Here is a 114772-nt window from a genome sequence, read left to right on the forward strand (position 1 = left end):
CTCGTTGGCCTGATCGCGCAGGCGCCGCTCGGCTGCCTTCCGGTGGCCGATATCGATCACCACGGCCTGGACCAATTGCTCTTCACCGCTGCGCAATGGCGACAGGCCGACTTCTACCGGCAGCAGGTGCCCGTCCCGGTGGCGGCCGAACAATTCGCGGTTTTCACCCAGACGGCGCGCTTCGGGCTCGTGCCCGAAGCGGTAGCGTACCTCGTGGTAGACCTTGCGCATCGACTCGGGAATCAGCAGTTCGACCGGCTGGTCGAGCAATTCCTGCCGGCTATAGCCGAACAGCAGCTCGGTCTGGCGATTGACCATGACGATGCGCCCGTCGTGATCGAACAGAAGAAACGCGTTCGGCGAGGCTTCGACCACGTTGCGAAAGCGCTCCTCGTCACGCTTGCGCTGCTGCAGGTCGACCAGGTTGAGCAAATGGTGAACGGCCTCATCGCGCCTGAAGCTGGTCAGGCTCAATGACACCGGTATCGGGGTGCCGTCCTCTCGCAGCGCCTGGCTTTCCTGGTGGCTGGCTTCCAGACGCGCCCCGCCCGAAGGGTCGAGCAGCGCACCGGGAACGTAGCGGTTGAGGCGCTCGCCCGCGAGCAGACCGGCGCTGCTTCCCAGCAACGCCGCGGCGCTCTGATTGGCCAGCTCTATCCGACCCTGGTCATTGCAGAGCAAGGTCGCCACGGGCAACTGTTCGATCAGTTGCCTGAACCACGCCTCGCGCTCCTGAAGCTGCGCACCCAACGCCTGGCTGCTGCGCAGCGCGCGTTCGCGCAGGTACAGGTAGCCGCCGATCAGCAGCGAGAACAGCATCGCGGCGGTCATCGCCGCCGCCAGGTTGAACGCCCCGCTGGCCCTGTTGAGAATGGCTTCGTATTCCGGTGTACTGGCGATTTCCAGCTGCCAGCTGCGGCCGTAGAGATAAATGTTGCGCGTGCGATGGAAACGCGCATCGGTGCTCACCGGGTCGCGCCCTACCAACAACGGTTCGTGCGGCACGGCAGCATCGAACAATTGCAGCTGGAAGAGTTTGCTGCGCGAGCCCAGCACGCCCTCCAACAGATCGGTCAGCCGAAAGGCGCCGTGCAGCGTACCGGCAAAGGCCGCCTGACGTTCTTCCAGGGTCGTGGTCGGCGCGCCGACTCGGTAGAGCGGGAGGTAAAGCAGAATGCCCACCTGCGCGTTCTGCGCGGTCTCCTGCTTGAGCCGCAGCGGACCGCTGAGCATGGGCGTGCCGATGTTGCGCGCAGCCGTGATCGCCTCCTTGCGGGCATCCTCGCTGAGCATATCGAAGCCCAGCACGCGACGATTGCGCCAATCGAGCGGGTGTATGAAGTCGGTGATCAGGTACTCGTCGCGCTCGCCAGGCGGGTACATGCGAAAATCGCCGCGGCCGTCCTCGCGCATTTGCGCCAGTATCGATTCGAGATTCTCCGCACGCGCGTAACGGGCCAGCGCAATCGCCTGGATACCCGGGTAGAAGTCCTGCAACTGAAGCTGGTCGGACGCTCGATTCCAGTCATCCAGGCTGACCGCATCGCTGCCAACGAAAAGACCGGCCAGGCCGCGCATGACCATCTCGTACGCACGCATGCGCTCACGCAGATTGCTCTCGACGTCATTGACCGCCAGGTTGAATCGCTGCGCCTGCTCGGCTCGGATTCGTGCTTCCTGAACTTGCCATTGCCAGACGACCCATCCTCCGAGCCCGGCCATCAAGGCCAACGTCACTACCAATGGCAGCCAAGGCTTACGAGAATGGAGAGCAGAACGATCATCCATTCGACCTCCTCAGTGCCACCACATGGCTCGCTGTCACCAGCTTCTAGAGTCATGGATTACCGAGAGGTTCAATACCGGGTGATAAAAAGATATAAAACTGACGTCACTTAAATGGCATGGCGAGTCCATTGCGGACTCGCCGGCCGCAACGGCTTACAACGGCCGCAGGTTGATCTCTACGCGACGGTTCGAGGCACGCCCCGAAGCGGTGTCATTGCTGGCGATCGGCTGGCTCGGGCCGGCCCCGTAGGAAGTTATTCGCGACGCAGCCACACCATTGCCTTCCAGGTAGGCGGCGACGCTGCGCGCACGACGGTTGGACAGGTCCTGGTTGAGCTGCTGCGAGCCCGTGCTGTCGGTATGGCCGACGATGTCGATGCCGTTCTTGTTGAACTCCTTGAATACCTGCACCAGCGAATTCAAGGTGGGGTAGAAGCTGCTGGAAATGTCGGCCGAGTTGCTCGGGAAGGTGATATTGCCCGGCATGATCAGCGTCAGGTTGTCACCCTCGCGATGGACTTGCACGCCGGTGCCCTGCAGCGTCTGACGCAGCTTGGCTTCCTGAGTATCGACATAGTAACCATAGCCGCCAGCCGCGGCGCCGCCGACCGCCGCGCCGATCAGAGCGCCTTTGGCGCGGTCCTTCTTGCTGGAGGTTGCAGCACCGATCACTGCGCCACTGACCGCGCCGATACCGCCGTAGATGCCGGCCTTGCCTGCTTCCCGTTCGCCGGTATAGGGGTTGTTGGTACAGCCGGCCAGCAGAGCGATGGTGGCGGCGAATGCGGTCAGGTTACTGAGCTTTTTCATGATTACTTCCTTCATCTGCGGGACGTCAGCCTGTCGGAGATATCCGTTCACAAGGCTGAAATGCACCGCTAGGTTAACACTCCACTGGCGATAGAACCGGAACGTGCCGACGAAGCTGCCATTTCAGGCACGGATGAACGGGTTCTGCCGCATCTCATCACCCAGGCGTGTCTGCGCGCCGTGCCCGGTGATGACCGTCGCGTCCTCGTCCAGACAGTACAGCCGCTGCCTGATCGACCGTTCGAGGGTGGCATAATCGCCGCCCCCAGAGGTCGGTCCGGCCTATTCCACGGCGAAACAGCGTGTCCCCGGCGATGAGCAGCTTCGCCTCGGGGAACCAGAAGCTCATCGAGCCCGGCGTGCGGCCCGGTGTATGCAAAGCGACACCGCAGCCACAGGCCAGCGCCTCATCGTCGGCCAACCAGAGGTCCGGGGCCGGTACCGGCGTATAGGGCACGCCGAACAGGCGACATTGCTGCTCCAGGCTGTCCCATAGAAACTGATCATCCTTGTGGAGATGCAGGGTCGCGCCGGTGCGCTCCTTGATCTGGCCGGACGCGAGACAATGATCCAGATGCGCATGGGTATGAACGATGCTGACGACATCCAGGCCCAGCGCGTCGATTTGCGCCAGTATCCGTTCAGGGTCGCCGCCCGGATCCACGACAATGGCTCGCCCGGTCAGCGAATCGGCAATGAGGGTGCAATTGCATTGCAGCGGACCGACGGGAAAGGTTTCACTACGCAACGTATGGCCTGTCTCGGACATCTTGACGCCTCAGGTAGCGCGATTTTCAAGAACAGCCCCTGCTAACCTATACGGCATGGGCAGGCGTGTCATCAGACGGAGAACCAAGCCATCGACATAGCGGATCTGCAGCGCATCTTCGATACCCTGCCGGGCATCTTCCTGGTAGTTGCCAACGATGCCGACTATACGATGGTCGCCGCCAGCGAAGCGCGCTTGCAGGCGACCATGACGCGTCGTGAAGACGTCATTGGACGCCCCTTGTCCGAGGTTTACGGCGGTGCCTCGGCATCGTCGGGCTTTGGTACGTTGTGCGCATCGCTGGCCGAGGCCGCACGCACGGGACGCACGCAACACCTGAAGACAGTCGGCTATCCGTTGCGGCGCGAAGATGCCGAAGGCGGCAGCTATGAAAACCGCTACTGGGATGTAGTCAACGTGCCGGTGCTCGACGCGCAAGGCCAGGTCAGCTACATCATTCACCAGGCCGAAGACGTAACCGAAAGCCTGCTCGAACAGGAGTCCGCGGCGCTGCGTCTGCGCGAGAGCGACGAGCGCCTGAACGCCGCGCTGCTGGCATCCGGGACGGGTACGTTCTACTGGGACCTGCGCAACAACCGTCTGGACATGGACCTGCCCATGCAACGACTGTTCGGCCTGGAAGGATTGACCTCCGGCTGGCTCGACGACCTGCTCGGCACCATTCATCCGGACGACCGGGAGAGCATTGCCCAGCAGTGCGAGCGGTGCGTCCGCTACGGTGACGACATCGAGATGCAGTTCAGGGTCCGCCTGCCGGAAGGCAACGAACGCTGGATATTCGACAAAGGCCAGACCTTCACCGATGCCAGCGGCAGGCCGTCCTATATGGTCGGCGCCTGCCTGGACATTACCCAGCACAAGCGCACCGAACGGGCGCTGCACCGTCTCAACGAAACCCTCGAACAGCGCGTCAATGCCGAAGTCGCCGCGCGCGCCAAGACCGAGGCGGCACTGCGCCAGTCGCAGAAGATGGAAGCGGTCGGTCAGCTGACCGGGGGCCTGGCGCATGATTTCAACAACCTGCTGGCCGGGGTCATCGGCTCGCTGGAGCTGCTCTCGGTTCGGCTGGATCAGGGGCGCACCGACGACCTGCAGCGCTACATCCGCAGCGCGCTGACGTCGGCCAGTCGGGCGACCGCTCTCACCCACCGCCTGCTGGCCTTTTCGCGCCGGCAGACACTCGATCCCAGCCCCACCGACCTGAATACCCTGATCGAAGGCATGATGGAACTGCTGCAGCGCACCATAGGCCCGATGGTGAGCTATTCGACGCGGCTGTCCCAAGGGCTCTGGCTCACGCTCTGCGACACCAACCAACTGGAAAATGCCCTGCTGAACCTGACCATCAATGCCCGCGATGCGATGCCGGATGGCGGCCAGCTCACGCTGATCAGCGAAAACCTGACACTGGACGAGCCATTCGCACAGGAAATCGGGTTGCAACCCGGCGAGTATGTCGCCCTCGGCGTGCGTGATACCGGGGTCGGCATCCCCCCGGAAAAACTCGGCTATGTGTTCGATCCATTCTTTACCACCAAACCCCTGGGCGAAGGCACGGGGCTCGGTTTATCCATGGTCTACGGCTTCGCCAAGCAGTCGGGCGGCGGCGTGCGCATCGAGAGCACGGTGGGCGAAGGAACCAGCGCCTGGATCTACTTGCCGCGCCACCACGGCCAGTCCCCGAGTTCGCACGCGCCCACCCCGACGGATCTGCCTCCGGCCTCGGTCGAAGGCCGCACCGTTCTGGTCGTCGATGACGAGCCCAACGTCCGTATGCTGGTGACCGAGGTGTTGCAGGAAATGGGCCTGCACACCCTGGAGGCGGCCGAAGGCCCCGGCGGGCTTCGCATTCTCGACAGCGATGCGCACCTGGACCTGTTGATATCCGACATCGGGCTACCCGGCGGCATGAACGGACGCCAGCTTGCCGACGCCGCGCGCGAGAAGCGGCCTTCGCTGCGCGTCCTGTTCATTACCGGATACGCCGAGGGCTCGGTGTTGCAACGCAGCAACGCCTCGTACGATTACGAGGTCCTGACCAAGCCGTTCACCATCACGGCCCTTGAAGAAAAGGTCCGCCGCATGCTGGAGCCCGGCCAGGCCTCGGACGAACACTAGCGCCGTCCGCCACTCGGCCCGTCATACCGATGAGATGGTGCTGCTACCCTCTTCCAGCCAACGCGTGATGTCGCCCCGGATGCGCTTCTTGTCCAGCTTGCCGACGCTGGTCTTGGGAATGTCGCTGACCACCGCGATCTGCTGGGGAACCGCCCATTTGTTGATGGAACCCTGCTCCACGGCGGGCTCGAGGAAAGCCTGCAATCCGCGCGCATCGAGCTGTTTGCCCTCGGCCAGCACCAGCAAGGCGAACGGACGCTCGCCCCAGCGCTCGTCCGGCACGCCTACCACCGCCACGTCGCGAACCGCCTCGTGGCGGCTGATCAACCCCTCCAGCGCCAGGGAAGAAATCCATTCGCCGCCGGTCTTGATCACATCCTTGATGCGATCCCGAATGTCGATGTTGCCCATCTCGTCGAGGGTCGCGACGTCGCCCGTATGCAGCCAGCCACCGGCCCACAGCTCCTCGCTTTTTTCCGGGTTGCCGACATAGCCCTGGGTCAGCCACGGCGCCCGCAGCACCAACTCGCCCTGGGAGACACCATCGGCCGGGAGAAAGCGGCCGTCCGGCGCCTGGATGGCGGCATCGACCAGAACCACTGGAATACCGGCCTTGAGACGGTAGGTGATCTGTTCGTCCTCGCTGGCCTGGCGCAACTCATCGTTGATATGCGCGCCGGAAATCAGCGGGCAGGTTTCCGACATGCCGTAGGCGGCTACCAGCTGGATGCCGCAGGCTCGAGCCGCTTCGTAAAGCCCACGGGTCAACGCGCTGCCACCGATGGTGATCTTCCACCCCGAAAAATCCACCCCTTGTGCCGCCTTGGCGTTGAGCAGCATCTGCACGATGGTCGGAACGCAATGGGAAAAGGTTACCTTTTCCCGACGCCACAGCTCGATCAGCAGCTCCGGATCGTAGCGCCCCGGATAGACCTGCTTGAGCCCCAGCATCGTCGCCACGTACGGCAAGCCCCAGGCGTGCACGTGGAACATCGGCGTAATCGGCATGTAAACGTCGCCGGCCGCCATCAATTGGGGGTTCTCGCGGCACCCCACCGTCACTGCGCCGGCCAGCGTGTGCAGCACCAGTTGGCGATGGGTGAAATAAACTCCCTTGGGCTCGCCGGTGGTGCCGGTGGTGTAGAAGGTCGTGGCCACCGAATTCTCGTCGAAGTCGGGAAAGTCGTAATGCGATTGCGCCTCGGCAAGCAGGCTTTCATATTCACCGACGCAATTGGGCAGGTCGCAATGCGTCTCCGCCGAATCGGTGATCAGCAAGGTTTTGTCCACGGTGGTGAGCTGTCCTGCGACGGCCTGATACAGCGGCACGAAGTCACGATTGACGAGAACGAAGCGGTCCTCGGCATGGTTCATGGTGTAGAGAATCTGCTCGGGTGACAGCCGTACGTTGATGGTATGGACCACGGCGCCGATCATCGGGATCGCGAACATGCATTCCAGGTAGCGGTGACTGTCCCAGTCCATGACCGCCACGGTGTCCCCCGCCTTGACCCCGGCCGCCGTCAGCACGTTGGCCAGCCGGGCGATGCGTTGGGCAAGGGTGCGATAGTCGAACCGCAGTTGGTCGCGGTAGACGATCTCGCGGGTGCGCTCATAGCGCTGTCCCGACAAAAGCAGGCTTTTGATCAACAAGGGATACTGGTATGCGTTCGCGGCGGGTTTGATCACTCGGGTCTGCAACATGGGGCGTCCTGTTATTGATGTTATGAGATGCACACTGCACGTGCGCCGGGCGTTCACGGCGCGGATCGCCGATCAGGCGATCTCGGTGGCCGCCAGACGGATGCCAAGGCCGATCAATACCGCGCCGGTAATGCGGTCGAACCAGTGCCCCAGGCGGGCGAACCCGGCCCGCACACGCTCGCGACTGAACAGCCAAGCCACCAGGCAGAACCAGAGACCGGTGGCGAATGCCAGATATACCCCATAGCCCGCCTGGACGGCGAGCGGGGTATGGGGGTCGATAACCACTGTGAATAACGACAGAAAAAATAGCGTAGCCTTGGGATTCAGGCCGTTGGTGATGAAGCCCACCGTAAAAGCGCGCCGGCGAGATTGCGCCGCTGCGCTGTCGGCACGGGTCAGATCACCCACCGCAACGGGCCGAGCCCGAAGCGCCTGGACGCCGAGGTAGAGCAGATAACCGGCCGCCAACCACTTGAATAGGTTGAACAGCACGATCGACTGCGAGACGATCAGGCCAATTCCAAGCAACGAATAACCGACGTGCAGCAAAATGCCGCTCCCCACACCGATGGCCGTCCAGCAACCACTGTGCCGTCCGCGGGTCACGCTTTCACGCACGACCACCGCAAAGTCCGGTCCGGGGCTGGCGACCGCGAGCAGGTGCACCAGCGCCACAGTGAAGAATTCCATCCAGTACATCCAGCGACTCCGCTATTTCCGGGGCGCAACATCCGCCCGCTGATTTCTACGAGTAAAGCCCATGAGCAATCGCCGCGCCGTATTCCTTGACCTCTCTCCACTCGACCAGGGCGACCTGGACCTGGCTGCGCTGCAGTCCACCTTCGCTGAGCTGGTCTGCCATGCGCAGACCAGTGAATCGCAGATCATCGAGCGCCTGCAGGGTGCCGAGGTCGCCATCGTCAACAAGATCGCCCTGAATGATGCCGTATTCGCTGCCTGTCCGGACCTACGGCTGATTCTGGTGGCCGCCACCGGCGTCAACAACATTGACCTGGAGGCCGCCAGACAGCGCGGCATCGTGGTCTGCAACTGCCAGGCGTATGGCACCGCAACCGTCGCCCAGCACACCTTGATGTTACTGCTCGCGCTGGCCACGCGACTACCCGATTACCAAAGCGCGGTCGCCCGGGGCCGGTGGCAGGAGAGCGGACAGTTCTGCCTGCTGGACTTTCCTATCGTCGAGTTGGCGGGCAAGACGCTCGGTGTGCTCGGTCATGGCGAGTTGGGAAGCGCCGTCGCTCGGCTGGCCGAGGCGCTGGGCATGCGCGTGCTGACCGGCAACCTGCCCGGTCGCCCGCCGCGCGCCGATCGGCTGCCACTCGACGAGCTGCTGCCCCAGGTCGATGCGCTAACCCTGCACTGTCCGCTGACCGAGCAGACGCGCAACCTCATCGGCGCCCGCGAACTGCAGTTGATGAAGCCATCGGCCTTCGTGATCAACAGCGCCCGTGGCGGCCTGATCGATGAGCAGGCGCTGGCCGATACGCTGCGCAGCGGGCACCTGGGCGGTGCCGCCACCGACGTGCTCACCAGTGAGCCGCCGAGCAACGACAATCCCCTGCTGGCCGCCGATGTCCCGCGCCTGATCGTGACGCCTCACAGCGCCTGGGGTAGCCGCGAAGCCCGGCAGCGCATCGTTGACCAGATGCGCGAGAACGCCGAGGCGTTTTTCGCCGGCCAACCGAAGCGCCAGGTCAGCTGACGCTTCTGTAGCCAGGGACAAGACTGCTAAGCTCGCCAGCTTTTGCCCGGAGCCATCATGGACCCCCGAAGCGAAGTACTGCTGCGTCAGGCCGAACTTTTTCGCGGCGCCCTGCTGCTTGCCGGCTTGCCGGCCGATGACCTGCTCGGCCAACTGCCCGAGGCCACGGGTTGGAGCTGGCACGCCGGGGAGCATCATGGCCTGCAGGCGCGCTTCGCCGGGCGCTGCACCTTCGGCGTGCAGCCGCCCTCGGCGGCTTTCGACGCGGCGGTGCTGTTTCTGCCCAAATCTCGCGAGCTGACCGATTACCTGTTGAACGCGCTTGCCACTCGCCTACCGGGGCGTCTGCTGTATCTGGTCGGCGAAAAGCGCGCCGGTGTCGAGCGCGCCGCCAGGCAGCTGGCGCCGTTCGGCGAGGCACGCAAACTGGACAGCGCCCGCCACTGCCAGTTGTGGCAGGTCAGGGTGACGAACGCGCCACCATCGCCCGAACTGCACGATCTGGCCCACCGCTTCGAGCTCGACCTGCCGGACGGCCCGCTGCGGGTAGTCAGCTTGCCCGGCGTGTTCAGCCACGGTCGGCTCGACCGCGGCACGGCACTCCTGCTGGGCCAGCTCGACGGCCTGCCTGACGGCCGGCTGCTGGATTTCGGCTGTGGCGCTGGGATCATCGGCGCCACCCTTAAACGCCGCTATCGGCAAAGCGAGGTGGTGCTGCTGGATGTCGATGCGTTCGCGGTCGAAAGCAGTCGTTTGACGCTGGCCGCCAATCGGTTGGAGGCCCAGGTCATCGCGGGCGACGGCATCGATGCCGCACCGGACAATTGCGCGGCGATCATCAGCAATCCGCCGTTTCATCAGGGCGTACACACTCATTACGCCGCCAGTGAAACACTGCTGCAACGCGCCGCCAGCCACCTGCAACCCGGCGGCGAACTGCGACTGGTCGCCAATGCCTTTCTCAAGTACCCGCCGCTGATCGAGGCCCATCTGGGCCGCTGCGAGACGCGGGCCAGTGCCGACGGCTTTCGCATCTACCGCGCACAGCGCACCTGAGCGACTTGCACAACGCGTCGCGCTTGGGCAAACTCGCGCCCGTCCTGGGGGAGTAGTCTCCGGCGAGCGCCCTGCTCGCCTGGCATGCGTCAACATACTTGGTCCGCAGACCATGGTGCATGCGACCCGCGTGGCCTGTTTCGACGGCTCGCGCTCGGTTTGACAAGACCCATGACACGTACACCTGACCCGGGGCGGGGAGGCGGTGCGTGTCATGGTGATTTTCGTCGACCCGCCCCTGCAAGGAAGTTCGTTTGGAATCGTTCTACATCCCCACCCTGATCGTTGCGCTCGCCGAGATTGGCGACAAGACACAGCTGCTCGCTCTGCTGCTGGCGGCCCGCTATCGGCGTCCGCTACCGATCATCTGGGGCATCGTCGTCGCCACGCTCGCCAACCATGCCGCAGCCGGAGCCGTTGGCAACTGGGTCTCATCACTGGTCTCACCGGCCATTCTCAGCTGGATTCTCGCGGCGTCCTTTGCTGCCGTGGCCCTCTGGACGCTGGTGCCGGACAAGCTCGAGGAAGACGAAGCCTCTCGCGGGCGACGCTTCGGCCCCTTCGTGGCAACCCTGATCGCGTTCTTCCTTGCGGAGATGGGCGACAAGACACAGGTCGCGACCGTCATGCTCGCCGCCCAATACCCCGATTTCATCCTGGTGATCGTCGGAACCACGCTGGGCATGCTGATCGCCAACGTGCCGGTGGTGCTGGCGGGCAATTTCGCAGCCGATCGCATGCCGCTCACGCTGATCCGCCGCATCGCCGCGATCGGCTTCGCCGCTCTGGCGCTGTATGCCGTCTATCAGGCCCTGACCTTGAGCGGCACGCTTCCAGTCTGATACGCAGCGCAAATTGCCGCAGCGCGGGTGCTGTTAGAGTGCGTCTTCACCGCGTTCTGGCGGCACTTGAGGGGAGCAGGCGGCATGTCACCGGAGGAACGAAAACGGCGGGTTCAGCAGCACATCGACCTAAGCTGGAGCAAGGGTCGACTGGCGCTGGCCGAACAGTTGCAGAGCCGTTACTTCAGCTATAGGAGTTCGTTCATCGCGCAGCCCGTCGGCAGTGCCGGTTTCGGCCTGATCGTGCGGGAAATCCGCCTGGCGATCCCGGACCTCGAGGTCGTGGTGGATGAATGCCTCAGCGAAGGCAACCGCGTCATCACCTCCAGCACCCTGTTCGGCACCCTGGAGAAACCGGTGTTCGGCCTCGCGCCGAGTGGCAAGATCCTCACCGTGGCCGCCATGTCGATGTGGACGCTCAACCCCGGCGGCGATATCGAGGAAATCAATACCCTGTTCGACCTGGAAAGCGCCCGCAAACAGCTGGGCATGGACACGCCCATCCCGATACCGCTGCCACCGGCATGACCGGGCCGATGGCAGCGACACGCCTCAGCGTCGCTGCTGGTACAGCGGCATGACCTTCGGAATGTTCTGTTGCAGCGCCTGGGTGCGGCTACTCGAGGACGGGTGCGTGCTGAGAAACTCAGGCGGTGCCGAGCCGCCAGCCGATGCCATCTTCTGCCACAGGCTGACCGCCGCGTTAGGGTTGTAGCCGGCACGCGCCGCCAGCTCCAGCCCGATCAGGTCGGCCTCGTTTTCATTGCTTCGGCTGTTGGGCAGCGTCATCAGGTACTCGACACCCATGTTGGCCAGTTGCAGACCGCCCGCCCCGACGCCGAAGGCCGAGCCAATCTGCGTCGCCATCTGTACGCCATAGGCCTTGGACATCGCCTCGCGGCCGTGCTCGCGCAGCGCATGGGCGATTTCGTGGCCCATCACCGCGGCGATCTCATCGTCGGTCAGCTTCAGTTTCTCGATCAGCCCGGTATAAAAGATGATCTTGCCGCCCGGTCCGCAGTTGGCATTCAGTTCAGGGCTGTCGATGACATTGACTTCCCAGTCCCACTGCGCCGCATCGGGGCGAAAGGCCGGCACTTCCGCGATCAGCCGCTGCGCGATGGCGTTCACGCGCTGGGTGATCGGGCTGCCTTTCTCGAGCATGCCCTTTTGCGATGCCTCGCTCAGTGTCTGCTGATAGGACTGGGCATACATCTGGTTGACCTGATCGGTCGACAACATACTGAACATGTACTGCTTGCGATCGACGCCGACCGCACCACCGCTCGTGGTATTGACGGCCTGGCACCCGGTGAGCACGGTAGCGGCCAGAAGGTAAGCCAATGGATGCGGCTTGAGCATGTCGCGTCTCCCATGAAATCTGCGCCGTATGCTAGAGCGAGCTTGCTTGCCGGGCAACCGCCTGCGACATCAGCGTGCCCCTTGTCAGCGGCTGGTATCCAGGCTGAGCGAGGGCCGCGACGCGATGACTAGTTGGCCGGCGTCAGGCACTGCGGCGCATCCAGTCCGGGATCGTTGACGAACGTCGCCAGGGGCCGCTCACGCAGCGCAGGTTGCGGTGCGGTCAACAAGCGGTGCAGGGTTTCGGTCGAGGTCTGCGGGTCGAGCCAGGCGGTCATCGCGGCCTGATCGAGCATCATCGGCCGCCTTTGGTTTGCCGCCGGCAGTGTCACCACGGCCGCGCTCAAGTATGTATGGCCCTGCACCGGATAAGCTTCCCAGATGGCCGCGAAATACATCAGCGAATCCTCCGCGGTCATCCAATACGGCCGCTTGCGCGCCGTGCCGCGCCATTCGTAGAACCCATTGGCTGGCAGCACGCCGCGACGCAGGCCGAAGGCGTCACGGAACATCGGTTGCTCGGCCAGTGTTTCCGCCCGAGCCTGGGCGGGCGTGCGCGTAAAATCGGTCAGCCAGGCCGGGGTCAATCCCCAACGCACGCGGCTCAGCTGGAGTTGCTCGTCGATCTGCCGCAGCAACAGCACCGAGGCGCCCGGCGCCAGGCTCCAGTGTGGTTGCTGATCGGCAGGGAAACCGGGTAAAGCGGCGAAGGCTGGACTCCAGCGAAACAGGGCATAGCGGCCACACATCTGAACAGGACTCGTTGGCGGAAAATCGAGGACGTCGGCCGATCGGCACGGGCTGCGGCGACCGGCCGTATTAGCAGATGAGCTCGCCCGGGTAGCTCTCCGGCTCGTCACCGGGCAACGGCTCGGCGCCATTGTACGCAGCGATCAGCTGTCGTGCGCGCTCGGCCTGTTCGTCGACGGCCATCAAGCCGAGCAGGCCTGCGGCCGGCAACTCTCCGACCGCGCCTATCAGATGCCGCCCGCTCAGGTACACCTCGATCCCCTCAGCGGCCAACATGCCGCGCAGCATCTCCGCTTCGAGCAGGTCGCGGGGTTCGTATATCCGCTGCATCTAGTCATCCTCGCGCAGCACATCGAGCTGCCAGGCGGTACCGTCGGTCCGCAGATCGAAAACGATCGGACGGCAGCAGACCGAGCAGTCTTCGATGTAGCGCTGATCGCCACCGCTCAGATCGAGCAGCGCCTGCACGTTCTCGCCGCAATAAGGGCATTGATAATCCTGTGATTCCAGCATCAGCGTCTCCCGCATGACTTGCCGCTATAATCGCCGTCCAGTCTGTTGAAATTCGCCCCGGCGTGTTGGCTTCCCGCAGTGCGGACCTGTCTGGTGCAAGGCGGCGAGACGCAATGCGCGTTGCGAACGACCACACCAGACGACCCTGTCCTGCCCTGCGCCTCGCCGCACCGGAACCGCGTCGAAACGCCAACAGACCCTAACTTCGACCCCAATGACCGGGGTCATTCAGTTGTTTCCCTTACAGAGAGCATGATGGACGAATTCGAAGCCATCCGACCCTACGCCGACGCTGAAGTCCCTGCCGTGATGGCGCGACTGTTCGCCGACCGGGAGTTCCTCGACATTCTGGCGCACTTTCGCTTTCCGCGGCTGGCCGGCCCGATGGGCTGGATGCTGAAACCTCTTATAGCGCAACGTCTGCGTCGTGAGTTCGCAAGCATTCATTCGATCGACGCACTGCAGGCGAAGATCGAGATGTATCTGGACCGCACCATCGAGCGAGCCACAGACGGCATCACCTACTCCGGCCTCGAGAAGCTGCAAGCAGGCTGCGCCTATCTGTTCCTGGCCAACCATCGCGACATCGTCATGGATCCGGCTTTCGTCAACTACGCCGTGTTCCAGGCCGGGATGCGCACACCGCGTATCGCCATCGGCGACAATCTGCTGCAGCGCCCCTTCGTCAGCGACCTGATGCGACTGAACAAGAGCTTCATCGTACGCCGCTCGGTGACTGGTCGCCGCGAAAAGCTGGCGGCCTACCAGGTGCTGTCCGCCTACATCAACCATTCGATTCGCAACGACGGGGAGTCGATCTGGATCGCCCAGGCCGAAGGTCGCGCCAAGGACGGCGACGATCGCACCGACTCGGCCATCCTGAAAATGTTGCATATGAGCCGCAAGGACGAACCCTTCGCCGAGGCGATGGCGGCGCTAAGGCCCACACCGGTATCGATCAGCTACGAATACGACCCGTGCGATCAGGCCAAGGCCCGCGAACTCTATATCCGCGCCACAACGGGCACCTATACCAAGGCGCCCGGCGAGGACGATGCCAGCATCGCGCTTGGCATCACCGGCTACAAAGGCCGTGTGCATGTAAGTTTCGGCGCACCGATCACGGACGTCCCGGACGATCCCAAGCAGCTCGCGATCGCCATCGATCAGCAAATCCTGTGCGACTACCGGCTGTTCCCGGTGAACTATCTGGCATACCGCATCTGGGACGGATGCGATCCAGCGCTATCGATACCCGCGCTCACCGAGCTGTTCAGCCCCGAGGAAATTGCGCGCGCCGAGGCCGAATGGAGCAAGCGACTGGCCGCATGCCCCAGCGTGCAACAGCCTTACCTGATCCAGCAGTACGCCACGCCGGTGCGCAATCAGCACAGGGTAAAGGCCGGCCTGGGCCTGTGATACCTGCGCAATACCCGGCTGGCCGTTAAAGCAGCCGGGTCAGCGAGGACAGCAGCGCGGCCAGCGCCAGGCTGCCGAAACCGAAAGCATAGAAGAAGCGATCAAGGCGTTGCGTGCCGGCCGCGCCAAGCTGATCGACAGCTGCTGTGCGGGCGCCTGCGACCGGCGCCGCGCCCGCCGCCAGTTGCCGACGCCAGCGCGTCGCCAGCAACAGCCACGCGCCGCTGAGCGCGATCAACAGCGCCATCGAATTGAGCACAGTGGCGAGGCTCGACAACTCCGAAAAGTCGATGCTCAGTACCAACCGAAACCTCCACGCAGCAGTCGCTAACGCAGCCGACAGGGGCTGCGAATGGGGCTGCGGAGTCTACCGAAGCGCCGCCGTTGTTTCAGCCTCTTCCCGACCAAACGGAACGCACTGAAAGATGGCAATTTGCCGGGTATTTGCGCCATTTATGCAGATAGGCCCCGTCTCGATTGTTGACTTATAGTCCCGCCCGGCTTCACCCTCATCTTTGCTTCGAACAACCGAAATAGAGCGTGCGCCTGGCATTAGCACCAGGCGGGACTGCCGCGGAGTCGAGCAAACGGCACTTGTAATCGCGGCGTCTTCGATGCCGTTTACCGGGCCTGTACCGGCCCGCTACTTCTTTCGTGGAAGTCGCCACCTGCGAGCGCCGCGCTTACGGCATCACTCGTGGGGAACCAGTTTCCGAGAATCAACAGGACCGAATAATGAACAAGAACACGTTAAAGACGGGGGCCCTCACACTCTCTTTGCTGGCAAGCGCCCTGCTGGCAAGCGGAGCCATGGCGGCGGTATCCGAATCGGAGGCAGCCAAACTAGGCGACACCCTGACCCCTATCGGAGCCGAGAAAGCGGGCAACGCTGCCGGCACCATTCCGGCCTGGACGGGCGGTCTGGCCCAGGATGCCGCAGGCATCAGCCCGGACGGATTCGTCAACGATCCGTATCCGGACGACAAGCCGAAGTTCACCATCACCGCGCAGAACTTCGAGCAATACAAGGACAACCTGAGCCCTGGCCAGATCGCCATGCTCAAGCGCTATCCGGACACCTATCGCCTGCCGGTCTTCGAGACTCGTCGCAGTGCCGCCGTGCCGCAGCGCATCTATGAGGCCGCGAAGAAGAATGCGACCCAGACCAAACTGGTTCGTGGCGGCAACGGCCTGGAAAACTTCGATACCGCCGTCGCCTTCCCGATTCCCCAGGACGGCCTGGAAGTGGCCTGGAACCATATCACCCGCTACCGTGGCGGCTCGGCCCGGCGCGTCGTCGCCCAGGCCACGCCACAGGTGAACGGCAGCTACAACCTGGTCAAGTTCGTCGACGAGGTGGTTTACACCGACACCCTGCGCGATTACAACCCTGAGAAGCACGGCAACGTGCTGTTCTATTTCAAGCAGCAGGTCACCGAACCGTCGCGCCTGGCCGGTAACGTCCTGCTGGTACACGAGACCCTGGACCAGGTGAAAGAGCCACGCATGGCGTGGATCTACAACGCCGGTCAACGCCGCGTCCGGCGCGCACCGCAGGTGGCTTACGATGGTCCGGGTACGGCAGCCGATGGCCTGCGCACGTCAGATAACCTGGATATGTTCAACGGTGCGCCGGATCGTTACGACTGGAAGCTGGTGGGCAAGAAGGAGATGTACATTCCCTACAACTCCTACCGCCTGGATTCGCCGAAGCTCAAATATGACGACATCATCAAGGCTGGCCATATCAACCAGGACCTGACTCGCTACGAGCTGCACCGCGTGTGGGAAGTCGAAGCGACATTGAAGACCGGCGAACGCCACATCTACGCCAAGCGCCACTTCTTCATCGACGAAGATACCTGGCAGGCCGCGGTCATCGACCACTACGACGGCCGTGACACCCTGTGGCGCGTTGCCGAGGCGCACTCGCAGTACTTCTTCAACGTGCAGGTGCCGCTGTACTCCATGGAAACCCTGTATGACCTGGTGTCCGGTCGTTACCTGGTCATGGGCATGAAGAACGAAGAGAAGAACCCGTACGTCTACAATTACGAAGCCAACTCCAACCAGTACACCCCGGCCGCGCTGCGCAACTCCGGCGTGCGCTGACCGTACGGCGGGTTCACACCCTGCAAACGCCCCGCTCCGTCGGGGCGTTTTTCGTTGTCGCTCGCACTACCCGGCGATTCCAGCATCGGATACAGACGTGGCCGGCAACTGTCTCGCCGTCACCTGCACACCGAACGAAACGCACCGGAATAAAAAAACCCGCATCGAGATGCGGGTCTATCGCAGCCAAGGACAGCCTCAGCCATCCAATGATTACTGGGCCAGCACCTGGCCGATATTCTGGTCGCGGAATGCGCGGCTCAGCGCGTCGCTTAGGACTTCGCTGACCAGCTTGGTGTTGGTCTGCTCGTTGGGCGCCATGCCGAAGCGCTGGTTGAGCGAGGCACCGTAACGCCCTGTGTAGCGGCGGCCGCCGTTCTGCACTTCGACCCGGAACGTCGCGCCGATCGTCGCCTCGGTGACGTAGAGTCCTTCCTTGGGTGACTGGTACTTGAGTTCAGCCAATGTCAGGGTCAATTGCGGGGCGTTGTATGCGTTGGCAGAGGGCGTAAAGCCCAGCAGGCGAACCGCTGCTTCGGCCTGCGCCTGCAGCTTGGGTATGACCTTCTCCTTCGGCACGATCACCGCACTGGTTTCCGGGTACAGCCCACCACGTGTGCCGAGCGTGGGAGACGGACGGCCATCCACCACGCGGACCGAGACCGGCTGCCCCTGGCCGACCGGGTTGATGGTGCCCGTGATTTTCGGGGTAGGGTCGAGCTGCTGCGGGCTATGCGCACAACCGACAAGCGTCAGCGCCGATACGGCGGCAAGACTGAACAACAGGCGTTTAAGCATGCTGCCTTTCTCCAGATGAAGGGATCGATGGCGCGCAGTATAACCAGCCCCGCAACCGCCTGACAGCCGATGGGCGAAAGACCCTTCGGGCCGGATCGCGCGCGGACCGCCGCACGGGCTCGAGCCCGTGGCGCGTCGTTGGCCAAAAAAAAAACCGCGCCGAGAGAAGGACGGCGCGGTTTCGGGTGACGCCGGACGCTGTGCTCAGTCGGCCAGGCCCAGACGCTTGTCGACCACGGCGGTCACTTCGCGGTACGCCACGGCGTCGGCTTCCAGCACCTTCTCGCGGGCCGGGAAGATTTCGTCGAGTTTACGTTTCCAGGCTTCGCTCTGGGCCTGCTCGCCAAAGCAGCGCTCGATCAGGTCGAGCATGATCGATACGGTCACCGAGGCGCCCGGCGACGCACCGAGCAATGCGGCGATGGATCCGTCGCGTGCCGACACGAGTTCGGTGCCGAATTGCAGAATGCCGCCCTTCTTCGGATCCTTCTTGATGATTTGCACCCGCTGGCCAGCCACCTCCAGACGCCAGTCTTCGGCCTTGGCTTGCGGATAGAAGCCACGCAGGGTGTCCAGCCGATCGTCCATGGACTGCCGGACTTCCTTGATCAGGTAGCGGGTCAGGTCCATGTTGTCGCGCGCCACAGCCAGCATCGGCTTTAGATTGCTCGGGCGAATCGACATCGGCAGGTCAAGAGGCGAGCCGTACTTCAGGAACTTGGTGGTAAACCCGGCGTAGGGCCCGAACAACAGCGATTTCTTGCCATCGACGACGCGGGTGTCCAGATGCGGGACGGACATCGGCGGCGCGCCCACGGCGGCAAGACTGTACACCTTGGCCTGGTGTTGCTTGACGATTTCCGGATTGTCGCAGCGCAGCCATTGGCCGCTGACCGGGAAGCCGCCGTACCCCTTGCCTTCTTCGATGTCGGACATCTGCAACAGCGGCAGGGCCGCGCCGCCGGCGCCGAGGAAGACGAAGCCTGCGTCGAGTTCGCGGCTGCTGCTGTCGCGCGTGTTCTTGATCTCCACGCGCCAGCCCTTGCCATTACGCTTGAGGCCGGTGACCTTCTGGAAATACGACATCTTCACGCCCGGCTTGCTCGCCAGGTACACCAGCATCTGCCGCGTCAACTCGCCGAAGTTGACGTCTGTACCGTTCAGCGCACGGGTGGCGGCGATCGGCTCGTCCAGCGGGCGGCCCGGCATCATCAGCGGCATCCATTGTTCCATCGTCGCACGGTCTTCGGTGTAGACCATGTTTTCGAAGGCGTGATGGGTGATCAGGGCGTCGAAGCGGCGCTTGAGGAAGTCGATGTTGTTGGCGCCGCGGACAAAGCTCAGGTGCGGCACGACGTTAAGGAAGTCGCGGGGGCTACCGAAACCTTCACGTCCCGTCAGGTAGGCCCAGAACTGCTTGGAGACCTCGAACTGGGTATTGATCGTGACGGCTTTCTTGATATCGATCGGGCCGTCTTTGCGGTCCGGGGTGTAGTTCAGCTCACACAGCCCAGCGTGGCCGGTGCCGGCATTGTTCCAAGGATTCGAGCTTTCAACGGCCCCGGATTCCTGCAGTTCGACGATTTCCAGCTTGATGTTGGGATCGAGTTCCTTGAGCAGTACTGCCAGAGTCGCACTCATGATACCGGCTCCCACCAGCACCAAATCCACGGCTTCGCTATCGTGTTGCGTCATTAACGCGTTCTCCAGAATCACAGCATTAAACTGTCACGACCGCAGTACGCGATCGTGTAGAACCACCAGCCAGGCGGCTAGAAACGGAGGAGGTTTCTAGACCGCTGCTCGGGCTTGTGCCCGAAGACCGGCACCTCAAGGTGCCTGCCCGCTGTCGGGAGAACGGCTTTTGGCCTCCTCCCTCTCGCTCCGAGGCCTCCCGGAGCAGGGCGACAAGCCTGGGCTCTACGGGACGCATGCAGCGAGAAAAACGATTGTGGCTGCCGGTCGCTCAGCCAGTCCAACGGGTATCGCGCCCCTCGCCACAGCGCAGGCGAAGGTAAACGGAATCAGCCGCGGGCGGCCTTGATCAGCTCGATGTAGGGCTCCGCCTGACGCTGATCGGCGATCAACGCAATGAAATCGCGCCCTTTGGCATCCTTGGCGTCCAGGTCGTATCCGGCTTCGACAAAGAATCCGAGAAAACGCTCGAAATCATCGATCCGCAAACCGCGATAGGCCTTGATCAGCTTATGCAGCGAGGGCGGTGTTTCGTCGGCCGGCTCCGGCTCGAGAAACAACTTGATCGATTCGTCGCTGATCGCTTCGCCGATCACCTGTTTCTTGTCTTTGCGCATGGTTTCTCCGGTCCGACGAGCCTTACGGGGGCGGCAGTTTACTCCGCGCGACGGGCGCACTCAACGCGCCAGCGCCCCTTGCGACCAAGGTCGTACACGAAAATCCTCGATTTGCCGCCATTGCCATGCCTGGGGAGACCGCTCTACCGGGCCCTGTGCTTATACTCGAGCTTTGCGCACAAGGAGTGGCCTCGCATGAACCTTCCGCCTCTATTCGCTGCCTGGCGTCAGACCCTGCGTTCGGGCTACGACGGCCGTGGATTGCGCGGTGACGTCATGGCCGGGTTGACGGTGGGCGTGATCGCCATCCCGCTGGCGATGGCGCTGGCGATTGCGGTGGGCGTAGCGCCACAGCACGGCCTGTATACCGTGCTGGTCGCTGCGCCGCTGATCGCGCTGACCGGCGGCTCGCGCTTCAACGTGTCCGGGCCGACGGCCGCCTTCGTGGTCATCCTGTTACCGATCACCCAAGAGTTCGGCATCGGCGGCTTGCTGCTGTGCACCCTGCTTGCCGGGGTGATCCTGATCGCGCTCGGGCTGTTGCGCGCGGGCAAGCTGATCACGTTCGTGCCCTATCCGGTGACCCTGGGCTTCACCGCGGGCATCGGTATCGTCATCGCGACGCTTCAGCTCAAGGATGTGCTCGGGCTGACCCTTGCCGAGCAACCCCAGCACTATGTCGAGCAGCTCGGCGAGCTGGTGCGCGCCCTGCCCAGCGCACAACCGGGCGATGCCCTGGTGGCCGCGCTCTGCCTCGCGATATTGATCGGCTGGCCGCGCCTGGTGCCGAAGGTGCCCGGCCATCTGGTGGCGCTGGTGGCCGGCGCGCTGGCCGCCATGGCCCTGGAATCGTCCGGCCTGGAGGTAGCCACGCTGGGCGAACGTTTCAGTTATGCGGTCAACGGCGTGACGCACCCTGGCATTCCACCTTTTCTTCCGGATTTCGCCTGGCCCTGGCAACTCCCTGGCCCGGACGGAGAGCCGTTGATACTGAGCTTCGAACTGCTTCATCGTCTGCTGGCGCCCGCCTTCGCCATCGCCATGCTCGGCGCCATCGAATCGCTGCTTTGCGCCGTGGTTGCAGACGGCATGACCGGCAGCAGCCACGACCCCAACGCGGAACTGATCGGCCAGGGCATCGGAAACCTGGTCGCCCCGCTGTTCGGCGGTATCACCGCCACCGCGGCGATCGCCCGCACCGCCACCAACGTACGCGCCGGGGCCTGCTCGCCACTGGCGGCGATCATTCACGCCGGCGTGGTACTGGTGGCGATACTCTGGTTGGCGCCGCTGTTCAGTTATCTGCCCATGGCGGCCCTGGCCGCGCTGCTGCTGATGGTGGCCTGGAACATGAGCGAAGCACCCCACGTGCTCAAGACATTGCGTATCGCGCCTCGCAGCGATGTACTGGTTCTGCTGACCTGCCTGATCCTGACGGTTCTGTTCGACATGGTTCTGGCGGTAGGCGTCGGCCTGTTGCTGGCCGCCGGGCTCTTCATCAAGCGCATGAGCGAACTGACCGACACCACCCGTCTGCATCGCAGTCAGAGCCAGCTGTTGCAGGATCTGCCGGAGCATGTCGCCGCCTACGCGATTCGCGGCCCGCTGTTCTTCGGTGCTGCGGAGAAGGCATTGAGCGTACTGCGACGCTTCAATCCGGAAGTGAAGATCGTCATCGTCGACATCAGTGCCGTACCGACGCTGGACATGACCGCCCTGGCAGCGCTGGAAAACGTTCTGCTGGACTACCGCAAACAGGGCATCGCACTGATCCTCTGCGGCAGCAGTGCCCCGGTCAGGCTTGAACTGCGCCGAGCCGGCATTCATCTACTCGAAGGACAGCTGTATTACGTGCGCGACCTTGCGCAGGCCCGGGCCAAAGCCTTGCGCCTGTTGCCTGCAAGCGAGGCGATCGCGACCGCCGACTGATGTGCCAGAACCGACGCTGCCGAGGGCGAAACACCCTCGGGAGCGAGTCGTCCCACGCCGCTTAACCGGCGTACTTCTGCAGGTTCGCCATCATTTCTTTCAACGCTTCGAGGTTGTCGGCCGGATGTGCGGCGTTCTCGAAGTCGCAGATCTGCTGCCAGTTGGCTGCGACATCCTCGGCATCGAAGCCTGCCTTAGGATCGAAACCGACACCCAGGCTGCGCTCCCAACGCACTTTACCCATCCAGCCGCCGCCCACCTCGAACAACCCGGATGTTTCCTGGCATTGCGCACTGGCGAGGTACACCACCAGCGGGCTGACCAGTTCAGGCTTGAGCTGCTCGAAAACCTGTGCAGGGATAAGCCCCTCGGTCATACGCGTGCCGCCAGTGGGCGCGATGGCATTGACCAGGATGTTGTTCTTGCGGCCTTCGAGCGCCAGCGTGCGGGTCAGGCCATAAAGGCCGAGCTTGGCCATGCCGTAGTTGGACTGGCCGAAGTTGCCGTAGATACCGGAGGTCGACGCCGTGAATATCACCCGACCGTAACCCTGCTCACGCAGGTGCGGCCAGGCGGCGCGAGTCACCTTGTAGGCACCTTCGACATGGACCCTGTACACCAGGTCCCAATCGGCATCTTCCATCTTGTGGAAGGTCTTGTCGCGCAGGATTCCGGCATTGTTGACCACGACATCCACGCGACCGAATGCGTCGAGCGCATGCTGGACGATCTTTTCGCCATCGGTCACCGAATCATGGTTGGCGACCGCGGTGCCGCCAGCCTCGCGAATTTCTTCTACCACGCGATCGGCCGCCGAACTGTTGGCGCCTTCTCCCTGAGCGCTGCCACCGAGGTCATTGACAATCACCTTGGCACCATGGCGAGCGAACAGCAGCGCGTGGGCGCGACCGAGGCCACCACCGGCTCCCGTCACGATTACCACTTTGTCTTCGAAGCGGATGGCTTCACTCATCGGCTATTCCTCCAGCGGACTCTGTTATGGATGACGTTGCAAAGGTGAGCGAGTGTCGGCGAGGCCAACCCGCGTCACAATCAAAGGGCCGTGAATGAATGCCCGGGCATAACGTTGCGGGATGATGGCCGAGCGCACACCGATTCGGCTCATCGTTACCGTTGCGCGTTGCCTTGCCTGGCCGCTGGCTACATTTTGCGCAACGGCCTGGACGCACAGGCGCGACGGCTCCAAGCGCGAAGTCTCCCCATGTTATCCACAGCACGTTCCACAGGATTACTGGATAACTGCGCGGTCACTCCCGGCCGACAGCCAGCCGTTGCATGACCGTATCAAGCTCTTTTTTTTCAACCACTTATAGGGCTCAGCAGGCGAGCGATCAAATAATAGGCAGCCCGCTCAACGCCACGGCCGGCGCCGCCTTCAGCGAACCGCCAAGAGGTTATCCACACATTGCTGCACAGCGATCGGGGATAACTACGAAACGCCTATAGCCGCCATCGGCAGAATCAAACAGCGTTTGATGCGCCTCGGCGCTAGCCTGTGGCCTGCATTAACCACTCAAGGAGCACCGCCATGCCCAGCATCGATTTCATTCGCACGTTACTGGTCGATTATGCCCGGGCGGCTGGCGGCATCGCGGCGGAGGATTTCGAATCTGACCGACCGGTTGGTCGGCATCGCTCCTCGGGTTAATCTGCCGCCTTGATCCGACGGAGCGAACGATGTCCCTTCAATCGATTTGTGTGTTCTGCGGCGCCAGCACCGGCGCCAACCCCATTTACCGCGAGGCTGCCATTGCCATGGGCCAGGCGCTCGCCAGCAACGGCATCCGACTGATCTACGGCGGCGGCGCGGTGGGGCTGATGGGCGTGGTAGCCGATGCCGCGATGGCGGCCGGTGGAGAAGTGATCGGCATCATTCCGCAAAGCCTGAAAGACTCCGAAATAGGCCATACCGGCCTGACCCGCCTGGAAGTGGTCGACGGGATGCACGCGCGCAAGGCACGCATGGCCGAATTGTCCGATGCGTTCATCGCCTTGCCGGGCGGGCTCGGCACGCTGGAGGAACTGTTCGAGGTCTGGACGTGGGGGCAACTGGGCTATCACGCCAAGCCACTCGGCCTGCTGGACATCAACCAGTTCTACAGCAAACTCAGCCATTTCCTGGATCACATCGTCGAGGAAGGCTTCGTCAAATCCCAGTACCGCGACATGCTGCAACGCAGCGATTCTCCTCAAGCGCTGTTGCGCCTGCTCGATGAGTGGCAGCCCAACGCAGACAGCCGCTGGCGTGAGCCTTCGGTGGGTTGACCAAAGCTACCCGAGGCGGCTGTATGAATTCTGACCGGAACTCTACAGCCCAACGGGCATGCGCCCCCGATGAGGTTCACCCAGCGTTATCCACAACCCTCTCCACAGCAACAGGGGATAACTCTGCGAAAAGATTAAACAGCGGGAAAATTCCGGGTTTTCAATAAGCTAGCGCTTGCCTACCGAACAGACATGTGCCCTGTGGCGTAGCGTTCACCCGGCGATCAATCCGTGACCAGCCGCGCCCGCGTCGAATGCTGCGCGGCCCGCAGCGGTTCACCAAGAGCTTATCCACAGATCGATGCACAGTTATCTGGGATAAGTACAGACGCTGCTCGAACGAACTCCGGTAGCGCTGGCGGTTCAAACCTGAAGGTTCTACCCCAGGGAGCAATGCCGTGCAAACCCGACGCCTTACCGTTTCGCTCGTTTCATTGTCCTCGCTCCATGCGGGGGCCCCATGACCGCTTTTCTCGGGCTGGTGCTGGTGGCTTTCGTCTGCTTCGTGCTGGTGTTTTTCATCAAGCAGCGCCAATACAACCATCCTGCGTTGCGCATGCCCTATCAGCTGAAGCGTCCGTTCTTTCAGCCGAGCGAAAGCGAGCTGCTGGCATTGCTGCAGCGGGCCGCAAGCGAGGACTACGTGGTTCTGAGCAAGGTTCGGCTCGCGGATGTCGTCGAAGTCACGGCGATTCCCCGCCGCGCGCCCTGGTATCAGGCCATCAACCGGATTTCGGCGGCGCGTTTCGATTTTCTTCTGTGCGACCGGGTGACGCTGGAACCTCGCTGTGCCATCGAGATGGAACAGGCCAACGATGCCAATGCGTTCCTCGATGAGCTTTGCCAGACGATTGGCCTGCCGCTGGTTCGCCTGGCTCCGGAAACGGCACGCTCGTATGCCGACGTACGCGCGGCGATAGAAGGCGCCACTGCAGCCGCGCCGCAACCGTCCTGATCACGGCGGCTGCCAAGCCGCGCAGGTCACCGGCCGCCCGGCGCGCGCGGTCCTTAACTCGACAGAAACAATACGACGACCGATCATTCCACCACACTACCCGCATCCGGGCGTGCGCGGCTCCGATGGCCGTCCCGCCCGAGCCACGGCGTACCGGTAGAAGGACCATCGGCACCGTCGCGGGGCGGTTGTCTTGGCGCTTCCACGGCACGCACGAGCCGAATCTCGCGCCGATACGCCCTCGACGCACCTGGCCGTGCAGGCAAAGCGGAGACACTTTCCAGATGGAATCGACATGCAGCTGAAATCTCGCCTCGCCACCTGTTTCGACCTGGTCTCGCGGCTGATCCGCCGCTACCCCGGCACCGTGGCGCTGTTTGGCTTCTGCTCGGGTATCGCCAGCTTTGTGCTGGTGGAGCGCCACGCCGGACTGGCGAAAGTGATCGCGACCATCATGCTGGCAAGCTGGCTCTGGCTGATGCTGGAGAACAGCCTGCGCCGCGGTCTGGAACGCAGGTTCGGCTGGAAGGTGCCCCCTCCGCTGCTGCGCTACGTCACGCAGATGGTTCATCAGGAAAGCCTGTTTTTCATCATTCCGTTTTTCTTCATCACCACCACCTGGAACAGTGGCCAGTCCGTGTTCACTGTCATTCTGGGCATCGCCGCCCTGGTTTCGCTGGTCGACCCGCTGTACTACCGGTGGCTGGCCCCGCGTCGCTGGATTTATCTGGCGTTCCACGCGCTGACCCTGTTCGCGGTTCTGCTGACGGCTCTGCCCATCATCTTTCACCTGTCAACGGCCCAGAGTTACCTGTGCTCGTTGGTCATCGCCGTTCTGCTGGCCTTGCCCAGCCTGAGGGGCCTGTTCCCCGAGTGGAACTGGAAGAGCGTGGTGGCGGTACCGCTGCTGGCGCTCGCCGTCGGCCTGGGCGGCTGGATGGGCCGCACCTGGGTTCCGCCGGCAACGCTGTGGCTCACGGACGTTGCGGTCACCATGAGCATGGACGATGCCTCGCGCGAACCGGGCAATCGCCTGCGTGAACTGTCGAGCCGTGAGCTGCACGGCAATGGCCTCTATGCGTTCACCGCGATCAATGCACCGCGCGGACTGAAGGAGCGCATCTATCACGAATGGGAGCATGACGGTCGGCGGGTCGACCGCATTCCGCTGGACATCAGCGGCGGGCGCGAAGCGGGATACCGCGCCTGGACGCACAAGCGCAACTTTCCTGACAAGGCGCAAGGCCGTTGGCGGGTACGGGTCCTGACCGAAGCCGGGCAGATGATTGGCATGTTGCGCTTCCGGGTCACCGAATGAACCGCTACGAGCCTCACGACTCGAATCTCAGACAACCGCGATCCTGGCGCTAGCCGAGGGCACTCATGGAATGGTGGGACATACTGAGTCGTACCGTCGTATCGGAGTTTTCCGACATTCCCGATCTCGAGCACGGCATTCGCGTGTCGCTGAGGCTTCTGCTGGCCGCAGCCCTCGGCGGCGTGCTGGGGTACGAACGGGAGTACAAGGGCAAGGCGGCTGGGCTGCGTACGCACATGCTGGTCGCGCTGGGCGCGGCGCTGTTCGTACTGGTACCGCTCGAAGGCGGCATGCCGGTCGAGGACTTGTCGCGCGTCATGCAAGGAATCATCACCGGGATCGGCTTTCTGGGCGCAGGCACCATCCTCAAAGGTAGCTCGCAGCGAGATGTAAAGGGCCTGACCACCGCAGCCGGCATCTGGCTGACCGCAGCCATCGGCGTCGCCGCCGGCCTCGGCCACGAAGCCACGGCGGTGCTGACCACAGGCTTCGCCCTGGTGATCTTCCTGCTGATGCCACCGCTGGAACAACACGCCTCCAAGGCGGCCCAGCACGACGACAAGCAGGGCCGTGACCGCGACCGGCACCCCTGATCCGGACGCGGCGCATCATTTCCCAGGTCAGGAGTCGCCATGCAACGTCGCTACGCTTATTCGTTCTGCGCCATCCTGATGCTCGGGCAGGCCGGCTGCGCCGATACCGCAACGATTCCGGTGGAGCTGGGTTATGGCCCTGACCCCGTGCTCCCGGCGCCCGACAGGTCGCTGATTCCGACCGTCAACATTGCCAAGGCGATCGGCTGGACCGACGCAGCGAAGCCGCGCGCGGCGCCCGGCCTGCAGGTCGAGGCCTACGCACGAGGCCTCGATCATCCACGGTGGCTTTATGTGCTGCCCAATGGTGATGTGCTGGTGGCCGAAAGCGACGCTCCGCCCAAGCCGGATGGCGGGAGGGGTCTTCGCCACTGGATCGCGAAAACCCTCATGGCCCGTGCCGGCTCGGGCGGTAACAGTGCCAATCGCATCACCCTGCTGCGCGACCGGGATGGCGACGGCAGACCGGAACAGCGTACGGTCTTTCTCGACGGCCTGAACTCGCCGTTCGGCATGGCGCTGGTGGGCGATCAGTTCTTCGTCGCGAACACCGACGCCCTCCTGCGCTTCAGTTACCAACAGGGCGCCACCCGCCTCGTGGGAGCCGGTGAAAAGATCGTCGACCTGCCCGCCGGGCCGATCAATCACCACTGGACCAAGAATGTGATCGCGCGCCGGGACGGCACCCGCCTGTACGTGACCAGCGGCTCGAACAGCAACATTGCGGAAAACGGCATGGAGGCCGAGGAAAATCGCGCGGCAATCCTCGAAGTCGACCCAGGCAACAAGACCTTGCGGGTGTTCGCCTCGGGGCTGCGCAATCCCAACGGCCTGGCGTGGCAACCTGACAGCGGCGAGCTGTGGACCACGGTCAACGAGCGCGACGAAATCGGCAGCGACCTGGTTCCCGATTACATGACGTCGGTGCAGGACGGCGGATTCTACGGTTGGCCTTACAGCTATTACGGCCCGCATCCGGACGCGCGCGTAAAACCGCAGCGGCCTGATCTGGTGGCGAAAGCCCTGGTGCCGGACTACGCACTTGGTGCGCACACGGCGTCGCTGGGCCTTGCATTCTATGAAGGCGCCTTGCTGCCGGAACGCTATCGCAACGGCGCCTTCATCGGCCAACACGGGTCATGGAACCGCAAGCCTCACAGCGGCTACAAAGTCGTCTTCGTGCCGTTCAGCAACGGCCAGCCCAGCGGCGAGGCCGAAGACATCCTGACCGGCTTTCTCAATGACCGGCAACAGGCCATGGGTCGCCCGGTGGGCGTCGCGGTGGACCACACCGGGGCGTTGCTGGTGGCTGACGATGTCGGCGGTGTCATCTGGCGTGTGACGCCAGCTAGCCACCCGGGCGTCCGGTAGCGCCGCTCGGCCCGGCCCGGCCCAGCACAGCTGGCGCCTCATCCGACGCGTCTACAGCATCACGGCTAACGGTCGCGCCAGACGGATTTCCTCCGGTGACAAATCGACGCCGTAGGCCAGCACCTCGACCCCGGCGTCCAGCGCATCGCGCAATGCACCGGCGTACAGCGGATCGATCTCACTGGCGGGGCGCACGGCGTCGATGCCGGAGAGGTTGACGCAATACAGCTGCACGGCCCGGACGCCATCGCGGGCCAGCGCCGCCAGCTCGCGCAGATGGCGAGCGCCCCGTGTCGTCACAGCGTCCGGAAAGGCCGCCACGGCAGTGTCGCCGAAGCCGAGCGTCACGCTTTTCACCTCGACGAACGCCGGGTCGTCGGCGAAATCCAGGCGGAAATCCACCCGGCTGTTCTCGACGCCATAGGCCACCTCGCGCTTGAGCGCAGTGAAGCCGGCCAGTTCGCTGATTACACCGGCCAGCAGCGCTTCCTCGACCAGTCGGTTGGCACGTGCGGTATTGACACAAGCCAGTCGGCCCTGCGGCGTTTCCACCAGCTCCCAGGTGCCCGGCAGCTTGCGCTTCGGATCGTTGTTGCGCTGAAACCAGACCCGCGCGCCCTCGCCCATGCAATTGAGCATCGAGCCGGTATTGGGGCAATGGATGCACAGGTGGTCGCCCGCATCGGTGATCACATCGGCCAGAAAGCGCTTGTAACGTCGCACCAGCCGGCCCTGTTCAAGAGGCATCTCGAAGCGCATCAGCCTGTCCAGCTCCGCAAGCCACGGGCGATACGCTCGACCGCCTGCTCCAGCCGCGGCACCTCCTGGGTATAGGCGAAACGCACGTGATGTCCGGCCTGATGCCGCCCGAAATCGAGACCCGGCGTGATCGCCACGAACTCGGTTTCCAGCATGTGCTGACAGAAGGCGAAGGCATCGCCGCCGAACGCACGGATATCGGCGTAGAGATAAAAGGCCCCCTCGGGCTCCACGGCGATGCCGAATCCCAGCTCGCGCAGGGCGGGCAATAGAAAGTCGCGACGGCGGCCGAACTCGGCCCGACGCGACTCGAGTATGTCCAGCGTGGCCGGCTCGAAGCAGGCCAGCGCCGCATGCTGGGCCATGGTCGGCGCGCTGATGTACAGGTTCTGCGCCAGTTTCTCGAGCTCCGGCACTGCCTGCGGCGGAGCCACCAGCCAACCGAGGCGCCAGCCGGTCATGCCGAAATATTTGGAGAAGCTGTTGAGCACGAAGGCCTCGTCATCCACTTCGAGCACACTGGCCGCATCGGTACCGTAGGTGAGGCCATGATAGATCTCATCCACCACCAGATGCCCGCCGCGCCCCTTCAGCGCCGCGGCCAGACCGGCCAGCTCGTCACGGTCGAGCAGCGTCCCGGTGGGGTTGGCGGGCGAGGCAACCAGGGCGCCTACGCTGTCCTTGTCCCAGTAGCGCTCGATCAGGTCAGGCGTCAGCTGGTAGCGCACGTCGGCGCCCACCGGCACCAGCTGGGCAGCGCCTTCGATCAATCGCAGGAAATGTCGGTTGCAGGGATAGCCGGGGTCGGCCAGCAGCCAGTGCTTGCCGGGATCGACCAACAGACTGCTGGCAAGCAACAACGCACCCGATCCGCCGGGAGTAATCAGCACCCGTTCGGGGTCAATAGACAGCTGATAGCGTCGAGCGTAGAAACCGGCAATCGCCTCACGCAACTGCGGCAGCCCCCGGGCAGCCGTGTAGCGCGTGTGCCCAGCGGCGAGTGCAGCCTGACCGGCCGCGACGATGGGGGCGGCAGTGGTGAAATCCGGCTCGCCGATTTCCAGATGAATGACATCACGCCCCAGCGCCTGCAGCTCATTGGCTCGCGCCAGCAGGGCCATGACATGAAAGGGTTCGATTGCACGACTTCGCGCGCTATATGACGAGGTCATCTGACCTTCCTGATGAGTACAAAACGTGAATTCTACCGAAGGTCCCACTGACACCGCAGCCACCGTGATATTCGGGAGTAGCGCACCCCGATACGATCTGGTAAGTTCGCCCGCTTGCAGCCGCAGGGCCGGCACGGGCCGGCAGAGGGATTTCACTATCCTGCGCAATGGACATAGCGAGAGGCGTTCATCCATGCCCATTACCAAAACGACATCCAGCAACCAATTGATTCGCGCCTTCGTGCCCTATAAGGAAGCCAAGGGTGAGGAATACATGAGCGACAAGATGCGCGCTCATTTCACCGGCATCCTCAACAAGTGGAAGCAGGAGCTGATGGAAGAAGTCGATCGCACTGTGCACCACATGCAGGACGAAGCGGCCAACTTCCCGGATCCGGCCGACCGCGCCAGCCAGGAAGAAGAATTCAGCCTGGAACTGCGTGCCCGTGATCGCGAGCGCAAGCTGATCAAGAAGATCGACGAAACGCTGCAACTGATCGAAGACAACGAATACGGCTGGTGCGATTCCTGCGGTGTCGAGATCGGCATCCGCCGTCTGGAAGCCCGCCCGACCGCCACGCTGTGCATCGATTGCAAGACCCTGGCGGAGATCAAGGAAAAGCAGATCGGTTCCTGATCCTGAGCGGACGCGCCACGCGGCCATGTGAGCACATCGCGAGCGAAGGCCAGGCAAGGCAAAAACAGGCGGAAACGCGCAGTTTACGCAGAGTGAATGAGCATTTTCAGCCTGTTTTTAGCGCAACATGGCCGAGCGAAACAGCTTCATACCGCCTGTAAGGCGCCCCGCTTCCTCCCCAGGTCTGTTGCGCATTCTCGCCGCATCCCGCCTCGCTGAGCCATCACCCGAGCCGGTCCCGCCATGCCTCCAGCCGCCACCTCCTCATCCGCCTATGTGGGCCGTTTCGCGCCGACGCCAAGCGGTTATCTGCACTTCGGTTCTCTGATCGCAGCCCTGGCCTCCTACCTCGACGCACGTGCGGCGAAAGGCCGCTGGCTGTTACGCATGGAAGACCTCGACCCGCCCCGGGAAATGCCCGGCGCGCAATTCGCCATCCTGCAAGCGCTGGAAGCCTATGGCTTCGAATGGGATGGGCAGATGGTGCGCCAGAGCGAGCGCCTGGATATCTACAACGCAGCGATCGATCAGTTGTGGCGAGACGGTCACGCCTACGCCTGCAACTGCTCACGCAAACAACTGCAACCCTTCGCCGGACTTTATCCGGGATTCTGCCGCGATGCCGGCCGGGACGTGGAAGACGCCGCCATCCGTCTGCGCGTACCTGATCGCGAATACAGCTTCATCGACCGTGTGCAGGGCGAATTCCGCCAGCATCTTGGTCGCGAGGTCGGTGACTTCGTGATTCGTCGCCGGGATGGCTTGATCGCTTACCAGTTGGCCGTTGTCCTTGACGATGCATGGCAGGGCGTCACCGACGTCGTTCGCGGCGCCGACCTGCTCGACTCCACGCCGCGCCAGCTTTACCTGCAACAACTGCTCGGCCTTGCGCAGCCGCGATACCTGCATGTGCCGCTGATCATTCAGCCGGACGGCCACAAATTGGGCAAGCGCTACCGCTCCCCGCCCCTGCAACCCAACGAAGCGACTCCGCTGTTACTTCGAGCGCTACGTGCGCTCGGCCAACCCACCCCGGACGAGCTGAACGACGCGCAACCCGCCGAAGTCCTGGCCTGGGCGATTCGGCGCTGGGATGCGCAGCGCATCCCGCGCTGCCGCACGCTGGCCGAGTCGCAGTTGCGCTGAGGCTAGAAGTGCAAGCCAGCGCAAGCGGGTGGCGCGCCAATGCGCTGGACATTGAACGTCTCATCGAGCGACACCCGCTGCGCCGACTCCCCAGCCGGGCCGTCGGGCCCAGACGGCAGCGCTATTCGAGCTACACGCTTCTGGCCGCTTCCTTTACCATCGGCCTACTTTCGACACGAGTTCCAGCATGTACATCTACCGACTGGTGCTGCTCCTGGTGGTGGGGATCTATCTGTTTTCCCCCGCGATCATGGACTGGTGGATCGACCCCAACGGCGCCTGGTACCGGCCCTATCTGTTGTGGCTGATCCTCATCGTGGTGACGTTCATCCTCCAGAGCCAGCGCGATGCAGACGAGCTTTAGCCTCAGCCACCTGATCCTGATCAGCGTTGCCTACCTGTTGGTGCTGTTCGGCGTGGCCTGGGTCAGCGAGCGCGGCTTGATACCGCGCTGGGTGATCCGCCACCCGCTGACCTATACCCTGTCGCTGGGCGTCTACGCCAGCGCCTGGGCGTTCTATGGCACGGTCGGCCTGGCCTATCAGTATGGCTACGGATTTCTCGCGACTTACCTGGGCGTTTGCGGCGCTTTCCTGCTGGCTCCGGTGCTGCTCTACCCGATCCTGCGCATTACCCGTACCTACCAACTGGCCTCGCTGGCAGATCTGTTCGCCTTCCGCTTCCGCAGTACCTGGAGTGGTGCGCTGACCACGCTGGTGATGCTGATCGGCATGCTGCCCCTGCTCGCCCTGCAGATCCAGGCCGTGGCCGACGCCATCGGGATCCTCACCCACGAGCCGCTGCAAGAACGCGTGGCCCTGGGCTATTGCGTGATGATCATGCTGTTCACCATCCTCTTCGGCGCCCGCCACATCGCCACGCGGGAGAAGCACGAGGGGCTGGTGTTCGCTATCGCCTTCGAGTCGGTGGTCAAGCTGCTGACCTTTGGCGCGATCGGCCTCTATGCGTTGTTCGTGGTCTTCGGCGGCCCGCACCAGCTGGAAATCTGGCTGCTGCAGAACCAGTCGGCGCTACAGGCATTGCATACCCCGCTGCAGGAAGGCCCCTGGCGTACCCTGTTGCTGGTGTTTTTCGCCTCGGCCATCGTGATGCCACACATGTATCACATGACCTTCACCGAGAACCTGAATCCGCGCGCCCTGGTCAGTGCCAGCTGGGGCCTGCCGCTGTATCTGTTGCTGATGAGTCTGGCCGTGCCGCTGATACTCTGGGCCGGCCTCAAGCTCGGCGTCAGCACCAACCCCGAGTATTTCACCCTGGGCCTGGGGCTGACCGCACAGAGCGAGGCGCTCACGCTGCTGGCCTTCGTCGGCGGATTATCCGCCTCCAGCGGATTGATCATCGTCAGCACGCTGGCCTTGTCGGGCATGGCACTCAACCATCTGGTACTGCCGCTGTACCAGCCGCCCACCGAAGGCAACATCTATCGCTGGCTCAAATGGACCCGCCGCAGCCTGATCCTGGCCATCATCATGGCCGGCTACGGTTTCTACCTGCTGCTTGGCGCAGAGCAGGACCTGTCCAACCTGGGCATCGTCGCCTTCGTCGCCACGCTGCAGTTCCTCCCGGGCGTCCTCTCGGTGCTGTATTGGCCGACCGCCAACCGCCGTGGCTATATCGTCGGGCTGCTCGCCGGCATCGCCGTCTGGATCGTCACCATGTTGCTGCCGCTGGTGGGCAACCTTGACGGCTTCTACATCCCCCTGTTCAACGTTGTCTATGTGCTCGATGACACCAGCTGGCATCTCGCGGCGATTGCATCGTTGGCAGTGAACGTGTTGGCTTTCTCGCTGTTCTCGTTGTTCACCGAGACCAGCGCCGAGGAACAGGCCGCCGCCGAAGCCTGCGCGGTGGAAAACGTGCGCAGACCACAACGGCGCGAACTGGCCGCCGCCTCGCCGCAGGAGTTCGCCACGCAACTGGCCAAACCACTGGGTGCCAAGACCGCCCAGCGCGAAGTGGAACAGGCGTTACGCGATCTTCAGCTGCCCTTCGATGAACATCGCCCTTATGCGCTGCGCCGATTGCGGGATCGCATCGAGGCCAACCTGTCCGGCTTGATGGGCCCGAGCGTCGCCCAGGACATCGTCGAAAACTTCCTGTCGTACAAGAACGGCGCTGACGGCTACGTGACCGAAGACATTCACTTCATCGAGAGTCGCCTGGAGGACTATCACTCGCGGCTGACCGGCCTGGCCGCGGAGCTCGATGCACTGCGCCGCTATCACCGCCAGACGCTGCAGGAATTGCCCATGGGCGTGTGCTCGCTGGCCAAGGACCAGGAAATCCTGATGTGGAACCGGGCGCTGGAGGAGCTGACCGAGATTCCGGCGTTGCAGGTGGTGGGCTCACGCCTGTCTACCATCGCCGAGCCCTGGAAAAGCCTGCTGGCGGACTTCATCGAGCAGCGTGAAGAACACCTGCATAAACAGCGGTTGCAGCTCGATGGCCACAGCCGCTGCCTGAACCTGCACAAAGCCGCCATTGCCGAGCCGCTAGCCCCCGGCAACAGCGGCCTGGTATTGCTGATCGAGGATCTCACCGAGACCCAGCAACTGGAAGATCGCCTGGTGCACTCCGAACGGCTTGCCAGCATTGGACGGCTGGCGGCCGGCGTCGCCCACGAGATCGGCAACCCGATCACCGGCATCGCCTGCCTGGCGCAGAACCTGCGCGAGGAGCGTGAAGCTGACGATGAGATCAGCGAGATCAGCAATCAGATCGTCGAACAGACCAAGCGCGTCTCACGTATCGTCCAGTCGCTGATGAGCTTCGCCCATGCCGGCGGCAGGCAGCAGGATCTCTACCCGGTGAGCCTGGCTGAGGTTGCACAGGATGCGATCGCCCTGCTCTCGCTTAACCGCCGCGGCACCGAGGTACGCTTTTTCAACCTCTGCGACCCCCGTCATCTGGCGGAAGGTGATCCGCAACGCCTCGCCCAGGTACTGATCAACCTGCTCTCCAACGCCCGCGATGCATCGCAGCCCGGCGGCGCGATTCGGGTGCGCAGCGAGCAAGCCGAGCAGACCGTCTACCTCATCGTCGAAGACGAAGGCAGCGGTATTCCCCAGTCGATTCAGGATCGGCTGTTCGAGCCGTTCTTCACGACCAAGGACCCCGGCGAGGGGACCGGCCTGGGCCTCGCGCTGGTCTATTCCATCGTGGAAGAGCATTATGGGCAGATCAATATCGACAGCCCGGCGGACCCGGAAACACAACGCGGTACTCGTTTCCGCATTACCCTGCCGCGGCATGTCGAGGCGACAGACCATTGATTGACGAAGCGATGGGCGTTGTTCGTCCGGTATCGACCACGAGCGACCCAGACTGCAACGGGCTGTTCCGGCGCTTGCGCACCATGACGCTGCAAGCCTGCACTGGTAGACCGACGCCGTATCGCCACAGCTTGCGCAGGCCATGGAACGCGCGCCTCGGCGCGCTTGCCAGCAGCCTGTAGCCGCCTTCAGACCGTCGAGAGAGTACTGATGTCACATATTCTGATCGTCGAAGACGAAACCATCATCCGCTCCGCCTTGCGCCGGCTCCTCGAACGCAACCAGTACGAGGTCAGCGAAGCCGGTTCGGTGCAGGAAGCGCAGGAGCGCTACAGCATTCCGGGTTTCGATCTCATCGTCAGCGACCTGCGCCTGCCCGGCACGCCCGGCACGGAGCTGATCAAACTCGCCGAAGGCACCCCGGTGCTCATCATGACCAGCTACGCCAGCCTGCGCTCGGCCGTGGACTCGATGAAAATGGGCGCAGTGGACTACATCGCCAAGCCCTTCGACCACGATGAAATGCTGCAGACCGTGGCCCGCATCCTCCATGATCGCCAGCAGGCAGCCGCCGCGCGCCCCGCCGTTTCACGCAGCGGCACGAACGCAACCGAGCCGGCCGCCGAGGGCAGCACGGGCAACAGTGGCATTGGCATCATTGGCCGTTGCGGCCCGATGCAGGACCTGTTCAGCAAGATCCGCAAAGTCGCGCCGACCGATTCCAATGTGCTGATCCAGGGCGAATCCGGCACCGGCAAGGAGCTTGTCGCGCGTGCCCTGCACAACCTTTCCCGTCGCGCCAAGGCGCCGATGATCTCGGTCAACTGTGCCGCCATCCCGGAAACGCTGATCGAGTCCGAGCTTTTCGGTCACGAGAAAGGCGCTTTCACCGGTGCCAGCGCGGGCCGTGCCGGGCTGGTAGAAGCAGCCGATGGCGGCACCCTGTTCCTCGACGAGATCGGCGAGCTGCCGCTGGAAGCACAGGCGCGGCTCTTGCGCGTGCTTCAGGAGGGTGAAATCCGGCGTGTCGGCTCCACTCAATCGCAGAAGGTCGACGTCCGTCTGATCGCCGCGACCCACCGCGACCTGAAAACCCTGGCCAAGAACGGGCAGTTCCGCGAGGACCTCTATTACCGCCTGCACGTGATTGCCCTGAAACTTCCGCCACTACGCGAGCGCGGCGCCGACGTGCTTGAAATTGCCCGGGCGTTCCTGGCACGGCAGAGCGAACGCATGGGCAGCGAGACGTTGCACTTCTCTCGCGAGGCCGAACAAGCCGTGCGGCACTACACGTGGCCCGGCAACGTGCGCGAACTGGAAAATGCCATCGAGCGCGCGGCGATCCTGAGCGAGAGCGAGGAGATCAGCGCGGAATTGCTCGGCATCGACATCGAGCTCGACAACCTCGACGACGATTTCGATGAGCCTTGCGCGCCGCTAGGCGCCTCCGTCTCGACCAGCAATGAGCCGACCGAGGATCTTTCGCTGGAAGACTATTTCCAGCATTTCGTGCTCGAGCACCAGGACCACATGACCGAGACCGAACTGGCCCGCAAGCTTGGTATCAGCCGCAAATGCCTGTGGGAGCGCCGACAGCGGCTGGGTATTCCTCGCCGCAAGTCGAGCGCCACGGGGTAGCGGGTTGTTACCCACCCCACCGATACGTAACAGAAACCGGGTTCATCGGTAACGAGGACCCGGTTTTTCGTAAGCGCGATTTACCCCGGAAAATCACAACACACTGATAATAAAGGGTTTTTAAAAACTGGCACGGCAAATGCTTTCTATCTGGCACAACAACAATAACAAGCAGACCCACAATAAGAACAAGACGTACCGGCTCTAGCAAAACAAATACAAGAAGGCGGAGGCGTAGCTAACTGATTCTTTTGGAGAGGAAATGCCAAATGGGGTTTGACCCCACAACCAGGCCGAGAACAACAAAAACTGCCTAAGCAGTGCCTGAACTGGTTGGATCGAGGATCGATGGCAAATCAGCGACCAAAGAAATCCGTTTGCTCTTTGCTCCCATCGTAGGAGCAATTCCCGGACGCGATAGCCGAAGGGAACGGGTGATCAAACAAAAACAACACGCCCGAAATACTAATAACAACAAAGCACGCGACATCATTTAAAGGGGGAGCTTCGGCTCCCCCTAGTGCTTTCTGGCGCCAGCCGTGTTTTGACACCTCCCCACGCTTCGTTCACCATCCCTGCTCCTGGTGCTAGAATCCACGCTCGTTTCGTGGCTATTCGCTTCGCCACCCTGTCATTTCGCCACACAGTGCCTCTCATGCTGAAAAAGCTGTTCCAGTCTTTTCGTTCTCCCCTGCGCCGCTTCCCGCATCCCCGTCGCACACCCGAAATACTGTCCAGCCGGCAGCATTCGCTGCATCGCAACGATCTCAGCCGCCACGCCGTCAGCGTCGTCGAAAGGCTTCAGCATGCCGGCTACGAGGCTTACGTCGTTGGCGGCTGCGTCCGCGACCTGCTGCTTGAACTGGACCCGAAGGACTACGACGTCGCCACCAGCGCCACGCCCGAGCAGGTGCGCGCCGAGTTTCGCAACGCCCGGGTGATCGGCCGTCGCTTCAAGCTCGTCCACGTGCATTTCGGTCGCGAAATCATCGAAGTCGCCACCTTCCGCGCCAACCATCCCGAGGTGGATGACGAAGAAGCCAATCCCCTGGCCTCACGCAACGAAAGCGGACGCATCCTTCGCGACAACGTCTACGGCACGCTGGAGGACGACGCCCAACGCCGAGACTTCACCATCAATGCGTTGTACTACGACCCCTCGAGCGAACGAATCCTCGATCACACCCATGGCGTTCGCGACATTCGCAACCGGTTGATCCGCCTGATAGGCGATCCCGAGCAGCGTTACCTGGAAGACCCGGTGCGCATGCTTCGTGCGGTTCGCTTCGCCGCCAAGCTGGACTTCGAGATCGAGCAGCACAGCGCCGAGCCCATCGCCGACCTGGCCGACCTGTTGAACGAGGTGCCCTCGGCGCGTTTGTTCGACGAGATCATCAAGCTCTTTCTCGGCGGCAAGGCCGAGCGCACCTTCGAGCTATTGCTGGAGTACGACCTTTTCGCGCCGCTGTTCCCGGCCAGTGCTCAAGCGCTGGAAGACAACCCCGAGTATGCCGGTACGTTGATTCGCAATGCCCTGGCCAACACCGACCTGCGCATTGCCCAGGGCAAGCCGGTCACTCCGGCATTCCTGTTCGCCGCCTTGCTGTGGCCGGCCCTGCCGGCGCGCGTCGCCGAAGCCCAGGACCGGGGCTTGCCGGCCATACCGGCGATGCAGGAAGCGGCGCACGAGCTGATCTGGGGACAATGCCAACGCACGGCCATTCCGAAGCGTTTCACCATGCCGATGCGGGAAATCTGGGACATGCAGGAACGCCTGCCGCGCCGCCAGGGACGCCGCGCCGACCAGCTGCTGGACAACCCGCGCTTCCGAGCAGGCTACGACTTTCTGCTGCTGCGTGAGAGCGCCGGCGAACAGACCGGCGATCTGGGCCAATGGTGGACCGATTACCAGGAAGCCAGCGAGAGCGAACGCCGTAACATGATTCGCGCGCTCAGCAATAAGGACGAAGGCGGCGCGCCTCGCAAACGGCGCCGCAGCGGCCGACGCAAACGCGGCCCGAACGAAAACGCACCGGCGTCCGCCGATTAAATGGAACGGGTCTACATTGGCCTGGGCAGCAACCTGGCCGAGCCACGCGAGCAATTGCGCGGCGCACTGAAAGCCCTGGCGGCCTTGCCCGCGTCACAGCTCGTCGACGTTTCGTCGCTGTATGCCAGCGACCCGCTCGGCCCGCCGGACCAGCCGCGCTACAACAATGCCGTCGCGGCACTCGAGACGGCGCTGACGCCGCTCGAGCTGCTCGATGCGCTGCAGGCCATCGAGCGCGCCCAGGGGCGCGAACGCAAGGCCGAACGCTGGGGCCCGCGAACGCTGGACCTGGATATCCTGCTGTTCGGCGATCAATCGATCGACGTACCGCGCCTGAAGGTCCCGCACTATCACCTGCACGCACGAGCCTTCGTCCTGTATCCACTCGCCGAAGTGGCGCCTGACGCGCTGCGACTGGCCGATGGCCGATTTCTCGCCGACCTGCTCGCAGCCTGCCCCTTCGAAGGGCTGGAACGTCTGAGCGAAGCCTTGTAACCAACCGGTAACAGTTGTAACGGCGCAGGTAACACTCCCGATTGACTTAGCACGCCGCCATCGGGACTATAAGCGCCCGCTACCGGCACGCATCGAATTGGGGCACCTGTGCTCTATCGCTGACGCTCCGAGTGCAACCGTGACCCCTCAGAGGCTCTAGGAGGACGGCATTCATGCCAGACGTAACCCTGACCACCCTGCAAGGCCTCAAGCAGAAAGGCGAGAAGATCGTCATGCTGACCTGCTATGACGCCACCTTCGCCAAGACCGCCTGCGAAGCGGGGGTCGAAATGCTGCTGATCGGCGATTCACTCGGCATGGTTCTGCAAGGACACGACAGCACGCTGCCCGTGACTGTCGAAGAAATGGCCTACCACACCGCCTGCGTCAAACGCGGCAACCGTGGCGCGATGATCGTCGCCGATCTGCCCTTCATGGCCAACGCGACGGTCGAACAGACGCTGGATAACTCGGCGAAACTGATGAAGGCCGGTGCCCACATGATCAAGGTCGAGGGCGCGGCATGGCTGGCCGAGTCCATCGGACTGCTTGCCGAACGCGGCATCCCGGTCTGCGCCCACATGGGGCTGACCCCCCAGGCGGTGAATATTTTCGGCGGCTACAAGGTCCAGGGCCGCCAGGACGCTCAGGCGCAGCAGATGGTCGCCGATGCCAAGGCCCTTGAAGCCGCCGGAGCGGCCATGTTGTTGCTCGAATGCGTGCCAAGCGAACTGGCTGCCCGTATCACCCAGGCAGTAAGGGTTCCTGTGATCGGCATCGGCGCCGGCAGCGACACCGATGGCCAGGTCCTGGTATTGCACGACATGCTCGGGCTGTCGCTCACTGGGCGCGCGCCCAAGTTCGTCCGCAACTTCATGACCGAACACGGCAGCATCCCCGCCGCCATCGCCGCCTATGTCCAGGCAGTGAAGGCCATAGAATTCCCCGCAGCCGAACATGGATTTTCCGCATGAACGTGGTCAAGACCATTGCCGACCTGCGCGCCGCGGTGACGCGCGCCCGTGGCGAGGGCAAGCGTATCGGCTTCGTGCCGACCATGGGCAACCTGCACGCCGGCCACATCGCGCTGGTAAAGAAAGCGGGTCAGCGCGCCGAATTCGTGGTGGCGAGTATTTTCGTCAACCCGCTGCAGTTCGGTCCCAACGAGGATCTGGCAAGCTATCCGCGAACCCTCACGGCCGATCAGGAAAAGCTTTTCGAGGCGGGCTGCCATCTGCTGTTCGCCCCGGGCGTCGAGGAGATGTATCCGCACGGCCAGGCCATGCAGACGATCGTCCGTGTACCGGGCGTATCGGAAGGGCTCTGCGGCGGCAGTCGCCCCGGCCATTTCGATGGTGTTTCGACCGTGGTCAGCAAGCTGTTCAACATGGTGCTGCCGGATCTGGCCGTGTTCGGCCAGAAAGATTTTCAGCAGCTGGCCGTGATCCGCACCATGGTCCGCGACCTGAACATGCCGATACAGATCATTGGCGAGCCGATCGTGCGCGCCGAAGACGGATTGGCGTTGTCCTCGCGCAATGGTTACCTCAACCCGGACGAACGGGCCACAGCCCCGGCGCTGTTCCGCACGCTCACGCAGCTGGCGCAGACCATACGCGGCGGGGATCGCGACTATCCCACGCTCGTGGCCCAGGGGCGGCAAATGCTGCAAGACGCCGGCCTGCGACCCGATTACCTTGAGGTTCGCGACGCGACGAACCTGCAGCCAGCCGCCGCCGATACGCGCGAGGTGGTGATTCTCGCTGCCGCCTACCTGGGCAAGACCCGCCTGATCGACAACCTGCTGGTCGACGCCGCCGCGCCCGCCTAGGCGTAATCTCCCGACTATCGGACCGCACCCGACGCCCCTCGGTATTGATCACATCCGAGGGTTCGGGCACACTCTGCGCCGCTTGCGCACCCGGAGGAACCCGCCATGCACGCCATCATGCTCAAGGCAAAACTGCACCGCGCCCAGGTGACCCACTCGGTGCTGGATTACGAAGGCTCCTGCGCCATCGACGGCGACTGGCTGGACTTGGCCGGTATCCGCGAATACGAGCAGATCCAGATTTACAACGTCGATAACGGCGAGCGTTTCACGACCTATGCCATTCGTGGCGAGGAAGGCTCGAAGATCATCTCCGTCAACGGCGCAGCCGCCCACAAGGCCGGCGTCGGTCATCGACTGATCATCTGTGCCTATGCGCACTACAGTGAAGCCGAATTGGCCAGCTTCAAGCCGCACGTGCTCTACATGGGCGCCGACGGTGACCTCAGCCATACCAGCAACGCCATTCCGGTTCAGGTCGCCTGAATTCGAATGAGTGGCTCGAAAGCCCGCAACGCCCAGGCGCTGCGGGCTTTTTTGTGGCCGGACATTGATCCCGCCGGGCGAAAATCTGCAAGAGGCGCCAGCAGTCGAGCTACCATCGAAGCCTACGCAGCATCCGCGCTCGGAACGCCGGGCGTTTTTCCAAGTCAGACTGTCTCGGCGGCGCAGGAAGCGCTACCGCCGCTTCGTTGAGTCGGAGCGGTACGCACCCGGTGCATTCAGGATGAATGCCAACGCGTCAGCATGATCGAATGACTGTCCAAGCGCTGTGGCCGCTCCGGCCTCCCGGAGTCGTTCACACCCACGGACAGTCCGCCAAGCAAAGGAAGCAGCACTACGATGAGCTATTACCAGCACCCTCTCGATGCCACCGGCCTGTCGTCCTGGAAGGCCTTGGAAGAACACCGCCTGGCCATGCAGAACTTCAGCATGCGCGAGGCATTCAAAGCCGATCCGACTCGCTTCGAGAACCTGTCGGTTTCCTGCTGCGGCCTGTTTCTCGATTACTCGAAGAACCTGATCACCCCCGAAACCCGCACGCTACTGGTCAACCTGGCCCGTGAAGCCGGCGTCGAGCAGGCTGCTCATGCCATGTTCGAAGGTCAGCGAATCAACGCATCGGAGAACCGTCCGGTGCTGCATACGGCGCTGCGACGCCCGATGGGCGACTCGGTCATGGTCGACGGGCACAACGTCATGCGCGATGTTCACGCCGCGCTGGCGCAGATGACCGATATCGTTACCCGTATCCACAACAATCTCTGGCGCGGTTTCAGCGACAAGACCATCACGGACGTGGTGAACATTGGTATCGGGGGATCGTTCCTCGGCCCGCAGCTGGTGTCCGAAGCGCTGCTGCCGTTCACCCAGCACGGCGTGCGCACCCACTATCTGGCGAACATCGACGGCAGCGAATTCCGTGAAGTGACGGCCAAGCTGAACGTCGAGACCACGCTGTTCATCATTTCCAGCAAGACCTTCGGTACGCTGGAAACCTTGAAAAACGCCCAGGCTGCGCGCACCTGGTATTTGGGCAAGGGTGGCACCGAAGAGAAGCTCTATCGCCATTTCATCGCCGTGACCAGCAACAAGCAGGCCGCGATCGATTTCGGTATCCGGGAAAAAAACATCTTCCCGATGTGGGACTGGGTCGGTGGGCGTTATTCCCTGTGGTCGGCAATCGGCCTGCCCATCGCCCTGGCCATCGGCATGTCCAACTTCAAGGACCTGCTGTCCGGCGCCTACAGCATGGATCAGCACTTCCTCAGCGAACCGTTCGAAAGCAACATGCCGGTCCTGCTGGCCATGCTGGGTGTCTGGTACCACAACTTCTGGGGCGCGCAGAGCTATGCCTTCCTGCCCTACGACCATTACCTGCGCAACTTCGTCAAACACCTGCAACAGATGGACATGGAGTCCAACGGCAAGAGCGTGCGTCAGGACGGTACGCCCGTTTCCTGTACCACCGGCCCGGTCATCTGGGGCGGCGTCGGCGCCAACGGCCAGCACGCCTATCATCAACTGCTGCACCAGGGCACGCCGCTGATTCCCGCTGACTTCATCGTGCCGGTGGTCAGCCACAACCCGGTGGCCGATCACCACGAGTGGCTGTACGCCAACTGCCTGTCTCAGAGCCAGGCGCTGATGCTCGGCAAAACCCGCGAGGAAGCCGAGGCCGAACTGCGCGCCAAGGGCCTGAGCGAAGCCGAAGTGCAGCGCCTTGCGCCGCACAAGGTGATCCCGGGTAACCGGCCGAGCAATACCGTGGTCATGGAGACCATCAGCCCCGGCCGGCTCGGTGCGCTCATCGCCCTCTATGAGCACAAGGTGTTCGTGCAGGGCGTAATCTGGGGCATCAATTCGTTCGATCAATGGGGTGTGGAACTCGGCAAGGATCTTGGCAAGGCCGTCTACGGTCAGATGACCAGCTTCGATGCACCGCTGGCCGAAGACGCCTCGACGCAGGGCCTGATCGACTTCTTCCGCAGCCGTCATCGCGGCTGATCGCCACAGCAGGCCGGACGGCCCATATGCCGTCCGGCTCTGCGCAGCTCGACGATACCTTTCGCCCGGGGTTCGCGCCCGGCACACGGGGGCAGGCCGGCGGACCTGCGTGTGCGGTACTATCTGGTTTCCACAACCACGCAGACGCCCTCGATGGAGTTCGTTCGCCGTCATATCGAATCACAGGTCCTCAGCCTCACCGGCCTGGCCATCGGCGGTGTGGACTATGAGCACCCGCCAGGCGATCCCGGCCTGTTCGGCCCGGACTCGGTCTGTTGGCGCGTGCACGGCGACTTCACCTCGATGCTGACCGGCGGCATCTGCGCCCTGCTGCTGCAAGCGCTGCACCCGCTCGCGCTGTCCGGCGTATGGGACCACTCCAACTTCCGCGACGATCTGCTCGGTCGGCTGCGTCGTACCGGGCAGTTCATCTCGGCGACCACCTTTGGCAGCCAGGCCGATGCGCATCGACTGATCGAGCGCGTCCGGGCCATCCACCTGAACGTCACCGGCCATGCGCCCGACGGCCGCCCTTATGCGGCCTACGATCCCGACTTGCTGACATGGGTGCATGTGGCCGAAGTCAGCAGCTTTCTCAAGGCGCACCTGCGCTACCTCAACCCGCGGCTTACGGGACCCGATCAGGACCGCTACTACGCCGAAGTCGCACGCATCGCCGAGGCGCTCGGCGCACGAGACGTACCGCGCACTCGTCAGGAAGTGGACGACTACTGGCGGGCGATCCGCCCCGAGTTGCGCTGCGACGAACGCTCGCGTGAAATCGTCCGCATCCTGTTCGACGCGCCAGCCCCCAGCCGTCTGGCCAAGCCATTCGGCGCACTGATGATGCGCGCCGGGGTGGACCTGCTGCCGGACTGGGCGAGCGAAATGCTCGGCCTCTCACAATCGATCCACGAGCGGCAGCTGATTCGGATGGCGGTCAGACGCGCCGCCCCAGTGCTGCGCTGGGCCGTACGAAGCGGCTCGGTGCATCGAGCCCGACGGCGCATGGGGCTGCCCATTCGCTAGCATGACCGACGGGTTTCGCAGGTGGAGCCCCCGGAGCGGCTATGCCAACATGGACGCCCCGCGGGCGCCCGCACCTTCTCGAGGTTCGCAGCATGCAAGAAGTCGTTATCGTCGCCGCCACCCGTACTGCTGTAGGCAGCTTCCAGGGCGCGCTGGCCAATATTCCTGCCGCTGACCTGGGCGCCGCGGTGATCCGCCACCTGCTCCAGCAGTCGGCGATCGACGCCGCCGAGGTCGATGAAGTGATCCTCGGCCAGGTCCTGACCGCCGGCGCAGGCCAGAACCCCGCTCGCCAAGCCGCGATCAATGCCGGCCTCCCCGATGCGGTGCCGGCGCTGACGCTGAACAAGGTCTGCGGTTCAGGCCTGAAGGCGCTCCACCTTGCCGCCCAGGCGATCCGCTGTGGCGACGCCGAGGTGGTGATTGCCGGGGGCATGGAGAACATGAGCCTGGCGCCCTACGTCATGCCGGCCGCCCGTACGGGCCTGCGCATGGGCCACGGTACGTTGGTCGACAGCATGATTCAGGATGGCCTGTGGGACGCCTTCAACGGCTACCACATGGGCATCACCGCCGAAAACCTGGTCGACAAATATGGCATTACCCGCCAGGAGCAGGATGCCTTCGCCGCCTCGTCCCAGCAGAAAGCGGTAGCCGCCATCGAGGCCGGGCGCTTTCGCGACGAGATCACGCCAATCGAGATTCCCCAGCGCAAGGGTGAGCCTCTGCGCTTCGACACCGACGAGCAACCTCGCGCCGGCACCACCGCCGAAAGCCTGGCCAAGCTCAAGCCGGCGTTCAAGAAAGACGGCAGCGTTACGGCCGGCAATGCGTCCAGCCTCAACGACGGAGCCGCCGCCGTGCTGATGATGAGCGCCGACAAGGCCAGGGCGCTGGGCGTGCCGGTGCTGGCACGCATCGCCGGTTATGCCAGCGCCGGGGTCGATCCCGCCATCATGGGCATCGGCCCGGTATCGGCGACCCGTAGGTGCCTCGAGAAGGCAGGCTGGACGCTCGAGCAGCTCGATCTCATCGAGGCCAACGAAGCCTTCGCGGCGCAGGCCTTGTCGGTCGGCAAGGCGCTTGGCTGGGACGCGGAGCGGGTCAATGTGAACGGTGGCGCCATCGCCATTGGTCACCCGATTGGCGCCTCGGGCTGTCGCATTCTGGTAACGCTGTTGCACGAAATGATTCGCCGCGACGCCCATAAGGGACTGGCCACACTGTGCATCGGTGGCGGACAGGGCATTGCGCTGGCAATCGAGCGCTAACGCAGCACCGTCGGGTGAGCACGCCGGCCCTCCGCCGGCGTTTTCCGATAAACTGCGCGCCCTTCCTATCCCCGAGTCGCCGCGCATGCCTTCTCTCGAACAGGCGCTGCACGCTGCCTACCGCCACCGCGAGTCTCTGCTGGCCCAACTGCACGCCCAGAAGACCGACTGCTATCGACTCTTCCATGGTAGCCAGGAAGGCGCGCCAGGCCTGACGGCCGATCGTTATGGCCCGCTGTTGCTGGTGCAGAGCTTTCATCAGTCCCTTGAACGTGGCGCGTTGCTGGCGCTGCACGAACAGCTGTGTACACACCTCGGCGAACCCTTGCTACTGGTGTACAACGACCGGTCCCAAGGCAATTCGCGTATCGATCGAAACGATTCGGTGTATCGCGCCGACCCAGCGGGGCTGGAAGATCAGGTTGGCCGGGAATGGGGTCTCAACTACCGCGTCCGTGCGCGCCACAGCGGCCAGGACCCGCTGTTGTTTCTCGACCTGCGCAACACGCGCGGCTGGATCAAGGCCAACAGCGCCGGCAAGTCGGTGCTCAACCTGTTTGCCTACACGTGCGGGGTCGGTCTCTGCGCAGCCGCGGGCGGCGCGCGCGAAGTGTGCAACCTGGACTTCGCCGAAAGCAACCTGGCGGTCGGTCAGGAAAATGCCGCGCTCAATCCCTCGCTGGCGCCGATGCAGTTCATCCAGTCCGATTATTTTCCGGCGATCCGGCAACTGGCCGGCCTGCCTGTCATGCAACGGCGCGGGCGGGCGCTGCCGGCGTATCCCGTCCTAGCGCCGAGACAGTTCGACCTGATCCTGCTCGATCCCCCGGCCTGGTCGAAAAGCGCATTCGGAACCGTCGATCTGCTGCGCGACTATCAAAGCCTGCTCAAACCTGCCCTGCTGGCCACGGCCGACGATGGCACGCTGGTCTGTTGTAACAACCTGGCGAAGGTCAGCCTGGAAGACTGGCGCGAACAGGTCCTGCGCTGCGCGACGAAGGCGGGGCGCCCGGTGCGCGATTGCGAGGTCCTGTCGCCTGCCGAGGACTTTCCATCCATCGACGGGCGACCGCCGTTGAAGGTCCTCAGGCTGCAACTGTGACGCAGCCAAGCAGCAACACCTTAGAAGAACGCGCGTGTCATGCCATACTCCAGGCGAGCCCATCGCCTGGAATGTAGATCCGCATGCCCAACGGAATGAAGCGCGCGCTCGTCGGCCTGATGACCGCATTGGTTTGCTACTGCCTGCTCGGCTTCCTGATACTGCCCGGCATCGCCCAGCGTGTCGTCAATCAGCAGCTGGTCCAGTACGCCACCGTACCGGCCCGTCTGGAACGCATCGAATTCAACCCGTTCAGCCTCGAACTGACGCTGTTCGGCTTGCGCCTCGGCGAGGCCGATCAGCCGCAGCTGGGCTTCGAGCGCCTCTACCTCGACCTGGCATGGAGCAGCCTCTGGCGCCGCGCGCTGCAGATTGACGACATCGAGCTGGTTCAGTTGCACAGCGAAGTCGTGTTCGACCAGGACGGCGTGCTCAACCTGACACAGCTGTTCGATATCCCCGCATCCGACGAGCAGGCGCAGGACGCTGAGCAAGAGCCCTTCGCGCTGCGCATCGGCCGGCTAAAACTGGTGGAAGGCTCGGTCCGCTTCGCCGACCAGCGGCCCGACGAGCCTATCGATTTCTTGCTCGATTCACTGAACTTCGAGTTGCTGAACTTCGCCACCCGCTCGGATGACGCGGCCGATGCGGTACTGGTCGCAACCGGTCCCAGCGGCGCCCGGGTAGACTGGACCGGGCAGATCAACCTGACGCCCATCAGCTCGTCCGGCCAGTTGAAGATCAGCAACCTGATGCTGAAAGATTTCTGGGCCTACGCGCAGGACGCCGTACCCCTGCGCCTGCACGAAGGCCGGCTGAGTTTCGCCAGCGACTATCGGCTCGATCTTGCCCAGCGCACCGAGCTTCAACTGAGCAATCTCAGCGCGCAACTGGCGCCCCTTGCGCTCGACACTCCGCAAGGACAACCGCTGGTGCGCCTGGAGAACCTTGAGATCAGCCAAACCTCGCTAGACCTGGCCAGGCAACAGGTGGTGATCGGTACGCTGCGCAGCCGTGCGCTGGAGACCTGGGTAACTCGCGAGGCAGATGGCGAGCTGAACTGGCTGAAGCTGTTGGCACCGTCTGCGGCCGCTGAGTCCAGCCAAGGTCCCGAATCGGAAGACAACGCAGGACCGACCCCATCGACCGAGTCGAAAGAGAGCACCGCGGCAAACCAGAGCCCCTGGCAGGTTCTGCTGCGCGATGCGCAGCTGCGCGACTATCGAATTCATTTGAATGACCGCGTACCCGAGGGTGGCGTCGCGCTGGAGCTGGGTCCGCTGAATCTCGACGTGTCCGACTTCGACAGCCTGGGCGCCTCGCCTTTCGGTCTGGCGCTGAACACCGGAGTCGGCAATCAGGGCGCGCTGAAGGCCACTGGGCAGTTGCAACTTCAACCGGCTACGGGGCGACTGGAAATCACTACACAGGACATCGATCTGCGCCTTGCCCAGGCCTACCTGACGCCATTCGCCCATCTCGAATTACGCAGCGGGATGCTCGCAAGTCAGCTCGAATTCGAGCTCACCGGCACTGACCCACTGGCATTCAATCTGGGCGGAGCGGCCGAAGTCACCCAGCTGCACACGCTCGACACCATCAAGAACCGCGACTTCGTCAAATGGCAGCGACTGCACCTGGGCGGCCTGGATTACCAGCACCCTCGGCAGTTGCAGATCGAGCACATCGACCTGGTCCAGCCCTATGCGCGCTTCATCATCAACCCAGACCTCACCACCAATATCAACGACCTGCTGGTGGCGCCATCAACGCCAGCCGAACAGGCTGCCGCTCCAGCGGCGACGGAACAGGCGGAGCCGATGGCCATCCGTATCGGCGGCATCGCGATAGACACCGGTTCGGCCAATTTCTCCGATCTGAGCTTGCGCCCGCCCTTCATCACCGCGGTGCAAGAACTGAATGGCCAGATCGGGACGATCGACAACCGGGCCCAGCAGCCGGCCACGGTCGATGTGCAAGGCAAGGTCGACCGCTACGCACCGGTCAGTATCAAGGGCAACCTGACGCCCTTCGATCCACTGCAAAGCCTCGATATCGCCACGCGCTTTCGGCAGGTGGAACTCACCACGCTTTCGCCCTACTCCGGCAAGTTCGCTGGCTACCGTATTCGCAAGGGCCGGCTCGACCTCGACTTGCACTACCGCATCCAGCAAGGCCAGTTGAATGCGCAGAATAAAGTCGTGCTGCAGCAACTACAGCTCGGCGAGAAAGTGGACAGTCCCGAAGCGGTCGATCTCCCTGTGCGACTCGCCGTTGCGTTGTTGAAAGACACACGCGGCACCATCTCGCTCGAACTACCGGTACAGGGCAACCTCAACAACCCTCAGTTCAGTGTCATGCCGATCGTCTGGCAAACGCTGCGCAACCTCGTCGCGCGTGCGGTCCAGGCGCCGTTCAAGTTTCTCGCCGGCCTGGCCGGCGGCGAGCAGAGCGACCTTAGCCAGGTCCTGTTCGCCCCGGGCAGCAGCGAGCTGGATGAGCAGGCACGGGGCAACCTCGCGAAGCTGGCAGAGGCGCTAAAGGAACGGCCTGTGCTGCGTCTGGAGGTTGAGGGACAGAGTTCTCCGCAAGCTGACGGCCCCTTGCTGGCCGAGCAATGGTTGCAACGCGAATTTCAGGAAACCTGGTACAAGGTGCTGCAGCGCCGAGGCGATAAGGTACCCGCCGATCCAGGGCTGCTCGAAATCGGCGAGGAGGAAAAATCCGCCATGCTCGAAGGCATTTACCGCAGCCGGCTCGGGCAGCAGCCACCGGCTCAATGGACCGAGCTGGACGAGCAGGCGCGCAGCAAGCGGATGCGCGATGCCGTGCTGGCCAGCCGCGCGGATAGCACGGCCCTGCTGCGCAACCTGAGCCGCGCCCGTGCCGCCTCGATCAAGGACTACCTGGTAGACCAGGGTGGCCTGAGCGATTCGCGGGTCTATCTGCTGGACACCGGTATCGCCCAGAGCGAGCAAGCGGGACAGATTCCGACTTCACTGCATCTGGGGACCGAGTGAATGCCTGCCCGGCCTCATCACGTCCTGCTGTGGGTGTTGATCGTTGCCGCGCCCCTGTCCCGGGCCGACACGCTACGCTGCGGCAGCCAACTGATCAGCACCGGCGAGCGCTCATTCGAGGTCGAACGCAAGTGTGGAGCGCCGGTGCAGCGCGATCTCGTCGGTTACACGCTGGGCCCCTACGCTAGGCAGGAACGGGTGATAGAGGAATGGATTTACGGGCCCGATAACGGCATGCTCAACATTCTCACCTTCGAAGGCAATCGCCTGATACGCATCGAGTCTCGCCGCGCCCATTGACCGGATAAGGATTTCTCATGCCGCTCGCCGCTCCCCTGCTCTTGCTCAGCCTGCTTGCGTTCGCCTGCAGTGCCCAAGCCTCTTCCACCCATCGCTGTGGTAGCGCGCTGGTCAGCCTCGACGCGTCGACTGGCGAAGTCCGAAGCAAATGCGGCGAGCCCGCCAGCGCCTCGCTGGTGGGCTACAAGGAAGTCGTCGACGATCACGGTTATCGCCATGAAGTTCAAATCGAGGAGTGGGTCTATGGGCCGACCAGCGGGATGTATTACTTCCTGCGCTTCGAAGGGAATCGACTGCGGCAGATCGATAGCCAACGCGGCCGTTGAAAAACGAAAACCCCGCACGGGGCGGGGTTTCGTGTGTGCCCAAGGGGCGACCGGCTTGATTTAGTCGGCGGCTTTCAGGCCGTCCGCAGCCACGTCACGCACACCTTCGATGGACTTGGCCTTGTTGATTGCAGCTTCACGCTCGGCCTCGGTGGCGACCGTGCCGGACAGCGAGACAACGCCGTCCTTGGTTTCAACTTCGATATCCATGCCAGGGGTGGCGTCTTCAGCCAGCAGGGAGGATTTCACCTTGGTGGTGATCCAGGTATCGGAGGTGGCGTCGCCGGCCTTTTCCACGGTGTCGCTGGCTGCCAACATGACGGTATCAGCCTTATCCAGTGCTGGAGTGGTGTCGGCGAAAGCGGCACCTGCCAGAGGCAAGCTCAATGCAACGGCAGCGGCAGCAGCGGTAAGAGAGTTCTGGATCATGTTCATAGTGGCACTCCTGTTTTTCTTCAGATATCTGTGGCATCTATTCCGACCACAGCTCACGAAGAATGTCGCAAGCGACATGCCACTTTTGGTCTTATAGAAAAGACATATAAATCAATCACTTGTGATTTTGCAGTAGCTTAACGCCACTAGCACACTGCATGTTTGGCCTCAGCGAAGCGTGCAAGTTGCAATCAAATTACCGCTTGATAGGCCCTTAGAAATGAAAAAAGGACCCCGAAGGGTCCTTTTTCTGATGCCGCTGTTGCGCTTACGCGCCAGAAGCTTCAGCCGCCGCCACGTCTTTGATGGACAGCTTGATACGGCCGCGGTTGTCCACGTCCAGCACCAGCACCTTCACTTCCTGGCCTTCCTTGAGGACGTCGGTGACCTTCTCCACACGCTGATCACTCAGCATGGAGATGTGTACCAGACCGTCCTTGCCGGGCAGGATGTTGACGAAGGCACCGAAGTCAACGATGCGCTCGACCTTGCCAACGTAGATCTTGCCAATCTCGGCCTCGGCCGTGATGCCCAGCACGCGCTGCTTGGCAGCCTCGGCAGCTTCCTTGGTCTCACCGAAGATTTTGATCGAGCCATCGTCTTCGATATCGATCGAAGCCTTGGTTTCTTCACAGATGCTGCGGATGGTGGCGCCACCCTTGCCGATCACGTCGCGGATCTTGTCCTGATCGATCTTCATCGCGATCATCGTCGGGGCGTTGGCCGACAGCTCGGTACGCGACTGAGCGATTACCTGGTTCATCTGACCGAGAATGTTCAGGCGCGCTTCCAGTGCCTGGCCCAGCGCGATTTCCATGATCTCTTCGGTAATGCCCTGGATCTTGATGTCCATCTGCAGCGCGGTAACGCCCTTGGCGGTACCCGCGACCTTGAAGTCCATGTCGCCCAGGTGATCTTCGTCACCGAGGATATCGGTCAGTACAGCGAACTTTTCGCCTTCCTTGACCAAGCCCATAGCGATACCGGCGACCGGCGCCTTCATCGGCACACCGGCGTCCATCAGCGCCAGAGAGGCACCACAGACCGAGGCCATCGAGCTGGAGCCATTGGACTCGGTGATTTCCGACACGACGCGGATGGTGTACGGGAATTCGTCAGCGCTCGGCAGCATGGCGGCAACGGAACGACGGGCCAGACGGCCGTGACCGATTTCGCGGCGGCCGGTGGCGCCCATGCGACCACACTCGCCCACCGAGTACGGCGGGAAGTTGTAGTGCAGCATGAAGGGGTCTTTCTTCTCGCCTTCAAGGGTATCGAGCAGCTGTGCGTCGCGCGCGGTACCGAGGGTGGCAACCACCAGAGCCTGGGTTTCGCCACGGGTGAACAGCGCCGAACCGTGAGTCTTGTCGAGTACACCGACTTCGATGTTCAGGCCGCGTACAGTGCGGGTGTCACGGCCGTCGATACGCGGCTTGCCGTTGACGATGTTCTCGCGGACGGTGCGGTATTCGATTTCGCCGAAAGCGTCTTTGACTTCAGCGGCGGACGGCTGACCTTCCTCGCCGGAGAACTTGGCGACGATCTGGTCACGCAACTCGCCCAGGCGGGCGTAGCGGTCCTGCTTGATGATGATGGTGTAGGCCTGGGAGATGGCCTCGCCGAACTCGCTACGAATCGCATCGAGCAGCTGAGTGTTTTCCGCCTTGGGCTGCCAGTCCCAGGTTGGCTTGGCCGCTTCGGCAGCCAGCTCGGTAACCGCCTGGATCACCGCCTGGAATTCATCATGGGCGAACAGTACGGCGCCCAGCATCTGGTCTTCGGTCAGCTCTTTGGCTTCGGATTCGACCATCAGCACGGCATCTTTGGTACCGGCCACGACCATGTCCAGGCTCGACGCCTTGAGCTGCTCGTAGGTCGGGTTCAGCAGGTAGCCGGTTTCGGGATGGAAGGCGACGCGTGCGGCACCGATCGGGCCGTTGAACGGGATGCCCGAAATCGCCAGCGCGGCGGAGGTACCGATCATCGCAGCGATGTCCGGATCGGTCTTCTTGCTGGTCGATACGACGGTACAGATGACCTGCACTTCGTTCTGGAAGCCTTCCGGGAACAGCGGGCGGATCGGGCGGTCGATCAGTCGCGAAGTCAGGGTTTCCTTTTCCGAAGGACGCGCTTCACGCTTGAAGAAGCCACCGGGGATCTTGCCGGCTGCGTAGGTTTTTTCCTGATAATGGACCGACAGGGGGAAAAAACCCTTGCTCGGATCAGCAGTCTTGGCACCGGTTACCGCGACCAGAACCGTGACGTCATCGTCAACGGAGACCAGTACAGCACCTGAGGCTTGACGGGCGATACGGCCTGTCTCGAGGGTTACGGTCGACTGACCGAACTGAAATTTCTTGATTACCGGGTTCACGGTGGTTCCTTCTCTATGTTGCCTTGGGGGAAACTTTTCTACGCGCCGCCGCGGGCCATGCCTCACGCGGGACGCTTGTTGCGAATTCTTGGGCAGCGGCGGGAATCGAACCCGTACGCTGTCCGAACGTGCTCCGCTGAAAGGCAAAAGCTGGAAGCAGGGTCGAACCCACTTCCAGCTTCGGCATTCAGCTTCGCACACGCATCGCTTAGCGACGCAGACCCAGACGACCGATCAGGGTGCTGTAACGAGTAGTGTCCTTGCCCTTCAGGTAATCCAGCAGCTTACGACGCTGGTTGACCATACGGATCAGGCCACGACGCGAGTGGTGGTCCTTGCCGTTGGCCTTGAAGTGACCTTGCAGCTTGTTGATGTTGGCGGTCAGCAGGGCAACCTGCACTTCCGGAGAACCGGTGTCGCCTTCAGCTTGCTTGTACTCGTTTACGATCTGGGATTTTTCTTCAACGCTAAGTGCCATGATGGGCTCCTTCTATGAACAGGCCGGGACGTATCCCGTGTTTTAAAAGAGGCGTGACCGTGCCTGCCGACAGCCATCCTCTGACGCGGCACACCATCGGGCGCACCGCGTATCGGTCATTCCGACCGAATCAATCGACGCGGCGCAATGCGCCCGTCTTCACTCACTTCACCGATACCGATGAAGCGACCGTTGTGATCCTGCACCCGCAGCATGCCGAACTTCGGCGCTTCCGGCGCACGCACCGGCTGACCATGCAGCCAATAAAACGCACTGTGCTCGGACAGTTGCAACAGCGGCCAGTGCTCCAGCCCACTATCGACCGGTTTCAGGTATGCGTCGATCGCCTCTGCGCCGCCCTGGGCATGTGCCTGCTCAAGCTCCTCGAGACTGACCGTCTGGGCCAGATCGAACGGGCCGGCCTGGGTCCTGCGCAGTTCGGCGACGTGTGCGCCGCACCCCAGCGCGTGCCCGATATCCTCGACCAGCGTGCGGATGTAGGTCCCTTTACTGCACGCAACAGCCAGGCGCGCCCTGTCCGCGTCCAGCGCGAGTAAATCCAAGCGAGCAATGGTAACAGAACGCGGCTCGCGCTCCACTACCTCTCCCGCACGCGCAAGCTTGTACAACGGCTGGCCGTCACGTTTGAGCGCCGAATACATTGGCGGCACCTGCAACAGATTGCCGCGAAACCGGGGCAGTACCATTTCGAGCTGCTCCTGGCTGACGGCAACCGGCTTACGTTCGATCACCTCGCCCTCGGCATCGGCCGTGGTCGTGGTAACACCCAGCTGGGCAACCGTCTCATAACCCTTGTCGGCATCGAGCAGGTATTGCGAAAACTTGGTCGCCTCACCGAAACACAGGGGCAGCACGCCAGTCGCCAGCGGGTCCAGGCTACCGGTATGCCCGGCCTTCTCGGCGTTGAGCAACCAACGAACCTTCTGCAAGGCTGCGTTGGAGGTGAACCCGCGGGGCTTATCGAGAAGAATGATGCCGCTTACTGCGCGGCGAACACGTTTTACCTGGGCCACGCCTTATTCTCCGACATCGTCGCTGTGCTTGCGGTCTTCAGCCACCGCACGCTCGATGAGCGACGTCAGCTCGACGCCACGGCGCACGCTGGCGTCGTAGCTGAAATGCAGCTGTGGCACGGTACGCAGCTTCATCGCCTTGCCCAGCTGCATCCGCAGGAAACCACCGGCGTCATTGAGAATCCTGAGATTGGTCTTGACCGCATCCTCGTCGTCGTCCTTGCCCATGACGGTGATGAACACCTTGGCATGCGACAGATCGCGACTGACCTCGACGGCAGTAATGGTTACCAGGCCCAGGCGTGGGTCCTTCACTTCACGTTGAATCAGCAGCGCCAGTTCGCGCTGCATCTGGTCGCCGATACGCTGGGTACGGCTGAATTCTTTGGCCATAAAATCTGCCTCGAGCAGCAAGCTGCAAGGTGAAAATCATCATGCTGCAAAGGCAAACGGCAAGCTCCCAGGGTTGCCCCTGAAAGCTTGCCGCTTATTGCCTTACAGCTGCTGTTAGAGCGAACGCGCCACTTCGACCTTCTCGAAGACTTCGATCTTGTCACCCGCCTTGACGTCGTTGTAGCTCTTCACCGCGATACCGCATTCCATGCCGGCACGGACCTCGGCGACGTCGTCCTTGAAGCGACGCAGGGACTCCAGCTCGCCTTCGAAGATGACCACGTCGTCGCGCAGTACGCGAATCGGGCGGTTGCGGTGCACCATACCTTCGGTGACCATGCAGCCTGCAACGGCGCCGAACTTCGGCGAACGGAACACATCGCGAACCTCGGCGATACCGAGGATGTTCTCCCGGACGTCGCTGCCAAGCATCCCGGTCAGGGCTTTCTTGACGTCTTCGATGATGTCGTAGATCACGTTGTAGTAACGCAGGTCCAGACCTTCCTGTTCGACGATCTTGCGCGCACCGGCATCGGCACGGACGTTGAAGCCGAACAGCACCGCGTTGGATGCCAGCGCCAGGTTGGCGTCGCTCTCGGTGATACCACCGACACCGCCACCGATCACGCGAACCTGAACTTCGTCGTTACCCAGGCTGCTGAGCGAACCCTGCAACGCCTCGAGCGAACCGCGAACGTCGGATTTGAGGACGATGTTGAGCGTCTTCTTCTCTTCCTGCCCCATGTTCTCGAAGATGTTTTCCAGCTTGCCGGCATGCGCACGAGCCAGCTTCACTTCGCGGAACTTGCCCTGACGGAACAAGGCCACTTCCCGCGCCTTCTTCTCATCGGCCAGTACGCTGAGCTCGTCGCCAGCGTCCGGCGTGCCGTCGAGACCAAGGATTTCGACCGGAATCGATGGACCGGCTTCCTTGATCGGCTTGCCGTTCTCGTCAAGCATCGCGCGGATACGGCCATAGTTCGAGCCGACCAGCGCCATGTCGCCCTGACGCAAGGTGCCGTCCTGTACCAGAACGGTCGCTACCGGACCACGTCCTTTATCCAGACGCGATTCGACCACCACACCACGACCCGGTGCCGACGGGGTTGCCGTCAACTCAAGGATTTCAGCCTGAAGCAACACCGCCTCGAGCAGCTCATCGACACCCGTACCCATCTTCGCGGAAACCGGCACGAACGGCGTATCACCGCCCCACTCTTCGGAGGTCACTTCGTGAACAGACAGCTCGCTGCGAATCCGATCGAGATCGGCGCCCGGCTTGTCGATCTTGTTTACCGCCACGACCAGCGGAACACCCGCAGCCTTGGCGTGCTGGATCGCCTCGATGGTCTGAGGCATGACGCCGTCATCGGCCGCCACCACCAGGATGACGATGTCGGTCGCCTGCGCGCCCCGTGCACGCATTGCGGTAAACGCTGCGTGGCCGGGCGTATCGAGGAAGGTGACCATGCCGCGGTCGGTTTCCACGTGATAGGCACCGATGTGCTGGGTAATGCCACCCGCCTCACCGGCCGCGACCTTGGCGCGACGAATGTAGTCGAGCAACGAGGTCTTGCCGTGGTCGACGTGACCCATCACGGTCACGACCGGCGCACGCGTAATGGCCTCGCCTTCGAACTTCAGCAGCTCGGCCAACTGTTCTTCGAGCGCGTTATCGCTGACCAGCTTGACCTTGTGGCCCAACTCTTCGGCGATCAGCTGGGCAGTTTCCTGGTCCAGCACCTGGTTGATGGTGACCGGGCTGCCCATTTTAAACATGAACTTGATGACTTCAGCCGCCTTGACCGACATCTGCTGCGCCAGATCGCCGACGGTGATGGTTTCACCGATGGCAACCTCGCGAACGATCGGGCCGGTCGGGCTCTGGAAACCATGCGCATTGCGCTTTTTCAGCTTCGACTTGCCACGACCGCCACGACGGAACCCATCGGCATCGTCTTCGCCGCTGCGCACGGTACGGGAAAGCGGAGCCTTCGCCTTCAAGGAAGGACGATGCTGGGCCTGCTTGCGATCGCGACGTTCGTCGTCGTCACTACGCGCCTTATCGGGGCGACGCGGCTCATCCTTCTTACGCTCCTCGACCGGGGCGGCAGCGACGACCGGAGTCGACTCAGTCTCAGCAGCCGCAGCCGGCTCCTGAGGCTCGGCCGCAGGCGCCTGCGCCTTGGTGGCCGCTTCGGCTTCAGCCCGACGACGCGCTTCTTCCTCGGCGAGCAGACGTGCTTCCTCGGCAGCCTTCTGCCGAGCCGCCTCTTCCGCCGCACGCTGCTCTTCCAGCTCGCGCTGCTTCTCGGCTTCGATTTCGTCAGGGCTACGCTTGACGAAGGTCTTCTTCTTGCGAACCTCAACACTGATGGTTTTGCTACCGCCAACCTTCAGCTTGGTCGTGGTCTTGCGCTGCAAGGTGATCTTGCGCGGCTCGTCCACCTTGGCGCCGTGGCTGCTCTTGAGGTGCGCCAACAGGGCCTGCTTTTCGTTATCGGTCACTACTTGCTCGGCGCTGGTGTGCGACAGTCCTGCCTCACGCATCTGCTGCAGCAGTCGCTCGACCGGTGTGTCGACCACCTGGGCCAGTTCTTTCACCGTGACTTGCGTCATGCATCTCTCTCCTCAGGCCGCTAAATACTTACTCGAACCAATGGGCTCGGGCGGCCATGATCAGCTTGCCGGCACGTTCTTGATCTATGCCGTCTATGTCGAGCAGGTCGTCAATCGACTGCTCGGCCAGGTCTTCGCGGGTGATGACACCCCGCATTGCCAACTCGACCGCCAGTTCCTTGTCCATGCCTTCCAGCTCGAGCAAATCCTCGGCCGGCTGGGCGTCTGCCAGTTTTTCTTCCGTTGCGATCGCCTTCGTCAGCAGGCGATCCTTGGCGCGGGTTCGCAGCTCGTTGACGATATCTTCGTCGAAGCCTTCGATGCCGAGCATTTCCTCCATTGGAACGTAGGCGATCTCTTCGAGCGAAGTGAAACCTTCCTCGACCAGTACTTGTGCCAGTTCTTCATCGACATCCAGCTCTTCGATGAAATTGCGCAGGATGTCGCCGGTTTCTTCCTGCTGCTTGGTCTGGATGTCAGCCTCGGTCATCACGTTCAGCGTCCAGCCGGTCAGCTGGCTGGCGAGCCGAACATTCTGGCCGCCACGACCGATGGCCTGGGCCAGATTGTCTTCGCCGACCGCGATATCCATGGCATGTGCATCTTCATCGACAATGATGGCGGCCACTTCAGCCGGCGCCATTGCGTTGATGACGAACTGCGCAGGATTCTCGTCCCACAGCACGATGTCGACACGCTCGCCACCGATTTCGCCGGAAACAGCCTGAACGCGGGAGCCACGCATGCCGATGCAGGCGCCCTGCGGGTCGATACGCTTATCCTTCGAGCGGACAGCGATCTTGGCGCGCGAACCGGGATCACGCGAAGCGCCCATCACTTCGATCAGACCCTCGGCGATTTCCGGGACTTCGATGCGGAACAGCTCGATCAGCATCTGCGGGGCCGTACGCGACAGGATCAACTGCGGACCACGGTTCTCGGTACGAATCTCTTTCAGCAGCGCTCGTACCCGAGCACCGACACGGAAGGTTTCGCGGGCGATGATGTCTTCGCGCGCCAGCAACGCCTCGGCATTGTTCCCCAGATCGACGATGACGCTGTCACGGGTCACTTTCTTTACCGTGCCGGAAATGATCTCACCCAGACGGTCGCGATAGGCCTCGACCACCTGAGCACGCTCGGCCTCGCGGACCTTCTGCACGATGACCTGCTTGGCAGTCTGCGCAGCGATACGACCGAACTCGATCGACTCGATCTTTTCTTCCAGGACGTCACCGACCTTGGCGTTGGCTTCGCGTGCCTGGGGCATATCGACAGTCAGCTGGTGAGCCGGATCGTCGAAATCCTCTTCCTCGACCACCGTCCAGCGACGAAAGGTCTCATAGCTTCCGTTCTGACGATTGATCTCAACACGCAGATCCACCTCGTCCTCGAAGCGCTTCTTGGTAGCCGTGGCCAAGGCCAGCTCCAATGCTTCGAAGATCACACCGGCCGGTACGCCTTTTTCGTTGGATACCGACTCCACAACCAGCAGTACTTCTTTGCTCATCGTACGCCTCGCCTATCGCAATCCATTGGGGTCCGCGGGATCCGCGATTCACTCAAAACGGGGAATTATGTTGGTCTTGTCGATCATGTCGATCGGCAACAGATATTCGTGATCATCGACCAGCACCACCACATCCTGCTCCTCGACCCCGCGGAGAAGACCCTGGAAATTGCGCCGGCCCTCAAAGGGCGAGCGCAGCTTTATTTTGACCTGTTCGCCCACGTGCGCCGCGTACTGCTCAAGCGTGAACAGCGGCCGATCCATACCAGGCGAGGACACCTCGAGGGTGTAATCGGAACTGATCGGATCTTCGACGTCGAGCACACCGCTCAGTTGGCGGCTGACCTTCTCGCAGTCATCGACAAGAATCCCGTCTGAATGATCGATATAGACCCTCAACAACGAATGTCGACCCTGCGAAATAAACTCGATACCCCAGCATTGATAGCCGAGCGCCTCGACCACCGGGGCCAACAAGGCCTGCAACTGTTCTAGCTTGCTCGACATCGAAGTCCCTCGTGCATGCCGTACAAATGAAAAATGGGCGAAACGCCCATCCCTGATGATCGCCTGTAGATGCCGGCGACCTGGCTTGAAGCTAATAAAAAGCCCCTCGACAGGGGCTTTTCATCAACTGGTTGCGGGGGCTGGATTTGAACCAACGACCTTCGGGTTATGAGCCCGACGAGCTACCAGACTGCTCCACCCCGCGTCAAACTGGGCACGAATTATACGACCGCACCCCAAGCAGGTCAACCAAAACCCTGAAAACAAGAAAGCCCGCATCTGCGGGCCTGCTTGTTTGGTACCGAGGAGGGGACTCGAACCCCTACAGCCTATGGCCACTACCACCTCAAGGTAGCGTGTCTACCAATTCCACCACCTCGGCAAAAACCTTTACTGCTGCTCCTGGACTTGAGGTACCTCGTCTGCACTAGGTGCGGACGGAGCGGATTCCAGAACCGGCACATCCTCAACTGCTGGCTTGCTCGCCGGGACTTCCAATACCGCCGGATCCGGCAAACCAACCTGCGACATCTGATCAGCCTGGCGTGTGGCGAAGAACGCCAACCCCAGACTAGTCACGAAAAAAACGCCGGCAAGTATAGCAGTAAAACGACTAAGAAAGGTAGAGGAACCTTGGCTTCCGAATACGGTTGCCGAAGCACCCGAACCGAAAGACGCACCCGCATCCGCACCCTTGCCCTGCTGTAGCAACACCAGCACAACCACACCAATGGCAACCAGCAGATGCACCACAATCACAACAGTCTGCAACATCTGATCAGTTCCCTGCGGCACGACAGATCGCACCGAAATCATTCGCTTTCAGAGAGGCACCACCGATAAGCCCCCCATCGATATCCGCCATCCCGAACAGCTCGGCGGCATTTTCCGCCTTTACACTGCCACCGTACAGGAGACGCGCGCCTTCAGCGATACGTCGATCCTCACGCGCCAGCTGCTCCCGGATAGCGGCATGTACCTCTTGAGCCTGTTGCGGCGTCGCCGTGAGCCCGGAACCTATCGCCCAGACCGGCTCGTACGCCACCACCGCGCGCTCGAAAGCGGCAATCCCGGCATCAGCGACCACCCGGGCCAACTGACGCCCCACCACTTCCAGCGTCTGCCCGGACTCACGCTCTTCCAGCGTCTCACCCAGACACAGCACCGGAGTCATTCCGCATTCCAGTGCCGCCGAAAACTTTCTGCTCACCACCTCGTCGCTTTCGCCCAGAACCAGACGTCGCTCGGAGTGGCCAACCAGTACCCACCTGCAACCCGCATCAACCAGTTGCGAAGCGGACTCTTCGCCGGTAAAGGCGCCGAAGCCGACTTGTGCCGCACAGTCCTGAGCGCCTACGGCAATTGCACTGCCTTCCAGGCCGCTCACAACCTGCACAAGGTGCACACAGGATGGAAACACAACCACTTCCACCGCGGCAGGAAGCGCCTGCTGGCGAAGCGCCTCGATCAGCTCTGCGACGCTGGCGCGGGTACCGTTCATCTTCCAGTTACCAGCTACCAGTGGGCGACGCATGCTTTACCTCGTCGGTCAAAGTGGGCGCAGATGGTACTCAACGAAAACAGACCTGGCAAGCGGCAATCACGCACAAACTTCGGTAACTGCATTCGCCAACTCTTCGGCGTAAGACCGAACCTGATTCTCATCGTCCCCTTCAACCATCACGCGCACCAACGGCTCGGTACCCGACTTGCGCAGCAGCACGCGGCCGCGGCCGGCCATGCGCTCAGTGACACTGTCGCAGACCGCCTGGACCTGGGGGTGGGAAATGGGATCTTTGTCGCCGGCGAAACGCACATTGATCAGGACTTGCGGACACTTCTTCCAGGCTAGACGCTCATGCGCGAGGTTCTGCCCCCGACGCCGCAGCGCAAGCACGACCTGCAACGCCGCGATGATGGCATCTCCGGTCGTCACATGTTGAGCACAAACGATATGCCCCGAGTTTTCGCCACCGAGCACCCAGTTGCGCTCGAGCATTTCCGCCATCACGTAACGATCACCCACCTTGGCCCGGACGAAGGGAATATCGCGCGCCTTCAGCGCCAGCTCCAGGCCGAGGTTGCTCATCAGCGTGCCGACCACACCGCCCGCCAGGCGATCACGATCCTGCAGGTCCGTGGCGATGATGTAGAGCAACTCGTCGCCATCGACCTGCGCGCCGGTATGGTCGACCATCATCACCCGATCGCCGTCGCCGTCGAAGGCGATACCCAGATCCGCGCCCTGGTCAACCACGGCCTTCTGCAGTTGCGCCACGTGGGTCGACCCTACGTCGGCGTTGATATTCAGGCCGTCAGGTTGGGCTGCGATAACCACCACTTCTGCCCCGAGCTCACGGAATACGCTGGGCGCCACCTTGTAGGTGGCGCCGTGCGCACAATCGAGCACGATCTTCATGCCGGAGAAATCCGTACTGGTCGGCACGCTGCTCTTGCAAAACTCAATGTAACGACCGGCCGCATCGTTGATTCGTGATGCCTTGCCAAGCTGCGCCGACTCCACAACCGTCATCGGAGTATCCAGCAGTTCCTCGATCATCAGCTCGACTTCGTCAGGGAGCTTGGTCCCGCGCCCGGAAAAGAACTTGATGCCGTTGTCATGGTGGGGATTGTGCGAGGCGCTGATCACTATTCCAGCGTCAGCATGAAACGTACGGGTCAGATAGGCGACCGCAGGCGTGGGCATGGGCCCCAGCAGCAGCACGTCGGCGCCTGCGGCCGAAAGCCCGGCCTGCAAAGCGGATTCGAACATGTAACCTGAGATACGCGTGTCCTTGCCTATCAGGATGCGGCACTTTCCATGCTTGCGAAACGCCATTCCGGCTGCCCAGCCAAGCTTGAGCATGAAGTCCGGCGTAATCGGAAACTGTCCGACGTGACCGCGGATGCCGTCGGTTCCAAAATATTTTCTACCCATGAAAAATTCCCTATTCAGCCGCCTGCACTGCAGCAATCATACGAACCACATCAACCGTTTCGGCCACGTCGTGCACGCGCAGGATGCACGCGCCCTTGGCAACTGCCAGCGCAGCAAGCGCAAGGCTGCCGTACAAGCGATGCGCTACATCACGTCCCAACGCGTGGCCTACCATGCTCTTTCGTGACACACCGACCAGCAAGGGCCGACCCAACGCATGGATCTGCTCCATATGTTTGAACAGACTGAGATTATGCGAAAGGGTCTTGGCGAATCCGAAGCCCGGATCTAGCACGATTCGCCCGACGGGAATGCCCGCCGTGACACACACCTTCATGCGTTCGCGAAGGAAACGCACGACTTCAGCGGTCACATCGTCGTAACGAGGATCGTTCTGCATGTCGCCCGGCTCACCCCGCATGTGCATCAGGCACACCGGCAGGCCGGTATCCGCCGCCGCGTCCAGCGCGCCATCGCGAGCGAGCGAGCGCACATCATTGATCAGCCCCGCACCAAGCCGCGCGCTCTCGCGCATCACCGCCGGGGTCGAGGTGTCGACCGAGACGATTACGTCGAGCTCACGCGTAATCGCCTCGACAACCGGCGCAACGCGCTCCAACTCCTCGATTGGCGAAACGACGCGCGCCCCGGGACGGGTCGACTCTCCTCCCACGTCAATCAAGGTCGCGCCAGCCGCCACCATCGCCTCAGCGTGGCGCAACGCCGCATCGAGACTGGCATGTTGACCGCCATCGGAAAAGGAATCAGGCGTGACGTTGAGGATGCCCATGACATGCGGGCGCGATAAATCAAGAACCCGGCTGCCACAGGACAGCCGGGTCGGATGCAACGGTTCGGTCATTAAAACAGCCTTAGCTTAGTGCTCGCCGGCGGGACCACCGATCGGCGTCTGCGGGCGGCCGCCTTCGGGCTGCACCGGAGTTCCGGTAGGCCCTGAGCCGTCCTGCCAGTCACGAGGCTCGCGCGGCGTGCGGCCCGCCATGATGTCATCGATCTGATCGGAGTCGATCGTTTCGTACTTCATCAGCGTTTCGGCCATCAGGTCGAGCTTGTCACGGTTGTCGGCCAGTATCTGCTTGGCCGTCCCGTAGCAGTGGTCGATGATGCTGCGCACTTCCTGGTCGATCAGCTTGGCCGTGTCACCCGATACGTTGGTGTGCTGGCTGCCGGCACTGCGCCCAAGGAAGACTTCACCCTCCTCTTCGGCATACATCAGCGGACCGAGCTTCTCGGAAAGACCCCATTTGGTGACCATGTTCCGAGCCAGCTGAGTGGCGCGCATGATGTCGTTCGACGCTCCGGTGGTGACGCCCTCGAAGCCAAGGGTCATCTCCTCGGCGATTCGTCCGCCGAACAGCGAGCAGATCTGGCTGATCAGCGCTCGCTTGGACAGGCTATAGCGGTCTTCCTCGGGAAGGAACATCGTGACGCCCAGCGCCCGGCCACGAGGAATGATCGAAACCTTGTAGACGGGATCATGCTCCGGCACGACGCGACCGACGATTGCATGGCCCGCTTCGTGATACGCCGTGTTGAGACGCTCCTTCTCGGACATCACCATCGATTTGCGCTCGGCGCCCATCATGATCTTGTCCTTGGCCAGCTCGAACTCCTTCATTTCCACCACGCGCTTACCGGCACGCGCAGCGAACAACGAGGCCTCGTTGACCAGGTTGGCGAGATCGGCACCCGAGAAACCAGGCGTGCCACGAGCGATCAATGCCGGCTCGACAGTGTCGCCGAGCGGAACCTTGCGCATGTGGACCTTGAGGATCTGCTCGCGACCGCGAATATCCGGCAACCCGACAACCACCTGGCGATCGAAGCGACCAGGACGCAGCAGCGCGGGGTCGAGCACGTCGGGGCGGTTGGTCGCGGCGATGACGATAATACCGTCATTCATTTCGAAACCGTCCATCTCCACCAGCAACTGGTTGAGGGTTTGCTCGCGCTCGTCATGCCCGCCGCCGAGGCCGGCGCCACGATGACGACCGACGGCGTCGATCTCGTCGATGAAGATGATGCACGGCGCATGCTTCTTGGCTTGTTCGAACATGTCGCGGACGCGGCTGGCACCGACACCGACGAACATTTCAACGAAGTCCGAACCCGAGATGGTGAAGAACGGGACCTTGGCCTCGCCAGCAACCGCCTTGGCGAGCAGCGTCTTACCGGTACCCGGCGAACCCACCATCAGGACGCCACGCGGTATGCGTCCGCCGAGGCGCTGGAACTTGCCCGGATCGCGAAGGAATTCGACCAGTTCGGTAACTTCTTCCTTGGCCTCGTCGCAACCGGCGACGTCGGCGAAGGTCGTCTTGACCTGATCTTCTGACAGCAGGCGAGCCTTGCTCTTACCAAAGCTCATCGGCCCGCCCTTGCCGCCGGCGCCGCCCTGCATCTGGCGCATGAAGAACATGAACACGGCGATGATGACCAGGATCGGGAAACTGGCCACGAGCAGTTGCGTCCAGATGCTCTGCTGCTCCGGCTGCTTGCCCTCGATGACCACGTTGTTGTTGATCAGATCGCCGATCAGGCCGTTGTCCTGAATCGCCGGGCGAATCGTCTTGAACGTCTCGCCATCACTGCGCTTGCCGGTGATGACGTATCCGTCGACGGTCACGCGCTCTACCCGACCCTCTTTCACCTGCTCGATGAAATCCGAATAGTTGAGCGTCTGCGGCTCGGTCGGGCTGGAAAAGTTGTTCATCACCGTCACCAGGACAGCGGCAATGATCAACCACAGAATCAGGTTTTTTGCCATGTCGTTCAATTCACTACCCTCTAGAGCAGGCGTGTTGTCGGGAGCCTGCATGACGGCCGATGGTTCTTTCTCGGCCCAACTTACTACACAACGTCGCTGAACGGGCAGCTTGGTCTGTAACCCGATATGAAGATGATAGCCCGTAATCCGGGCCGTAGGCGCCATTCGGGCTCTTCTTCGCCTACCTGCTAGGACCGCGCCGCCTGCAGCTCGTTGCCATCGCCTCGATAGCCGCGCGCCAACAGGTATTGCTCACGCGAACGGTCCCGTGAAGACAAGGGCTTGCGCATCTGCACCTTGTCGAAGTTCTGTCGCACATCCTTCAGGTAGGCATCAAAGCCCTCACCCTGGAAGATCTTGATCAGAAAATCGCCACCTGGACGCAGCACCCGCATCGCCAGGTCAAGCGCCAGCTCGCAGAGGAACATCGCCCGCGCCTGGTCGGCGACCTTCACCCCACTCATATTGGGGGCCATGTCGGAAATCACAAGGTCGACCTGCGTGTCGCCGATGGCCTGGAGGATTTCGGCGAACACCTCGTCTTCGGTAAAGTCCCCGAGCACGAAGGTCACATCGGCGATGCTATCCATGGGCAGGATGTCGGATGCGATCAGGCGCCCGCGGTCGCCAATGACCCGGCTGGTAACCTGCGACCACCCGCCCGGAGCCGCGCCGAGGTCGACCACAGTCATGCCGGGCCGCAGGATACGATCCTTTTCCTGGATCTCCAGCAGCTTGTAGCTCGCCCGTGACCGATAGCCGTCGCGCTGCGCCATCTTTACGTAGGGGTCGTCGAAATGTTCTTTCAGCCAACGCGGGCTGGTCTTGGAGCGTGCCAAGCTGTTACCTCATCTGTGCGGCCCGGAGTGTGTCAGTTACACTAGCCGCCGTTTTCAAGGGTTCTGACGCAAGGGTCGAATTATGCCGCTCACCAACGAGCAGAAGAAACAGTACAAATCCATCGGCCATCACCTGAAGCCGGTATTGATCGTGTCCGAGAACGGTCTGACCGAAGGCGTCCAGGCCGAATTGGAGCGCGCCTTGAACGATCACGAGTTGATCAAGGTACAGCTAAGAATCAGCGAACGCGATGACCGCCGTGCAGTCATGGAAGACCTCTGCACGATCGGCCACTGCGAGCTGGTTCAATCCATCGGCAAGATGGCGTTGGTCTATCGCAAGAATCCGAAGGTGAACAAGCAGTTGTCGAACGTGCATCGCTTTCAAGCCTGAGTCCGCCTCGAGCCCATCCGCGTCGCTATCGCTCCCGCCCGGGAGCGACCTGCAACACCAGCATCAGCCCGCACAGCCCGATTACAAGGTAGCTGAATACCAGCCAGTACGGCGATTCGACGACGCCAGCGCGCACCACGAAAAAGCTCGCAGAGAGCACCCACACGGACAGCAGTAACTGGCCTCGCAGGTCTTGCCACAACGCGCGAAAGCCGTGGAGCTGGATCAGTACGACGCCCTGCAGCATGGCGCAGAACGCAGCAAATCCCACCAGCAACGGCCGCAGGCTGGAGGCGATTTCCTCGATCAGCAGCGGCGCCAGCCCGATCTTGGCCAATGCCGGTAACATCACGAATTGCAACAGCCAGAGGCCGCCGACCCAGAATGTCTGGGCCAGCTGCCAGCTGATGACACCGGCTCGCATCGGTCGACGATCAGATATGGCGGACCTCGACGATCTCGTATTCGACCACGCCACTGGGTGTCTTGACCGCCACCACATCGCCTTCTTCTTTGCCCACCAGAGCGCGTGCGATCGGAGAGCTGACCGACAGCTTGCCGCGCTTGATATCCGACTCGTCGTCACCCACGATCTGGTACGTCACGGTTTCATCGGTCTCGACATTGGCGATTTCCACGGTCGTGCCGAAGATAACCTTGCCGCTGTGCGGAATGCTGGCCACGTCGATGACCTGCGCGTTCTGCAGACGACCTTCGATGTCCCGAATCCGCGCCTCCACCATGCCCTGCTGTTCGCGGGCGGCATGGTACTCGGCGTTTTCCTTGAGATCTCCAAGCTCACGCGCCTCAGCGATGGCCTGGGTAATCTGTGGACGCAATTCGGTCTTGAGGTGTTTGAGTTCGTCTTCCAGGGCGCGAGCGCCCTGGACAGTCATGGGGTATTTAGTCATGCCTTGATTCCTGCATGGAGATCCTGCAAGCGGCGCACGGTCTTCTCGGGACCGAATTTAAGCGCCTCACAGATCGCCTGACCACCGGCCAGGGTGGTCGTGCAACAGATCTTGTGCTGCAGGGCGTTACGACGAATCGAGTAGGAGTCAGCGATCGACTGACGCCCCTCGGTGGTGTTGATGATCAGGGTGACTTCGTCATTCTTGATCATGTCGACAACGTGAGGACGACCTTCGGTCACCTTATTGACCCGGCGTACCGGCAGGCCGGCTGCCTCGATCAGCTTGGCAGTGCCAACGGTGGCGACCACCTCGAATCCGAGCCCGACCAGATCACGTGCCACCTGCGCGACATGTGGCTTGTCATCGTCACGTACGCTGATGAATGCGCAGCCGCTGTTCGGCAGGATTTCGCTGGCACCCAGCTGCGCCTTGGCGAAGGCTTCGGCAAAGCTGTCACCGACACCCATCACCTCACCGGTCGACTTCATCTCTGGGCCAAGGATGGGGTCTACGCCCGGAAACTTGGCGAAGGGGAACACCGCTTCCTTGACGCTGTAGAAGTTCGGGATGATCTCTTCGGTCAAGCCAACCTCTGCGAGCGTCTTGCCGGCCATTACGCGCGCCGCGATCATCGCCAGCGAAACGCCGATGCACTTGGAGACGAAGGGAACGGTACGCGACGCACGCGGGTTCACTTCGATCACGAAAATGTCTTCGCCCTGCACAGCCATCTGAACGTTCATCAGACCGACCACGCCAAGCTCGAGGGCCATCTTCTTGACCTGGTCGCGTATCTCGTCCTGGATATGCGCCGGCAGCGAGTACGGGGGCAACGAACAAGCCGAGTCACCGGAGTGCACACCCGCTTGCTCGATGTGCTGCATGATCGCGCCGATCACCACGTGCTCACCGTCGCACACCGCGTCGATATCAACCTCGATGGCGCAGTTGAGGAAGTGGTCCAGCAGCACAGGACTGTCGTTGGAAACCTTGACCGCCTCGCGCATGTAGCGACGCAGCTCTTCTTCCTGGTAGACGATCTCCATTGCACGCCCACCGAGCACGTACGAGGGGCGCACCACCAGCGGATAGCCAATGACCTTGGACGCGGCCAGGGCTTCCTCTTCGCTGCGCGCCGTTGCGTTCGGCGGCTGGCGCAGATTCAGGCGCTCGACCATCTGCTGGAAACGCTCGCGGTCCTCGGCACGGTCGATGGCGTCGGGACTGGTACCGATGATCGGCACGCCAGCTTCTTCCAGCGCACGCGCGAGCTTGAGCGGAGTCTGGCCGCCGTACTGGACGATCACACCTTTCGGCTGCTCGACACGGACGATTTCCAGCACGTCTTCCAGAGTGACCGGCTCGAAGTACAGGCGGTCCGAGGTGTCGTAGTCGGTGGAGACGGTTTCCGGGTTGCAGTTGACCATGATGGTCTCGTAGCCATCGTCGCGCATCGCCAGCGCCGCGTGTACGCAGCAGTAGTCGAACTCGATGCCCTGGCCGATGCGGTTCGGCCCGCCGCCGAGAATCATGATCTTGTCGCGGCCGGACGGATTGGCCTCGCACTCTTCCTCGTAGGTCGAATACAGGTAGGCGGTGTCGGTTGCGAACTCGGCGGCGCAGGTGTCGACGCGCTTGTAGACCGGCAGCACCTTGAGCTTGTGGCGATGATTGCGCAGGTTCTTCTCGGTCACGCCAAGCAATTTGGCCAGACGCGCGTCGGAGAAGCCCTTGCGCTTGAGCTTGTACATGACGTCGCGGTCGATGCTGGACAGGCCCATCGTCTTGATGCGCTCTTCGTCCTTGATCAGATCCTCGATCTGCACCAGGAACCACTCGTCGATGCGCGTCAGGTCGAACACTTCCGCAACGGTCTTGCCCGCGCGGAAGGCATCGGCCAGATACCAGATACGGTCCGCGCCCGGCACGGTAAGCTCACGCTTGAGCGTGCTCTCGCTCTCCGGATCGGCCAAGTCCAGCTTCGGATCGAAGCCCGACACCCCCACTTCCAGGCCGCGCAGCGCTTTGTGCATCGATTCCTGGAATGTACGACCGATGGCCATGACTTCGCCAACGGACTTCATCTGCGTGGTCAGGCGAGCATCGGCCTTGGGAAACTTCTCGAACGCGAAACGCGGGATCTTGGTCACCACGTAATCGATCGCCGGCTCGAAGGACGCCGGGGTCCGGCCACCGGTGATGTCGTTCTGCAGTTCGTCGAGGGTATAACCCACCGCCAGCTTCGCGGCGATCTTGGCGATCGGGAAACCCGTGGCCTTGGAGGCGAGGGCCGAGGAGCGCGACACACGCGGGTTCATCTCGATGACGACCATGCGGCCCGTGTTCGGGCAGACGCCGAACTGTACGTTGGAGCCGCCGGTTTCCACACCGATCTCACGCAGAACGGCCAGCGAGGCGTTGCGCAGAATCTGGTATTCCTTGTCGGTCAAGGTCTGAGCCGGCGCGACGGTGATGGAGTCGCCGGTGTGCACGCCCATCGGATCGAAGTTCTCGATGGCGCAGACGATGATGCAGTTGTCCTTCTTGTCGCGGACAACCTCCATCTCGTATTCCTTCCAGCCGATCAGCGACTCGTCGATCAGCAATTCGCTGGTCGGCGACAGATCGAGACCGCGCGCGCAGATTTCCTCGAACTCTTCGCGGTTGTAGGCAATACCGCCGCCGGTGCCGCCCATGGTGAAAGACGGCCGGATGATGCAGGGGAAACCGACCTTCTCAAGCACACCGTAGGCTTCGTCCATGTTGTGCGCGATACCGGACACCGGACAGGCCAGACCGATGTTCTTCATTGCTTTATCGAAGCGCGAGCGGTCTTCCGCCTTGTCGATGGTATCGGCGTTCGCGCCGATCATCTCGACGCCGAATTTTTCCAGGACGCCGTGCTTTTCCAGGTCCAGCGCGCAGTTCAATGCGGTCTGGCCACCCATGGTCGGCAGCAGCGCATCAGGACGCTCCTTCTCGATGATCTTGGCCACCGTGGCCCACTTGATCGGCTCTATGTAGGTGGCGTCGGCCATGGCCGGGTCAGTCATGATGGTGGCCGGGTTGGAGTTCACCAGAATGACGCGAAAACCTTCTTCCCTCAGTGCCTTGCACGCCTGCGCGCCGGAATAATCGAACTCGCAGGCCTGGCCGATAACGATAGGGCCGGCACCGAGGATCAGGATGCTCTTTATGTCTGTACGCTTGGGCATGGGACTCTCGTGCTTAACAAATTCAGGTCAAGGTCGCGCCGGCCAGCTTGATGCCGAAACCGACAAACATGGCGCCTACGCCGGAGGTAGCTCCGACCGACAAGCGTTGGCGCTGGCGGAACCAATCGGCCAGACGCACGCCGCAAAAAATCAGGAAACTCAAGTACAGGAAGCTGATCGCCTCGAGGATGGTTCCCAACACCAGGAACGACAGGCCGGGGTAGGCGTAGCCCGGATCGACGAACTGGATGAAGAAGGAGATGAAGAAGAGGATCGCCTTCGGATTGGACAGGCTCAGAAACAGCGCCCGCCCAAACGGACTGCTCACCGCGGCATGGGCCTCCAATGCCTGTACGGCGACCTCCGGCGCATGCCACTTGCGCCAGGCGCCGCGCAGCATGCCGAAGCCGAGGTAGCACAGGTAGGCGGCGCCGAGAAACTTGAGTACCACGAAGACCATCGGCACAGCCTGAAGCAACGAGGCGATCCCCAGCGCGGACAGCAGCATCAAAATCGCGTCGCCTAGGAACACCGCGCTGGCCGCCTTGTAGCCGCTCGCCACGCCATGCTGCGCCGATGTCGCGAGCACGAACAGCGAGTTCGGCCCTGGCAGCAGGACGATGAACAGCGTCCCAAGGACGTACGTCCAGAGGTCGGTGATCCCCAGGCTCGGCAACATGGGTGCCTCAGCGCCGCTCGGCCATGGCCGCAATGAAGCGATCGAACAGCGGGGCCACGTCATGCGGGCCCGGGCTGGCTTCCGGGTGACCCTGGAAGCTGAACGCCACCTTATCGGTGCGCTCGATCCCTTGCAGCGTGCCATCGAACAATGACTTGTGCGTGGCGCGCAGGTTGGCCGGCAGGCTGGCCTCGTCCACGGCGAAACCATGGTTCTGGCTGGTGATCATCACCACGCCGGTATCCAGGTCCTGGACCGGGTGGTTCGCGCCATGATGGCCGTTCGGCATCTTTACCGTTTTGGCGCCAGAGGCAAGCGCGAGCAACTGATGACCGAGGCAGATTCCGAATACCGGAATGTCGGTTTCCAGGACCTCCTGGATCGCCTCGATCGCATAGTCGCACGGCTCGGGATCGCCTGGGCCATTGGCCAGGAACACACCGTCCGGATTCAGCGCCAGCGCCTCGCTGGCGGGCGTCTGGGCCGGCAGCACGGTCACGCGGCAGCCGCGCGCAACGAGCATGCGCAGGATGTTGTATTTCACTCCGTAGTCGAACGCCACGACGTGATAGGGCAGATCGCTTGCCGGCACTTCGGCATGGCCATCGTCTTTCAGGCACCAGACCGTAGAACGCCACTCGAAGCGCTCCTTGACACTGACTTCCTTGGCCAGGTCCATGCCCTTGAGCCCGGGAAAGCTACGCGCCAGTTCCAGCGCCTTTTCTTCGGTCGCGTCGTCGCCAGCCAGGATGCAACCATCCTGAGCGCCCTTCTCACGCAGAATCCGGGTCAGGCGGCGAGTATCGATGCCAGCAATTGCGACCGTGCCGTTTTCCTTGAGGTATTCCGGCAGCGATTGCTTGTCGCGCCAGTTGCTGGAAATCAACGGCAGGTCACGGATGACCAGGCCCGCGGCCCAGACTTTCCAGGATTCGGCATCCTCTTCAGTGGTGCCGGTATTGCCGATGTGCGGGTAGGTCAGGGTGACGATCTGCTTGGCATAGGAAGGATCGGTGAGGATTTCCTGATAGCCGGTCATGGCGGTATTGAACACCACCTCACCGATAGTCTGGCCGTCGGCGCCGATGGATTCGCCGCGAAAGATGCTGCCATCGGCAAGGGCGAGTATGGCTGGCTTAGTCAAGAGACCTCCCAAAGATCAAGGCTGAAGCAGGCGCAGATTGTAAAAAAGCGGGATGACGTGTGAAGGTCATCCCGCTTTTTATTTGAGTCATTTCTGCGCAACTTTTAGTGGACACACTAAAACGGGAAGCTTACAGAAAACGACTTTTCAGGTCTAGCCGAAATCAGCCCGAACGCCAGACGGCGACGCTTTTCAACGCAGCCCCAGCACATCCTGCATGTCGTACAGCCCTGCCGGGCGTTGTTCGAGCCACAGCGCCGCGCGCACCGCGCCCTTGGCGAAGGTCATCCGGCTGGATGCCTTGTGAGTGATCTCGACGCGCTCGCCTTCGGCCGCGAACAGCACCGTATGATCGCCGACCACATCGCCAGCGCGGACGGTGGCGAAACCGATCGTGTCGCGCGCGCGCGCGCCGGTCTGCCCCTCACGCCCGTACACCGCGACCTTCTGCAGATCACGTCCGAGCGCGTCGGCAACCACCTCGCCCATACGCAACGCCGTACCCGAAGGGGCGTCTACCTTGTGGCGGTGATGCGCTTCGATGATTTCGATGTCGACCTCATCACCCAACACCCGAGCCGCGGTATCGAGCAACTTCAGGCAAAGATTGACCCCTACGCTGAAGTTCGCGGCGAACACGATCGGGATATCCTTCGCCGCCGCCGCCAGACGTTCCTTTTCTTCGACAGAGAAACCGGTGGTCCCGATCACCATCGCCTTGCCCGCCCGGCGACAGATGTCGAGATTCTTCAGCGTCACGGACGGATGAGTGAAGTCGATCAGTACGTCGAACTCCTCCACCACCTTTGCCACTTCGCCGATCAGCGGAACGCCAAGTCGACCGATTGCTGCCAGCTCTCCCGCATCAGCGCCGACCAGGGTACTGTCCGGGCGGTCGATCGCCGCGGTCAGGCCGGCAGCGCCGCCCGTCTGCTGAACCGCTTCGACGAGGGTCTTGCCCATGCGCCCAGCGGCGCCCATCACTGCTATACGTCGCATAGAAACAGCTCCACGCTCCAGGCGTGCGGGCGACCTTACAGAAGCCCGCCGCCTGCCACTGAGTTAAAGATCGCCGAAAAAGCGCTTCATGCCTTCGAACCAGCCACTGGCCTTGGGCGAATGGGAACTGTCGTTCTGCAGCGTCTTGCGGAACTCCTCGAGCAGCTCACGCTGCCGCTTGCCCAGGTTGACCGGCGTTTCGACCGCGACGCGACACAGCAAATCGCCCGCGCCACCACCGCGCACCGGCGCGACACCCTTGCCGCGCAGACGGAACTGCTTGCCGGTCTGTGTACCTTCGGGAATTTTCAGCTTCACGCGACCGTCGAGCGTCGGAACCTCCAGCTCGCCACCCAGGGCCGCGTCGGCAAAGCTGATCGGCACCTCGCAGTACAGATGCTTGCCATCGCGCTGGAAGATCGGATGCTCACGTACATTGACGACCACATAGAGATCGCCTGCCGGGCCGCCCTGAGTGCCGGCCTCGCCTTCGCCGGTCAAACGGATACGGTCACCGGTATCGACGCCCGCGGGCACCTTGACCGACAGGGTTTTCTGCTCTTCCACGCGACCCTGGCCATGGCAACTGCCACAAGGGTCCGAGATCATTTTGCCGCTGCCATGACAGCGCGGACAGGTCTGTTGAACCGAGAAGAAGCCCTGCTGCATGCGCACCTGGCCGATACCGCCACAGGTGATACAGGTCACTGGACTGGTGCCTTTCTTGGCCCCTGAGCCGTCGCACGTCTTGCACTCGACGAGTGTCGGCACGCGGATGGTGACCGTGGTGCCGCGCACGGCCTCTTCCAAGTCCAGTTCCAGCGTGTAGCGCAAATCGCTGCCACGCTGAGCGCCGCCACGGGAACTGCCGCGCGCACCGGTAAAGAAATCGCTGAACACATCGCCGAAGATGTCGGAGAAATTGGCGCCGCCGTAGCCTGCGCCGCCCGCGCCCGCCCCCATCTGAGGATCAACGCCGGCATGACCATACTGATCGTAGGCCTGGCGCTTGCTCGCATCGGAAAGCACCTCGTAAGCCTCGTTGGCTTCCTTGAATGACTCTTCTGCGGCTTTGTCTCCGGGATTGCGGTCCGGATGGTGCTTCATCGCGAGGCGGCGGTAAGCCTTCTTCAGCTCCGCCTCGCTGGCGCCACGCTCGACACCCAGCACTTCGTAATAGTCACGTTTGGCCATAAGTTTCCTGAACCTTCAATTCGTACCCTCCAGACACGCCGACGCGGGAGCAAGCCCCCGCGCGGCGTTCAGACCCGCCCCGGCAAACGCCGCAGCGGGTTGGAGCGAAAGGCGACGGCCACCCTGGCGACCGTCGCGCTCCCCCAGGTTGCGGGGGCCATAAGCCGCAGCTTACTTGTTGTCCTTGACCTCTTCGAACTCGGCGTCAACCACGTCGTCGCCCGCCTGCGCACTGCCTTCGGCCGCCTGACCTTCGCCGCCCTGGGGCTGCTCGGCGTACATCTTCTGCGCCAGCGGCGTGGACGCCTGGGAAACCGCGGCGATCTTCGCTTCGATTTCAGCCTTGTCGTCGCCCTTGATGGCGACTTCCAGTTCGCCGATGGCCTTCTCGATGCTGGCCTTGTCTTCCTCGGTGGCCTTGTCGCCTGCCTCGGTCAGCATCTTGCGGGTCGCGTGAACCAACTGATCGCCCTGGTTACGCGCCGTTACCAGCTCCTCGAACTTGCGGTCTTCCTCGGCGTTGGCCTCGGCGTCTCGCACCATCTGCTCGATTTCTTCCTCGGACAGGCCGGAGTTGGCCTTGATCACGATGGACTGATGCTTGCCGGTCGCCTTGTCTTTGGCCGACACATGCAGGATACCGTTGGCGTCGATGTCGAAGGTCACCTCGATCTGCGGAACGCCACGCGGTGCCGGCGGAATCTCGGCCAGATCGAAACGGCCCAGCGACTTGTTCTGTGCCGCCTGCTTGCGCTCGCCCTGAAGCACGTGAATGGTCACCGCACTCTGGTTGTCGTCGGCGGTCGAGAACACCTGCGACTTTTTGGTCGGAATGGTGGTGTTCTTCTCGATCAGCGCGGTCATCACGCCGCCCATGGTTTCGATACCCAGGGTCAGCGGGGATACGTCGAGCAGCAGCACGTCCTTCACGTCGCCAGCCAGAACGGCGCCCTGGATCGCCGCGCCCATGGCGACGGCTTCGTCCGGGTTGACGTCCTTGCGGGCTTCCTTTCCGAAGAACTCGGCGACTTTCTGCTGCACCAGCGGCATGCGCGTCTGGCCACCGACCAGGATCACGTCGTCGATCTTGGACACATCGATGCCGGCGTCCTTCATGGCAATCCGGCACGGCTCGATGGTGCGCTGCACCAGATCCTCGACCAGAGCCTCGAGCTTGGCGCGGGAAATCTTCACGTTCAGGTGCTTCGGACCGGTCGAGTCCGCGGTGATGTACGGCAGGTTGACGTCGGTCTGCTGGCTGGAGGACAGCTCGATCTTGGCCTTCTCCGCGGCTTCCTTCAGGCGCTGCATGGCCAGCGGGTCACCCTTGAGGTTCATGCCGGTTTCTTTCTTGAATTCGTCGACGAGGTAGTCGATCAGACGAATATCGAAGTCTTCACCGCCCAGGAAGGTATCGCCGTTGGTCGCCAGCACTTCGAACTGATGCTCGCCGTCCACTTCGGCGATTTCGATCACCGACACGTCGAAGGTACCGCCACCCAGGTCATAGACGATTACGGTGTGGTCGCCCTTGGCCTTGTCCATGCCGTACGCCAGCGCAGCCGCGGTCGGCTCGTTGATGATGCGCTTGACGTCCAGGCCGGCGATACGGCCGGCGTCTTTGGTGGCCTGGCGCTGGCTATCGTTGAAGTAGGCCGGCACGGTAATGACCGCCTCGGTCACTGGCTCACCGAGATAATCTTCGGCGGTCTTCTTCATTTTCTTCAGGATTTCGGCAGAAATCTGCGGCGGCGCCATTTTCTGGCCGCTGACTTCGACCCAGGCGTCGCTGTTGTCCGCCTTGACGATCTTGTAGGGGACCATCTGAATGTCTTTCTGCACGACTTCTTCATCGAAACGACGACCGATCAGTCGCTTCACCGCGTACAGGGTGTTGTGCGGGTTGGTCACCGCCTGGCGCTTGGCCGACTGGCCCACCAGAATTTCACCGTCGTTGGCGTATGCAATGATCGACGGGGTGGTGCGACCGCCTTCGGCGTTCTCGATCACCTTGGCCTTGCCGTTTTCCAGAATGGAGACGCAGGAGTTGGTCGTTCCCAGGTCGATACCGATAATCTTGCCCATATGCTTCTCTCCGAAATTTGATTGGTCCGCGCCTGTTTACCGGCTGCGGTAACACAAAAACGCTTGGCTACCAGATGGGGGTCAGTAGCCGGAATTCAAGCCTTCTCATCGATCGAAGGCGGTGTTTGCGCTGGAGCCTTGCTGACCACGACCATCGCAGGGCGCAGCAGACGGCCGTTGAGCAGGTAGCCCTTCTGGAACACCTTGAGCACGCTGCCAGGCTCGGCATGGGTACTTTCTTCCATGGCCATCGCCTGGTGATGCTCGGGGTTGAACGGCTCGCCCTGCGGATCGACCGGCGTCAACTGGTGGCGCGCCAGCGTGTCGAGCAGCAACTTGAGCGTCAGCTCGACGCCTTCGCGCATTGGCTTGACAGCCTCGTCATCCGGGCTCGACAGTTCCAGCCCCCGCTCCAGGCTGTCAGCCACCGCCAACAGATCGCCGGCAAACTTTTCCAGCGCGAACTTGTGTGCCTTTTCCACGTCCTGCTCGGCGCGGCGACGAATGTTCTGCAGCTCCGCCGCGACTCTCAGAGACTGATCCTGCGCCGCGGCGAGCTGCTCCTCGAGGGATTGCACACGGGCTGCCAGGTCCTCGGCCACGTCGGCCTGCACGTTCTCGTTCTCTTCCGGGGTCTGGTTTTCCAGGTTCTGCTCGTCGGCCATGCGGTCCTCCTCATCAACACTTCAGCGAGCGGTCGGCCCGCGCTTGTGCGGCTATATGGGGGCGACACGACCAGCTTCAAGGGCGACGATGATATCTGCGTCAAACGGCTGCACTTTCAGTGCCGCCCGCTTTGTTTACATACCGACCGTATCGCGGCGCTTGTGGCGCCTGGCAAAAGAACTGTATAAATAGCCAGTCATCTCGTGGGAGCCCTGCCATGCTGGTTCATCTGTCCGTTCGAAACTACGCCATCGTCGAGCACCTCGACCTCGAGCTGAAGCGAGGCATGAGCGTGATCAGCGGCGAAACCGGTGCCGGTAAATCGATCATGCTCGACGCGCTGGGATTGACGCTTGGCGACCGCGCCGACAGCAGTGTTGTCCGCATAGGCGCGGACAAGGCAGACATCCTGGCCAGCTTCGACCTGGACGACATTCCGGATGCCCGCGCATGGCTGGCCGAACGCGACCTGGACAATGACGGCCCGTGCATCCTTCGTCGCGTGATAACCGCGGAGGGTCGCTCACGCGGCTATATCAATGGGACGCCCTGCCCGCAAGGCGACCTCAAGGCGCTCGGCGAATTGCTGATCGATATCCACAGCCAGCATGAGCACCAGTCGCTGCTCAAGCTCGATACCCACCGACGCCTGCTCGACGAATACGGTGGTAGCCAGGAGCTCGCCCGTCAGGTGCAGTTGGCCGCGCAGCGCTGGCGCCAGACCCGGCAGACACTCGAGCGTCTGAGCAACAGCAGCGATGAACAGCGCGCCCGCCACCAACTGCTGAGCTATCAGCTTGAAGAACTGGAAACCCTGGCGCTGGGCGAGCAGGAGCTGGAGCAACTTGAGCACGAACACAAGAACCTCGCCAACGCCGAGCACCTGCTCGGCGCGTGCCGCCAGGTCATCGACCTTTGCAGCGAGAGCGACGCGGGGAACGTGCTGTCAGCGCTGACGTCGAGCCTGCAGCGCCTGACCGGTTTCCAGAACCAGCCGGGCGCGCTTGGCGAAGCGGTCAACCTGCTCTCAAGCGCGCAGATCCAGGTAGAAGAAGCCGTCGGCGAGCTGAACCGCTTTCTCGACCATTTCGATTCCGATCCCCAGCGCCAGCAGGCGCTGGAAGAGCGCCTGGACAGCATTTATACGTTGGCGCGCAAGCACCGTGTGCAACCCCAGGAGCTTCCGACCCTGCAACAAGGCCTGTTCGAGGAACTGGAAAGCCTGAATGCCGACGACGACGCGCTGGAGCGGTTAGGCGAGGAGCTTGCGGCATACGCTCAGCATTATCAGGAAAAAGCCGAGAAACTGAGCGACGCCCGACGCCAGGCGGCCGAGTCGCTTGCCGAAGCTGTAGAGGTCGAGATTCAGCGCCTGGGCATGCCGGGTGGCAAGTTCAGTGTGGTACTCAAGCCCGTGCAGGCGGACGATCTGATGCCGTATGGACGAGAGCAGGTCGAGTTCCTCGTCAGCGCCAACCCCGGACAACCGCTACGACCGCTGGCGAAAGTTGCATCCGGCGGTGAGCTGTCGCGAATCAGCCTGGCGATCCAAGTCATTACCGCGCAGACGTCACGGACGCCAACGCTGGTGTTCGACGAGGTGGATGTGGGCATTGGCGGCCCAACGGCTGAAGTGGTCGGGCAGTTACTGCGCCGTCTCGGTGAGCGCGGCCAAGTACTCACCGTGACGCACCTTCCCCAGGTGGCGGCGCAGGGGCATCATCACCTCTTCGTGCACAAGGCGCGGGGTCGCGACGAGACGCATACGGCGGTAGCAGCCCTTGAAGGCAGCGAGCGGGTCGAAGAAATAGCCCGCATGCTTGGCGGCGTCGATCTGACCGAGCAGGCGCTGGCCCATGCCAGGCAAATGATAGGGTCGGCCCAACTCTCTTGATCGCAGCCACAAAAAAGGCGACCCGCAGGCCGCCTTTTTGTCCAGGCATCGACAATCAGTCGGCCTTCTTGCGCACGTAGAGCACGAGGTTGTGATCAACCAGCTCGTAGCCGTGACGCTTGACGATTTCTTTCTGCAGTTTCTCGATTTCCGAGTCGAAGAACTCGATCACATCGCCGCTGTCCACGCAGACCATGTGGTCGTGATGCCCGCTGTCAGCCAGCTCGAATACCGCATGACCGCCATCGAAATTATGACGGACCACCAGGCCTGCCGCTTCGAACTGGGTCAGCACGCGGTATACCGTTGCCAGGCCGACGTCTTCCCCGGCTTCCATCAACGCCTTGTAGACGTCCTCGGCGCTCATGTGGCGCTGATCGGTGGTATCCAGCATCTGCAGGATCTTGACCCGTGGCAGGGTTACTTTGAGACCAGCTTTGCGTAGTTCGCTATTTTCAACCATGGTGGGCTTTCTCGTTGCTGCTGTTTCGCAGCCTCCTTCAATACGGGTATGATCCGGGCTTTGCCCAGCCAAGATAGTGGAAGTCACCTACCGATGCAAAACACCAAGCTCATGCTGTCCAGCCTCACGCTCGTGGGCCTGTTCGCACTCGCCGGTTGTTCATTCCCCGGGGTTTACAAGGTCGACATTCAACAGGGCAATGTCGTTACGCAGGATATGATAGACCAGTTACGCCCTGGAATGACCCGCTCGCAAGTACGGTTTATCATGGGTAACCCGTTGATCACCGACACCTTCCACGCCAACCGCTGGGATTATCTGTACAGCATCCAGCCCGGCGGCAGCCAGCGCCAGCAGGAGCGCGTCAGCCTGGTGTTCAATGCCAACGACCAATTGGCGGGTCTGGCCGGCGACTTCAAGCCGGGCGTCAGCCGCGACGAAGCGATCCTCGGCACCGACCGCCCCACCGAGCAAACGCCAGTGCGCACCGAGCCGGAAGAGACCCCTGAACCGGGCTCGCTGCTCGAGCAGATTCAGCGCGAAGTGGACGCAGCCGAACCCGTCCCGGTACCGACCCCGGATCCGCTGGACACGAACTGACCACACACGCATCACCGCATAAAAAAGCCCGGCATGCCGGGCTTTTTCGCGTTCGGCGATCACTGCTCGCCCGATCCTGCCGCCTTGTTCTGCGCCGCTTTGGCCGCACGCTGCTTGCGCACCTCCTTGGGATCGGCGATCAGCGGCCGGTAGATCTCCACCCGCTCGCCTTCTTCAAGTACGCGCTCGTCCGCCTTGGGCACCGCTTTACCAAAGATACCCAGCGGCGCGATCGCCAGGTCCAGGCCAGGGAAAAAACCATCCATTCCAGAGCGCAACGCAGCCTGGCGCACCGTCGTACCCCGAGGAACCGTCAGGCGCAACAACTTCTGCTTGTCGGCAAGCGCATAGACCACTTCGACCGCGATGACCGACTCCGGGTTATCCATAGAGCTGCTTCGCTCTGTCACAGAACGCATCGACCAAGGTGTTCGCAGCCTGATTGAACAGGGGACCCAGGGTGGCTCGGACCAGTGGCCCTGCGTAGTCGAAGGTCAGATCAAGGCTGATCTTGCAGGCCTTGTCCCCGAGCGCCTTGAACTCCCAGACCCCATGCAGGTGACTGAACGGGCCTTCCTTGAGCGTCATCTCGATGCGCTTGCCCGCCTGCAGCTCGTTGTGCGTGAGAAAGCGCTGACTCATCCCGGCTTTCGCCACCGTCATGCTGGCCTGCATCTCCGTTTCGCTGCTCGACAGGACTTCGGTCGCGGAGCACCACGGCAGGAACTGGGGATAGCTGGCCACATCGTTGACCATGTCGAACAGCGCGTGTGCCGGGTAAGGCAACAGGGCAGAGCGTTGAATATGCGTTGTCATCGGTCCTTTCTACTTCATTGTCGACATCGGCAACCGAAGCCGCGAGCGGCAACAGCACCCATCGTGAATACCGGATGGAACAGGGTCTGCCACGGAGCGACTCCCGCCGCGCAACAGCGGTAAAGATGGCACATTGTCGGGGATAAGCGCACCCCTCTCAAGTTTCGCGCCGTCTCAGCGTACTGGTTGTCGCCAGCCGCAGCGGGACTCCCTATAATGCGCAGCCTATGGCCAAACAGAAGAAACAGTCCCCCGGGACGATCGCGCTGAACAAGAAGGCGCTACACGACTACTTCATCGAACAGAAATTCGAGGCGGGCCTCGTGCTGGCCGGCTGGGAAGTGAAAAGCCTGCGTGCCGGCAAAGCCCAGCTGGTCGACAGCTACGTCCTGCTCAAGGACGGTGAAGCCTGGCTGATGGGCTGTCATATCACGCCGCTGACCACTGCCAGCACCCACGTGATCGCCGACCCGACACGCACCCGCAAGCTCTTGCTGAACAAGCGCGAGCTGGGCAAGCTGTTCGGAGCTGTACAGCAGAAGGGATACGCTTGCGTGGCCCTGGCGATCTATTGGAAAAAGCACCTGATCAAGTGCGAAATTGCCCTCGGCAAGGGCAAGAAAGAGTTTGATAAGCGTCATACCGAGAAAGAACGCGACTCCGACCGCGAAATCCAGCGCGCCATGCGTACCAAAGGCAAGGAAGACTGATCTCGACATCGAGCGGACCTTCGCCGCCCGACGCAGTCTTCCACCGCTCAGCCTCCCACTGGTTTATCCACCTTGCCCTGGCGACGCTGCGCCCTGGCCAGCCGTTGCGCCTCCTGCTGGCCTTCGGCAAGCACTTCCTGCACGTAACTGATGTGACGATGGATCACTTCGCGCGCCTCATGAGCCTGCCGGGCGATGATCGCGTCATAGAGCTCCTGGTGCTGCTGCATGAGCATCGTGCGGGTTTCCTTGCGCAACGCATACATGCCGCCAATATTGGTCACCACGTTACGCTTGAGCAGATCGAACAAGCCACGAATGGTGTGCAGCAGCACGGCGTTATGGCTGGCCTCGGCGATCGCCAGATGGAAGCGCGCATCCGCTGCCCCCTCTTCTGCCCGCGTCACCGTTCCGTCTCGCAAGTAGCAGTCCTGAAGCACCGCGAAAGCCTCTGCGAGCCGCTGGCGGTCGACATCGGTAGCCCGCAGCGCAGCGTAATAGGCGCAGCTGCCTTCGAGCGTATGGCGAAACTCCAGCAGGTCACGCTGTGCATCGGCGTTATTTTCCAGCAGGTGGAGCAGCGGGTCGCTGAATGTCGACCCCAGGGACTCGGCGACGAAATTCCCACCGCCATGACGACTGACCAGCAGCCCCTTCGCCGCCAGCTTCTGAATGGCTTCGCGCAGTGACGGACGGGACACGCCGAACTGCTCGGCCAGCATGCGCTCGGCAGGCAAGCGCTCGCCGGCCCTCAGGGTACCCTCAAGGATCATGGTCTCAAGCTGCTCGACGATGTTATCGGCAAGCCTGCGCTGACGCACCGTTCCCACTTCCATGACGCCTCTCGATTGGTTTGACCATTGTACGAATTCCAGCGTAGCCATCCGCTAGAGCCGCTGCAACGGACCTTACTGCGACCAAAGTCTATAGCTGCCTAATTGACGCCGCCGCGACAGAACTCTTACGCTGGCCGGACTTCAATGTAAATTGGTAATACCACTTTACATCAAGGAGCGACCAACAAGAAGAGGACTACTTAATGCGGTCTCCATTCATCTACGCATCGCCGGTCCGCTCGGGCCACCATTCGCTCAATTCGATCATGGAAGCCTGAGATGTCTAACGGATTGCTCGCCCTGTTCGCCTTTACCCCGATCCTGCTCGCCGCCGTTCTGCTGATTGGCCTGCGCTGGCCTGCCAGCCGCGCCATGCCTGTGGTGTTTCTGTTCACCGCCGCCATTGGCCTATTCGTCTGGGATATGAGCTTCACCCGCATCATTGCCTCGACGCTGCAGGGTCTGGTCATCACGCTGGGACTGCTGTGGATCATTTTCGGCGCGATCCTGCTGCTCAACACCCTCAAGCATTCCGGCGGGATCACCGCCATTCGTGCCGGTTTCACCACCATCAGCCCCGATCGGCGCATTCAGGCGATCATCATTGCCTGGCTGTTCGGCTGCTTCATCGAGGGCGCTTCCGGTTTCGGCACGCCTGCTGCCATCGCGGCCCCTTTGCTGGTTGCCGTTGGCTTTCCGGCCATGGCGGCGGTACTCATGGGCATGCTGGTGCAAAGCACCCCGGTGTCCTTCGGCGCGGTGGGTACGCCAATCGTCGTCGGTGTGAACAGTGGCCTGGACACCGCCACGCTGGGCGCGCAGCTGGCCGCGCAAGGCTCGAGCTGGGATGCGTTCCTGCAACAGATCACCAGCAGCGTGGCGATCACCCACGCCATCGTCGGTACCGTGATGCCGCTTGTCATGGCACTGATGCTGACGCGCTTCTTCGGCAAGGAAAAAAGCTGGAAGGCCGGCTTCGAAGTGCTGCCCTTCGCACTGTTCGCCGGGCTCGCCTTCACATTGCCCTACGTCGCCACGGGCGTCCTGCTCGGCCCGGAGTTCCCATCGCTGCTGGGTGGCCTCGTCGGTCTGGCCATCGTGACCACCGCCGCCCGGTTCAATTTCCTGGTGCCGAAAAAAACCTGGGATTTCGCCGACGCCAAGGATTGGCCAGCCGAGTGGATCGGCACCATCGAAATGAAGCTCGATGACCTGGCCGCACGCCCGATGAGCGCCCTGCGTGCCTGGCTGCCTTATGTACTGGTCGGTGCGATCCTGGTGATCAGCCGCATCTTCCCGCAGGTGTCCGCCGCGCTGAAATCGGTCTCGCTCGCCTTCTCCAACATCCTCGGAGAAGCGGGTGTCAGCGCCAGCATCGAGCCGCTGTTCCTGCCAGGCGGTATTCTGGTGGCCGTCGTGCTGATCACGTTTTTCATCCACGGTATGCGCGCGGCCGAACTCAAAGCGGCCGTCAAGGAGTCCAGCGGCGTGCTGCTCAGCGCCGGATTCGTCCTGCTGTTCACCGTGCCGATGGTACGCATCCTGATCAACTCGGGCGTGAATGCGGGCGACCTGCCGAGCATGCCGATCGCCATGGCCCGTTATGTCGCCGACAGCGTAGGCGGCATTTATCCGCTGCTGGCGCCGTCGGTCGGTGCGCTGGGCGCCTTCCTGGCCGGATCGAATACGGTCAGCAACATGATGTTCAGCCAGTTCCAGTTCGGCGTCGCACAATCGCTGGGTATTTCCGGCGCGATGATCGTCGCCACGCAAGCGGTCGGTGCGGCTGCCGGCAACATGGTGGCGATCCACAACGTGGTCGCCGCCTCGGCTACCGTGGGCCTGCTCGGTCGCGAGGGCGTCACGCTGCGAAAGACCGTTTGGCCTACCCTGTACTACGTACTGTTCACCGGTGTGATCGGCATGCTGGCAATCTATCTGCTGGGCGTGACGGACCCGCTGGTCGGCGTCTGATGTAATGCACAAGCTTCGCCCCGGGATGCTCGGGGCGAAGGCGTTTGGAATGCTGTCCTGTTCACGTTCAGCCTCGTCTGACAGAACAACCCGGATCTGAACACCGCCTTCGTCGACGACGAACGCATCACGAGACTTACCTCGCTCAATCGGTGAGAACACACGATGATCATTTCTGCCTCTACGGATTACCGCGCTGCTGCAAAACGCAAACTGCCGCCCTTCCTGTTCCACTACGTCGACGGTGGCGCTTACGCCGAGTACACCCTGCGGCGCAACGTCGACGATCTGGCCAGTATTGCGTTGCGCCAGCGGGTGCTTCGCAACATGTCCGAACTCAGCCTGGAAACTCAGCTGTTCGGCGAGACCCTGTCGATGCCCGTTGTGCTCGCACCGGTTGGCCTGACCGGCATGCTCGCCCGTCGAGGTGAAGTCCAGGCCGCCCGCGCCGCCGACAAGAAAGGGATTCCGTTCACGTTGTCCACCGTATCGGTCTGCCCGATCGAGGAAGTCGCGCCGGCGATCAAGCGGCCCATGTGGTTCCAGCTGTACGTCCTGAAGGACCGCGGCTTCATGAAGAATGCCCTGGAGCGCGCCAAGGCCGCCGGCGTCACCACCCTGGTGTTCACCGTCGACATGCCGACCCCCGGCGCGCGCTACCGCGACGCCCATTCCGGCATGAGCGGTCCGAACGCCAACATGCGTCGCATGCTGCAAGCCATGACCCATCCTTTCTGGGCGTGGGACGTAGGCCTGCACGGCAAACCGCACGACCTGGGGAACATCTCCACCTATCGCGGACATCCGACCGGACTGGAAGACTACATCGGCTGGCTGGCGGCCAATTTCGACCCCTCGATTTCCTGGAAGGACCTGGAGTGGATTCGAGAATTCTGGGACGGCCCAATGGTCATCAAGGGCATTCTCGATGCCGAGGATGCCCGCGACGCCGTCACCTTCGGCGCTGACGGGATCATCGTCTCCAACCACGGCGGTCGCCAGCTCGACGGCGTGCTCTCCAGCGCCCGCGCCATGCCGGCTATCGCCGACGCCGTTAAAGGCGATCTGAAAATCCTCGCGGACTCCGGTATCCGCAGCGGCCTGGACGTGGTCCGCATGATCGCCCTGGGCGCCGACACCGTCATGCTCGGTCGCGCCTTTGCCTATGCGCTGGCGGCTGACGGCGAGGCCGGCGTGACCAATCTGCTCAACCTGATCGACAAGGAGATGCGCGTGGCGATGGTGCTGACCGGCGCCAAATCCATCAGCGAGATCACAGCCGATTCGCTGGTTCGCGAGCTGGGCCAATACCAGACCACCAAACACGTCGAATGAGCCCCACGGGCCGTGTTCCCCGCGGCCCGTTTGACCTCCCGGAGTCCGCATGAACGCGCCCGCCAGCTTGCCGAACGACTTTCTCGCCGCCGTCGAACAGTTGATCCCGGCGGAGCGGCGCTTCGACGACCCGCTGTCCACGCTCGCATTCGGCACCGATGCCAGCTTCTACCGGCTGATTCCCAAACTGGTGGTGCGGGTCGAGTCCGAAGCCGAAGTCGTGGGATTGCTCAAACTGGCCCATGCCCAACAGGTTCCGGTGACCTTCCGCGCCGCGGGTACGAGTCTGTCTGGCCAGGCCATATCCGACTCGGTACTCATCGTGCTCGGCGACAACTGGAACGGTCGCGAGATCCGCAACGAAGGCGAGCAGATCCGCCTTCAGCCTGGTGTCATCGGCGCCAATGCCAACGCGATCCTGGCGCCCTTCCAGCGCAAGATCGGGCCTGACCCCGCCTCGATCAACGCGGCGAAGATAGGCGGCATCGTCGCCAACAACGCCAGCGGCATGTGCTGCGGCACGGCGCAAAACAGCTACAGGACCCTCGCGGGTCTGCGCCTGGTCATGGCTGACGGCACGGTCGTCGACAGTGAGGACGCAACGAGCGTCCAAGCCTTTCGCAAAAGCCACGGCGCATTGCTCGACCAACTTGCCGAACTCGGCCGGACCACCCGCGCCAATGCCGAGTTGGCGGCGAAGATTCGCCACAAGTACCGTCTGAAGAACACCACGGGCTTCTCGCTCAACGCGCTGGTCGATTACGACGAACCGCTCGACATCCTCAACCACCTCATGGTCGGCTCCGAAGGCACGCTCGGCTTCATCAGTGCCGTGACCTACGACACCGTACCGGACCATCCGCACAAGGGCAGCGCGCTGGTCGTCTTTGCCGATGTGGAAACCTGCTGCCTGGCGGTGCCAGTGCTCAAACAGCAACCCGTATCGGCGGTCGAGCTGCTCGATCGCCGCAGCCTGCGCTCGGTGGAGAACAAAGCCGGCATGCCGGCGTGGGTCAAGGCCCTGTCGGCAGACGCCTGCGCGCTGCTGATCGAATCGCGCGCAGCCAGCGAGTCGCTGCTGCATGAGCAGATCGACCTGATCATGACTTCCATCGGTCATTTTCCGGTGGAAAAGCAGGTCGATTTCAGCGAAGACCCGGTGATCTACAACCAGCTCTGGAAGATTCGCAAAGACACCTTCCCGGCCGTCGGTGCGGTGCGCCAGACCGGCACCACGGTCATCATCGAAGACGTGACCTTCCCCATCGAGCGTCTCGCCGAAGGCGTCAATCGCCTGATTCAACTGTTCGAGAAGCACGCCTACAGCGAAGCGATCCTGTTCGGCCACGCCCTGGAAGGCAATCTGCACTTCGTATTCACGCAGGGTTTCGATGATCCGCAGCAAGTCGCGCGCTACGAAGCCTTCATGCAGGACGTGACGCAACTGGTGGCCGTCGAATTCGGCGGCGCGCTGAAAGCCGAGCACGGCACCGGACGCAACATGGCGCCCTTCGTCGAGCTGGAATGGGGCGCAGAGGCTTATCAGTTGATGTGGCAGATCAAGCGCCTGCTCGACCCACGCGGCATTCTCAATCCGGACGTGGTGCTCAGTGACGATCCGCAGATCCACCTCAAGCACCTCAAACCGATGCCGGCGGCCGACGAGATCGTCGACAAGTGTATCGAGTGTGGCTTCTGCGAGCCGGTCTGCCCATCCAACGGCCTGACCCTGACGCCGCGCCAGCGCATCGTGGTCTGGCGCGATATCCAGGCGAAAAAACGCGCAGGGATCGACACGACCGAACTTGAACGTCTGTACGACTATCATGGCCTGGAGACCTGCGCCGCCACGGGCCTCTGCGCCCAACGCTGCCCGGTAGGCATCAACACTGGCGAACTGGTGCGCGAACTGGTGCGCAAACTGCGCGGACACCGCGCCGACAACACGCGCATGGCCAACTGGCTGGTCGATCATTTCGGCACCGCCGTGCAGGGCACACGCTTCATGCTGCATGTGGCCAACGGCGCGCACCTGATGCTGGGCACACGCCTGCTGAGCAAGACCTCCGAAGCCCTCAGCAACGCCAGTAAAGGGCGTGTGCCGCAATGGACGCCAGCCACACCGCAGCCCTTGCAACGACTCCATCTGCCGAAACCGCAGGTCCAGGACGAACGCCCGCGAGTGGTCTACCTGGCGGCCTGCGTATCGCGAGCCATGGGCCCTGCTGCGCGCGATCAGGAACAGCAGCCGCTGCTCGACATCACTCGCCTACTGCTGGAAAAAGCCGGTTACCAAGTCGTCTTTCCGGAAAACCTGAACAGCCTGTGTTGCGGCCAACCCTTTGCTTCCAAAGGCTACGCCGAACAAGCCGAGCGCAAACGCCAGCAAACTCTGGACGCTTTGCTCGTGGCCAGTCGCGGCGGGCTTGACCCCATCTATTGCGACACCAGTCCCTGCACCCTACGCCTGGTGCAGGATCTGGCAGACGAACGCCTGCAAGTATTCGACCCGGTTCGATTCATCCGCACCCATCTACTGGACCGCCTGGAGTTCGAGCCCCAACAGACACCGGTCGCCGTGCACGTCACCTGCAGTACGCAGCACCTCGGTGAAGCCCAGGCGCTGATCGATATCGCTCGCCGCTGCGCCTCTCAGGTGGTGATTCCGGAAGGCATTCATTGTTGCGGTTTCGCAGGCGACAAAGGCTTCACGACACCGGAGCTCAACGCGCACGCGCTGCGCAGCCTGAACGATGCCGTGCAGGTCTGCAGTGAAGGCATCTCCACGAGCCGCACCTGTGAAATCGGCCTGTCGCGACACGGCGGTATCGATTATCACGGCCTGGTCTACCTGGTTAATCGAAACAGCCGGGCCAAAGCGGCCGCTGCGCCTGGCTGAGCAGGCGCAGCAAAGGGCAGACAAAAAAGATGAAACGCTCGAGCGCAACCGCAGTCCGAAGATAAGAGCCGCAATGAAGGCTCGACTCGCCTCGGCGCCGCCGCGCAACAGCAGGATCAGGCAGGCCCGCCGGGAAGTTAACGCCCTGGAGGATCTCATGAAAAAATATGCCCTACTTGCTGCAGCAGCTCTGATCGCCAGTCCCGCCGCGTTTGCTGCAGACCAGGACCTTTGCCAGCTCAACATGCAGGAAATCGACGACAACATGTCCACCAGCCAGGTGACACTCGGCGAACCAGCGCGCAGCGAAGTCGAAGAGCTGATCAGCCAGGCCCGTCAGGCCCAGCAATCGGGCGATACCGAAACCTGCATCGCCCATTCGACCAAAGCCCTGCAAGAGCTCGAAGGCCCCGGCAGCTCCGGCAGCACTGGCACCAGCGGAACCGGTTCGGGCAGCAGCAACTAAGCCCGTTCAGGCAAGGCTACCAGCAGTCGGCCTTGCCCATTTCACCGGCCGCTTGAATACCGATGAAATACCCCAAAACCAAAGGATCAAGCAATCGACGTGGCCAGGCATTCTGGCGTACACTGTGCAGCACATGAGGCTGCAACACACCTCATGGGGCCGATTAGGATTCGACGCCGGTAACAAAACTCTAGGTGCATGCCGAGTTGGTAACAGAACTCGTAAATCCACTGTTGCAAACTTATAGTTGCCAACGACGACAACTACGAAGGGTACGCGCTAGCCGCCTAACCTTCATCTGGTCGCTTCGGCGCCAGCGGTCACTAGGGGATGCCTGTAAACCCGAAATGACTGTCAGATAGAACAGGATCGCCGCCAAGTTCGCTGCAGACGTAACGGCTAAAACTCATGCAGCTCGCTCCAAGCACCCTGCCAATCGGGCGGCGCGGAGTTAACTCAATAGATTTGGCTAAGCATGTAGTACCGACAGTGGAGAGCTGGCGGACGGGGGTTCAAATCCCCCCGGCTCCACCAATTCGAAACACCTAAACCCCTGATTTTCCTAGTGAATTTCGGGGGTTTTTGCTTTCTGCGATAGCGACTGTCGAAAGCGTATCGAAGACTTGCGCCTGCTGAGGGGCAGCTTCGCTCTCGGCAACGTTGCTGATCTTCACCGAGCCATCCTGAAATCGGGCAACGACCTCGAGCTGTCCACCCATTGCTTCGATATGGCTTTGCAGTGTGGAGATGTGCATACCGGTGCGCTTCGCCCTCTTCGCGATCGACGGCTGCTGTACGTGCCACCGCTCGGCCAACATCTTCTGTGGCAACCACTCACGAGCAGCAGGAGACTGGGCAATGCGTGGAATCAGCAGACGAAGATTCATGACGGCCACGGATGCAGACGAAGGACTCGCCGCGCGCAAGATCGATATCACAGAGGCCAGCAAACGAAATGCACAGTTAGTTTCGATTACGACTGAAGCTGGCAAAGGTGCTGCGGAGATATTCCTCAAATGCGTACGTGATTACCGGCAGCTGACGATTTCGCAGGCAGGCCAATACCAGATTGGCGCATGGAAAGCCGCGGTCTTCTATCTCCCGGCTGACAAGTTCGCCACCGACGCACGGCGCGCCGATCTCGATCTGGAAGGTAAGCGCTTGCTCGTAACGCAGATAGCCGAGCAAAAACTCGAAGCTATTGCTTTCAATCGACGGTCGCAGTTTGATCGAGCGTCGAGCAAGAAAGGCATCCAGCAATTGCCTGCCCGCGATCTCGCGCCCCGGCAACACGAGCGGATAATCCAGGCATTGCCGCAGCCTGACGGGACCGGCCTGCGCCGCCAGGGGATGATCCCGATGCATCACTAAGCACAGTGGCTGTACCAGTTCGTCCAGACGAACGATGTCCGATTCAGGTGTGAGATGAAAGATCAGCGCCAAGTCAGATTCGAACGTGCGCAGGGAATCCAACGCTCGACTGTGATCACCCACCTGCACGTGAAACTCGACTAATGGATGCTTTTTCTTGAAGCCGGCAATGCGCTCCGGCAGAAAATCTGCAGCCGCCGCCTGGCTGACGACGATACGCACGCAGCCGCGCCGCAGCCCTTGAAGGTCTTCAATCTCCGAGCGTACCTGCTCGAGATGCGCCGAGCGGCTGCGAATGTACTGCACGAACAATTCGCCTGCGGCGGTTAACCGCATCCCCCGGGGAAGACGCTCGAACAAGGGCGTACCCAGCTCCGCCTCCAGATCCTGAATACGCCTATTCACCGCCGAGGGCGCGACGTGCAATCGTTCGGCTGCCTGGCGAATCGACCCCACCCGGGCCACCTCGTCGAGGTAATGGAGAAAGCGGAGATGGTTCAAGAGCCGTTCCTTTGCCAATGCAGTTCGAGCCTGTCATAGCGTTTCGAGCGGTGTCAATCAAACCCGAATCGCAGCGCCACCGCTCTTCCAGGCGCGTTCAGAAAAGCACTGTTTACTCGCACACCCGCCCCTACCTGGTGCGTCCCTGGGTGCTCTGGAATTAGCCTGCTTGCGTCATCACATCGCTGTTGAAACTGTCGCAGCGTCAAGTCAGCCGGGACCAGGACGACGATGCGGCCGGGAACCCTTGCCCCATTAGCGCGGCCTTGGATCGTTGCCGAAACGGCAACGCAACGTCCTTCATAAGCCTCCTTTATCGCAACGCAGATGGCACGCCGACTGCTTCATCCCTCACATGAACGAAAAAACCACTCCTCACGCGCAATTAGCGGCCGCCACTTTCGGTCCGACGCGATCCAATGCCTGGCGTCTGGACGACGCTGGCATCAGCCTGTTGCGCCAGCCCCCGTCAATTAGACCGATTCAGATCGAGTCCGAGAGCAGCGCACTGCAGCTCGATCTGGCGCGCAGCGTGCTGATCGTTGTGGATATGCAAAATGACTTCTGCCACCCGCATGGCTGGTTTGCGCAAAAAGGAGTCAGCATGCGCGCTACCCGCCGACCCATTGCGCGGCTCAAAGCGCTTTTGCCTGCGTGGCGACAGGCCGGAGCTCAGGTGCTCTGGCTCAACTGGGGCATTCGTAAGGATCTGCTGAACCTGCCGCCAACCGTGCACTTCAAGGGCAAACGCAGCGCAGACGGCGTGGGCTATGCAGAGCGCTCACCACTCAATTACGGGTTGTCGGTGGTGCAGGGCGAATGGGGCGCGGAAATCATTAGCGAACTGTCCGTGGAGCCGGCTGATATTCGCGTCAACAAGCATCGCCTCAGCGGCTTCTGGGATAACGAACTGGATTCAATACTTCGGGCCCAGGGCATCACCACCCTCTTGTTCGCGGGCATTAATACCGACCGCTGTGTCTTTTCCACGCTGCAGGACGCGGCCTTTCTCGGCTACGACTGCATTCTGCTCAAGGACGTGTGCAGCACGCCCTCGCCAGCGTATGTCTCCCGCGCCATTCACTTTCTCGTCGAGCAATGCCATGGCTTCGTTGCCACGGGTGCCGCTCTGCAATTGTCTCTCGCATCACATCACCAGGAGTGCTGAACATGACTTTATCGTCCTACCGATCCCATGTCTGGAAACACCTTACCGCTGCCACGCTCAGCCTCGGCCTGGTTTTCGCTGGCACAGCTCAGGCCGTTGCCGCGACCGACATCAGCCTGGTACTGAACTGGAAATACGAAGGCGCCCAGGCTTGGTATTTCCTGGCCGAGGACAAGGGCTATTTCAAGGAACAGGGCCTGAACGTCACCATCGATCAGGGCGAAGGCTCGGCCGCCTCCATTCCCAAGGTGGCCTCGGGCGTCTATGACGCTGGCTTTGGCGACACCAATGCGCTTATTCAACTGGCCGCCACGCAGCCGGAGCGCGCCCCCGTGGGCGTATACATGATCTACAACACGCCGCCATTCGTGATCGCGGTCAAGGCTGACAGCCCGATTACGAAACCCAAGGACGTGGAAGGCAAGATCATCGGCGCCCCGGCCAACGACGCAGCGCTCAAGTTGTTTCCGGCCTTCGCGGAGCTGACCGGCATTGACCAGTCCCAGGTCACCCTCAACAACATGGCGCCCAACCTACGTGAGCAACTGCTGATGCGTGGCCAGATCGATGCGGCCTTTGGCTACATCACCACTATCAGCTTCAGTGCGAAAGGCATGAAGGTCGACCCAGAGAAGGAGCTGCGCTTTATCCGCTACGGCGATCACGGCATGGATCTTTATTCAAACTCGATCTTCTTCTCCCAGGACTTCATCGCCAACAACCCCGAGGCCGTGCGCGGCTTTCTGGTTGCTATCAATCAGGCCATTCAGGACGCGATTGCCAATCCCGAAGAGGCCATGGATGCGCTGATGAAGCGCGAGCCGCTGCTCAACCGCGCAGTGGAGATGGACAAGATGCTCACCACCGCGCGCAACGATATGAGCCATCCGGAGATAGCCGAGATCGGTCTTGGCGACGTGGATGACGAGCGCCTGAAAAAGAACATCGACATAGTCATCGCCGCCAACCGATTGGAAAACACGCCGAGTATCGATCAGATCTTCGATCGCCGCTTCCTGCCCGAGCGTGCCGCACGCCCGAGCGAACTCTGATACCGGTCCGGAGACCCACATGAATCTTGATCTGAAAGGCAAAGTCGTCGTCATCACCGGGCCTGCCAAGGGCATGGGCCGGGCTGTCACCCTGGCCTTCGCGAGTGAAGGCGCGCAACTGGTACTCGCCGGGCGCGACACCGCCGCCATCGACGCGGTAGCCCGGGAACTCAATGCAATGGGTACCGAAGCGCTGGTCGTCAAATGCGACATGACCAGCAGCGAACAGGCCGAACGGCTGGCGGCGGAGACCCTGGCCCGGTTCGGCAGTATCGACGTACTGGTAAATGTCGCGGGGGGCTCCGGCCCTATCGGCAAGACCGGCTGGGAAACCACCCAGGCCGAATTCGACGACATCGTACAGCTGAACATGACCGGCTGCTTCAACACCATGCGCGCGGTGATGCCGGCAATGATCGAACGGCGCGCCGGCAAGATCGTCAACGTCGGAGGCACCTTCGGTATGCGTGGCCGTGCCGGGCGTATGGCCTATTCAGCCTCCAAATGGGGCCTGCGCGGTATTACCAAAAGTTTTGCACTGGAGGCCGGTGCCTACGGCATCAACGTCAATTGCGTGGCCCCAGGCATGGTCGATGGCCCACGTTTTCGCGACAAGGTCTGCGCCAACATGGCCGCCAAGCTCGGCATCACGCCCGAGGAAGCGGCCACCCGGCATGCTGAGGACTACGCCCTCAAACGCGTTTCAACCGACAACGACGTGGCCAACGCCTGCCTGTTCCTGGCCAGCGACGTTGCGCGCCAAATCACGGGTGTCGATCTGCCGGTGGACGGCGGATGGGCGCTGCTCTAGGAGAACAAGTATGAGCCAAGTAGATCTGGTCATTCGCGGCGCACGCGTCGTTTCGGACCATCAGATAATCGAAGCTTCGGTCGCCATCGATGGCGAAACCATTGTTGCCGTCGGCCACGATGACCTGATGCCCTCCGCACGTGAAGTACTCCAGGCCGACGGCCTGTACTTGCTGCCCGGTGCGATCGACAGCCATGTGCATTTCCGTGACCCCGGCTATCCGCACAAGGAAACCTGGAAGACCGGCTCGGCGGCAGCCGCCTGCGGTGGCGTCACCACCGTATTCGAGATGCCCAACACCAATCCGCCCACCGCCACCATCGAAGCCCTGCGGATGAAACAGAAAGCCGCCGAATCATCCTATGTGGACTTCGGCATCCACGGCCTGCTCGGTGACGACACGGTGGGCCATCTGGAAGAACTGATCGACGCTGGCGTCACCAGCTTCAAGGCCTTCGTCGGAAACACCTTCGGCAATCTGCCCTCGCCCAGCGACGGTGCTCTGCTGGAAGGCTTCGAAAAACTCGCACCGCTGGGCATCCGTACCGTTGTACATGCGGAAAACTCCTCGATTCTCGCGCGGCGGCAAAAACGCATGCAGGCCGAAGGCCGCATCGATGCGCTGGCCCATTTGGCGGCACGCCCCGTAGTCGCCGAGATTGAAGCCATTGGCCGCGTACTGACGTTGGCAGAATGGACCGGCGCCCGCGTGCACATTGCCCATCACAGCGCCGCGGATTCGCTCTTCCTGATCCGCGAGGCCAAGCGTCGCGGCGTCGACGTCACTGTGGAAACCTGCCCGCAATACCTGTTGCTCAACACCGATCATGCCGATCATCTGGGCGGCATCCTGCGACTCAACCCGCCGATCCGCGAGGCGCGCCACAACCAGCCCCTGTGGGACGCCATGCTCGACGGCACCATCGACATGATTGCCACAGACCACGCGCCCCATGCGCCGGAAGAAAAGACCCGCGCCAACATCTGGGAGTGCGACTGCGGCTTCCCCGGAATCGAAACCCAGATGGCCCTGATGCTGACCGAGGTAAACCGAGAGCGGGCCAGCCTGATGGACTACGTGCGCTGGAGTTCAGTCAATCCGGCCAAGGCCTGGGGCATCTACGGCACCAAGGGCGTGATAGCCCCTGGCGCCCATGCCGACATCGCTGTAGTCGACATGAACAAGACCGGCATCCTGTCCGAGAACGAATTGCAAAGTATCAGCAAGATCTCGCCCTGGGATGGGCGTGCGGTCAAGGGCTATCCGATCCACACCCTGCTGCGCGGGCGCTTTGTGATGCGCAACGGCAAGCTGGTCACCGAAGCGGCGGGCTGGGGACGCTCGGTCAAGAGTATCCAGGCCATGCCCAAGGCCAAGCCTTTGAATACCGAACACTACACCAACGCCATTCTGAAGACGCCGGAAGGTGTGCGGCCCACCGCAGAGCCGACTCGATGAGACGTGCACTCAGACGCAATCCAGCAAGGACAGGTCGTGAGGAGTAATGCCCATGCTTGAAGGCCAATCAGCAAGTACGCCGAAAACGGTGATTGAACTGTCGGATGTGACCGTGCGCTACGGCGGCAACATGATCGCATTGGACAAGACCAGTCTGCGCATCGACCAGGGCGATTTCGTCGCCCTGGTTGGGCCAAGCGGCTGCGGCAAATCGACGATTCTCAAGCTGGTCGCAGGCCTGCTGGAACCCACCGAGGGAGCGGCAATCGTCGGCGGGCGCGAGGTGGGTGCCATCGGAAGCCATGCCAAACGGCTGGGCCTGGCGTTCCAGAATCCGACCATGCTGCCGTGGCTGAGCATCCTGGATAACGTGATGATTCCGCTGAAGATCGTCGAGCCTTTTCGCCACGACTATCGGCGCAAGAAGAACGGCGAGTTCCGTGAGCGTGCGGAGGCGCTGCTGAAACAGGTCGGGCTGGCCGGCTTCAGTGGCAAGCGCCCCTGGGAACTGTCGGGCGGCATGCTGCAGCGAGCCTCGCTTTGCCGGGCGCTGGTTCACGAGCCAGACATTCTGCTGCTGGATGAACCATTCGGCGCCCTGGACCAGTTCACCCGCGAGGAGCTCTGGGACACCATGCAGGCCTTATGGATGGCAAAGCGCCCGACCGTACTGCTGGTCACCCACGATCTGCGTGAATCGGCCTATCTGGCCAATCGCATTTGTGTGATGAGTGCCCGACCTGGCCGCATCATTCAGGACCAGACCGTCCAGTTCGCCCGACCAAGGACGCTGGAGTCCAGCTATGAACCCGACTTCACCGCGCTGGTGCAACAGCTGCGCATGAGCATTGCCCATGCCCGTTCGGATGCCGACAAGCCGGCGGTGGCCACCCTGACGCCGGCTACGGCGCCCCGCATCAAGGAGACGTCGCTATGAACAAGCAACTGTCGCGCTTCAAGCGCAACATGCTCTCGTTCTCTGCCATGGTGCTGTTTTTCTTGGCTTGGGAAACAATCTGCCGAGGTCTGGGCGTATCGGAATTGATCCTACCCGTGCCAAGCCAGATTGCAGCCGTACTGATCGAGAAGATGCCGATCCTCTGGCCGCATACGCAGCAGACACTGATGACCACGCTGATCGGCTTCTTCCTCGGTGTCGGCATCGGCCTGCTTATCGGCGTCATCATCGGCTCTTCGCGGATTGCCTACGATATCGCCTATCCCCTGCTGGTCGGCTTTTCCAGTATTCCCAAGGTAGCTGTGGTGCCGATCTTCGTGGTCTGGTTCGGTGCGGGCACCGTCCCGGCGATACTGACCTCGATGGTCATCGGGATCTTTCCCGTAGTGGTCAACGTTGCCACCGGCTTGGCCACCACCGAACCGGAACTGGAGGACGTGCTGCGCGTGCTCGGAGCGAAGAAGCGCGACATTCTCTGGAACGTCGGGCTGCCGCGCACCCTGCCCTATCTGTTCGCCTCGCTGAAGATCGCCCTGACCTCTGCCTTCATCGGCACAGTGCTCGCCGAAACCATCGCCTCGAACAAGGGCATCGGTAACGTGATGATGATTGCCAGTGGCAACTTCGACGTGCCATTGGTATTCGCCGGGCTGTTCATCCTCGCCGCCCTTGGCGTTGCGCTCTACTCCATCTCCGCGCTGGTCGAAAATCACTTCACCAGCTGGACTCAACGCAAATCCGGCCCAGGCGCTTCATGATGAATACGTCACCCATCCCTCTGCGCAGTATTGCGGTGTTCTCCGGCTCCAACTTCGGCGTCTCCCCTGAGTACGCTGAACAGGCCAAGGCACTGGGCACCGAAATCGCCCGCCGTGGCATATGCCTGGTCTACGGCGGGACGACCAAGGGCCTGATGGGCGTGGTCGCCGATGCTGCTCTCGCCCAAGGCGGCGAAGTGATTGGCGTAATCAATCAGCGCCTGTTTGATCGCGGCCATCTGCATCCCGGCCTCAGCAGCCACGAGATCGCCGCGGACATGCGCGTGCGCAAGGCGCGCATGAGTGATCTGGCAGATGCCTTCATCGCTCTGCCCGGCGGGCTCGGCACGCTGGAGGAGCTGTTCGAAGTGGCCACGCTGACCCAGTTGGGCGACCACACCAAGGCCTTCGCCTGCCTCAACGTACGCCGGTTCTTCGAGCCGCTGCGTACGCTGCTGGGGCACGCCCGCCAAGAAGGCTTCATGAAGATTGAGCACGCCGAGATGATCATCATCGAATCCGATCCCGCCCGGTTGCTGGATCAACTGGCCGAGTGGCGCGCGCCGACCGTGACCAAATGGATAGACCAGCCTGGTTCCTGACCCCGGAACCGCTTACCAGACAGGAACAGCATGACCACGATCAAAATTACCGCTGGCGGCTTCGAGTTTCTCGCCGAAGCCCATCCCGACGCGCCGGACACCCTGGCAGCCTTTCTAAAGCTGCTGCCCTACCGGCAGAAGTTCATCCACGTGCGCTGGAGCGGTGAAGGCTGCTGGGTGCCGTTGGGAGAATATCGACTAAACAACGCAGGCAAGCCGGTGGGTTTCGAGAACCACACCAGCCACCCGTCGGTCGGGGACATCCTGTTCTACCCCGGCGGCTACAGCGAGACGGAGATCATCATGGCCTATGGCGCCTGCAGCTTTTCCAGCAAGCTCGGGCAACTCGCCGGCAACCACTTTCTGACCATCACCCAGGGCCGCGAAAACCTCCGCGCCCTCGGGCTGAAGACCCTGTGGGAAGGTGCGCAGGATGTCACCTTCGAACTGGCCTGACATACCGCAGCCTATTTCTCAGACAAGGTAATCATCCCATGAAGACACGCGTCACGCGTTTGGCGGCAACCGCCCCTGATGACATGACGGCGCTGATCCGCGCCATTGCCACGCAACAGATAGATCCGAGCCGGGTAATCGCCGTGCTCGGCAAGACCGAGGGCAACGGCTGCGTGAATGATTTCACCCGCGCCTTCGCTACCAGCACACTCAGGACATTCTTCTCCCGGCAATTGCGCCTGGCCGAGCCAGAGGTCGACGAGCGCATCGCCTTTGTCATGTCCGGCGGTACCGAGGGTGGGCTGAGCCCGCACTGGCTGGTATTTGAAGTCGACAACGATCACCCCGCTGACGACTCTGGCGTGTCCGGCCTGGCTGCCGGCGTGGCCTTTACCCGTGATTTCAGGCCAGAGGAAATCGGCCGCACTACCCAGGTGGAACTGACCCGCGAGGCGGTGCTGCAGGCGATGCGTACCGCTGGCATCCAGCGGGTCGAGGATGTGCATTTCGTGCAGATCAAATGCCCGCTGCTGACGGCCGCGCGCATCAACGAGGCCGCCGGCCGCGGCCACACGGTGGTCTGCCGCGATACCTACGAGTCCATGGGCTATTCCCGGGGCGCCTCGGCCCTGGGCGTGGCAGCGGCGCTTGGCGATCTACCCGACGGCAAGGTGGCGCTGAATGACGAGCAGATCTGCCAGGATTGGTCGCTCTACTCCACCCGGGCCAGCACTTCCGCCGGCATCGAGCTGCTGCGCAACGAGATTCTGGTGCTGGGCAATGCGCCCGGTTGGGATCCCGAATACCGTATCGGACACTCGGTCATGGAGGATGCGTTGGATGCCGCCGCTATCGACCGGGCACTGGCCAGCATGCCAAAAGGCGAATCGGTACAGCTGACACCCGAGCGACTCGCTGGACTCTTGGTCAAGGCCGAGCCTTCCGCATCCGGAAGCATCCGTGGCAGACGCCACGTGATGAGCGATGACAGCGATATCAATGGCTCACGCCATGCTCGCGCACTGGTCGGCGGCGTGCTGGCGGGTCGGCTAGGTGATACGCAACTGTTCGTTTCCGGCGGTGCGGAGCATCAGGGACCGAATGGTGGTGGCCCGCTGGCGCTGATCGTGCGGACCTAGGTCGGCCAGCAAGTCAGGCCTGTTGGATGCTGTTACGCGCCTCGGACAGCATCGACAGGCTGATCTTTCGTACCTCGATCCTGCTTTGTTCGATATGTGAACGCAGCAGCATCTGCGCCTCATCGCGCTTACGCGCTGCCAGCACGGTCAGGATCCGCGCATGCTCATTGTAGGTTTCCTCAATCCGGGCACTCTTGTAGAAGTCCAGGCGCCGGACGATGCGTATGCGGTCGCAGACCTCGGCGTGCACCCGCGTCATTTCCCGGTTGCCCGCCGCGGCGAGCAGCCCGCAGTGAAACGCCTCATCCAGGTCGGCGACCTGCTTTGTGCCACGCTCACGCTGCGCCGTCGGCACCATCCAGATGCGATTGAGCCCCGCCAGTGCCTCGTCCAGATCCGGCCGACTGCATAGACGCTCGATGGCCACGGTCTCCAGCACCACGCGCAGGTCGTACAGTTCATCGAGCTGATCGAAGTCCAGAGGCTTGACCGTCCAGCCACGGCGAAAACCCACTTCCAGATAGCCCTCGCGCTCCAGGCGATAGAGTGCGTCGCGCACTGGGGTACGCGATACCTGATAGCGCGCGGCCAGTTCGGTCTCGCTGAATCGGTCATGCGGCAACAGTTGATAGTCGAAGATTTCCTGCTTCAACTTCAGATAGATCTGTTGCGCCAGGGCGTTGGTCTGCGGCTTTAGAATGGCATCACCTGTCTGTCAGAGACTTCTTTCAGAGCGTACTGAGGTCGACGCTGACATGCGCCGCGACCACTTTCCAACCATCGGAAAAGCGCACCCAGGTCTGCATCTGTCGACCAGTCCGATTAGTTTCACCGTCGCTGAACTCGGTACTGACGGTGGCATGATCCTCATCAAAGGTAGAGATCACCGTGTTGCGCAATTGCCGGCCTGACCCTACCGGGCTGCAGACTCGCCGGTACGCGGCAATGTCCCGCGCGCCATAGAGGTTCTCGGCGACACCGTAACGCACGGTATGCGGGCTGTTCCAGAAGTAGTCATCCAGCACCTCCAACTCGTTCACCAGCAGGGCACGTTCGTAATCCTCGAACGCCAGGCGCACGGCCTCGACCACATGGGGCAGATTGATCAGTGGGTCTTTGTTCACCTTGGTTCCTCGTTCATTGCGGCGTGCAGCGCCGCCAGTGTGGCAGTGCGCCCGACGATTCCACCCTGGGCGACAATCATCTCCAGAGTCGCCTGTTTGTAAGCCGGGAAATAGCTCTCGGTGGCCTCTTCGATCAGCAGGCAGCGGTAGCCCCGGTCGTTCGCCTCGCGCATGCTGGTTTGCACACAGACCTCGGTAGTGACACCGGCGAAGATCAGATACTCGATGCCCTGCGCGAGCAGCCTGTCCTCCAGGCCGGTGGCGTAGAACATGCCCTTGCCGGGTTTGTCGATCACCCATTCTCCGGCCATCGGCGCCAGTGGCGCGATGATCTGATTGCCCGGTTCACCGCGCACCAGGATGCGTCCCATGGGGCCCGGGTCGCCGATACGCAAGCCGGCGGCTCCGCCCTCCCGTTTGGCGGCTGGACAATCGCTCAGATCCGGTTGGTGTGACTCGCGGGTGTGGATGACCAGCATCTGCCGCTCACGGGCCAGGGCGAGCAATGACGCCACGGCTGGAATGGCGGCCTGCAGCAGGCTGACGTCATTGCCCAGCGCGGCGCCAAAGCCCCCGGGTTCGAGAAAATCGCGCTGCATGTCGATGACCACCAGCGCGGTGTGCGCCGGATCGAAGCTGAATGCCGACGGCTTTGCCGCCAGGCTGATCATGCCGCACCCGCCGCGTGGTCACCGCCGGCCATGTAGTGGCCGAGGATGGCCCGATCGGCCTGCTCCGCAGGCACCTCGAAATTGATTTCACCCTCATGGATCACCAGGATGCGGTCGGACATTTCCAGCAGCTCGTCCAGATCCTCGCTCAGCAGCAGGACCGCCGCGCCACGCGCGCGGGCATCACGCAGACGCTGGTGAATGATCGCCACGGAGGCGAAATCCAGACCGAATACCGGATTGGAGACCACCAGCGTGCGCACGTCATGGGTCAGTTCCCGGGCCAGTACAGCGCGTTGCACGTTGCCGCCAGACAACGTACCGATGGGCCGCAGCGGATCGGCCGGGCGTACGTTGAATCGCTCGATCAGTGCCTCGGCCTGGGCCTGGATTGCCCGGCGGTTGATCAGCCAACCCTGGCGGCACAGCGGCGGCTGATCGAAATTGCGCAGCGCCAGGTTGTCCGCCACGCTCATGCCCGCGATGCAGGCGTTGCGTAGCGGCTCTTCCGGCAGGCTGAAGACCTTCTCGCGCTGCATTTCCCGTCGACTGGCCTGATAGCGGACACCGTTGATGCGAATCTCGCCACCGGCCGGCTGCCGCTGCCCGAGCAACGCCTCGGTCAGCTCGCGCTGGCCGTTGCCGGAGATGCCGGCGATACCGACGATTTCGCCGGGGCGCACGCTAAGCGACAGACCACTGACGGCCAGCGTGCCCTTGTCATTGGCCACGCTCAGTTCGAGGACTTCAAGCCGCGCAGCGATGTCATGGTTGACCGGCTGCTGAATGACCGGCTCGGCGGCCGATTCGGCGGCGCCCATCATCCAGGCCGCCAGTTCCTCCTGCGAGGTGGCGCTGACCTGTGTGTTGCCGACCAGGCGCCCCTTGCGCAGCACGCTGACATCGTCAGCGAAGCGCGACACCTCGCCGAACTTGTGCGTAATCATCAACACCGAAATGTCGCCCCGGTGGGCCATGTCACGCATCAGGCCCAGCACTTCCTCGGCCTCCTGCGGAGTCAGAACCGAAGTGGGTTCGTCGAGAATGATTAGCTGGCGGTCCAGGTATAGCTGCTTGAGGATCTCCAGTTTCTGCTTTTCACCGGCCGCCAACGAACTGACCGGGCGATCGATATCCAGCCTGAACGGCATGCGCTGCATGAAGTCGTCGAGTCGCTTGCGCTCCAGCGGCCAGTCGATCCGCCAGTTCAGGTCGCCGCGCGACAGGACCAGGTTCTCCGCCACGCTCAGGCCCGGGGCCACGGTGAAGTGCTGGTAGACCATGCCAATACCCAGCGCGTGCGAGTCCCTGGGCGTGCGGATCTCCCGCTGGCGGTTGTTGACCAGCAACTCGCCATCGTCCAGCGGACCGTAGCCAACGATACCCTTGACCAGCGTGCTCTTGCCCGCGCCATTCTCCCCGAGCAGCGCATGCACAGTCCCGGCGCGCACGGTCAGGGACACATCGGCCAGCGCCTGGAAGTTGCCGAAGCGCTTGCTGGCGCCGATGATTTCCAGCTTCACCGCACGCATGCTCAATGCTCGCTCAACAGCGCGACAAGCGACGCCGAGTCGGAAACGGCACCGAACACGCCGCCCTGCATCTTGACCATGTGCACCGCCGCCAGGTGATTGCCCCGGTCGGTGGCGCCACAGCAGTCTTCGAGCAGTAGACACTCGAAGCCGCGATCATTGGCCTCGCGCATGGTCGTGTGCACGCAGACGTCGGTGGTGATGCCGCACAGAATCAGGTTCTCGATGCCCCGGGTACGCAGGATCAGCTCCAGGTCCGTGGCGCAGAACGAGCCCTTGCCGGGCTTGTCGATGATCACCTCGCCGTCCAGCGGCTGCAGTTCGGGAATCAATTCCCAGCCCGGCTCGCCGCGCACCAGGATACGCCCGCAGGGACCGGTATCGCCGATGCCAGCGCCGATCCGCTGGGAACGCCAGCGTTTGTTGGCCGGCAGGTCGGACAGATCCGGGCGGTGCCCCTCACGGGTATGGATAATGTGGAAGCCCTGCTCACGCATGATCTTCAAGACCCGGCCGATGGGCTCGATGGGCGCGCGTACCGCTGCCAGATCATAGCCCATGGTGTCGACGTAGCCGCCCTCGCCACAGAAGTCGATCTGCATATCGATGATCACCAGCGCGGTATTGGCCGGATGCAACTGACCGTTGTACGGCCAGGGATAAGGCTCGGAAGTCAAAAAACGTTCGCTCACGGTACTAGTCCTGGTTGTCCGGGTTGTAGAGACGCTCGGGTGCGGGAAATCCGCAGCTGCTGCCGTCGGTGTGCACGACCTCGTCTTCCCACGGCAATCGGTACTGGCCTTCAGCAAGGTCATGCATGTAGGTGTAGGGACAATCCTGCGCGCCGCCCTTTACCGCCACGTAACCGCGGTGGCCGAACTGGTAGATGTTGTTTTCCACGCCCCAATGCTTGCGGGCCTCGCGTACCAGGTCCGGGCGCAGTTCACAGCAAACGATCTCATCGGCGCGCCCGCCCCCCTCGGCCATCGGCGTTCCGTCGAAATCGACGAACATGGCTTCGCCCATCGAGTCGAAGGTGCCGTCGGAGCCGCACATGCATACGCTGGCGGTCTGCATCAGATTAGTGAAGGCATTGACCTGGTTGGTGATCTTCCACGAATGCCGGATCGGCGCGGTATAGCCCGCGGTGCGGATCATGATTTCGGCGCCCTTGTAGGCGCATTCGCGGGCCATTTCCGGGAACATGCCGTCGTGGCAGATGATCAGCGCGAGCTTGCTGCCGCGCGGCCCTTCGCAGACCGGGATGCCCAGGTCGCCCGGTTCCCAGGGCTCGACCGGCACCCACGGATGCAGCTTGCGATAGTAGAGCCGCACCTCGCCGGTATCATCGACGATGATGCCGCTGTTGTAGGGATTGCCCTGCGGGTTGGCCTCCATGATTGAGAAGCAGCCCCAGATACTGTGCTCGATGCAGGCCTGTTTCAATGCGGCCACTTCCGGCCCGTCCAGCGTGCACAGGATGTCTGGCGAGGTGTCCATCGACAGACCGTGCAGCGAATACTCGGGAAACACGATCAAATCCATGCCCGGCATACTGCGGCGTGCCTTGCCGATCATCGACACGACCTTCTGCGTCTGGGTCCAGAGTTCATCGCGGGTATGCGGGTCCGGCAATGTCAGTTGGGCCAGCCCGATCACGACGCCATTGGGTGATTTGTTCAATCCGCCAAGTCCACTTGCCATGCGTAATTACCTCTAGCGATTGAGACTGAGCTCGCCGGGAGCTCCGGTCAGTGTGCGGTTCGGACGACAGGTAGCGAGCATCACCGCCATCGTCAAAATGTAGGGTGCGGCGCTGTACAGGTAGTAGCCCGAGCTGATGCCCACCGATTGCAGCGCCGGGCCGATGGCACCGGCGGCGCCGAACACCATCGACGCCCACAGGCAGTTCAGCGGCTGCCAGCGGGCGAAGATCACCAGCGCCACCGCCATCAGGCCCTGGCCACTGGACAGGCCCTCGTTCCAACTGCCCGGATAGTAAAGCGACAGATAGGAGCCGCCGACACCGGCCAGGAAGCCGCCTGCCGCGGTGGCGATTACGCGCACTCGCAGTGGCCGGTAGCCCAGCGCCTGGGCCGATTCGGAGTGGTCCCCGACCAGGCGCAGAACCAGGCCCCAGCGTGTGCTGCGCAAGCCCCAATGCAGGAAGATCGCCAGTGCCACGCCGATAAAGAACAGTACGTTGATGTTCAGCGCCGAACGCATGCTGGGATCGTTGCTCCAGACGCCGAGGGAAATCGAGGGCAGCATCGGTGCTTGGGGCTGAATGAAGGCCTTGCCGAGAAAGAACGCCAGGCCGGTACCGAGCAACATCAGTGCGATGCCGAAGGCAATGTCATTGACACGCGGCAGCGAGCAGACCATGCCATGCAGCAGTCCAAGCAACAGCCCGATTCCGCCAGCTGCGAGCACCCCGGTCCAGGCCGACCCAGACAAGTAGGCCACGGCATAACCGACCATCGCACCGGCGACCAGAATGCCTTCCAGCCCCAGGTTGATGCGCCCACTCTTTTCCGTCAGACATTCGCCCAGGCTGACGAACAGGAACGGCGTACCGACCCGCACCGCACCCGCCAACAGGGCCAGCAGGAAGGTCACGAAATCCAGATCACCCATGTTGCACCTCGGCGCTCTTTGCCTTGTTGGCATGCTCCTCGAGGGAAATGCGCCATCCCGTGATCCTGCCTGCCAGTGCCTCCCAGGCAAGAAGGTTGGTGAACAGCAGCCCCTGAAGAATAAGCGTCGTGGCATCGGGCAGATCCAGCCGTCGTTGCAAAAGGCTGCCACTGGCCTCGATGCCGCCGATCAGCGTCGCGCAGACGATAATGGCCAGCGGGTTATGCCGGGCGGCAAAGGACACCAGAATGCCGCTAATGCCATAACCGACGATCAACGAGGCGTTGGCACTGCCCTGCACCGCGCTGACCTCGTACATCCCCGCCAGCCCGGCCGCCGCTCCGCCGAGCACACAGGTGAAGATCACCAGCCGATTGACCGGAAGCCCTAGCATGCGCGCCGTCTGCACGTTGGCGCCGACCACGTCCAGGGCAAAGCCCTTGACGCTGTGGCGAACCAGCACCCAGGCCATCACGCAGGCAATGATGCCGGCGACCAGACCCCAGTGAACGCGGAACGAGTCCTCATTGATCACCCCGATCATCAGTGAATGATCCAGTCCCACGGTGGACGGTTTGTTCAGGCTGGAGGGATCCCGTAATGGCCCTTCGACCAGATGGTTGAACAGCGCGATGGCGATATAGGACAGCAGCAGACTGCCGATGGTCTCGTTCAGCCCGCGCTTCTGCCGCAACCAGCCATTGAGTCCGACCCAGAAGCCTCCGACCAACATCGCCACCAGCCCCATGGCGACAAGTGTCGCCAGCGGAGGCAGTCCGGTCAGCCACAGCGGCAGCGTCGCGGCCGCCAAGCCACCCAGCACCAGTGCGCCTTCGCCACCGATGATGATCAGACCGGCACGCGCCGGCAGCGCCACGCACAGCGCCGTCAGCATCAACGGCGCGGCGCGCTGCAAGGTACTTTCCCAGGCAAAGGACGAACCGAAGGCGCCTTCGAACACCAGGCGAACGGCCTCGAACGCCGGCTTGCCCTGAAGGCCCAGGAACAGCACGAACAGCGCAAAGGAGCTGATGATCGACAGCATGGTAGGCAGGCCGGGCAATGCCAGCCTGCCCAACTTACTCGCAAGATAGTGTGAATTCATGGATCAGATATCGCCGCGCACGCCTTCGACGAGGTAGTCCATCTGCTCCAGCACCACGTCGGTCTGACCCAGCGACTCGCCCTCGGCCAGGACCACGTTGCCCTTATTGTCGTTCAGCGGTCCCTTGAACAGCGTGAACTCACCAGCAATCATCGCTGCCTTGATCTGATCTGCGTGCTCACGGGCTGCGGCACTGACGTTGGCACCGTAATCCGAGGTCTTGACGAACCCTTCTGCCAGGCCGCCGCGCATGAAGTTGTTCATGGTCTGGCCCTTCTGAGCCGCTTCGACGTGTGCGCGATACGGTGTTTCCCAGTTCCATTCGGCACCGGTCAGATAACCGTTGGGTGCCAGAGCCGCCTGGCTGGCATGGTAACCACAGCTCATTACGCCTCGACGCTCGGCCGTTTCAACGATGACCTTGGGGCCATCGACGTGACAGGTCAGCACGTCACAGCCCTGGTCGATCAGGCCGTTGGCGGCTTCCGCCTCGCGCACCGGCAGCGACCAGTCCCCGGTAAATATTACGGTCGTGGTGATTTCCGGATCCACCGAGCGCGCGCCGAGGGTGAACGCATTGATATTACGCAACACTTGGGCAACGGGTTTGGCGGCGATGAAACCGAGGCGCTTGGATTTGCTCATGTGGCCGGCCACCACACCGTTGAGGTACTGACCCTCGTCGATATAGCCAAAGAAGCTGCCCACGTTCTCCGGGTGTTTGCTGGCATCCCACAATCCGCCGCAGTGGGCAAAACGTACCTCTGGGTACCGCTGGGCTACCCTCAACACGTGGGGATCGAAATAACCGAAGGAGGTAGCGAAGATCAGTTCCGCACCGTCCTGACGGATCATGGCCTCCATTGCCTGCTGCACGGCAGACGTCTCGGGTACATTCTCTTCCTCGACGACCGTGACGTTGGGCATGCTGCGAATGATGCGCGCAGCTTGGGCATGGGCCTGGTTGTAACCGAAGTCATCACGCGCCCCGACGTACACGAAGCCGACTACAAGAGGTTTGTCCGCCGCGCGGGCAATGCTGAAGGGCATCGCAGCAGCAATACCGATAATACTGGCGAGCCTAAGGAATTTACGACGGTCGAGATCTGACATTGGCAGGGTCCTTCGTGAGCATGGAATCATGTGTTCATTCATGTATTCATGTTCAAGGCACGATGCATGCCAGCCGCCAAATTCGGTCGAATGGCAAGTTCAGGCGGGACGTTGCGCTTTATCTTCGAGCATCCTGGGGAACCCAAGCATCCTATTAGTGCACCCCATTGAGGGCTGCTACGCTGTAATTCGACCCCGCAAGCCTGCAGGCGCGTTGCGTGAGCATTCGCCAGCGCCATCGGCATTTGTCCAAACCGATCATCGCGCTTGATGGCTTTTGCCATTGTTGGCCGCGCGACGCGGCGCCAATATCCGGGGAACCAATAACAAGAAACCCAGGAGTCAGCCATGCGCGACTATGCGATTGCGGCCAATGCGTTCGACTACGACCAGACGGTATCGGCGATCCTCTCAGGCGACCTGTCAGCCATGAATGCCTGTATCGAGTGCTGCGACCGCCACGCGGATTCGAACAGGATCGCCCTGATCTGGGAGGGCCGCGACGGCCAGCGCGCCACCTGGACGTTCGGGCAGCTCAAGGACGCCGCGGCGCGTTTTGCCAATCTGCTGGACAGTCTCGGGATAAAGCCGGGCGATACCGTTGCCGGCTTGCTGCCGCGCACGCCCGAACTGCTGGTCACCATCCTCGGGACCTGGCGCCTGGGTGCGATCTACCAGCCACTGTTCACGGCCTTCGGGCCCAAGGCGGTCGAGCATCGAATCCGGGAGTCCGGCGCCAGGATGGTGGTTACCGACACGACCAACAGCGAGAAGCTGGACGCCATCGAGGCGGCGCCCAGGCGCCTGGTGGTCGGCAACGGTCCCGATGGTTTCTGGACGCAGGTGAACCGTCAGCCGAATGTATTCGAGCCCGTGCTGCTCAGTGGCGAGTCGCCTTTTCTGGCGATGTTCACCTCAGGCACCACCGGACCCGCGAAACAGTTGCACGTGCCGCTCAAGGCCATCGTGGCATTCGTCACTTACATGCGGGACGCAGTGGACCTTCGGCCCGAAGACAACTTCTGGAACATCGCCGATCCGGGCTGGGCGTATGGCCTGTACTACGCTGTCACCGGGCCGCTGGCCATGGGGCACAGCACGCTGTTCTACGAAGGCAGTTTCACGGTGGACAGTACCTGCCGTGTGGTGAGCGAGTACGGCATCACCAACATGGCAGGGTCGCCGACCGCATTCCGCTTGCTGCTGGCGGCCCGCAGCGAGGTGGAAAGCGCGATCAAGGGACGTCTGCGCGCCGTGAGCAGCGCGGGCGAACCGCTCACGCCCGAGGTTATCCGCTGGTTCAGCAGCGGCCTTGGCTGCACGATCCATGATCATTATGGCCAGACCGAACTCGGCATGGTGCTCTGTAACCATCACGCATTGCGCCATAGCGTCAGTATCGGAACGGCCGGATATGCCATGCCAGGGCATCGGGTCGTGGTCCTGGATGACCAGCAACGCGAGCTGGAGCCAGGCAAACCGGGCATGCTGGCGCTGGACCGTCGACGTTCGCCGTTGCTCTGGTTCGCGGGCTATGTGGGGACGCGGACCAAGGCGTTTGTCGGCGACTATTACCTGAGCGGCGACACGGTGGAGTTGAACGATGACGGTAGCATCAGCTTCGTGGGCCGCGCCGACGATGTCATCACGACGTCCGGTTACCGCGTCGGGCCGTTCGATGTCGAGAGCGCACTCGTGGAGCATCCTGCCGTGATCGAAGCGGCCGTGATCGGCAAGCCTGACCCCGAACGCACCGAGCTGGTGAAGGCCTTCGTGGTGCTGCATGGCAGTCAGGTGGGCGACACGGCGCTGGCTGAACAGCTGCAACGGCATGTACGTGAACGCCTGTCCGCCCATGCCTACCCGCGCGAGATCGAGTTCGTCGCCGAGCTTCCCAAGACCCCGAGCGGCAAGATTCAGCGGTTTCTTCTGCGTGATCGGGAAAAGGCGGCTCAACAGCCATCAGCGGCGGAGCACTCGTAGCACACGCATGGCGTGGCGGGCAAAGCCAATACGCGGTGCGCGTCGTACCTGTGGGAGGCGCGCCCCGCGGCGAACGGCGGCGGCGCGGGCCCTCAAAAAACTTCGCCCCGGGGCGGGCCTCCTACGAAAAGCACCTACCTCTTTTCCGCGCGCAGGCCGGCGGCGAGCTCGATGTTCTCCTGCTCCAGCCGCTGGATGACGCCACCGAGCCTGCCCTGCACGTCGCGCAGCACGTCCAGCTCCTTGTTGCAGTGCCGGCATTGTAGCCATTGCACCCATAGCAGTATCGCCAGCACCAGGACCGCACACAGGGACACGCCCACCACCAGCCAGGACACGCTCATCGCGCTCATCTTCAAGCTCCTTCTACACCTACCGGCCCGTCCGGCACGCGGAGAAGGTATGTCCTGTTTGGCGACAGGTCGATAATGTTTACTTGAACAGGTAAACAAAGGCAGCCGGTGATGAACGCCACGGCACCGGGTTTGAGCCGGCACTCAGCCATGAATGCCCGGCGATATGTCAATTATTACGACAGATAGCGATAGCAAAATGGCACTCGGGATATCGACGTTCTCGCACACCCGAAATACGCGTTGACGACCGCAACTTCGGCAGACCGTTCAGCGGAATGAGACGGGAAAGCGATAAGCGGGCGCAGATAAAGAGGCGCAGGCTGTCAGAATGACATCACAGCCGAATGGGCGGCTGTTTCTGAATCGAGCACGAGCCTGCGAACCATGTCTTCTGAAAAACTCTACACCATTGTCCTGGAACACAGCCTGGAGGTCCTTCTCGAGGCCGCCACGATGGCGCAGGTCGAGGCGTTCTGGGATGCATACGACACGCGCTATTTCGGTCTGCGGATGGAGGAGGAAAACAACCACCACGCCCGGGTGATCGTGACGGACGAGCTGCCGGTGGAGGACGAAGTCGACGTCTGCGCCGGCTAACCACCTGTCACTCGTCGTCGATGAGCCGGGCCGCCATGACCTGCTTGCTGTCCAACTGGAAGAACAGCGATGCGGCCAGCATCGACATCCCGCCGATACACAGGAACGTGAGGTGAAACGCCTGCAGGACAGCCTCACCGTCTGCACTCGGGGCCGTGAAGCCGCCCAGTAACGCGCCTGCCGACGCCACGCCCAGGCTCATCGACAACTGCACCACCACCGACAGCAGGCTGTTGCCGCTGCTGGCGTTCTCGTTGCTCAAGCCAACCAGCGTCACGGTGTTCATCGCCGTGAACTGCATGGAATTGACCATGCCTATCACGCTCAGGTGCGCCAGCAAGAGCACCGTTGGCGTATGCGCATCGATCGTTGCGAGGCTGGCGATCAGACTGCCGAGCAGCAGGGTGTTGGCGACCAGGATGCGCCGATAGCCGAGCCGGTCTATCAGCGGCTTGGCCAGGGGTTTGATGAGCATCGCACCGAGTGCCAGCGGAATCATGGTCATGCCCGCTTGCGCAGGGGAATACCCCAGCGCGACCTGCAACAGCAGCGGCAGCATGAAGGGCAACGCGCCACTTCCCAGGCGCGCGAACAGGTTGCCGAAGATGCCGACGGCAAAGCTGCGGGTATGAAACAGCGTCGGGCTGAACAACGGCCTGTCGACATGCCCGGCGCGTAGCCAATAGGCCGCCAGGCAGGCACTGCCAAACACCATGAGCAGGAGGACGCGCGCGTGCGGCATGTGCATCTCCCCTAACCCCTCCAGGGCGACGGTGATCAGTACCATCGCGCCCCCGAACAGCACAAAGCCGACGGCATCGAAGCGAATCCGCTCGGCGCTTTTCAGATCGGGCATGAAGCGAAATGCGGCCATGCAGCCGATCAATCCCACCGGCAGATTGATCAGAAATATCCAGTGCCAGGACGCGTACTGCACCAGCCAGCCCCCGAGCGTTGGCCCGATCAACGGACCGACCATGCCTGGCAGCGCAATGAAGGTCATCACCCTTACGAACTCGCTGCGGGGATAAGCACGCAGGACCACCAGCCGCCCGACCGGCAGCATCAGCGCGCCGCCGACCGCCTGCAGCACACGCGACATCACCAGTTGGTTGAAGGTCACGCTCATCGCACAGAGCAACGAGCCAAGGGTGAACAACACGATCGCGGTGAAAAACACACGCCGGGTGCCGAAGCGATCGGCGACCCATCCCGACGCCGGAATCAGCAACGCCACGGTGAGCATGTAGGCGATGACGACTCCCTGCATGCGCAGCGGGTCTTCGGCGAGGTCTCGGGCCATGGCGGGCAGCGCGGTATTGAGAATGGTGCCGTCGAGCGTCTGCATGAAGAAGGCGATCGCCACCAGCCAGGGCAGCACACGGGCGGTTCGGGCGTCCAGTGCAATGGTTTGAGGCATAGGCTCCCCCGACTCGAAAAGACACATGGTAAGGCCGCGTCGCGCTCAACGCACACGGGCAATGCCCGGAGCGCGCCGATTCATCCGCCACGACGGCACGCTCAAAGGGTGTGACAACGTAACGCAGCGGAAGACGCCAGCCCCCCGTCATCCGCGAGCCTGCGCCTCTGCGAGCCAGTTACCCGCAAGGTATCGCGGTATACGTAACAAAGTATTTCACCCATAATTGACGAGAATCATTATCGTTCACACCCGCAAATGTAACACTCGGGCTGTCAATTACCACGCCCTTCATGGAGGCTTCATGCGCATTCCCGTTACGCTCGCTATCGCTTCGCTGGTCCTGGCTCCCCTCGCCCAGGCCAAGGAATATCCCATCGGTGAACCGCAGCAATGCGGTGGCATGGAGGTCGGCGCGGTGTACCTGCAGCCGGTCGAAATGGAGCCTGCCGGCATGATGCTCGATGCGGCGCAATCCGACGTTCATCTGGAAGCCGATATTGCTGCCACCGAGGACAACCGCAACGGCTGGCAGGAAGGCAGCTTCGTGTCCTACCTGAACATCCGCTACGCGCTGACCAAGAAGGGATCGGACGAGAAAATCGAAGGGGACTTCCATCCCATGGTTGCCAACGATGGGCCGCACTATGGCGATAACGTCAAGCTGATGGGCCCTGGCAAGTACCAGTTGACCTTCACCATCCTGCCACCGGGCGGCGGGCACGCCATGTTCGGACGCCACGTCGACAAGGAAACGGGCGTCGCTCCATGGTTCGAGCGCTGCGAGCTGAACTACGAGTTCACTTACGCCGGCATCGGCAAAAAAGGCGGCTATTGAGCTGGAGGTCAGCATGCGACGCCATCTGCTTCCCGCCCTCGCCCTGCTCACTGCCGGCATCGCCGGTGGTGCCCAGGCGGGTTTGCCGACCTACGAGCTGACCATCCGTGACGGCCATTTCGAGCCTGCGACCCTTGAAGTGCCGGCCCGTCAACGCTTCAAAATCGTCATCAACAACGCCGGAAACGGCCCGACCGAATTCGAAAGCACGCCCCTTCGGGTGGAAAAGGTGCTCTCGGCCGGCGTCACCTCGTTTGTTGTGATCCATCCGCTCAAACCGGGCCGCTACCCCTTCTTCGACGAGTTCCACATGGACCTCCCGGAAGGGGAAATCATCGCCAAGTAGTTCCCTCACAGGAGAAGCGACATGGGCCAATCGATGTTCATTGTCTGGCGCGAAAGCGTCGAGGCGTTGCTGGTCATCGGCATACTGCACGCCTGGCTGAGCCAGCAACCGGACAACCGGTATGCACTGCGCATGCTATGGGGCGGCGTGTGGGCCGGGTTGGGCCTGGCGACGCTGCTGGGCTGGGGCATTCTCAGCGCCAGCGAGTGGCTCGCAGGCCCAGCGGGCGAATGGTTCCAGTGCGCCATGCTGCTGGTGGCCAGCGCGCTGATACTGCAGATGGTGGGCTGGATGCACCACCACGGGCGCGACCTCAAGCGCAAGCTGGTCGACAGCGCTGCAAGCCACCTCGACCAGGGCAACGGCGTCGGCCTGCTGCTGTTGGCGATGCTCGCCGTCGCGCGTGAAGGCAGCGAAACCGTGGTGTTTCTCTACGGTATCGGCC

General features: G+C 62.2%; 107 protein-coding genes, 2 tRNA genes, 1 other RNA gene, 1 pseudogene and 1 riboswitch (2 of these 112 cut by a window edge). Of the genes and pseudogenes, 53 read left to right on the forward strand and 58 right to left on the reverse strand.

Features of this window, described 5'->3' with window-relative positions; translation table 11 throughout:
* From GQA94_RS20445 to GQA94_RS20455, 3 genes and pseudogenes are all read right to left on the reverse strand, one after another.
* Positions 1-1788 carry the start of a CHASE domain-containing protein gene (locus tag GQA94_RS20445; RefSeq protein WP_158189732.1) on the reverse strand. It extends 1923 nt beyond the left edge of the window, so only the first 1788 of its 3711 coding nucleotides appear in the window; the start codon lies at positions 1786-1788; its stop codon lies beyond the left edge, outside the window.
* A gap of 153 nt (positions 1789-1941) precedes the next feature.
* The gene (locus GQA94_RS20450) at positions 1942-2598 is read right to left on the reverse strand and encodes an OmpA family protein (RefSeq protein ID WP_158189733.1); all 657 of its coding nucleotides are present in this window, start codon (positions 2596-2598) and stop codon (positions 1942-1944) included.
* Between the two features lie 123 nt (positions 2599-2721).
* Positions 2722-3367: pseudogene (locus GQA94_RS20455) on the reverse strand (MBL fold metallo-hydrolase).
* A gap of 171 nt (positions 3368-3538) precedes the next feature.
* On the opposite strand from GQA94_RS20455, the gene GQA94_RS20460 reads away from it, so the two are divergent.
* Positions 3539-5506 (forward strand): ATP-binding protein, encoded by a 1968-nt coding sequence (locus tag GQA94_RS20460; RefSeq protein ID WP_233270195.1) that lies wholly within the window; start codon positions 3539-3541, stop codon positions 5504-5506.
* Between the two features lie 21 nt (positions 5507-5527).
* On the opposite strand, the gene GQA94_RS20465 is transcribed toward GQA94_RS20460, so the two are convergent.
* Together GQA94_RS20465 and GQA94_RS20470 are read right to left on the reverse strand one after the other, a co-directional pair.
* Entirely contained in the window at positions 5528-7210 is a 1683-nt protein-coding gene (locus tag GQA94_RS20465; protein WP_158189734.1) for a fatty acid--CoA ligase, read from the reverse strand.
* 72 nt (positions 7211-7282) lie between these two features.
* Entirely contained in the window at positions 7283-7912 is a 630-nt protein-coding gene (locus GQA94_RS20470) for a LysE family transporter (protein ID WP_158189735.1), read from the reverse strand.
* 61 nt (positions 7913-7973) lie between these two features.
* Between GQA94_RS20470 and GQA94_RS20475 the strand changes: the two genes are divergently transcribed.
* The 4 genes from GQA94_RS20475 to GQA94_RS20490 all read left to right on the forward strand — a co-directional run bounded on the left by GQA94_RS20475 (position 7974) and on the right by GQA94_RS20490 (position 11362).
* On the forward strand, positions 7974-8936 hold the full coding sequence (locus GQA94_RS20475; RefSeq protein ID WP_158189736.1) for a 2-hydroxyacid dehydrogenase: 963 nt from the start codon (positions 7974-7976) through the stop codon (positions 8934-8936).
* Positions 8937-8993: 57 nt separating this feature from the next.
* Positions 8994-9992 carry a class I SAM-dependent methyltransferase gene (locus tag GQA94_RS20480; RefSeq protein ID WP_158189737.1) on the forward strand — a complete coding sequence of 333 codons (999 nt, stop codon included), beginning with the start codon at positions 8994-8996 and terminating at the stop codon, positions 9990-9992.
* A gap of 28 nt (positions 9993-10020) precedes the next feature.
* Positions 10021-10228, forward strand: a riboswitch (yybP-ykoY riboswitch).
* 18 nt (positions 10229-10246) lie between these two features.
* Positions 10247-10834 (forward strand): TMEM165/GDT1 family protein, encoded by a 588-nt coding sequence (locus GQA94_RS20485; RefSeq protein ID WP_158189738.1) that lies wholly within the window; start codon positions 10247-10249, stop codon positions 10832-10834.
* Between the two features lie 84 nt (positions 10835-10918).
* A complete protein-coding gene (locus GQA94_RS20490) occupies positions 10919-11362 on the forward strand; it encodes an ester cyclase (protein WP_158189739.1) in 444 nt (147 codons plus the stop codon).
* A gap of 24 nt (positions 11363-11386) precedes the next feature.
* Here the strand turns inward: GQA94_RS20490 and GQA94_RS20495 are convergent, their stop codons facing one another.
* The 4 genes from GQA94_RS20495 to GQA94_RS20510 all read right to left on the reverse strand — a co-directional run bounded on the left by GQA94_RS20495 (position 11387) and on the right by GQA94_RS20510 (position 13459).
* Entirely contained in the window at positions 11387-12196 is an 810-nt protein-coding gene (locus GQA94_RS20495) for a M48 family metallopeptidase (protein WP_158189740.1), read from the reverse strand.
* A 128-nt stretch (positions 12197-12324) separates the two neighbouring features.
* Positions 12325-12945, reverse strand: a complete 621-nt coding sequence (locus GQA94_RS20500) for an SOS response-associated peptidase (RefSeq protein WP_158189741.1) — start codon at positions 12943-12945, stop codon at positions 12325-12327.
* A 70-nt stretch (positions 12946-13015) separates the two neighbouring features.
* Entirely contained in the window at positions 13016-13276 is a 261-nt protein-coding gene (locus tag GQA94_RS20505) for a DUF2007 domain-containing protein (protein ID WP_158189742.1), read from the reverse strand.
* Positions 13277-13459, reverse strand: coding sequence for a CPXCG motif-containing cysteine-rich protein (locus GQA94_RS20510; protein WP_158189743.1), 183 nt, complete (start codon positions 13457-13459; stop codon positions 13277-13279). It lies immediately after the preceding gene.
* Between the two features lie 255 nt (positions 13460-13714).
* Between GQA94_RS20510 and GQA94_RS20515 the strand changes: the two genes are divergently transcribed.
* Entirely contained in the window at positions 13715-14878 is a 1164-nt protein-coding gene (locus tag GQA94_RS20515) for a 1-acyl-sn-glycerol-3-phosphate acyltransferase (protein WP_199270077.1), read from the forward strand.
* A 25-nt stretch (positions 14879-14903) separates the two neighbouring features.
* Here GQA94_RS20515 and GQA94_RS20520 read toward each other — a convergent pair whose 3' ends face one another.
* On the reverse strand, positions 14904-15125 hold the full coding sequence (locus GQA94_RS20520; protein ID WP_233270196.1) for a hypothetical protein: 222 nt from the start codon (positions 15123-15125) through the stop codon (positions 14904-14906).
* Positions 15126-15613: 488 nt separating this feature from the next.
* Here GQA94_RS20520 and GQA94_RS20525 point away from each other — a divergent pair, with 488 nt between their 5' ends.
* A complete protein-coding gene (locus tag GQA94_RS20525) occupies positions 15614-16990 on the forward strand; it encodes a DUF1329 domain-containing protein (protein WP_158189746.1) in 1377 nt (458 codons plus the stop codon).
* 213 nt (positions 16991-17203) lie between these two features.
* On the opposite strand, the gene GQA94_RS20530 is transcribed toward GQA94_RS20525, so the two are convergent.
* The 3 genes from GQA94_RS20530 to GQA94_RS20540 form a co-directional block, all read right to left on the reverse strand.
* Positions 17204-17788 carry a YajG family lipoprotein gene (locus GQA94_RS20530; protein WP_158189747.1) on the reverse strand — a complete coding sequence of 195 codons (585 nt, stop codon included), beginning with the start codon at positions 17786-17788 and terminating at the stop codon, positions 17204-17206.
* Between the two features lie 204 nt (positions 17789-17992).
* A complete protein-coding gene (gene mqo, locus GQA94_RS20535) occupies positions 17993-19483 on the reverse strand; it encodes a malate dehydrogenase (quinone) (protein ID WP_233270197.1) in 1491 nt (496 codons plus the stop codon).
* Positions 19484-19812: 329 nt separating this feature from the next.
* Positions 19813-20100, reverse strand: a complete 288-nt coding sequence (locus GQA94_RS20540; RefSeq protein WP_158189749.1) for a PA4642 family protein — start codon at positions 20098-20100, stop codon at positions 19813-19815.
* Between the two features lie 195 nt (positions 20101-20295).
* Here GQA94_RS20540 and dauA point away from each other — a divergent pair, with 195 nt between their 5' ends.
* A complete protein-coding gene (gene dauA / locus GQA94_RS20545) occupies positions 20296-22029 on the forward strand; it encodes a C4-dicarboxylic acid transporter DauA (RefSeq protein ID WP_158189750.1) in 1734 nt (577 codons plus the stop codon).
* Positions 22030-22090: 61 nt separating this feature from the next.
* Here the strand turns inward: dauA and GQA94_RS20550 are convergent, their stop codons facing one another.
* Positions 22091-23002: an SDR family oxidoreductase gene (locus tag GQA94_RS20550; protein ID WP_158189751.1), complete on the reverse strand. Its 912-nt coding sequence runs from the start codon at positions 23000-23002 to the stop codon at positions 22091-22093.
* 725 nt (positions 23003-23727) lie between these two features.
* Between GQA94_RS20550 and GQA94_RS20555 the strand changes: the two genes are divergently transcribed.
* The 5 genes from GQA94_RS20555 to GQA94_RS20575 all read left to right on the forward strand — a co-directional run bounded on the left by GQA94_RS20555 (position 23728) and on the right by GQA94_RS20575 (position 28552).
* Positions 23728-24315: a TIGR00730 family Rossman fold protein gene (locus GQA94_RS20555; RefSeq protein WP_158189752.1), complete on the forward strand. Its 588-nt coding sequence runs from the start codon at positions 23728-23730 to the stop codon at positions 24313-24315.
* Between the two features lie 460 nt (positions 24316-24775).
* Positions 24776-25270, forward strand: a complete 495-nt coding sequence (locus tag GQA94_RS20560) for a DUF2726 domain-containing protein (protein WP_158189753.1) — start codon at positions 24776-24778, stop codon at positions 25268-25270.
* Positions 25271-25565: 295 nt separating this feature from the next.
* A complete protein-coding gene (locus GQA94_RS20565; protein WP_158189754.1) occupies positions 25566-26588 on the forward strand; it encodes a DUF5924 family protein in 1023 nt (340 codons plus the stop codon).
* 65 nt (positions 26589-26653) lie between these two features.
* On the forward strand, positions 26654-27181 hold the full coding sequence (locus GQA94_RS20570; RefSeq protein WP_158189755.1) for an MgtC/SapB family protein: 528 nt from the start codon (positions 26654-26656) through the stop codon (positions 27179-27181).
* Between the two features lie 39 nt (positions 27182-27220).
* A complete protein-coding gene (locus tag GQA94_RS20575) occupies positions 27221-28552 on the forward strand; it encodes a PQQ-dependent sugar dehydrogenase (RefSeq protein WP_158189756.1) in 1332 nt (443 codons plus the stop codon).
* Between the two features lie 51 nt (positions 28553-28603).
* Here the strand turns inward: GQA94_RS20575 and sfsA are convergent, their stop codons facing one another.
* Both sfsA and GQA94_RS20585 read right to left on the reverse strand, forming a co-directional pair.
* Positions 28604-29311 (reverse strand): DNA/RNA nuclease SfsA, encoded by a 708-nt coding sequence (gene sfsA / locus GQA94_RS20580; protein WP_158189757.1) that lies wholly within the window; start codon positions 29309-29311, stop codon positions 28604-28606.
* Positions 29311-30483, reverse strand: a complete 1173-nt coding sequence (locus GQA94_RS20585; RefSeq protein ID WP_158189758.1) for a pyridoxal phosphate-dependent aminotransferase — start codon at positions 30481-30483, stop codon at positions 29311-29313. The genes sfsA and GQA94_RS20585 overlap by 1 nt, the downstream gene beginning before the upstream one ends.
* A 193-nt stretch (positions 30484-30676) precedes the next feature.
* On the opposite strand from GQA94_RS20585, the gene dksA reads away from it, so the two are divergent.
* The 17 genes from dksA to GQA94_RS20670 all read left to right on the forward strand — a co-directional run bounded on the left by dksA (position 30677) and on the right by GQA94_RS20670 (position 51132).
* Positions 30677-31120, forward strand: coding sequence for an RNA polymerase-binding protein DksA (gene dksA / locus GQA94_RS20590; protein ID WP_158189759.1), 444 nt, complete (start codon positions 30677-30679; stop codon positions 31118-31120).
* A 243-nt stretch (positions 31121-31363) separates the two neighbouring features.
* Positions 31364-32266: a tRNA glutamyl-Q(34) synthetase GluQRS gene (gene gluQRS, locus GQA94_RS20595; protein ID WP_158189760.1), complete on the forward strand. Its 903-nt coding sequence runs from the start codon at positions 31364-31366 to the stop codon at positions 32264-32266.
* Between the two features lie 187 nt (positions 32267-32453).
* Positions 32454-32630, forward strand: coding sequence for a hypothetical protein (locus GQA94_RS20600; protein WP_003095129.1), 177 nt, complete (start codon positions 32454-32456; stop codon positions 32628-32630).
* Positions 32614-35562 carry a sensor histidine kinase gene (locus GQA94_RS20605; protein WP_158189761.1) on the forward strand — a complete coding sequence of 983 codons (2949 nt, stop codon included), beginning with the start codon at positions 32614-32616 and terminating at the stop codon, positions 35560-35562. The genes GQA94_RS20600 and GQA94_RS20605 overlap by 17 nt, the downstream gene beginning before the upstream one ends.
* 210 nt (positions 35563-35772) lie before the next feature.
* Positions 35773-37200: a sigma-54-dependent transcriptional regulator gene (locus tag GQA94_RS20610; RefSeq protein WP_158189762.1), complete on the forward strand. Its 1428-nt coding sequence runs from the start codon at positions 35773-35775 to the stop codon at positions 37198-37200.
* A 655-nt stretch (positions 37201-37855) separates the two neighbouring features.
* Positions 37856-39250 carry a polynucleotide adenylyltransferase PcnB gene (locus tag GQA94_RS20615; RefSeq protein WP_158189763.1) on the forward strand — a complete coding sequence of 465 codons (1395 nt, stop codon included), beginning with the start codon at positions 37856-37858 and terminating at the stop codon, positions 39248-39250.
* Positions 39251-39745, forward strand: a complete 495-nt coding sequence (folK, locus tag GQA94_RS20620) for a 2-amino-4-hydroxy-6-hydroxymethyldihydropteridine diphosphokinase (RefSeq protein WP_158189764.1) — start codon at positions 39251-39253, stop codon at positions 39743-39745. It begins immediately after the preceding gene.
* A 173-nt stretch (positions 39746-39918) separates the two neighbouring features.
* Positions 39919-40719, forward strand: coding sequence for a 3-methyl-2-oxobutanoate hydroxymethyltransferase (gene panB / locus GQA94_RS20625; RefSeq protein ID WP_158189765.1), 801 nt, complete (start codon positions 39919-39921; stop codon positions 40717-40719).
* A complete protein-coding gene (gene panC / locus GQA94_RS20630; protein ID WP_158189766.1) occupies positions 40716-41576 on the forward strand; it encodes a pantoate--beta-alanine ligase in 861 nt (286 codons plus the stop codon). Before panB ends, panC begins: the two co-directional genes overlap by 4 nt.
* A 105-nt stretch (positions 41577-41681) precedes the next feature.
* On the forward strand, positions 41682-42062 hold the full coding sequence (gene panD / locus GQA94_RS20635; RefSeq protein ID WP_025240609.1) for an aspartate 1-decarboxylase: 381 nt from the start codon (positions 41682-41684) through the stop codon (positions 42060-42062).
* 357 nt (positions 42063-42419) lie between these two features.
* Positions 42420-44084: a glucose-6-phosphate isomerase gene (gene pgi, locus GQA94_RS20640; RefSeq protein WP_158189767.1), complete on the forward strand. Its 1665-nt coding sequence runs from the start codon at positions 42420-42422 to the stop codon at positions 44082-44084.
* A 153-nt stretch (positions 44085-44237) separates the two neighbouring features.
* Entirely contained in the window at positions 44238-45113 is an 876-nt protein-coding gene (locus tag GQA94_RS20645; protein WP_158190187.1) for an oxygenase MpaB family protein, read from the forward strand.
* Between the two features lie 92 nt (positions 45114-45205).
* Positions 45206-46384: an acetyl-CoA C-acetyltransferase gene (locus GQA94_RS20650; RefSeq protein ID WP_158189768.1), complete on the forward strand. Its 1179-nt coding sequence runs from the start codon at positions 45206-45208 to the stop codon at positions 46382-46384.
* Between the two features lie 85 nt (positions 46385-46469).
* Positions 46470-47486, forward strand: a complete 1017-nt coding sequence (locus tag GQA94_RS20655; RefSeq protein ID WP_158189769.1) for a class I SAM-dependent rRNA methyltransferase — start codon at positions 46470-46472, stop codon at positions 47484-47486.
* Between the two features lie 83 nt (positions 47487-47569).
* Positions 47570-50506, forward strand: coding sequence for a DUF748 domain-containing protein (locus GQA94_RS20660; protein ID WP_158189770.1), 2937 nt, complete (start codon positions 47570-47572; stop codon positions 50504-50506).
* Positions 50507-50806 (forward strand): DUF2845 domain-containing protein, encoded by a 300-nt coding sequence (locus GQA94_RS20665; protein ID WP_158189771.1) that lies wholly within the window; start codon positions 50507-50509, stop codon positions 50804-50806.
* A 17-nt stretch (positions 50807-50823) separates the two neighbouring features.
* Complete coding sequence (locus GQA94_RS20670) at positions 50824-51132, forward strand: DUF2845 domain-containing protein (RefSeq protein WP_158189772.1); 309 nt, start codon at positions 50824-50826, stop codon at positions 51130-51132.
* A gap of 60 nt (positions 51133-51192) precedes the next feature.
* On the opposite strand, the gene GQA94_RS20675 is transcribed toward GQA94_RS20670, so the two are convergent.
* From GQA94_RS20675 to rlmE, 16 genes are all read right to left on the reverse strand, one after another.
* Positions 51193-51567, reverse strand: coding sequence for a BON domain-containing protein (locus GQA94_RS20675; protein WP_158189773.1), 375 nt, complete (start codon positions 51565-51567; stop codon positions 51193-51195).
* A gap of 268 nt (positions 51568-51835) precedes the next feature.
* Complete coding sequence (gene pnp, locus GQA94_RS20680; protein ID WP_158189774.1) at positions 51836-53941, reverse strand: polyribonucleotide nucleotidyltransferase; 2106 nt, start codon at positions 53939-53941, stop codon at positions 51836-51838.
* 208 nt (positions 53942-54149) lie between these two features.
* Positions 54150-54419, reverse strand: coding sequence for a 30S ribosomal protein S15 (gene rpsO / locus GQA94_RS20685; protein WP_158189775.1), 270 nt, complete (start codon positions 54417-54419; stop codon positions 54150-54152).
* 116 nt (positions 54420-54535) lie between these two features.
* Positions 54536-55453, reverse strand: coding sequence for a tRNA pseudouridine(55) synthase TruB (truB, locus tag GQA94_RS20690; protein ID WP_158189776.1), 918 nt, complete (start codon positions 55451-55453; stop codon positions 54536-54538).
* Between the two features lie 3 nt (positions 55454-55456).
* Positions 55457-55846, reverse strand: coding sequence for a 30S ribosome-binding factor RbfA (gene rbfA, locus GQA94_RS20695; RefSeq protein ID WP_158189777.1), 390 nt, complete (start codon positions 55844-55846; stop codon positions 55457-55459).
* Positions 55847-55960: 114 nt separating this feature from the next.
* Complete coding sequence (gene infB / locus GQA94_RS20700; RefSeq protein WP_158189778.1) at positions 55961-58465, reverse strand: translation initiation factor IF-2; 2505 nt, start codon at positions 58463-58465, stop codon at positions 55961-55963.
* A gap of 28 nt (positions 58466-58493) precedes the next feature.
* A complete protein-coding gene (gene nusA / locus GQA94_RS20705; protein WP_158189779.1) occupies positions 58494-59975 on the reverse strand; it encodes a transcription termination factor NusA in 1482 nt (493 codons plus the stop codon).
* A 48-nt stretch (positions 59976-60023) separates the two neighbouring features.
* Positions 60024-60482: a ribosome maturation factor RimP gene (gene rimP, locus GQA94_RS20710; RefSeq protein WP_158189780.1), complete on the reverse strand. Its 459-nt coding sequence runs from the start codon at positions 60480-60482 to the stop codon at positions 60024-60026.
* A gap of 128 nt (positions 60483-60610) precedes the next feature.
* A tRNA-Met gene (locus GQA94_RS20715) sits at positions 60611-60687 on the reverse strand.
* Between the two features lie 91 nt (positions 60688-60778).
* Positions 60779-60864, reverse strand: a tRNA-Leu gene (locus tag GQA94_RS20720).
* Between the two features lie 8 nt (positions 60865-60872).
* Entirely contained in the window at positions 60873-61256 is a 384-nt protein-coding gene (secG, locus tag GQA94_RS20725) for a preprotein translocase subunit SecG (protein WP_158189781.1), read from the reverse strand.
* Between the two features lie 4 nt (positions 61257-61260).
* On the reverse strand, positions 61261-62016 hold the full coding sequence (gene tpiA, locus GQA94_RS20730; RefSeq protein ID WP_158189782.1) for a triose-phosphate isomerase: 756 nt from the start codon (positions 62014-62016) through the stop codon (positions 61261-61263).
* A gap of 66 nt (positions 62017-62082) precedes the next feature.
* Positions 62083-63420 carry a phosphoglucosamine mutase gene (glmM, locus tag GQA94_RS20735; RefSeq protein WP_158189783.1) on the reverse strand — a complete coding sequence of 446 codons (1338 nt, stop codon included), beginning with the start codon at positions 63418-63420 and terminating at the stop codon, positions 62083-62085.
* A gap of 10 nt (positions 63421-63430) precedes the next feature.
* Complete coding sequence (gene folP / locus GQA94_RS20740) at positions 63431-64282, reverse strand: dihydropteroate synthase (RefSeq protein ID WP_158189784.1); 852 nt, start codon at positions 64280-64282, stop codon at positions 63431-63433.
* 15 nt (positions 64283-64297) lie between these two features.
* Positions 64298-66208, reverse strand: coding sequence for an ATP-dependent zinc metalloprotease FtsH (gene ftsH, locus GQA94_RS20745; protein ID WP_158189785.1), 1911 nt, complete (start codon positions 66206-66208; stop codon positions 64298-64300).
* Between the two features lie 188 nt (positions 66209-66396).
* Complete coding sequence (gene rlmE, locus GQA94_RS20750; protein ID WP_158189786.1) at positions 66397-67047, reverse strand: 23S rRNA (uridine(2552)-2'-O)-methyltransferase RlmE; 651 nt, start codon at positions 67045-67047, stop codon at positions 66397-66399.
* Between the two features lie 82 nt (positions 67048-67129).
* Here rlmE and GQA94_RS20755 point away from each other — a divergent pair, with 82 nt between their 5' ends.
* Positions 67130-67441, forward strand: coding sequence for a YhbY family RNA-binding protein (locus GQA94_RS20755; RefSeq protein ID WP_158189787.1), 312 nt, complete (start codon positions 67130-67132; stop codon positions 67439-67441).
* Between the two features lie 25 nt (positions 67442-67466).
* Here GQA94_RS20755 and GQA94_RS20760 read toward each other — a convergent pair whose 3' ends face one another.
* From GQA94_RS20760 to grpE, 9 genes are all read right to left on the reverse strand, one after another.
* Positions 67467-67865 (reverse strand): DUF4149 domain-containing protein, encoded by a 399-nt coding sequence (locus tag GQA94_RS20760; RefSeq protein ID WP_158189788.1) that lies wholly within the window; start codon positions 67863-67865, stop codon positions 67467-67469.
* A gap of 10 nt (positions 67866-67875) precedes the next feature.
* Positions 67876-68352 (reverse strand): transcription elongation factor GreA, encoded by a 477-nt coding sequence (gene greA, locus GQA94_RS20765; RefSeq protein WP_158189789.1) that lies wholly within the window; start codon positions 68350-68352, stop codon positions 67876-67878.
* The gene (carB, locus tag GQA94_RS20770; RefSeq protein ID WP_158189790.1) at positions 68349-71570 is read right to left on the reverse strand and encodes a carbamoyl-phosphate synthase large subunit; all 3222 of its coding nucleotides are present in this window, start codon (positions 71568-71570) and stop codon (positions 68349-68351) included. The genes greA and carB overlap by 4 nt, the downstream gene beginning before the upstream one ends.
* Before the next feature lie 22 nt (positions 71571-71592).
* Positions 71593-72246 carry a leucine efflux protein LeuE gene (gene leuE / locus GQA94_RS20775; protein ID WP_158190188.1) on the reverse strand — a complete coding sequence of 218 codons (654 nt, stop codon included), beginning with the start codon at positions 72244-72246 and terminating at the stop codon, positions 71593-71595.
* Positions 72247-72256: 10 nt separating this feature from the next.
* On the reverse strand, positions 72257-73393 hold the full coding sequence (gene carA, locus GQA94_RS20780; protein WP_158189791.1) for a glutamine-hydrolyzing carbamoyl-phosphate synthase small subunit: 1137 nt from the start codon (positions 73391-73393) through the stop codon (positions 72257-72259).
* 192 nt (positions 73394-73585) lie between these two features.
* The gene (gene dapB / locus GQA94_RS20785) at positions 73586-74392 is read right to left on the reverse strand and encodes a 4-hydroxy-tetrahydrodipicolinate reductase (RefSeq protein ID WP_158189792.1); all 807 of its coding nucleotides are present in this window, start codon (positions 74390-74392) and stop codon (positions 73586-73588) included.
* Positions 74393-74455: 63 nt separating this feature from the next.
* Positions 74456-75586 (reverse strand): molecular chaperone DnaJ, encoded by a 1131-nt coding sequence (gene dnaJ, locus GQA94_RS20790; RefSeq protein WP_158189793.1) that lies wholly within the window; start codon positions 75584-75586, stop codon positions 74456-74458.
* A gap of 171 nt (positions 75587-75757) precedes the next feature.
* Positions 75758-77671, reverse strand: coding sequence for a molecular chaperone DnaK (gene dnaK / locus GQA94_RS20795; protein ID WP_158189794.1), 1914 nt, complete (start codon positions 77669-77671; stop codon positions 75758-75760).
* Between the two features lie 95 nt (positions 77672-77766).
* Positions 77767-78336: a nucleotide exchange factor GrpE gene (gene grpE, locus GQA94_RS20800; RefSeq protein ID WP_158189795.1), complete on the reverse strand. Its 570-nt coding sequence runs from the start codon at positions 78334-78336 to the stop codon at positions 77767-77769.
* 218 nt (positions 78337-78554) lie between these two features.
* Between grpE and recN the strand changes: the two genes are divergently transcribed.
* Positions 78555-80231 (forward strand): DNA repair protein RecN, encoded by a 1677-nt coding sequence (gene recN / locus GQA94_RS20805; RefSeq protein ID WP_158189796.1) that lies wholly within the window; start codon positions 78555-78557, stop codon positions 80229-80231.
* Between the two features lie 55 nt (positions 80232-80286).
* Here recN and fur read toward each other — a convergent pair whose 3' ends face one another.
* Positions 80287-80694: a ferric iron uptake transcriptional regulator gene (gene fur, locus GQA94_RS20810; protein ID WP_158189797.1), complete on the reverse strand. Its 408-nt coding sequence runs from the start codon at positions 80692-80694 to the stop codon at positions 80287-80289.
* Between the two features lie 93 nt (positions 80695-80787).
* On the opposite strand from fur, the gene GQA94_RS20815 reads away from it, so the two are divergent.
* Entirely contained in the window at positions 80788-81294 is a 507-nt protein-coding gene (locus GQA94_RS20815; protein WP_158189798.1) for an outer membrane protein assembly factor BamE, read from the forward strand.
* A gap of 59 nt (positions 81295-81353) precedes the next feature.
* Here GQA94_RS20815 and GQA94_RS20820 read toward each other — a convergent pair whose 3' ends face one another.
* Entirely contained in the window at positions 81354-81683 is a 330-nt protein-coding gene (locus tag GQA94_RS20820; RefSeq protein WP_158189799.1) for an RnfH family protein, read from the reverse strand.
* Positions 81676-82110: a type II toxin-antitoxin system RatA family toxin gene (locus GQA94_RS20825; RefSeq protein WP_158189800.1), complete on the reverse strand. Its 435-nt coding sequence runs from the start codon at positions 82108-82110 to the stop codon at positions 81676-81678. The genes GQA94_RS20820 and GQA94_RS20825 overlap by 8 nt, the downstream gene beginning before the upstream one ends.
* A 227-nt stretch (positions 82111-82337) precedes the next feature.
* Between GQA94_RS20825 and smpB the strand changes: the two genes are divergently transcribed.
* Positions 82338-82820, forward strand: coding sequence for an SsrA-binding protein SmpB (gene smpB, locus GQA94_RS20830; protein ID WP_045160837.1), 483 nt, complete (start codon positions 82338-82340; stop codon positions 82818-82820).
* 47 nt (positions 82821-82867) lie between these two features.
* On the opposite strand, the gene GQA94_RS20835 is transcribed toward smpB, so the two are convergent.
* Positions 82868-83656, reverse strand: coding sequence for a GntR family transcriptional regulator (locus tag GQA94_RS20835; RefSeq protein ID WP_158189801.1), 789 nt, complete (start codon positions 83654-83656; stop codon positions 82868-82870).
* Positions 83657-83935: 279 nt separating this feature from the next.
* Here GQA94_RS20835 and GQA94_RS20840 point away from each other — a divergent pair, with 279 nt between their 5' ends.
* The 5 genes from GQA94_RS20840 (at position 83936) to ssrA (ending at position 90864) form a co-directional block, all read left to right on the forward strand.
* Complete coding sequence (locus GQA94_RS20840) at positions 83936-85630, forward strand: L-lactate permease (protein WP_158189802.1); 1695 nt, start codon at positions 83936-83938, stop codon at positions 85628-85630.
* A 165-nt stretch (positions 85631-85795) separates the two neighbouring features.
* Positions 85796-86965, forward strand: coding sequence for an FMN-dependent L-lactate dehydrogenase LldD (gene lldD, locus GQA94_RS20845; protein WP_158189803.1), 1170 nt, complete (start codon positions 85796-85798; stop codon positions 86963-86965).
* A gap of 49 nt (positions 86966-87014) precedes the next feature.
* Positions 87015-89864 carry an FAD-binding and (Fe-S)-binding domain-containing protein gene (locus tag GQA94_RS20850; RefSeq protein WP_158189804.1) on the forward strand — a complete coding sequence of 950 codons (2850 nt, stop codon included), beginning with the start codon at positions 87015-87017 and terminating at the stop codon, positions 89862-89864.
* 157 nt (positions 89865-90021) lie between these two features.
* Positions 90022-90330, forward strand: coding sequence for a hypothetical protein (locus GQA94_RS20855; RefSeq protein ID WP_158190189.1), 309 nt, complete (start codon positions 90022-90024; stop codon positions 90328-90330).
* Positions 90331-90485: 155 nt separating this feature from the next.
* Positions 90486-90864: a transfer-messenger RNA gene (gene ssrA, locus GQA94_RS20860) on the forward strand.
* A gap of 11 nt (positions 90865-90875) precedes the next feature.
* Here ssrA and GQA94_RS20865 read toward each other — a convergent pair.
* Positions 90876-91217: a helix-turn-helix domain-containing protein gene (locus GQA94_RS20865; protein WP_233270198.1), complete on the reverse strand. Its 342-nt coding sequence runs from the start codon at positions 91215-91217 to the stop codon at positions 90876-90878.
* Positions 91218-91293: 76 nt separating this feature from the next.
* Positions 91294-92202, reverse strand: coding sequence for a LysR family transcriptional regulator (locus GQA94_RS20870; protein WP_158189805.1), 909 nt, complete (start codon positions 92200-92202; stop codon positions 91294-91296).
* Between the two features lie 355 nt (positions 92203-92557).
* Here GQA94_RS20870 and GQA94_RS20875 point away from each other — a divergent pair, with 355 nt between their 5' ends.
* The 9 genes from GQA94_RS20875 to GQA94_RS20915 are packed head-to-tail and all read left to right on the forward strand — an operon-like array spanning position 92558 to position 100605.
* Positions 92558-93370, forward strand: coding sequence for an isochorismatase family cysteine hydrolase (locus GQA94_RS20875; RefSeq protein ID WP_158189806.1), 813 nt, complete (start codon positions 92558-92560; stop codon positions 93368-93370).
* Between the two features lie 2 nt (positions 93371-93372).
* On the forward strand, positions 93373-94422 hold the full coding sequence (locus GQA94_RS20880; protein ID WP_158189807.1) for an ABC transporter substrate-binding protein: 1050 nt from the start codon (positions 93373-93375) through the stop codon (positions 94420-94422).
* A 19-nt stretch (positions 94423-94441) separates the two neighbouring features.
* Positions 94442-95233, forward strand: a complete 792-nt coding sequence (locus GQA94_RS20885) for an SDR family NAD(P)-dependent oxidoreductase (protein WP_158189808.1) — start codon at positions 94442-94444, stop codon at positions 95231-95233.
* A 10-nt stretch (positions 95234-95243) separates the two neighbouring features.
* Complete coding sequence (allB, locus tag GQA94_RS20890; protein WP_158189809.1) at positions 95244-96692, forward strand: allantoinase AllB; 1449 nt, start codon at positions 95244-95246, stop codon at positions 96690-96692.
* A 52-nt stretch (positions 96693-96744) separates the two neighbouring features.
* Positions 96745-97629 carry an ABC transporter ATP-binding protein gene (locus GQA94_RS20895; protein ID WP_158189810.1) on the forward strand — a complete coding sequence of 295 codons (885 nt, stop codon included), beginning with the start codon at positions 96745-96747 and terminating at the stop codon, positions 97627-97629.
* Positions 97626-98408 carry an ABC transporter permease gene (locus GQA94_RS20900; protein WP_158189811.1) on the forward strand — a complete coding sequence of 261 codons (783 nt, stop codon included), beginning with the start codon at positions 97626-97628 and terminating at the stop codon, positions 98406-98408. Before GQA94_RS20895 ends, GQA94_RS20900 begins: the two co-directional genes overlap by 4 nt.
* The gene (locus GQA94_RS20905) at positions 98405-99010 is read left to right on the forward strand and encodes a TIGR00730 family Rossman fold protein (RefSeq protein WP_158189812.1); all 606 of its coding nucleotides are present in this window, start codon (positions 98405-98407) and stop codon (positions 99008-99010) included. Before GQA94_RS20900 ends, GQA94_RS20905 begins: the two co-directional genes overlap by 4 nt.
* A 30-nt stretch (positions 99011-99040) precedes the next feature.
* Positions 99041-99466, forward strand: a complete 426-nt coding sequence (locus tag GQA94_RS20910; protein ID WP_158189813.1) for a DUF3830 family protein — start codon at positions 99041-99043, stop codon at positions 99464-99466.
* Between the two features lie 38 nt (positions 99467-99504).
* The gene (locus GQA94_RS20915; protein WP_158189814.1) at positions 99505-100605 is read left to right on the forward strand and encodes a ring-opening amidohydrolase; all 1101 of its coding nucleotides are present in this window, start codon (positions 99505-99507) and stop codon (positions 100603-100605) included.
* Positions 100606-100618: 13 nt separating this feature from the next.
* Here GQA94_RS20915 and GQA94_RS20920 read toward each other — a convergent pair whose 3' ends face one another.
* From GQA94_RS20920 to GQA94_RS20960, 9 genes are read right to left on the reverse strand one after another with little or no spacing between them, the layout of a single operon-like run.
* Entirely contained in the window at positions 100619-101305 is a 687-nt protein-coding gene (locus tag GQA94_RS20920) for a GntR family transcriptional regulator (protein ID WP_158190190.1), read from the reverse strand.
* A gap of 28 nt (positions 101306-101333) precedes the next feature.
* Positions 101334-101729, reverse strand: coding sequence for an oxalurate catabolism protein HpxZ (gene hpxZ, locus GQA94_RS20925; RefSeq protein ID WP_158189815.1), 396 nt, complete (start codon positions 101727-101729; stop codon positions 101334-101336).
* Positions 101726-102400 (reverse strand): cysteine hydrolase family protein, encoded by a 675-nt coding sequence (locus GQA94_RS20930; protein ID WP_158189816.1) that lies wholly within the window; start codon positions 102398-102400, stop codon positions 101726-101728. The genes hpxZ and GQA94_RS20930 overlap by 4 nt, the downstream gene beginning before the upstream one ends.
* Entirely contained in the window at positions 102397-103932 is a 1536-nt protein-coding gene (locus GQA94_RS20935; protein WP_158189817.1) for an ABC transporter ATP-binding protein, read from the reverse strand. The genes GQA94_RS20930 and GQA94_RS20935 overlap by 4 nt, the downstream gene beginning before the upstream one ends.
* Before the next feature lie 2 nt (positions 103933-103934).
* Positions 103935-104624 (reverse strand): cysteine hydrolase family protein, encoded by a 690-nt coding sequence (locus GQA94_RS20940; protein WP_158189818.1) that lies wholly within the window; start codon positions 104622-104624, stop codon positions 103935-103937.
* A gap of 4 nt (positions 104625-104628) precedes the next feature.
* The gene (locus tag GQA94_RS20945) at positions 104629-105636 is read right to left on the reverse strand and encodes a formamidase (protein ID WP_158189819.1); all 1008 of its coding nucleotides are present in this window, start codon (positions 105634-105636) and stop codon (positions 104629-104631) included.
* A gap of 12 nt (positions 105637-105648) precedes the next feature.
* Positions 105649-106569: an ABC transporter permease gene (locus GQA94_RS20950; RefSeq protein ID WP_158189820.1), complete on the reverse strand. Its 921-nt coding sequence runs from the start codon at positions 106567-106569 to the stop codon at positions 105649-105651.
* On the reverse strand, positions 106562-107674 hold the full coding sequence (locus GQA94_RS20955) for an ABC transporter permease (protein WP_158189821.1): 1113 nt from the start codon (positions 107672-107674) through the stop codon (positions 106562-106564). Before GQA94_RS20955 ends, GQA94_RS20950 begins: the two co-directional genes overlap by 8 nt.
* A 3-nt stretch (positions 107675-107677) precedes the next feature.
* Complete coding sequence (locus GQA94_RS20960; protein WP_158189822.1) at positions 107678-108787, reverse strand: BMP family ABC transporter substrate-binding protein; 1110 nt, start codon at positions 108785-108787, stop codon at positions 107678-107680.
* 348 nt (positions 108788-109135) lie between these two features.
* Between GQA94_RS20960 and GQA94_RS20965 the strand changes: the two genes are divergently transcribed.
* A complete protein-coding gene (locus GQA94_RS20965; RefSeq protein WP_158189823.1) occupies positions 109136-110770 on the forward strand; it encodes an AMP-binding protein in 1635 nt (544 codons plus the stop codon).
* Positions 110771-110904: 134 nt separating this feature from the next.
* On the opposite strand, the gene GQA94_RS20970 is transcribed toward GQA94_RS20965, so the two are convergent.
* Positions 110905-111123: a hypothetical protein gene (locus GQA94_RS20970; RefSeq protein WP_158189824.1), complete on the reverse strand. Its 219-nt coding sequence runs from the start codon at positions 111121-111123 to the stop codon at positions 110905-110907.
* Positions 111124-111510: 387 nt separating this feature from the next.
* On the opposite strand from GQA94_RS20970, the gene GQA94_RS20975 reads away from it, so the two are divergent.
* Complete coding sequence (locus GQA94_RS20975; RefSeq protein ID WP_158189825.1) at positions 111511-111723, forward strand: hypothetical protein; 213 nt, start codon at positions 111511-111513, stop codon at positions 111721-111723.
* Between the two features lie 7 nt (positions 111724-111730).
* Here GQA94_RS20975 and mdtD read toward each other — a convergent pair whose 3' ends face one another.
* Positions 111731-113143 (reverse strand): multidrug transporter subunit MdtD, encoded by a 1413-nt coding sequence (gene mdtD / locus GQA94_RS20980; protein ID WP_158189826.1) that lies wholly within the window; start codon positions 113141-113143, stop codon positions 111731-111733.
* Positions 113144-113447: 304 nt separating this feature from the next.
* On the opposite strand from mdtD, the gene GQA94_RS20985 reads away from it, so the two are divergent.
* The 3 genes in view from GQA94_RS20985 to GQA94_RS20995 are tightly spaced (at most 21 nt apart) and all read left to right on the forward strand, a layout consistent with a single transcriptional unit that may run on beyond the window.
* Positions 113448-113981 (forward strand): iron transporter, encoded by a 534-nt coding sequence (locus GQA94_RS20985; protein WP_158189827.1) that lies wholly within the window; start codon positions 113448-113450, stop codon positions 113979-113981.
* 13 nt (positions 113982-113994) lie between these two features.
* Positions 113995-114327, forward strand: coding sequence for a cupredoxin domain-containing protein (locus GQA94_RS20990; RefSeq protein ID WP_158189828.1), 333 nt, complete (start codon positions 113995-113997; stop codon positions 114325-114327).
* Positions 114328-114348: 21 nt separating this feature from the next.
* Positions 114349-114772 carry the beginning of an FTR1 family iron permease gene (locus GQA94_RS20995; RefSeq protein WP_158189829.1) on the forward strand. It continues 434 nt past the right edge of the window, so only the first 424 of its 858 coding nucleotides appear in the window; it begins with the start codon at positions 114349-114351; its stop codon lies off the right edge, out of view.

The sequence above is a fragment of the Stutzerimonas stutzeri genome, assembly GCF_009789555.1.
Lineage (GTDB): Bacteria > Pseudomonadota > Gammaproteobacteria > Pseudomonadales > Pseudomonadaceae > Stutzerimonas > Stutzerimonas stutzeri_R.

Bases quoted from the DNA above. Each gene is read 5' to 3' on its own strand.
- folK (WP_158189764.1), top strand. From the start codon at position 39,251: ATGGAACGGGTCTACATTGGCCTGGGCAGCAACCTGGCCGAGCCACGC.
- folP (WP_158189784.1), bottom strand. From the start codon at position 64,282: ATGACCGAACCGTTGCATCCGACCCGGCTGTCCTGTGGCAGCCGGGTT.
- GQA94_RS20510 (WP_158189743.1), bottom strand. From the start codon at position 13,459: ATGCTGGAATCACAGGATTATCAATGCCCTTATTGCGGCGAGAACGTG.
- nusA (WP_158189779.1), bottom strand. From the start codon at position 59,975: ATGAGCAAAGAAGTACTGCTGGTTGTGGAGTCGGTATCCAACGAAAAA.
- grpE (WP_158189795.1), bottom strand. From the start codon at position 78,336: ATGGCCGACGAGCAGAACCTGGAAAACCAGACCCCGGAAGAGAACGAG.
- GQA94_RS20465 (WP_158189734.1), bottom strand. From the start codon at position 7,210: ATGTTGCAGACCCGAGTGATCAAACCCGCCGCGAACGCATACCAGTAT.
- GQA94_RS20960 (WP_158189822.1), bottom strand. From the start codon at position 108,787: ATGTCAGATCTCGACCGTCGTAAATTCCTTAGGCTCGCCAGTATTATC.
- GQA94_RS20470 (WP_158189735.1), bottom strand. From the start codon at position 7,912: ATGTACTGGATGGAATTCTTCACTGTGGCGCTGGTGCACCTGCTCGCG.
- secG (WP_158189781.1), bottom strand. From the start codon at position 61,256: ATGTTGCAGACTGTTGTGATTGTGGTGCATCTGCTGGTTGCCATTGGT.
- GQA94_RS20495 (WP_158189740.1), bottom strand. From the start codon at position 12,196: ATGCTCAAGCCGCATCCATTGGCTTACCTTCTGGCCGCTACCGTGCTC.
- panD (WP_025240609.1), top strand. From the start codon at position 41,682: ATGCACGCCATCATGCTCAAGGCAAAACTGCACCGCGCCCAGGTGACC.
- GQA94_RS20825 (WP_158189800.1), bottom strand. From the start codon at position 82,110: ATGACAACGCATATTCAACGCTCTGCCCTGTTGCCTTACCCGGCACAC.
- GQA94_RS20945 (WP_158189819.1), bottom strand. From the start codon at position 105,636: ATGGCAAGTGGACTTGGCGGATTGAACAAATCACCCAATGGCGTCGTG.
- GQA94_RS20755 (WP_158189787.1), top strand. From the start codon at position 67,130: ATGCCGCTCACCAACGAGCAGAAGAAACAGTACAAATCCATCGGCCAT.
- glmM (WP_158189783.1), bottom strand. From the start codon at position 63,420: ATGGGTAGAAAATATTTTGGAACCGACGGCATCCGCGGTCACGTCGGA.
- dksA (WP_158189759.1), top strand. From the start codon at position 30,677: ATGCCCATTACCAAAACGACATCCAGCAACCAATTGATTCGCGCCTTC.
- GQA94_RS20615 (WP_158189763.1), top strand. From the start codon at position 37,856: ATGCTGAAAAAGCTGTTCCAGTCTTTTCGTTCTCCCCTGCGCCGCTTC.
- GQA94_RS20570 (WP_158189755.1), top strand. From the start codon at position 26,654: ATGGAATGGTGGGACATACTGAGTCGTACCGTCGTATCGGAGTTTTCC.
- GQA94_RS20560 (WP_158189753.1), top strand. From the start codon at position 24,776: ATGACCGCTTTTCTCGGGCTGGTGCTGGTGGCTTTCGTCTGCTTCGTG.
- smpB (WP_045160837.1), top strand. From the start codon at position 82,338: ATGGCCAAACAGAAGAAACAGTCCCCCGGGACGATCGCGCTGAACAAG.
- panB (WP_158189765.1), top strand. From the start codon at position 39,919: ATGCCAGACGTAACCCTGACCACCCTGCAAGGCCTCAAGCAGAAAGGC.
- tpiA (WP_158189782.1), bottom strand. From the start codon at position 62,016: ATGCGTCGCCCACTGGTAGCTGGTAACTGGAAGATGAACGGTACCCGC.
- GQA94_RS20645 (WP_158190187.1), top strand. From the start codon at position 44,238: ATGGAGTTCGTTCGCCGTCATATCGAATCACAGGTCCTCAGCCTCACC.
- GQA94_RS20815 (WP_158189798.1), top strand. From the start codon at position 80,788: ATGCAAAACACCAAGCTCATGCTGTCCAGCCTCACGCTCGTGGGCCTG.
- greA (WP_158189789.1), bottom strand. From the start codon at position 68,352: ATGACTAAATACCCCATGACTGTCCAGGGCGCTCGCGCCCTGGAAGAC.
- GQA94_RS20865 (WP_233270198.1), bottom strand. From the start codon at position 91,217: ATGAATCTTCGTCTGCTGATTCCACGCATTGCCCAGTCTCCTGCTGCT.
- GQA94_RS20490 (WP_158189739.1), top strand. From the start codon at position 10,919: ATGTCACCGGAGGAACGAAAACGGCGGGTTCAGCAGCACATCGACCTA.
- lldD (WP_158189803.1), top strand. From the start codon at position 85,796: ATGATCATTTCTGCCTCTACGGATTACCGCGCTGCTGCAAAACGCAAA.
- GQA94_RS20880 (WP_158189807.1), top strand. From the start codon at position 93,373: ATGACTTTATCGTCCTACCGATCCCATGTCTGGAAACACCTTACCGCT.
- GQA94_RS20505 (WP_158189742.1), bottom strand. From the start codon at position 13,276: ATGCAGCGGATATACGAACCCCGCGACCTGCTCGAAGCGGAGATGCTG.
- GQA94_RS20970 (WP_158189824.1), bottom strand. From the start codon at position 111,123: ATGAGCGCGATGAGCGTGTCCTGGCTGGTGGTGGGCGTGTCCCTGTGT.
- GQA94_RS20950 (WP_158189820.1), bottom strand. From the start codon at position 106,569: ATGGGTGATCTGGATTTCGTGACCTTCCTGCTGGCCCTGTTGGCGGGT.
- GQA94_RS20600 (WP_003095129.1), top strand. From the start codon at position 32,454: ATGTACATCTACCGACTGGTGCTGCTCCTGGTGGTGGGGATCTATCTG.
- GQA94_RS20450 (WP_158189733.1), bottom strand. From the start codon at position 2,598: ATGAAAAAGCTCAGTAACCTGACCGCATTCGCCGCCACCATCGCTCTG.
- GQA94_RS20575 (WP_158189756.1), top strand. From the start codon at position 27,221: ATGCAACGTCGCTACGCTTATTCGTTCTGCGCCATCCTGATGCTCGGG.
- pgi (WP_158189767.1), top strand. From the start codon at position 42,420: ATGAGCTATTACCAGCACCCTCTCGATGCCACCGGCCTGTCGTCCTGG.
- panC (WP_158189766.1), top strand. From the start codon at position 40,716: ATGAACGTGGTCAAGACCATTGCCGACCTGCGCGCCGCGGTGACGCGC.
- GQA94_RS20610 (WP_158189762.1), top strand. From the start codon at position 35,773: ATGTCACATATTCTGATCGTCGAAGACGAAACCATCATCCGCTCCGCC.
- GQA94_RS20605 (WP_158189761.1), top strand. From the start codon at position 32,614: ATGCAGACGAGCTTTAGCCTCAGCCACCTGATCCTGATCAGCGTTGCC.
- rimP (WP_158189780.1), bottom strand. From the start codon at position 60,482: ATGTCGAGCAAGCTAGAACAGTTGCAGGCCTTGTTGGCCCCGGTGGTC.
- GQA94_RS20520 (WP_233270196.1), bottom strand. From the start codon at position 15,125: ATGGCGCTGTTGATCGCGCTCAGCGGCGCGTGGCTGTTGCTGGCGACG.
- GQA94_RS20905 (WP_158189812.1), top strand. From the start codon at position 98,405: ATGATGAATACGTCACCCATCCCTCTGCGCAGTATTGCGGTGTTCTCC.
- GQA94_RS20915 (WP_158189814.1), top strand. From the start codon at position 99,505: ATGAAGACACGCGTCACGCGTTTGGCGGCAACCGCCCCTGATGACATG.
- GQA94_RS20515 (WP_199270077.1), top strand. From the start codon at position 13,715: ATGGACGAATTCGAAGCCATCCGACCCTACGCCGACGCTGAAGTCCCT.
- GQA94_RS20460 (WP_233270195.1), top strand. From the start codon at position 3,539: ATGGTCGCCGCCAGCGAAGCGCGCTTGCAGGCGACCATGACGCGTCGT.
- dapB (WP_158189792.1), bottom strand. From the start codon at position 74,392: ATGCGACGTATAGCAGTGATGGGCGCCGCTGGGCGCATGGGCAAGACC.
- infB (WP_158189778.1), bottom strand. From the start codon at position 58,465: ATGACGCAAGTCACGGTGAAAGAACTGGCCCAGGTGGTCGACACACCG.
- GQA94_RS20885 (WP_158189808.1), top strand. From the start codon at position 94,442: ATGAATCTTGATCTGAAAGGCAAAGTCGTCGTCATCACCGGGCCTGCC.
- GQA94_RS20990 (WP_158189828.1), top strand. From the start codon at position 113,995: ATGCGACGCCATCTGCTTCCCGCCCTCGCCCTGCTCACTGCCGGCATC.
- GQA94_RS20760 (WP_158189788.1), bottom strand. From the start codon at position 67,865: ATGCGAGCCGGTGTCATCAGCTGGCAGCTGGCCCAGACATTCTGGGTC.
- GQA94_RS20585 (WP_158189758.1), bottom strand. From the start codon at position 30,483: ATGACCTCGTCATATAGCGCGCGAAGTCGTGCAATCGAACCCTTTCAT.
- GQA94_RS20670 (WP_158189772.1), top strand. From the start codon at position 50,824: ATGCCGCTCGCCGCTCCCCTGCTCTTGCTCAGCCTGCTTGCGTTCGCC.
- dauA (WP_158189750.1), top strand. From the start codon at position 20,296: ATGAACCTTCCGCCTCTATTCGCTGCCTGGCGTCAGACCCTGCGTTCG.
- ftsH (WP_158189785.1), bottom strand. From the start codon at position 66,208: ATGGCAAAAAACCTGATTCTGTGGTTGATCATTGCCGCTGTCCTGGTG.
- gluQRS (WP_158189760.1), top strand. From the start codon at position 31,364: ATGCCTCCAGCCGCCACCTCCTCATCCGCCTATGTGGGCCGTTTCGCG.
- GQA94_RS20900 (WP_158189811.1), top strand. From the start codon at position 97,626: ATGAACAAGCAACTGTCGCGCTTCAAGCGCAACATGCTCTCGTTCTCT.
- GQA94_RS20530 (WP_158189747.1), bottom strand. From the start codon at position 17,788: ATGCTTAAACGCCTGTTGTTCAGTCTTGCCGCCGTATCGGCGCTGACG.
- GQA94_RS20475 (WP_158189736.1), top strand. From the start codon at position 7,974: ATGAGCAATCGCCGCGCCGTATTCCTTGACCTCTCTCCACTCGACCAG.
- GQA94_RS20895 (WP_158189810.1), top strand. From the start codon at position 96,745: ATGCTTGAAGGCCAATCAGCAAGTACGCCGAAAACGGTGATTGAACTG.
- rpsO (WP_158189775.1), bottom strand. From the start codon at position 54,419: ATGGCACTTAGCGTTGAAGAAAAATCCCAGATCGTAAACGAGTACAAG.
- GQA94_RS20555 (WP_158189752.1), top strand. From the start codon at position 23,728: ATGTCCCTTCAATCGATTTGTGTGTTCTGCGGCGCCAGCACCGGCGCC.
- GQA94_RS20930 (WP_158189816.1), bottom strand. From the start codon at position 102,400: ATGATCAGCCTGGCGGCAAAGCCGTCGGCATTCAGCTTCGATCCGGCG.
- allB (WP_158189809.1), top strand. From the start codon at position 95,244: ATGAGCCAAGTAGATCTGGTCATTCGCGGCGCACGCGTCGTTTCGGAC.
- GQA94_RS20655 (WP_158189769.1), top strand. From the start codon at position 46,470: ATGCCTTCTCTCGAACAGGCGCTGCACGCTGCCTACCGCCACCGCGAG.
- GQA94_RS20850 (WP_158189804.1), top strand. From the start codon at position 87,015: ATGAACGCGCCCGCCAGCTTGCCGAACGACTTTCTCGCCGCCGTCGAA.
- GQA94_RS20935 (WP_158189817.1), bottom strand. From the start codon at position 103,932: ATGCGTGCGGTGAAGCTGGAAATCATCGGCGCCAGCAAGCGCTTCGGC.
- mqo (WP_233270197.1), bottom strand. From the start codon at position 19,483: ATGACGCAACACGATAGCGAAGCCGTGGATTTGGTGCTGGTGGGAGCC.
- GQA94_RS20835 (WP_158189801.1), bottom strand. From the start codon at position 83,656: ATGGAAGTGGGAACGGTGCGTCAGCGCAGGCTTGCCGATAACATCGTC.
- GQA94_RS20675 (WP_158189773.1), bottom strand. From the start codon at position 51,567: ATGAACATGATCCAGAACTCTCTTACCGCTGCTGCCGCTGCCGTTGCA.
- GQA94_RS20965 (WP_158189823.1), top strand. From the start codon at position 109,136: ATGCGCGACTATGCGATTGCGGCCAATGCGTTCGACTACGACCAGACG.
- GQA94_RS20840 (WP_158189802.1), top strand. From the start codon at position 83,936: ATGTCTAACGGATTGCTCGCCCTGTTCGCCTTTACCCCGATCCTGCTC.
- recN (WP_158189796.1), top strand. From the start codon at position 78,555: ATGCTGGTTCATCTGTCCGTTCGAAACTACGCCATCGTCGAGCACCTC.
- GQA94_RS20565 (WP_158189754.1), top strand. From the start codon at position 25,566: ATGCAGCTGAAATCTCGCCTCGCCACCTGTTTCGACCTGGTCTCGCGG.
- GQA94_RS20875 (WP_158189806.1), top strand. From the start codon at position 92,558: ATGAACGAAAAAACCACTCCTCACGCGCAATTAGCGGCCGCCACTTTC.
- dnaJ (WP_158189793.1), bottom strand. From the start codon at position 75,586: ATGGCCAAACGTGACTATTACGAAGTGCTGGGTGTCGAGCGTGGCGCC.
- GQA94_RS20910 (WP_158189813.1), top strand. From the start codon at position 99,041: ATGACCACGATCAAAATTACCGCTGGCGGCTTCGAGTTTCTCGCCGAA.
- GQA94_RS20650 (WP_158189768.1), top strand. From the start codon at position 45,206: ATGCAAGAAGTCGTTATCGTCGCCGCCACCCGTACTGCTGTAGGCAGC.
- GQA94_RS20855 (WP_158190189.1), top strand. From the start codon at position 90,022: ATGAAAAAATATGCCCTACTTGCTGCAGCAGCTCTGATCGCCAGTCCC.
- mdtD (WP_158189826.1), bottom strand. From the start codon at position 113,143: ATGCCTCAAACCATTGCACTGGACGCCCGAACCGCCCGTGTGCTGCCC.
- GQA94_RS20500 (WP_158189741.1), bottom strand. From the start codon at position 12,945: ATGTGTGGCCGCTATGCCCTGTTTCGCTGGAGTCCAGCCTTCGCCGCT.
- dnaK (WP_158189794.1), bottom strand. From the start codon at position 77,671: ATGGGCAAGATTATCGGTATCGACCTGGGAACGACCAACTCCTGCGTC.
- GQA94_RS20660 (WP_158189770.1), top strand. From the start codon at position 47,570: ATGCCCAACGGAATGAAGCGCGCGCTCGTCGGCCTGATGACCGCATTG.
- GQA94_RS20955 (WP_158189821.1), bottom strand. From the start codon at position 107,674: ATGAATTCACACTATCTTGCGAGTAAGTTGGGCAGGCTGGCATTGCCC.
- GQA94_RS20525 (WP_158189746.1), top strand. From the start codon at position 15,614: ATGAACAAGAACACGTTAAAGACGGGGGCCCTCACACTCTCTTTGCTG.
- GQA94_RS20975 (WP_158189825.1), top strand. From the start codon at position 111,511: ATGTCTTCTGAAAAACTCTACACCATTGTCCTGGAACACAGCCTGGAG.
- carB (WP_158189790.1), bottom strand. From the start codon at position 71,570: ATGCCCAAGCGTACAGACATAAAGAGCATCCTGATCCTCGGTGCCGGC.
- GQA94_RS20480 (WP_158189737.1), top strand. From the start codon at position 8,994: ATGGACCCCCGAAGCGAAGTACTGCTGCGTCAGGCCGAACTTTTTCGC.
- GQA94_RS20665 (WP_158189771.1), top strand. From the start codon at position 50,507: ATGCCTGCCCGGCCTCATCACGTCCTGCTGTGGGTGTTGATCGTTGCC.
- GQA94_RS20820 (WP_158189799.1), bottom strand. From the start codon at position 81,683: ATGGATAACCCGGAGTCGGTCATCGCGGTCGAAGTGGTCTATGCGCTT.
- fur (WP_158189797.1), bottom strand. From the start codon at position 80,694: ATGGTTGAAAATAGCGAACTACGCAAAGCTGGTCTCAAAGTAACCCTG.
- sfsA (WP_158189757.1), bottom strand. From the start codon at position 29,311: ATGCGCTTCGAGATGCCTCTTGAACAGGGCCGGCTGGTGCGACGTTAC.
- rbfA (WP_158189777.1), bottom strand. From the start codon at position 55,846: ATGGCCAAAGAATTCAGCCGTACCCAGCGTATCGGCGACCAGATGCAG.
- GQA94_RS20550 (WP_158189751.1), bottom strand. From the start codon at position 23,002: ATGAGTGAAGCCATCCGCTTCGAAGACAAAGTGGTAATCGTGACGGGA.
- GQA94_RS20985 (WP_158189827.1), top strand. From the start codon at position 113,448: ATGCGCATTCCCGTTACGCTCGCTATCGCTTCGCTGGTCCTGGCTCCC.
- GQA94_RS20540 (WP_158189749.1), bottom strand. From the start codon at position 20,100: ATGCGCAAAGACAAGAAACAGGTGATCGGCGAAGCGATCAGCGACGAA.